This is a genomic window from Jezberella sp. (genome assembly GCF_964834465.1).
The window spans coordinates 1-115,343 of sequence record NZ_CBAZRM010000008.1 but is presented as its reverse complement, the minus strand read 5'-3'; the positions used below and the strand labels follow the sequence as shown (position 1 = coordinate 115,343).

112 protein-coding genes and 5 tRNA genes (1 of these 117 running past the window's edge) are annotated in these 115,343 nt (G+C 53.3%); 67 read left to right on the top strand and 50 right to left on the bottom strand.

Going from position 1 to position 115,343, the window contains the following annotated elements; all coding sequences use genetic code 11:
• Positions 1–1,349 carry the 3' portion of a DNA repair protein RecN gene (gene recN / locus AC1W8Y_RS07970; protein WP_482013936.1) on the top strand. The gene continues 295 nt to the left of window position 1, outside the view, so 1,349 of the gene's 1,644 nt are visible here — the last part of the coding sequence; its start codon lies off the left edge, out of view; its stop codon occupies positions 1,347–1,349.
• Here the strand turns inward: recN and fur are convergent.
• A complete protein-coding gene (gene fur, locus AC1W8Y_RS07965; protein WP_482013935.1) occupies positions 1,346–1,795 on the bottom strand; it encodes a ferric iron uptake transcriptional regulator in 450 nt (149 codons plus the stop codon). The genes recN and fur overlap by 4 nt on opposite strands.
• Before the next feature lie 91 nt (positions 1,796–1,886).
• Between fur and AC1W8Y_RS07960 the strand changes: the two genes are divergently transcribed.
• Complete coding sequence (locus AC1W8Y_RS07960) at positions 1,887–2,456, top strand: outer membrane protein assembly factor BamE (protein WP_482013934.1); 570 nt, start codon at positions 1,887–1,889, stop codon at positions 2,454–2,456.
• 24 nt (positions 2,457–2,480) lie between these two features.
• Positions 2,481–3,281, top strand: coding sequence for a 4-hydroxy-tetrahydrodipicolinate reductase (gene dapB / locus AC1W8Y_RS07955; RefSeq protein WP_482013933.1), 801 nt, complete (start codon positions 2,481–2,483; stop codon positions 3,279–3,281).
• On the opposite strand, the gene murB is transcribed toward dapB, so the two are convergent.
• A complete protein-coding gene (murB, locus tag AC1W8Y_RS07950) occupies positions 3,275–4,330 on the bottom strand; it encodes a UDP-N-acetylmuramate dehydrogenase (RefSeq protein ID WP_482013932.1) in 1,056 nt (351 codons plus the stop codon). The two genes, dapB and murB, sit on opposite strands and share 7 nt — an antisense overlap.
• Before the next feature lie 198 nt (positions 4,331–4,528).
• Between murB and AC1W8Y_RS07945 the strand changes: the two genes are divergently transcribed.
• The 7 genes from AC1W8Y_RS07945 to AC1W8Y_RS07915 all read left to right on the top strand — a co-directional run bounded on the left by AC1W8Y_RS07945 (position 4,529) and on the right by AC1W8Y_RS07915 (position 8,632).
• Positions 4,529–4,604 (top strand) — tRNA-Gly (locus AC1W8Y_RS07945).
• Positions 4,605–4,647: 43 nt separating this feature from the next.
• A tRNA-Cys gene (locus AC1W8Y_RS07940) sits at positions 4,648–4,721 on the top strand.
• Between the two features lie 61 nt (positions 4,722–4,782).
• Positions 4,783–5,409, top strand: a complete 627-nt coding sequence (locus AC1W8Y_RS07935; RefSeq protein ID WP_482013931.1) for a DUF2946 family protein — start codon at positions 4,783–4,785, stop codon at positions 5,407–5,409.
• 10 nt (positions 5,410–5,419) lie between these two features.
• Positions 5,420–5,995, top strand: a complete 576-nt coding sequence (locus AC1W8Y_RS07930) for an NUDIX hydrolase (RefSeq protein ID WP_482013930.1) — start codon at positions 5,420–5,422, stop codon at positions 5,993–5,995.
• Positions 5,996–6,012: 17 nt separating this feature from the next.
• Positions 6,013–6,777 (top strand): leucyl/phenylalanyl-tRNA--protein transferase, encoded by a 765-nt coding sequence (aat, locus tag AC1W8Y_RS07925; protein ID WP_482013929.1) that lies wholly within the window; start codon positions 6,013–6,015, stop codon positions 6,775–6,777.
• A gap of 53 nt (positions 6,778–6,830) precedes the next feature.
• Positions 6,831–7,571 (top strand): arginyltransferase, encoded by a 741-nt coding sequence (locus AC1W8Y_RS07920; protein WP_482013928.1) that lies wholly within the window; start codon positions 6,831–6,833, stop codon positions 7,569–7,571.
• Between the two features lie 17 nt (positions 7,572–7,588).
• Positions 7,589–8,632, top strand: coding sequence for a quinone-dependent dihydroorotate dehydrogenase (locus tag AC1W8Y_RS07915; RefSeq protein WP_482013927.1), 1,044 nt, complete (start codon positions 7,589–7,591; stop codon positions 8,630–8,632).
• Here the strand turns inward: AC1W8Y_RS07915 and AC1W8Y_RS07910 are convergent.
• Positions 8,616–9,905, bottom strand: coding sequence for an MFS transporter (locus tag AC1W8Y_RS07910; RefSeq protein ID WP_482013995.1), 1,290 nt, complete (start codon positions 9,903–9,905; stop codon positions 8,616–8,618). The genes AC1W8Y_RS07915 and AC1W8Y_RS07910 overlap by 17 nt on opposite strands.
• Positions 9,906–10,113: 208 nt before the next feature.
• Here AC1W8Y_RS07910 and cyoA point away from each other — a divergent pair, with 208 nt between their 5' ends.
• Genes cyoA through AC1W8Y_RS07875 form a run of 7 tightly spaced genes read left to right on the top strand, consistent with a single transcriptional unit; the run spans position 10,114 to position 16,703 of the window.
• A complete protein-coding gene (gene cyoA / locus AC1W8Y_RS07905) occupies positions 10,114–11,067 on the top strand; it encodes a ubiquinol oxidase subunit II (protein ID WP_482013926.1) in 954 nt (317 codons plus the stop codon).
• Positions 11,057–13,060, top strand: a complete 2,004-nt coding sequence (cyoB, locus tag AC1W8Y_RS07900) for a cytochrome o ubiquinol oxidase subunit I (protein ID WP_482013925.1) — start codon at positions 11,057–11,059, stop codon at positions 13,058–13,060. Before cyoA ends, cyoB begins: the two co-directional genes overlap by 11 nt.
• Complete coding sequence (gene cyoC / locus AC1W8Y_RS07895) at positions 13,053–13,688, top strand: cytochrome o ubiquinol oxidase subunit III (protein ID WP_482013924.1); 636 nt, start codon at positions 13,053–13,055, stop codon at positions 13,686–13,688. The genes cyoB and cyoC overlap by 8 nt, the downstream gene beginning before the upstream one ends.
• The gene (cyoD, locus tag AC1W8Y_RS07890; RefSeq protein WP_482013923.1) at positions 13,685–14,086 is read left to right on the top strand and encodes a cytochrome o ubiquinol oxidase subunit IV; all 402 of its coding nucleotides are present in this window, start codon (positions 13,685–13,687) and stop codon (positions 14,084–14,086) included. Before cyoC ends, cyoD begins: the two co-directional genes overlap by 4 nt.
• Positions 14,087–14,092: 6 nt before the next feature.
• The gene (locus AC1W8Y_RS07885) at positions 14,093–14,854 is read left to right on the top strand and encodes an SURF1 family protein (RefSeq protein ID WP_482013922.1); all 762 of its coding nucleotides are present in this window, start codon (positions 14,093–14,095) and stop codon (positions 14,852–14,854) included.
• Between the two features lie 25 nt (positions 14,855–14,879).
• Entirely contained in the window at positions 14,880–16,157 is a 1,278-nt protein-coding gene (locus AC1W8Y_RS07880) for an ATP-binding protein (protein WP_482013921.1), read from the top strand.
• Positions 16,158–16,160: 3 nt separating this feature from the next.
• Positions 16,161–16,703 (top strand): response regulator transcription factor, encoded by a 543-nt coding sequence (locus tag AC1W8Y_RS07875; RefSeq protein ID WP_482013920.1) that lies wholly within the window; start codon positions 16,161–16,163, stop codon positions 16,701–16,703.
• Between the two features lie 54 nt (positions 16,704–16,757).
• Here the strand turns inward: AC1W8Y_RS07875 and AC1W8Y_RS07870 are convergent, their stop codons facing one another.
• On the bottom strand, positions 16,758–17,336 hold the full coding sequence (locus AC1W8Y_RS07870) for a phasin family protein (protein ID WP_482013919.1): 579 nt from the start codon (positions 17,334–17,336) through the stop codon (positions 16,758–16,760).
• Between the two features lie 336 nt (positions 17,337–17,672).
• Between AC1W8Y_RS07870 and AC1W8Y_RS07865 the strand changes: the two genes are divergently transcribed.
• Complete coding sequence (locus tag AC1W8Y_RS07865; RefSeq protein WP_482013918.1) at positions 17,673–18,680, top strand: tripartite tricarboxylate transporter substrate binding protein; 1,008 nt, start codon at positions 17,673–17,675, stop codon at positions 18,678–18,680.
• Between the two features lie 12 nt (positions 18,681–18,692).
• On the opposite strand, the gene AC1W8Y_RS07860 is transcribed toward AC1W8Y_RS07865, so the two are convergent.
• Both AC1W8Y_RS07860 and AC1W8Y_RS07855 read right to left on the bottom strand, forming a co-directional pair.
• A complete protein-coding gene (locus AC1W8Y_RS07860) occupies positions 18,693–19,511 on the bottom strand; it encodes an IclR family transcriptional regulator (protein WP_482013917.1) in 819 nt (272 codons plus the stop codon).
• A gap of 13 nt (positions 19,512–19,524) precedes the next feature.
• Positions 19,525–20,358, bottom strand: a complete 834-nt coding sequence (locus AC1W8Y_RS07855; protein ID WP_482013916.1) for a competence/damage-inducible protein A — start codon at positions 20,356–20,358, stop codon at positions 19,525–19,527.
• Positions 20,359–20,431: 73 nt separating this feature from the next.
• Between AC1W8Y_RS07855 and AC1W8Y_RS07850 the strand changes: the two genes are divergently transcribed.
• On the top strand, positions 20,432–20,833 hold the full coding sequence (locus tag AC1W8Y_RS07850; RefSeq protein WP_482013994.1) for a thioredoxin family protein: 402 nt from the start codon (positions 20,432–20,434) through the stop codon (positions 20,831–20,833).
• A 14-nt stretch (positions 20,834–20,847) separates the two neighbouring features.
• Here AC1W8Y_RS07850 and AC1W8Y_RS07845 read toward each other — a convergent pair whose 3' ends face one another.
• The 3 genes from AC1W8Y_RS07845 to AC1W8Y_RS07835 are packed head-to-tail and all read right to left on the bottom strand — an operon-like array spanning position 20,848 to position 23,333.
• Positions 20,848–22,278 carry a DEAD/DEAH box helicase gene (locus tag AC1W8Y_RS07845; RefSeq protein WP_482013915.1) on the bottom strand — a complete coding sequence of 477 codons (1,431 nt, stop codon included), beginning with the start codon at positions 22,276–22,278 and terminating at the stop codon, positions 20,848–20,850.
• 36 nt (positions 22,279–22,314) lie between these two features.
• Positions 22,315–22,650, bottom strand: a complete 336-nt coding sequence (locus AC1W8Y_RS07840) for an AzlD domain-containing protein (protein ID WP_482013914.1) — start codon at positions 22,648–22,650, stop codon at positions 22,315–22,317.
• The gene (locus tag AC1W8Y_RS07835; protein ID WP_482013993.1) at positions 22,647–23,333 is read right to left on the bottom strand and encodes an AzlC family ABC transporter permease; all 687 of its coding nucleotides are present in this window, start codon (positions 23,331–23,333) and stop codon (positions 22,647–22,649) included. Before AC1W8Y_RS07835 ends, AC1W8Y_RS07840 begins: the two co-directional genes overlap by 4 nt.
• 154 nt (positions 23,334–23,487) lie before the next feature.
• On the opposite strand from AC1W8Y_RS07835, the gene AC1W8Y_RS07830 reads away from it, so the two are divergent.
• The 3 genes from AC1W8Y_RS07830 to AC1W8Y_RS07820 are packed head-to-tail and all read left to right on the top strand — an operon-like array spanning position 23,488 to position 25,155.
• Positions 23,488–23,703 carry a zinc-finger domain-containing protein gene (locus tag AC1W8Y_RS07830; protein ID WP_482013913.1) on the top strand — a complete coding sequence of 72 codons (216 nt, stop codon included), beginning with the start codon at positions 23,488–23,490 and terminating at the stop codon, positions 23,701–23,703.
• A 17-nt stretch (positions 23,704–23,720) separates the two neighbouring features.
• The gene (locus AC1W8Y_RS07825; RefSeq protein WP_482013992.1) at positions 23,721–24,143 is read left to right on the top strand and encodes a YybH family protein; all 423 of its coding nucleotides are present in this window, start codon (positions 23,721–23,723) and stop codon (positions 24,141–24,143) included.
• 22 nt (positions 24,144–24,165) lie between these two features.
• Entirely contained in the window at positions 24,166–25,155 is a 990-nt protein-coding gene (locus tag AC1W8Y_RS07820) for a YheT family hydrolase (RefSeq protein WP_482013912.1), read from the top strand.
• Between the two features lie 28 nt (positions 25,156–25,183).
• Here the strand turns inward: AC1W8Y_RS07820 and AC1W8Y_RS07815 are convergent, their stop codons facing one another.
• On the bottom strand, positions 25,184–26,707 hold the full coding sequence (locus tag AC1W8Y_RS07815; protein ID WP_482013911.1) for a M48 family metalloprotease: 1,524 nt from the start codon (positions 26,705–26,707) through the stop codon (positions 25,184–25,186).
• A gap of 69 nt (positions 26,708–26,776) precedes the next feature.
• On the opposite strand from AC1W8Y_RS07815, the gene galU reads away from it, so the two are divergent.
• Positions 26,777–27,613 carry a UTP--glucose-1-phosphate uridylyltransferase GalU gene (galU, locus tag AC1W8Y_RS07810; protein ID WP_482013910.1) on the top strand — a complete coding sequence of 279 codons (837 nt, stop codon included), beginning with the start codon at positions 26,777–26,779 and terminating at the stop codon, positions 27,611–27,613.
• A gap of 21 nt (positions 27,614–27,634) precedes the next feature.
• Here galU and AC1W8Y_RS07805 read toward each other — a convergent pair whose 3' ends face one another.
• Positions 27,635–28,411 carry a cytochrome c oxidase assembly protein gene (locus AC1W8Y_RS07805; protein ID WP_482013991.1) on the bottom strand — a complete coding sequence of 259 codons (777 nt, stop codon included), beginning with the start codon at positions 28,409–28,411 and terminating at the stop codon, positions 27,635–27,637.
• A gap of 82 nt (positions 28,412–28,493) precedes the next feature.
• Positions 28,494–28,961: a TM2 domain-containing protein gene (locus AC1W8Y_RS07800; RefSeq protein ID WP_482013909.1), complete on the bottom strand. Its 468-nt coding sequence runs from the start codon at positions 28,959–28,961 to the stop codon at positions 28,494–28,496.
• A gap of 103 nt (positions 28,962–29,064) precedes the next feature.
• Between AC1W8Y_RS07800 and AC1W8Y_RS07795 the strand changes: the two genes are divergently transcribed.
• The 6 genes from AC1W8Y_RS07795 to ruvA all read left to right on the top strand — a co-directional run bounded on the left by AC1W8Y_RS07795 (position 29,065) and on the right by ruvA (position 34,458).
• A complete protein-coding gene (locus AC1W8Y_RS07795; RefSeq protein ID WP_482013908.1) occupies positions 29,065–30,225 on the top strand; it encodes an FAD-dependent monooxygenase in 1,161 nt (386 codons plus the stop codon).
• 20 nt (positions 30,226–30,245) lie between these two features.
• Positions 30,246–31,247, top strand: coding sequence for a tRNA dihydrouridine synthase DusB (gene dusB, locus AC1W8Y_RS07790; protein WP_482013907.1), 1,002 nt, complete (start codon positions 30,246–30,248; stop codon positions 31,245–31,247).
• 152 nt (positions 31,248–31,399) lie between these two features.
• Positions 31,400–31,639, top strand: coding sequence for a helix-turn-helix domain-containing protein (locus AC1W8Y_RS07785; protein WP_482013906.1), 240 nt, complete (start codon positions 31,400–31,402; stop codon positions 31,637–31,639).
• A gap of 63 nt (positions 31,640–31,702) precedes the next feature.
• Positions 31,703–33,295, top strand: a complete 1,593-nt coding sequence (purH, locus tag AC1W8Y_RS07780; RefSeq protein ID WP_482013905.1) for a bifunctional phosphoribosylaminoimidazolecarboxamide formyltransferase/IMP cyclohydrolase — start codon at positions 31,703–31,705, stop codon at positions 33,293–33,295.
• 21 nt (positions 33,296–33,316) lie between these two features.
• On the top strand, positions 33,317–33,868 hold the full coding sequence (ruvC, locus tag AC1W8Y_RS07775; protein ID WP_482013904.1) for a crossover junction endodeoxyribonuclease RuvC: 552 nt from the start codon (positions 33,317–33,319) through the stop codon (positions 33,866–33,868).
• 17 nt (positions 33,869–33,885) lie between these two features.
• Positions 33,886–34,458, top strand: coding sequence for a Holliday junction branch migration protein RuvA (gene ruvA, locus AC1W8Y_RS07770; RefSeq protein WP_482013903.1), 573 nt, complete (start codon positions 33,886–33,888; stop codon positions 34,456–34,458).
• A gap of 40 nt (positions 34,459–34,498) precedes the next feature.
• Here ruvA and AC1W8Y_RS07765 read toward each other — a convergent pair whose 3' ends face one another.
• Both AC1W8Y_RS07765 and AC1W8Y_RS07760 read right to left on the bottom strand, forming a co-directional pair.
• Positions 34,499–35,410, bottom strand: coding sequence for a complex I NDUFA9 subunit family protein (locus tag AC1W8Y_RS07765; protein ID WP_482013902.1), 912 nt, complete (start codon positions 35,408–35,410; stop codon positions 34,499–34,501).
• A 30-nt stretch (positions 35,411–35,440) separates the two neighbouring features.
• A complete protein-coding gene (locus tag AC1W8Y_RS07760) occupies positions 35,441–36,430 on the bottom strand; it encodes a threo-3-hydroxy-L-aspartate ammonia-lyase (protein ID WP_482013901.1) in 990 nt (329 codons plus the stop codon).
• A 103-nt stretch (positions 36,431–36,533) separates the two neighbouring features.
• On the opposite strand from AC1W8Y_RS07760, the gene ruvB reads away from it, so the two are divergent.
• A complete protein-coding gene (gene ruvB, locus AC1W8Y_RS07755) occupies positions 36,534–37,604 on the top strand; it encodes a Holliday junction branch migration DNA helicase RuvB (protein ID WP_482013900.1) in 1,071 nt (356 codons plus the stop codon).
• A 16-nt stretch (positions 37,605–37,620) separates the two neighbouring features.
• Here the strand turns inward: ruvB and recQ are convergent, their stop codons facing one another.
• Positions 37,621–39,450 carry a DNA helicase RecQ gene (gene recQ / locus AC1W8Y_RS07750; protein ID WP_482013899.1) on the bottom strand — a complete coding sequence of 610 codons (1,830 nt, stop codon included), beginning with the start codon at positions 39,448–39,450 and terminating at the stop codon, positions 37,621–37,623.
• Between the two features lie 123 nt (positions 39,451–39,573).
• On the opposite strand from recQ, the gene AC1W8Y_RS07745 reads away from it, so the two are divergent.
• Positions 39,574–40,272, top strand: a complete 699-nt coding sequence (locus tag AC1W8Y_RS07745; protein WP_482013898.1) for a response regulator — start codon at positions 39,574–39,576, stop codon at positions 40,270–40,272.
• On the top strand, positions 40,269–41,684 hold the full coding sequence (locus AC1W8Y_RS07740) for an ATP-binding protein (RefSeq protein ID WP_482013990.1): 1,416 nt from the start codon (positions 40,269–40,271) through the stop codon (positions 41,682–41,684). Before AC1W8Y_RS07745 ends, AC1W8Y_RS07740 begins: the two co-directional genes overlap by 4 nt.
• Here AC1W8Y_RS07740 and AC1W8Y_RS07735 read toward each other — a convergent pair.
• Positions 41,641–42,666 carry a cytochrome d ubiquinol oxidase subunit II gene (locus AC1W8Y_RS07735; protein WP_482013897.1) on the bottom strand — a complete coding sequence of 342 codons (1,026 nt, stop codon included), beginning with the start codon at positions 42,664–42,666 and terminating at the stop codon, positions 41,641–41,643. The genes AC1W8Y_RS07740 and AC1W8Y_RS07735 overlap by 44 nt on opposite strands.
• Positions 42,663–43,943: a cytochrome ubiquinol oxidase subunit I gene (locus AC1W8Y_RS07730; protein WP_482013896.1), complete on the bottom strand. Its 1,281-nt coding sequence runs from the start codon at positions 43,941–43,943 to the stop codon at positions 42,663–42,665. Before AC1W8Y_RS07730 ends, AC1W8Y_RS07735 begins: the two co-directional genes overlap by 4 nt.
• A 72-nt stretch (positions 43,944–44,015) precedes the next feature.
• On the opposite strand from AC1W8Y_RS07730, the gene AC1W8Y_RS07725 reads away from it, so the two are divergent.
• The 4 genes from AC1W8Y_RS07725 to minE all read left to right on the top strand — a co-directional run bounded on the left by AC1W8Y_RS07725 (position 44,016) and on the right by minE (position 47,741).
• Entirely contained in the window at positions 44,016–45,788 is a 1,773-nt protein-coding gene (locus AC1W8Y_RS07725) for a glutamine--tRNA ligase/YqeY domain fusion protein (protein ID WP_482013895.1), read from the top strand.
• Positions 45,785–46,594 (top strand): septum site-determining protein MinC, encoded by an 810-nt coding sequence (gene minC / locus AC1W8Y_RS07720; protein ID WP_482013894.1) that lies wholly within the window; start codon positions 45,785–45,787, stop codon positions 46,592–46,594. The genes AC1W8Y_RS07725 and minC overlap by 4 nt, the downstream gene beginning before the upstream one ends.
• A gap of 74 nt (positions 46,595–46,668) precedes the next feature.
• Positions 46,669–47,484, top strand: a complete 816-nt coding sequence (gene minD / locus AC1W8Y_RS07715) for a septum site-determining protein MinD (RefSeq protein WP_482013893.1) — start codon at positions 46,669–46,671, stop codon at positions 47,482–47,484.
• A complete protein-coding gene (gene minE, locus AC1W8Y_RS07710; protein ID WP_482013892.1) occupies positions 47,484–47,741 on the top strand; it encodes a cell division topological specificity factor MinE in 258 nt (85 codons plus the stop codon). Before minD ends, minE begins: the two co-directional genes overlap by 1 nt.
• A 38-nt stretch (positions 47,742–47,779) precedes the next feature.
• Here minE and AC1W8Y_RS07705 read toward each other — a convergent pair whose 3' ends face one another.
• Positions 47,780–48,217: an acyl-CoA thioesterase gene (locus tag AC1W8Y_RS07705; RefSeq protein WP_482013989.1), complete on the bottom strand. Its 438-nt coding sequence runs from the start codon at positions 48,215–48,217 to the stop codon at positions 47,780–47,782.
• Positions 48,218–48,329: 112 nt separating this feature from the next.
• Positions 48,330–50,003, bottom strand: a complete 1,674-nt coding sequence (gene ettA, locus AC1W8Y_RS07700) for an energy-dependent translational throttle protein EttA (RefSeq protein ID WP_482013891.1) — start codon at positions 50,001–50,003, stop codon at positions 48,330–48,332.
• 97 nt (positions 50,004–50,100) lie between these two features.
• Between ettA and AC1W8Y_RS07695 the strand changes: the two genes are divergently transcribed.
• Positions 50,101–50,667 carry a hypothetical protein gene (locus AC1W8Y_RS07695; RefSeq protein ID WP_482013890.1) on the top strand — a complete coding sequence of 189 codons (567 nt, stop codon included), beginning with the start codon at positions 50,101–50,103 and terminating at the stop codon, positions 50,665–50,667.
• Between the two features lie 16 nt (positions 50,668–50,683).
• On the opposite strand, the gene AC1W8Y_RS07690 is transcribed toward AC1W8Y_RS07695, so the two are convergent.
• The 8 genes from AC1W8Y_RS07690 to AC1W8Y_RS07655 all read right to left on the bottom strand — a co-directional run bounded on the left by AC1W8Y_RS07690 (position 50,684) and on the right by AC1W8Y_RS07655 (position 59,197).
• Entirely contained in the window at positions 50,684–51,712 is a 1,029-nt protein-coding gene (locus AC1W8Y_RS07690) for an ABC transporter ATP-binding protein (RefSeq protein WP_482013889.1), read from the bottom strand.
• The gene (locus AC1W8Y_RS07685) at positions 51,712–52,677 is read right to left on the bottom strand and encodes an ABC transporter ATP-binding protein (protein WP_482013888.1); all 966 of its coding nucleotides are present in this window, start codon (positions 52,675–52,677) and stop codon (positions 51,712–51,714) included. Before AC1W8Y_RS07685 ends, AC1W8Y_RS07690 begins: the two co-directional genes overlap by 1 nt.
• A 2-nt stretch (positions 52,678–52,679) precedes the next feature.
• Entirely contained in the window at positions 52,680–53,594 is a 915-nt protein-coding gene (locus AC1W8Y_RS07680) for an ABC transporter permease (RefSeq protein ID WP_482013887.1), read from the bottom strand.
• A 5-nt stretch (positions 53,595–53,599) separates the two neighbouring features.
• The gene (locus AC1W8Y_RS07675) at positions 53,600–54,583 is read right to left on the bottom strand and encodes an ABC transporter permease (RefSeq protein WP_482013886.1); all 984 of its coding nucleotides are present in this window, start codon (positions 54,581–54,583) and stop codon (positions 53,600–53,602) included.
• A 61-nt stretch (positions 54,584–54,644) separates the two neighbouring features.
• Positions 54,645–56,216, bottom strand: coding sequence for an ABC transporter substrate-binding protein (locus AC1W8Y_RS07670; protein ID WP_482013885.1), 1,572 nt, complete (start codon positions 56,214–56,216; stop codon positions 54,645–54,647).
• A 132-nt stretch (positions 56,217–56,348) separates the two neighbouring features.
• Entirely contained in the window at positions 56,349–57,920 is a 1,572-nt protein-coding gene (locus AC1W8Y_RS07665; RefSeq protein ID WP_482013884.1) for an ABC transporter substrate-binding protein, read from the bottom strand.
• Positions 57,921–57,987: 67 nt separating this feature from the next.
• Entirely contained in the window at positions 57,988–59,010 is a 1,023-nt protein-coding gene (locus AC1W8Y_RS07660; protein ID WP_482013883.1) for a glycosyltransferase family 2 protein, read from the bottom strand.
• A gap of 55 nt (positions 59,011–59,065) precedes the next feature.
• Entirely contained in the window at positions 59,066–59,197 is a 132-nt protein-coding gene (locus tag AC1W8Y_RS07655; protein ID WP_259673308.1) for a hypothetical protein, read from the bottom strand.
• 96 nt (positions 59,198–59,293) lie between these two features.
• On the opposite strand from AC1W8Y_RS07655, the gene uvrA reads away from it, so the two are divergent.
• A complete protein-coding gene (gene uvrA, locus AC1W8Y_RS07650; protein ID WP_482013882.1) occupies positions 59,294–64,915 on the top strand; it encodes an excinuclease ABC subunit UvrA in 5,622 nt (1,873 codons plus the stop codon).
• Between the two features lie 20 nt (positions 64,916–64,935).
• Here the strand turns inward: uvrA and AC1W8Y_RS07645 are convergent, their stop codons facing one another.
• From AC1W8Y_RS07645 to AC1W8Y_RS07630, 4 genes are all read right to left on the bottom strand, one after another.
• Positions 64,936–65,340, bottom strand: a complete 405-nt coding sequence (locus AC1W8Y_RS07645) for a DUF2306 domain-containing protein (protein WP_482013881.1) — start codon at positions 65,338–65,340, stop codon at positions 64,936–64,938.
• Between the two features lie 4 nt (positions 65,341–65,344).
• Positions 65,345–66,370, bottom strand: coding sequence for a hydroxyacid dehydrogenase (locus AC1W8Y_RS07640; RefSeq protein ID WP_482013880.1), 1,026 nt, complete (start codon positions 66,368–66,370; stop codon positions 65,345–65,347).
• An 80-nt stretch (positions 66,371–66,450) separates the two neighbouring features.
• A complete protein-coding gene (locus AC1W8Y_RS07635; protein ID WP_482013879.1) occupies positions 66,451–67,122 on the bottom strand; it encodes an RraA family protein in 672 nt (223 codons plus the stop codon).
• The gene (locus AC1W8Y_RS07630; RefSeq protein ID WP_482013878.1) at positions 67,110–67,952 is read right to left on the bottom strand and encodes a tRNA threonylcarbamoyladenosine dehydratase; all 843 of its coding nucleotides are present in this window, start codon (positions 67,950–67,952) and stop codon (positions 67,110–67,112) included. The genes AC1W8Y_RS07635 and AC1W8Y_RS07630 overlap by 13 nt, the downstream gene beginning before the upstream one ends.
• A 129-nt stretch (positions 67,953–68,081) precedes the next feature.
• Here AC1W8Y_RS07630 and AC1W8Y_RS07625 point away from each other — a divergent pair, with 129 nt between their 5' ends.
• The 10 genes from AC1W8Y_RS07625 to AC1W8Y_RS07580 all read left to right on the top strand — a co-directional run bounded on the left by AC1W8Y_RS07625 (position 68,082) and on the right by AC1W8Y_RS07580 (position 78,998).
• On the top strand, positions 68,082–69,290 hold the full coding sequence (locus AC1W8Y_RS07625) for an MFS transporter (RefSeq protein WP_482013877.1): 1,209 nt from the start codon (positions 68,082–68,084) through the stop codon (positions 69,288–69,290).
• An 11-nt stretch (positions 69,291–69,301) separates the two neighbouring features.
• Positions 69,302–69,958: a gamma-glutamylcyclotransferase gene (locus AC1W8Y_RS07620; RefSeq protein WP_482013876.1), complete on the top strand. Its 657-nt coding sequence runs from the start codon at positions 69,302–69,304 to the stop codon at positions 69,956–69,958.
• Positions 69,959–70,045: 87 nt separating this feature from the next.
• The gene (gene pdxH, locus AC1W8Y_RS07615) at positions 70,046–70,678 is read left to right on the top strand and encodes a pyridoxamine 5'-phosphate oxidase (RefSeq protein ID WP_482013875.1); all 633 of its coding nucleotides are present in this window, start codon (positions 70,046–70,048) and stop codon (positions 70,676–70,678) included.
• Positions 70,679–70,680: 2 nt separating this feature from the next.
• On the top strand, positions 70,681–71,232 hold the full coding sequence (locus AC1W8Y_RS07610; RefSeq protein ID WP_482013874.1) for a flavin reductase family protein: 552 nt from the start codon (positions 70,681–70,683) through the stop codon (positions 71,230–71,232).
• 16 nt (positions 71,233–71,248) lie between these two features.
• Positions 71,249–72,367, top strand: a complete 1,119-nt coding sequence (locus AC1W8Y_RS07605; RefSeq protein ID WP_482013873.1) for an NAD(P)/FAD-dependent oxidoreductase — start codon at positions 71,249–71,251, stop codon at positions 72,365–72,367.
• Positions 72,343–73,197, top strand: coding sequence for a formyltetrahydrofolate deformylase (gene purU, locus AC1W8Y_RS07600; RefSeq protein WP_482013872.1), 855 nt, complete (start codon positions 72,343–72,345; stop codon positions 73,195–73,197). The genes AC1W8Y_RS07605 and purU overlap by 25 nt, the downstream gene beginning before the upstream one ends.
• Positions 73,194–74,867, top strand: coding sequence for an acyl-CoA dehydrogenase family protein (locus AC1W8Y_RS07595; protein WP_482013871.1), 1,674 nt, complete (start codon positions 73,194–73,196; stop codon positions 74,865–74,867). The genes purU and AC1W8Y_RS07595 overlap by 4 nt, the downstream gene beginning before the upstream one ends.
• Positions 74,867–75,976 carry a CaiB/BaiF CoA transferase family protein gene (locus AC1W8Y_RS07590; protein ID WP_482013988.1) on the top strand — a complete coding sequence of 370 codons (1,110 nt, stop codon included), beginning with the start codon at positions 74,867–74,869 and terminating at the stop codon, positions 75,974–75,976. Before AC1W8Y_RS07595 ends, AC1W8Y_RS07590 begins: the two co-directional genes overlap by 1 nt.
• Positions 75,977–76,033: 57 nt before the next feature.
• Positions 76,034–77,728 (top strand): thiamine pyrophosphate-binding protein, encoded by a 1,695-nt coding sequence (locus AC1W8Y_RS07585; protein ID WP_482013987.1) that lies wholly within the window; start codon positions 76,034–76,036, stop codon positions 77,726–77,728.
• 76 nt (positions 77,729–77,804) lie between these two features.
• Positions 77,805–78,998 (top strand): acyl-CoA dehydrogenase, encoded by a 1,194-nt coding sequence (locus AC1W8Y_RS07580; RefSeq protein WP_482013870.1) that lies wholly within the window; start codon positions 77,805–77,807, stop codon positions 78,996–78,998.
• On the opposite strand, the gene alkB is transcribed toward AC1W8Y_RS07580, so the two are convergent.
• Genes alkB through fba form a run of 6 tightly spaced genes read right to left on the bottom strand, consistent with a single transcriptional unit; the run spans position 78,995 to position 84,454 of the window.
• Positions 78,995–79,645: a DNA oxidative demethylase AlkB gene (gene alkB, locus AC1W8Y_RS07575; RefSeq protein WP_482013869.1), complete on the bottom strand. Its 651-nt coding sequence runs from the start codon at positions 79,643–79,645 to the stop codon at positions 78,995–78,997. The two genes, AC1W8Y_RS07580 and alkB, sit on opposite strands and share 4 nt — an antisense overlap.
• The gene (locus AC1W8Y_RS07570; RefSeq protein WP_482013868.1) at positions 79,642–80,733 is read right to left on the bottom strand and encodes an L-threonylcarbamoyladenylate synthase; all 1,092 of its coding nucleotides are present in this window, start codon (positions 80,731–80,733) and stop codon (positions 79,642–79,644) included. Before AC1W8Y_RS07570 ends, alkB begins: the two co-directional genes overlap by 4 nt.
• Positions 80,733–81,893, bottom strand: a complete 1,161-nt coding sequence (locus AC1W8Y_RS07565; RefSeq protein WP_482013867.1) for a 5-(carboxyamino)imidazole ribonucleotide synthase — start codon at positions 81,891–81,893, stop codon at positions 80,733–80,735. Before AC1W8Y_RS07565 ends, AC1W8Y_RS07570 begins: the two co-directional genes overlap by 1 nt.
• Positions 81,890–82,426, bottom strand: coding sequence for a 5-(carboxyamino)imidazole ribonucleotide mutase (purE, locus tag AC1W8Y_RS07560; RefSeq protein ID WP_482013866.1), 537 nt, complete (start codon positions 82,424–82,426; stop codon positions 81,890–81,892). Before purE ends, AC1W8Y_RS07565 begins: the two co-directional genes overlap by 4 nt.
• Before the next feature lie 36 nt (positions 82,427–82,462).
• Positions 82,463–83,344: a phosphoribosylaminoimidazolesuccinocarboxamide synthase gene (locus AC1W8Y_RS07555; RefSeq protein WP_482013865.1), complete on the bottom strand. Its 882-nt coding sequence runs from the start codon at positions 83,342–83,344 to the stop codon at positions 82,463–82,465.
• Between the two features lie 45 nt (positions 83,345–83,389).
• Positions 83,390–84,454: a class II fructose-bisphosphate aldolase gene (gene fba / locus AC1W8Y_RS07550; protein ID WP_482013864.1), complete on the bottom strand. Its 1,065-nt coding sequence runs from the start codon at positions 84,452–84,454 to the stop codon at positions 83,390–83,392.
• Between the two features lie 27 nt (positions 84,455–84,481).
• On the opposite strand from fba, the gene AC1W8Y_RS07545 reads away from it, so the two are divergent.
• Entirely contained in the window at positions 84,482–85,618 is a 1,137-nt protein-coding gene (locus tag AC1W8Y_RS07545; RefSeq protein WP_482013863.1) for a methyltransferase, read from the top strand.
• On the opposite strand, the gene mog is transcribed toward AC1W8Y_RS07545, so the two are convergent.
• Positions 85,615–86,241, bottom strand: a complete 627-nt coding sequence (gene mog / locus AC1W8Y_RS07540) for a molybdopterin adenylyltransferase (protein ID WP_482013862.1) — start codon at positions 86,239–86,241, stop codon at positions 85,615–85,617. The genes AC1W8Y_RS07545 and mog overlap by 4 nt on opposite strands.
• Positions 86,242–86,299: 58 nt before the next feature.
• Positions 86,300–86,605, bottom strand: coding sequence for an NIPSNAP family protein (locus AC1W8Y_RS07535; protein ID WP_482013861.1), 306 nt, complete (start codon positions 86,603–86,605; stop codon positions 86,300–86,302).
• A 152-nt stretch (positions 86,606–86,757) separates the two neighbouring features.
• On the opposite strand from AC1W8Y_RS07535, the gene AC1W8Y_RS07530 reads away from it, so the two are divergent.
• Positions 86,758–87,087 carry a DHCW motif cupin fold protein gene (locus tag AC1W8Y_RS07530; RefSeq protein ID WP_482013860.1) on the top strand — a complete coding sequence of 110 codons (330 nt, stop codon included), beginning with the start codon at positions 86,758–86,760 and terminating at the stop codon, positions 87,085–87,087.
• Here AC1W8Y_RS07530 and AC1W8Y_RS07525 read toward each other — a convergent pair.
• From AC1W8Y_RS07525 to tkt, 3 genes are all read right to left on the bottom strand, one after another.
• On the bottom strand, positions 87,084–88,277 hold the full coding sequence (locus AC1W8Y_RS07525) for a phosphoglycerate kinase (RefSeq protein WP_482013859.1): 1,194 nt from the start codon (positions 88,275–88,277) through the stop codon (positions 87,084–87,086). The genes AC1W8Y_RS07530 and AC1W8Y_RS07525 overlap by 4 nt on opposite strands.
• Before the next feature lie 70 nt (positions 88,278–88,347).
• Entirely contained in the window at positions 88,348–89,358 is a 1,011-nt protein-coding gene (gap, locus tag AC1W8Y_RS07520; RefSeq protein WP_482013858.1) for a type I glyceraldehyde-3-phosphate dehydrogenase, read from the bottom strand.
• A 45-nt stretch (positions 89,359–89,403) separates the two neighbouring features.
• On the bottom strand, positions 89,404–91,449 hold the full coding sequence (tkt, locus tag AC1W8Y_RS07515; RefSeq protein ID WP_482013857.1) for a transketolase: 2,046 nt from the start codon (positions 91,447–91,449) through the stop codon (positions 89,404–89,406).
• A gap of 99 nt (positions 91,450–91,548) precedes the next feature.
• Between tkt and AC1W8Y_RS07510 the strand changes: the two genes are divergently transcribed.
• Entirely contained in the window at positions 91,549–92,280 is a 732-nt protein-coding gene (locus tag AC1W8Y_RS07510) for a 16S rRNA (uracil(1498)-N(3))-methyltransferase (protein ID WP_482013856.1), read from the top strand.
• Positions 92,281–92,300: 20 nt separating this feature from the next.
• Here the strand turns inward: AC1W8Y_RS07510 and AC1W8Y_RS07505 are convergent, their stop codons facing one another.
• The 3 genes from AC1W8Y_RS07505 to AC1W8Y_RS07495 form a co-directional block, all read right to left on the bottom strand.
• Entirely contained in the window at positions 92,301–92,792 is a 492-nt protein-coding gene (locus AC1W8Y_RS07505) for a barstar family protein (protein ID WP_482013855.1), read from the bottom strand.
• Between the two features lie 63 nt (positions 92,793–92,855).
• Positions 92,856–95,153, bottom strand: a complete 2,298-nt coding sequence (locus tag AC1W8Y_RS07500; protein ID WP_482013854.1) for an NADP-dependent malic enzyme — start codon at positions 95,151–95,153, stop codon at positions 92,856–92,858.
• Between the two features lie 69 nt (positions 95,154–95,222).
• The gene (locus AC1W8Y_RS07495; protein ID WP_482013853.1) at positions 95,223–96,125 is read right to left on the bottom strand and encodes a hypothetical protein; all 903 of its coding nucleotides are present in this window, start codon (positions 96,123–96,125) and stop codon (positions 95,223–95,225) included.
• 39 nt (positions 96,126–96,164) lie between these two features.
• Between AC1W8Y_RS07495 and AC1W8Y_RS07490 the strand changes: the two genes are divergently transcribed.
• Positions 96,165–97,322, top strand: a complete 1,158-nt coding sequence (locus AC1W8Y_RS07490) for a pyridoxal phosphate-dependent aminotransferase (RefSeq protein ID WP_482013852.1) — start codon at positions 96,165–96,167, stop codon at positions 97,320–97,322.
• Between the two features lie 12 nt (positions 97,323–97,334).
• Here AC1W8Y_RS07490 and AC1W8Y_RS07485 read toward each other — a convergent pair whose 3' ends face one another.
• The gene (locus AC1W8Y_RS07485) at positions 97,335–98,237 is read right to left on the bottom strand and encodes a transglycosylase SLT domain-containing protein (protein ID WP_482013851.1); all 903 of its coding nucleotides are present in this window, start codon (positions 98,235–98,237) and stop codon (positions 97,335–97,337) included.
• A gap of 82 nt (positions 98,238–98,319) precedes the next feature.
• Between AC1W8Y_RS07485 and AC1W8Y_RS07480 the strand changes: the two genes are divergently transcribed.
• Positions 98,320–99,864 (top strand): UbiD family decarboxylase, encoded by a 1,545-nt coding sequence (locus AC1W8Y_RS07480; protein WP_482013850.1) that lies wholly within the window; start codon positions 98,320–98,322, stop codon positions 99,862–99,864.
• A 6-nt stretch (positions 99,865–99,870) separates the two neighbouring features.
• Here the strand turns inward: AC1W8Y_RS07480 and AC1W8Y_RS07475 are convergent, their stop codons facing one another.
• The 4 genes from AC1W8Y_RS07475 to dacB form a co-directional block, all read right to left on the bottom strand.
• Positions 99,871–100,221, bottom strand: coding sequence for a hypothetical protein (locus tag AC1W8Y_RS07475; RefSeq protein WP_482013849.1), 351 nt, complete (start codon positions 100,219–100,221; stop codon positions 99,871–99,873).
• Entirely contained in the window at positions 100,218–100,652 is a 435-nt protein-coding gene (locus tag AC1W8Y_RS07470; protein WP_482013848.1) for a phage holin family protein, read from the bottom strand. The genes AC1W8Y_RS07475 and AC1W8Y_RS07470 overlap by 4 nt, the downstream gene beginning before the upstream one ends.
• Before the next feature lie 9 nt (positions 100,653–100,661).
• Entirely contained in the window at positions 100,662–100,973 is a 312-nt protein-coding gene (locus tag AC1W8Y_RS07465) for an ElaB/YgaM/YqjD family protein (RefSeq protein ID WP_482013847.1), read from the bottom strand.
• 104 nt (positions 100,974–101,077) lie between these two features.
• Entirely contained in the window at positions 101,078–102,514 is a 1,437-nt protein-coding gene (gene dacB / locus AC1W8Y_RS07460) for a D-alanyl-D-alanine carboxypeptidase/D-alanyl-D-alanine endopeptidase (protein WP_482013846.1), read from the bottom strand.
• 108 nt (positions 102,515–102,622) lie between these two features.
• On the opposite strand from dacB, the gene queA reads away from it, so the two are divergent.
• From queA to AC1W8Y_RS07390, 14 genes are all read left to right on the top strand, one after another.
• Positions 102,623–103,684, top strand: coding sequence for a tRNA preQ1(34) S-adenosylmethionine ribosyltransferase-isomerase QueA (gene queA / locus AC1W8Y_RS07455; RefSeq protein WP_482013845.1), 1,062 nt, complete (start codon positions 102,623–102,625; stop codon positions 103,682–103,684).
• Entirely contained in the window at positions 103,677–104,810 is a 1,134-nt protein-coding gene (tgt, locus tag AC1W8Y_RS07450; RefSeq protein ID WP_482013844.1) for a tRNA guanosine(34) transglycosylase Tgt, read from the top strand. Before queA ends, tgt begins: the two co-directional genes overlap by 8 nt.
• A gap of 31 nt (positions 104,811–104,841) precedes the next feature.
• On the top strand, positions 104,842–105,183 hold the full coding sequence (gene yajC / locus AC1W8Y_RS07445; protein ID WP_482013843.1) for a preprotein translocase subunit YajC: 342 nt from the start codon (positions 104,842–104,844) through the stop codon (positions 105,181–105,183).
• A gap of 60 nt (positions 105,184–105,243) precedes the next feature.
• Complete coding sequence (gene secD / locus AC1W8Y_RS07440) at positions 105,244–107,112, top strand: protein translocase subunit SecD (RefSeq protein ID WP_482013842.1); 1,869 nt, start codon at positions 105,244–105,246, stop codon at positions 107,110–107,112.
• Positions 107,113–107,125: 13 nt separating this feature from the next.
• Positions 107,126–108,073 (top strand): protein translocase subunit SecF, encoded by a 948-nt coding sequence (gene secF / locus AC1W8Y_RS07435; protein ID WP_482013841.1) that lies wholly within the window; start codon positions 107,126–107,128, stop codon positions 108,071–108,073.
• A 95-nt stretch (positions 108,074–108,168) separates the two neighbouring features.
• Positions 108,169–109,560 carry a tRNA (N6-isopentenyl adenosine(37)-C2)-methylthiotransferase MiaB gene (miaB, locus tag AC1W8Y_RS07430; RefSeq protein ID WP_482013840.1) on the top strand — a complete coding sequence of 464 codons (1,392 nt, stop codon included), beginning with the start codon at positions 108,169–108,171 and terminating at the stop codon, positions 109,558–109,560.
• On the top strand, positions 109,557–110,582 hold the full coding sequence (locus AC1W8Y_RS07425; protein ID WP_482013839.1) for a PhoH family protein: 1,026 nt from the start codon (positions 109,557–109,559) through the stop codon (positions 110,580–110,582). The genes miaB and AC1W8Y_RS07425 overlap by 4 nt, the downstream gene beginning before the upstream one ends.
• Positions 110,575–111,042, top strand: a complete 468-nt coding sequence (gene ybeY / locus AC1W8Y_RS07420; protein WP_482013838.1) for an rRNA maturation RNase YbeY — start codon at positions 110,575–110,577, stop codon at positions 111,040–111,042. Before AC1W8Y_RS07425 ends, ybeY begins: the two co-directional genes overlap by 8 nt.
• 92 nt (positions 111,043–111,134) lie before the next feature.
• A complete protein-coding gene (locus AC1W8Y_RS07415; RefSeq protein ID WP_482013986.1) occupies positions 111,135–112,007 on the top strand; it encodes an HlyC/CorC family transporter in 873 nt (290 codons plus the stop codon).
• A 15-nt stretch (positions 112,008–112,022) separates the two neighbouring features.
• Positions 112,023–113,606 carry an apolipoprotein N-acyltransferase gene (gene lnt, locus AC1W8Y_RS07410; protein WP_482013837.1) on the top strand — a complete coding sequence of 528 codons (1,584 nt, stop codon included), beginning with the start codon at positions 112,023–112,025 and terminating at the stop codon, positions 113,604–113,606.
• Positions 113,603–114,751: a GNAT family N-acetyltransferase gene (locus AC1W8Y_RS07405; RefSeq protein WP_482013836.1), complete on the top strand. Its 1,149-nt coding sequence runs from the start codon at positions 113,603–113,605 to the stop codon at positions 114,749–114,751. The genes lnt and AC1W8Y_RS07405 overlap by 4 nt, the downstream gene beginning before the upstream one ends.
• A gap of 146 nt (positions 114,752–114,897) precedes the next feature.
• A tRNA-Ala gene (locus AC1W8Y_RS07400) sits at positions 114,898–114,973 on the top strand.
• A 29-nt stretch (positions 114,974–115,002) separates the two neighbouring features.
• Positions 115,003–115,078, top strand: a tRNA-Glu gene (locus AC1W8Y_RS07395).
• A 30-nt stretch (positions 115,079–115,108) separates the two neighbouring features.
• A tRNA-Asp gene (locus tag AC1W8Y_RS07390) sits at positions 115,109–115,185 on the top strand.
• The last annotated feature ends 158 nt before the right edge of the window (positions 115,186–115,343 follow it).

Genomic DNA, 115,343 nt, shown 5'->3' with positions numbered 1-115,343 from the left:
GCCGCAGCCGGGCGTATATCAATGGCTCGCCAGTCAACCTCACTCAACTCAAAGAAATGGGCGAACAGCTGATTGATATTCACGGTCAGCACGCCCATCAGAGTTTGTTGCGCATCGATAATCAACGTGATTTATTAGACACTCATGGCTCGCATCAAGCGCTCAAGCAGGCGGTGGTCGTCGCCTGGAAGTCTTGGCGCACTGTCGTCAAACAGCTTGAAATTGCCACCCAAGATGCCAGTGCGCTGGCCGTCACTCAAGAGAAACTCGACTGGCAAATCGGCGAGTTGCAATCCTTGCGGCTGGTCGCGGATGAGTGGGATGATATTTCTGCAGAACACACCCGTCTGGCCCATGGGCAAGCCTTGATTGACGGTGCGTCTAGCGCGCTCGCTCTGCTTGATGAGTCAGAGACTTCAACGCAGCATCAACTTGCTGTTGCGGTTAAAACGCTCAGCCAGTTACTACGACATGATGCCACGCTGCAGTCTGTGCACGATGCCCTCACCTCGGCCAGCAATGAGGTTAATCAGGCGATTTCAGACTTAAACATCTATTTATCAGGGGTCGAACTCGACCCTGCTCGGTTGTCAATTGTCGAAGCGCGCATGAGCAGTCTGTTTGATGCGGCACGAAAACTTAAAACCGACCCAGAACACTTGTACAACCTTCTGCAACAGCTATTGGCAAAGCGAGAAGCCCTGATCGCCTCCTCAGATATCGACACCCTCAAAAAAGAGGAAATTGCTCTCAAACAAGCTTATCTTGAGGCTGCCGGTGTCCTGTCAGCTGCCAGAAAGAAATCTGCCACTCTATTATCCAAGGAAGTCACTGCAGTCATGCAAACGCTGGCCATGCAGGGGGCCAGTTTTCAGGTCGCTGTGACACCGGCAACCCCCAGCGTCCACGGCCAAGATCAAATCGAGTTTTTGATTGCTGGCCATGCTGGGACAACACCGCGGCCACTCGCAAAAGTAGCTTCTGGGGGCGAGCTCGCGCGCATTTCACTCGCCTTATCCGTGATTGCAAGTCGTGCAGCTCGAGTACCTACCTTGATTTTTGACGAAGTAGACTCGGGCATTGGAGGGGCTGTCGCAGAGGTGGTTGGTCGTTTGCTGGCCGAATTAGGGCAACGCCATCAAGTGCTTTGTGTGACTCATTTGCCGCAGGTGGCGGCGCGCGGACAGCATCATTATCAGGTCACCAAGCTTCAGTCAGCTCAGGCCACGAAATCGAATATTGACCGTCTCGAGCCGTCGGCTCGCATCGAAGAAATCGCGCGTATGCTGGGGGGGCTCAAAATCACCGACACCACCCGCGAGCACGCGAAAGAGCTACTTGAAGGTTAGACCAACGACACGTTGCGCGAGGGGTGCTTCGTGCAGTCGCCGCACACGCCATACAACACCATCGCATGGCTCTCGAGGGTAAAACCGTTTTGACGCGCCACTTCATGTTGCCTTTTCTCGATGGCCTCATCCGAAAACTCGACAACGGCACCGCAATTGGTGCAGATTAAATGATCGTGATGATCGCCATCATTGAGCTCAAAAATCGCCTTGCCACCATCAAACTGGCTTCTCAGCAGTATCCCTGCCTGTTCAAACTGGGTGAGCACCCGGTAAACCGTCGCCAAGCCGATATCGATCTTTTCAGCGATCAGCGATCGATACACATCCTCAGCGCTCAAGTGTCTTGCGCCTGATTTACGAAAGATATCGAGTATTTTAAGTCGCGGGAAAGTCGCCTTTAAACCCAGGTTTTTCAGACCGCTTTCGTTGTTATCTAATTGCACAAATTACCTTTAGTTTGCGTCAGTCCTGACAACAGACTCTGTAAAGCTTTATCATACCGTCTTTGACAGTCTTCCCAACAGGGGCCGTGCAGTGTCCATATCATCCAAATTCGCTACTTTTGCCCGCATCGGCGTGGTCTGCTGCGGTTTAATCATCGGCCTGGCCGGTTGCTCGTCGACCAAATTCGGGTTTCCCTACAAGGTTGGGGTTCAACAAGGCAACTGGATCACCAAAGAGCAGGTTGCGATGATCCAGCCCGGGATGAGCCGAGAGCAGGTCAAATTCGCACTGGGTTCGCCAGCCCTGACGGATGTGTTCCATGCCAACCGATGGGATTACCCCTATTTCTATCGCGCCGGTAGCGGCAAAATAGAAGAGCGTCAGCTCACTATTTTCTTCGTCGACGGTAAAGTCGAGAAATGGCAAGGCGACGAGCAACCAACGCTTCAGCCTTATCAAATCGCCAAAGAAGAGCTCAACCAACCTCAAAAAGACGCTGCGCAAGTCGCCGCAGAGCAAGTGCGACGCGACAGCGACAAACCTGAAGCCGTCGATAAACTGATCCCAGGCGTGCAGGCTGACGGGGGCTTGGTGGATCGTATGGCTGACCCAGCTTCGTCCACCGACGTCGGTGTGACGGGTACTCAACCCATGCGGTAACCCACAGTAGCGAAAACCAGAATCATGACTCGAATTGCGATAGCGGGTGCCAGCGGCCGAATGGGGCAAATGCTGATTGAGGCCATTTCTCACGCCAAAGACTTAACCTTGACTGTGGCGCTAGAGCACGCGGGCAGCCCCGCCATTGGTCAGGATGCAATGGCTTTTTTAGGTCGCCAAAGTGGGGTGCTGATCAGTGGTTCGCTTGATGCGTTACAGCAGGCAGATTGTTTGATCGATTTCACCCGCCCCGAGGGGACACTCGCCCATTTGGCGGCCTGTCAGCGTTATCACGTCAATATCGTCATCGGGACGACCGGGTTTGATGAAGCGGGCAAGGCGGCCATCACGCATGCTTCAGAATCCATTGCTGTCGTCTTCGCCCCAAACATGAGTGTTGGTGTCAATGCCACTTTCAAATTGCTGGATATGGCCGCTCGTATTTTAAATGCGGGCTACGACGTTGAGGTGTTCGAGGCACATCATAAGCACAAGGTCGATGCCCCTTCGGGCACCGCCATCAAGATGGGCGAAGTGGTCGCCAACGCTTGGGGCAAAAGTCTGGATGACGTTGCCACGTGGTCGCGTGAAGGTCATACTGGCCCAAGAGAAACCGGCACGATTGGTTTTTCAGTCGTACGGGGCGGGGACATTGTCGGTGATCACACCGTCTACTTTTGCGGTGCCGGCGAGCGTATCGAAATTACCCACCGATCCAGCAGTCGTGCCGGTTATGCTGAAGGCAGCCTTCGCGCTGCTCGCTTTCTGAACGGTCAGCAGCAAGGGCTCTACGACATGCCCACCGTGCTGGGCTTGAATCACTGAATGACAGTCGGCTCCATCTCGAGCTGCACGCCATAGCGATCCTGCACACTGGCAACAATTTCGTTTGCTAGGTTAAGAATGTCTGCTGCTGTCGCCCCTCCCTCGTTGACAATCACGAGGGCTTGCCGTTCATGCACACCCGCACGTCCCCTACGCTGCCCTTTCCAGCCAGCTTGATCAATCAACCAAGCTGCTGCGAGCTTGATCAAGCCATTATCCTGCGGATAACCCACGAGGTCTGGATACGCCTGTCGAATCGATTCAAACTGCGCTGCGGACACCACGGGGTTTTTGAAAAAACTGCCTGCGTTACCCAACACTGTCGGATCGGGTAGCTTGGATTGTCTGATCTGACAGACCAACTCAAATATTTGTCTTGCCGTGATCGTGCCTGACGGCAATGCCGACAACGAGCCACTGCGAGCAAGATCCGGGTAGTGAGTGATCGCCTGCCAAGGTTTGGGCAAGCGAAATCGAACCGACGTGATCACCCAAGTCCCAGGTGGCGTGCGTTTAAACATGCTATCCCGGTAAGCAAAAGCGCATTGCTGTGCGGTCAGCGTCACAAACCGCGCTTCAGGAATGTGCCAAGCACAAACGGATTCGATGCGACTGTTAAGCTCAACCCCGTAGGCTCCAATATTCTGCACCGGCGCCGCCCCCACAGAACCTGGAATGAGCGCGAGATTTTCGAGGCCGGGCCAACCCTGCGAGATGCAATGGCTGACAAAAGCATGCCAGCTTTCACCAGCTGCCGCGTCGATGATCCAAGCGTCAGCTTGATCCGCAATTAGCTTGATACCTGTTAGGGCTACCTTTAACACTGGCTGATCTAGCGTAGCCGGCAGCACCACGTTGCTTGCCCCCCCCAACACAAGCCAGCGAGCACCTGTTGAGGCGAACTGAGAGATCGCAGGCAATTGACTCAACGCACTGAGCACAACCAACCGATTCGCCTGGCAAGGCAAGCCCAGTGTATTAAGGTGCTGCAGGTCGACTTGATGAAAATCGAGCTCATCTTGAACAGGGGTTGGATCTGTGATTGACATCAGTTAGAAATATTTGCTATGATTCTAGTCTTCGCTGATATTACTAGATGTTTAATAGATAGCAGCGCAGATAGCAGCGCAGATAGCAGCGCAGATAGCAGCGCAAATAGCACTGCAACAGTCAGTATGCTGGTAGCTGTAAGAAAGTTAGTACAAGTAAGTAAGTAGCGGTGAAAGTAGTGAAAAGGCAGTAATAATGCGGGAGTAGCTCAGTTGGTAGAGCGCAACCTTGCCAAGGTTGAGGTCGAGAGTTCGAGACTCTTCTCCCGCTCCACATTCAGGGGGAAGCACCATGCTTCCCCCTTTCAGTTTGTGCCGGCGCAATGGCAGAGTGGTTATGCAGCGGATTGCAAATCCGTGAAGCTCGGTTCGATTCCGGGTTGCGCCTCCAAGCCCCCGAAGCCCCTCATCGCTTGCGTGGCAACAACAGCTCAAGATTCAACGGATTAGACATGGATCAATCTGTCATCGACGCTATCGCCCGTTGGCCCAACGTGCCTGCCGTCGCCGGTTGGCTATCCCTGAGCAGCCGAGGCGAATGGCGACTGCATCCCTCAGGTGACGCTCAGCAAGGCGGGCCCGGCGTCGGTGTCAGCAACACACAAATGCTCAGCTTTTTCGGTCGCAACTATGCGAGTGAAGCTGACGGTCGCTATTTCTTTCAAAACGGTCCGCAGCGTGTTTATGTGCGGCTTGATGCAGCGCCTTTTATTCTGCATTTAATTCCGCAAGACGGCTCTGTTCGTACCCACAACGGCTTAACCGTCAAAAAAATTACCCGCTGGCTCACCGACGATCTGGGCAATATCTACGCCGATACAGATCTGGGGCCAGCACGCATGGACGATCGAGATCTGTTCCTGCTGGCCGATCTCTTGGTCAATCAGCAAGGCACTGCGGTTCTTGACTGTATTGAGCAAGGCGAGTCTAACGCCGCGCAAGCTGTCAGGTTGCGCGCGCGGCCAACCGAAGTCAACTTCTCAGCGATGGCGACCTTTGCCCCGCTACAGTGGGTTCAACATGAAAATATTGGCATCACCATGAATTTCATCGCAAATCCCGCCGTGCCGGTAAAATAGCGCTATGAACATGGATCCTAACTTTTTCTTCCCGGCGCCTCGTCGACAAAATTTTTGCGGCCAATGCGGGCATTCGATCACCCGGTTGATCCCGCCGGGTGACAATCGCGAACGTGATTTGTGTGAAAAATGCGGTGCCATCAGCTACCAGAATCCTCGTGTTGTCGTTGGCACCATGCCCATTCTCGGTGACAAGGTGTTGCTGTGCTTGAGGGCCATTGAACCTCGCGCGAACACATGGACCTTGCCCGCTGGCTTCATGGAGCTCAGTGAAACCTTAGGTCAAGGTGCCGAGCGAGAGACGCAGGAAGAGGCTGGTGCAGACATCGAGCTAGGTCATCTTTACACCACCATTGATATTCCCCAAGCAGATCAAATCCACATCTACTTTCTGGCGACCGCACTGAGTGCAAAACTCGACCCAGGCCCAGAAACGATCGAAGCTCGTTGGTTCGACTTGGACGATATTCCGTGGGATAACTTATCTTTTCGGTCGGTCTCAACAACCCTCAAACATTATTTGAGAGACCGAGAAGCCGGTCAATTTGGGCCTCACCACTACGCGCTGGCTGCCAATCGAGGCTAGCTTACCGACCTGTTGGGATGAGCTCACTCGATCTACCTTGGCTCATGCCTGGCGCTCCCTTCCCGGACCCTCGCTCGGCCCTAATTCAGCCAGCAGGCTTACTGGCCGCTGGGGGTGACCTCACGGTTCAAACCTTGCGCCGAGCTTATTCAAAGGGAATTTTCCCCTGGTTTAATCAGGGTGAGCCGATTCTCTGGTGGTCTCCTGAGCCAAGAATGGTGCTTGATTGCGACAAACTTCATATCTCGCATAGCCTAAAGAAGCGCTTGAAGCAGATCGCGACTCAACAAGCCTTGCGCGACTTTGGTGTCGTCGTGACGGTTGACACACAATTTGAGCAAGTGATCGCTCACTGTGCGACCACGCTGCGGGATGGTCAACCCGGCACTTGGATTACTCAACAAATACAACAGGCATATCGCGCTTGGCATCAGGTAGGCCAAGCCCACAGCATTGAGACATGGATGGATGGCGAGCTCGTCGGAGGTCTGTATGGGATTAGCCTAGGAACGATGTTCTTCGGTGAGTCGATGTTCATGCACCGAACCGACGCCTCAAAAATCGCCTTTGTCCATCTGGTGAACTTTCTCAAACGTCAAAACGTGCGGCTGATCGATTGTCAAATGGAGACGGCTCATCTGGCATCCTTCGGTGCTGCGCCTATCGCACGAGCGCATTTTTTGCAGCATCTTGAGCAGACGGTTGGGCAAGCCGATTTGCTTTGGCGACCCGGCTGGATTGATCACACGGGTCAACTGCAGCCTTTGACGTTGCTTGCCTAAACCGTCCGCGTGTACTATCAATCTTGACATGATTTATGGGCACCGCCCAATCCATGAGCAGACTGAAAGAGCTTCCCTTTGCCGCATTGCAGTTTTACGCGACGGCCCCCTACGATTGCAGCTATCTGCCAAACCGGCAGGCGCGCTCTCAGGTGGCGGCACCGGGCCATCTCATCAACACAGATACCTACTCTCATCTCGTGAACGAGGGGTTCAGACGAAGTGGGCTCTTCACCTACCGCCCTTATTGTGATGACTGCAGGCAATGTATTCCAGTCCGTATCGATGCTAAGCGATTTGAAGCAAATCGCACGCAAAAGCGAGTATCAAAAAGACATCAAGACCTGCGCCCGTTCGTGGCTGAGCTTGCGTGGTCTTCCGAGCATTTTGATTTGTACACCCGGTATCAAGCCAGCAGACACCCCGGGGGTGGCATGGACGAGGATAGCCGCACACAATACAGTCAATTTCTCTTAGCCAGCCGTGTCAACACACGGTTGGTCGAGTTTCGCCAAGAGGACGGTACGCTCTTGATGGTGTCCATCATCGATATGCTCGAATTCGGCTTATCCTCGGTCTATACGTTCTATGAGCCTGAATACGCCGGCAGTCTCGGTACCTATAGTATTTTGTGGCAAGTTCAACAATGCCGCTCGTTAGAGCTACCTTGGTTGTATCTCGGCTACTGGATTGGGCATAGTCGAAAAATGGCCTATAAAGCGGCGTTTCAGCCCGCCCAATACCGCGTCAACGGACATTGGCAAGATACACTGCCTGCTCTTGACGAAACCTGACTTTTTAAGCGCTCACTATGTCGATACTTTTTCAAGCCTATCCCCTTGCTCGCGCGGCGCTTTTTGCGCTTGATGCCGAAACTGCTCACGAGGCGACCTTGGACGGCTTGCAACGGGCCTACGACTGTTCACTCACCAGAGGGCTCTTACACGACCAATGTTTAGCGCCAACAACACTCATGGGCCTATCGCTCAGAAACCCAGTCGGGTTGGCAGCAGGATTAGATAAAAACGGTGCCCATATCGATGCCATGGGCAACTTAGGTTTTGGTTTTATCGAGGTGGGGACGGTGACGCCGCGTGCACAGCCAGGCAACGCCAAGCCACGGATGTTTCGACTGATCAAAGCCAATGCGCTCATCAATCGCCTCGGTTTTAACAACGAAGGTCTTGATACGTTTTTGGCTAATGTCAAAAAAAGTCAGTGGCGTACTCAAGGGGGAATTCTCGGCTTGAATATTGGCAAAAACGCGGATACGCCCATCGACAAAGCCTCTGATGACTATTTACTGGGTTTGACTGCCGTCTATGCTCATGCCGATTACGTCACAGTCAATATCTCATCGCCCAACACCAAGAACCTGCGCTCATTGCAATCTGGTAGCGAGTTGACGAATTTGCTCACCGTGCTGACCGATAGACGAAAAGCGCTGGCTGATCAATACGGCAAGCGGGTGCCCATCGCTGTCAAAATCGCGCCAGACCTCAGTGACGAAGAAATCGATGTGGTCGCAGATTTACTGCCCAAATTTGGCATCGATGGCGTCATTTCGACCAACACGACGCTCGATCGCAGTGCTGTGCTTGGGTTGCCGAACGCGGACCAGACAGGCGGCTTGTCAGGCGCACCGCTTCATCAGAAATCACTGCATGTGATTCGGCGCTTAAGGCAACACCTCGGGTCACAGACCGCCATCATCGGTGTCGGTGGCATTTTGAGTGGCCAAGATGCTGTCGAAAAACTTCAAGCAGGCGCGCAGGCGGTGCAGCTCTATACTGGTCTCATCTATCGAGGGCCTGCCTTGGTCGCAGAATGCGTCAAGGCTATCGCGAGCGATTGACGCTCAGCGCAGCGATAGTGCCCAGCGCCCCCGACAGCAAATAAATGCTGACATAAGATAATCCCAGGTAAGCCGACAAACCCAGCACGATCAAGGGGGCAAACGCAGCACCGAATATCCAAGCCAGATCAGCGGTCAGCGCAGCGCCGGTATAGCGAAACCTGGACGGAAAGTTCGACGTCACCGCGCCCGCTGCTTGACCAAAAGATAAGCCAAGCAGGACAAACCCCACCAAGACAAACGCGTTTTGCTTAAACGTATCACCACCGCCCATCAAATACGGTGCAAGCTCGCTAAAACAGGCAATCAATATGGCTAACGCACCCAACGTCATCCTGCGCCCAAAGCGGTCAGCGATCAAACCCGAGGCGAGCATTGAGACAAAGGCTGCACAGGCACCTAGCATCTGAATCGATAAGAACTCACTGACCGACCGACTCGAGTACAAGGCCACCCAAGAAAGCGGAAATACCGTCACCAAGTGAAACAAGGCGTAACTGGCGAGGGCAGCCAGTGCGCCGATCATCAGATTGTGCTTTTGGGTTTTCAACACGTCTCTGGTGCGGGCTGGCGCAAGCTCAAGATCGTTCAATAAGTGATCGTAAGACGGCATAGAGACGATTCTCAGGCGAGCAAACAGCGCCACGACATTAATGGCAAATGCCACGTAAAACGGATAACGCCAACCCCATTCAAGAAAGTCTTTACTCGACATGTCTTTTAAGAGGTACCAGAACAACCCGGCCGCAAAAATAAACCCAATCGGTGCACCTAATTGGCCCTGCATCGCATACCAACCACGTTTTGAAGGAGGTGAGTTCAAGGCGAGCAAACTGGGCAGGCCATCCCAGCCGCCTCCGGTTGCAATCCCCTGTCCCACTCGCAGCACGCTCAGGCAGATCACTGAGGCCACGCCAATGTCATCGAAGGTTGGTAAAAAGGCAATGCCCGCCGTTGAGGTGCCCAGCAGAAACAAAGCAGCAGTGAGTTTTGCGGCTCTGCCGTAACGGCGTTGAAATGCCATAAAAGCAACCGTACCAAAGGGCCTCGCCAGAAAGGCAAAGGCAAAAATGACGAAACTGTAAAGCATGCCGTCCAAAGGGCTTTGCTGAGGGAAGAATACGGCGGGAAAAACCAGCACGGAGGCAATGGCATACACGAAGAAGTCGAAATGCTCGGACGCACGTCCAATGATCACACCCACGGCGATCTCGCCAAGCGGGATCTCATGGACTGAGGATTGCTTAATACTCGCATTCGACGATCCAATCATTGGATAGGGACCGATTGTTGATTCGTTCATCGTCATTTGATTACTCGCTTTAAAGCTGAAAACCCATCACGGCCGACGTGGCTACCTGACCCAAGGATCAGATGGGCACCTTGGACAAATTGCCTCACCTCCCTCTCCCCGAGTCGGCTTCACCTTAGCATGTCTAGGTTCGTTGGTTTCACCTATTTTTTTAGCCGTTTTCCCTAATATGCTGCGAAGATTGATCCTGTTGCCAGTTCTGCTGTTAAGCGGATGTCAGATGGTTGTGCTGAACCCCTCGGGTGACATTGCCAGTCAGCAAAGTCATTTGTTAGCCGTAGCGACTGGTTTGATGCTGATTATCGTGATCCCGGTCATCTGTATGACCGTCTTTTTCGCCTACCGTTATCGCGCCACCAATCAACAGGCGACCTATGCGCCAGACTGGGATCATTCAACCAGACTTGAGCTCGTGATCTGGGGCGGACCTCTGCTCATCATTATCGCGCTCGGGCTGGTCACCTGGATTACGACACATACGCTTGACCCGTATCGGCCACTCGACCGGATCAAAGCCAATCAACCCGTCGCAGCTAACGTCAGACCCATCACCGTCGAAGTGGTTGCGCTCGACTGGAAATGGCTTTTTATTTATCCCGACTTAGGCATTGCGACGGTCAATGAACTCGCTGCGCCTGTTGATGTGCCGATCACGTTCAAGATCACGGCCTCTACGGTAATGAATTCGTTTTACATCCCCGCACTGGCGGGGCAAATCTACGCGATGCCGTCCATGCAGACCAAACTGCACGCTGTGATCAATCACCCTGGGGTATACGACGGCTTTTCGGCGAACTATAGCGGCGCTGGGTTTTCTAAAATGCGCTTCAAGTTCAAAGGGATGGTACCTGGCGATTTTGACGCCTGGGTTGAATCGGTCAAAGCAACCAACGACAACCTCACGCAAGAGGCCTATCTCAGGCTAGAAAAACCGTCGATTGGCAATCCGGTCAAGCACTTCGGTACTGTCAGCCCAAGGCTATACGATGCGGTGATCAGCCGATCGATGGCCAATAACGATATATGTTTTGGGCCAACGACCCCTGCTGACAAGCAAGCGGTCGCTGCTGAGCGGGTTGCAGTGATATCGACATTGATGAAAGAGACACCAAATGGGCACTGATTTAAATTTGAGCCAACTCGTTTTCGGACGGTTGACACTCGATGCTATCCCCTATCACGAACCCATTCTCATCGTGACGTTTCTGGTGGTCGCGCTCGGTGGCGGGGTCATTTTTGGGCTGATGACCTACTTCAAGCAGTGGATACCGTTTTGGCGCAATTGGGTCACCAGCATTGATCATAAGAAAATCGGCATCATGTACGTGGTCATGGGTTTCGTGATGATGATACGAGGGGTTGCGGATGCGCTGATGATGCGGGCACAACAAGCCGTCTCATTCGGTGACTCAGCAGGCTTTCTACCGCCTCATCACTACGATCAGCTCTTCACCGTGCATGGCGTGATCATGATTTTTTTCGTGGCAATGCCTTTTGTCACTGGTCTGATGAACTACGTGGTCCCTTTGCAAATCGGCGCTCGTGACGTTGCCTTTCCGTTTCTGAATAACTTCAGCTTCTGGATGACGGCCAGCGGTGCGGCCCTGGTCATGGTGTCACTGTTTGTCGGTGAGTTTGCCAAAACTGGATGGCTAGCCTATCCCCCCCTGTCGGGGATCTTGGCAAGCCCGGACGTCGGGGTTGATTACTGGATCTGGTCATTGCAAATTGCGGGGGTCGGTACGCTCTTGTCGGGCATAAATCTCATCGTCACCATTGTGAAGATGAGAGCGCCTGGCATGAGGATGATGAAAATGCCGGTGTTCACGTGGACAGCGCTTTGCACTAACGTGTTGATTGTTGCTGCCTTTCCCGTGTTGACGGCGGTGCTCGCGATGCTGTCCATGGATCGTTATCTGGACACCAATTTTTTCACTAATAATCATGGTGGCAACGCCATGATGTACGTGAATTTGATTTGGATTTGGGGGCACCCCGAAGTATATATTTTGATCCTACCCATCTTTGGCGTTTTCTCTGAAGTGGTGTCGACGTTCAGCGGCAAACGATTGTTTGGCTATACCTCAATGGTGTACGCGACGGTGGTGATCACAATCTTGTCGTACCTTGTTTGGTTGCATCATTTTTTTACAATGGGCTCGGGGGCAAGCGTCAATTCGTTCTTCGGCATCACCACCATGATTATTTCTATCCCGACAGGTGCGAAGATCTTTAACTGGCTTTTCACCCTGTATCGCGGTCGAATTCGCTTCGAATTGCCCATGCTGTGGACGATCTCCTTCATGATCACCTTCGTGATCGGGGGCATGACGGGCGTACTTTTAGCGGTGCCTGCGGCAGATTTCGTCTTACACAACAGCCTTTTTCTGATTGCACATTTTCACAACGTCATTATTGGTGGTGTGGTGTTCGGGACGTTTGCCGGCATTACGTATTGGTTTCCCAAGGCCTTTGGGTACACCTTGAACCGCTTCTGGGGTCTGTGTTCGTTTTGGCTCTGGACAGTCGGCTTCTACCTGGCCTTTATGCCGCTATACGTCTTAGGCTTGATGGGGGTCACCAGACGGGTCAGTCATTTTGAAGATCCCTCATTGCAAATATGGCTCATCATCGCGGCAATCGGCGCCGTGATGATTTTCATGGGCATTATCTGCTTTGTTATCCAGATCGTTGTCAGCTATTTACAGCGCGAGGCAACCCGAGACGTCACGGGCGACCCTTGGGGTGGGCGCACGCTTGAGTGGTCGACCTCGTCACCACCACCCAACTATAACTTTGCCTTTACCCCCAGCGTTCATGAGCGCGACGCCTGGGCACACATGAAAGCAGCTGGTTACGTGCGACCTCAAACTGGATTTACCCCGATTCACATGCCGAAAAATACGGCAGCGGGTTTTGTGATTTCGAGCTTGAGCGCTCTTTGCGGGTTTGGCTTGATCTGGCACATGTGGCCACTGGTCATCCTGTCTTTCGTGACCCTGCTGGTCGCCATCATCCACCACACCTTTAATTACAACCGGGATTACTGCATCCCCGCGCAAATAGTGACGGACACCGAAGCAACGCGCACAACCCAAATGGTGAGTCATGTCTAATCAAGTTGAGGGATCAATAGCGTTGAATCCGATCGACCCATCGTCGCGATTTTACGTGATCGAGCACCATCCAGAAAACGGTTCAATGCTTGGCTTCTGGCTTTATCTGATGAGTGACTGCCTCGTCTTTGCCGTTCTGTTTGCCAGCTATGCCGTGCTGGGGCAAAACTACGCCATGGGGCCAACAGGTGCAGATCTTTTCGATCTATCGCTGGTAGCCCTGAATACTTCCCTGCTTTTGTTTTCGTCAATCACCTATGGGTTTGCCATGTTGGCAGCGAAAAAAAAGCGACTGCAGCGAACCATGCTTTGGCTTGGGTTAACCGGCCTCCTGGGATTAAGTTTTGTTGCTCTCGAGATCGGTGAATTTGTTCACCTTGTCCATGAGGGTGCCGGGCCACAACGCAGTGGCTTTCTCACCGCCTTCTTCGCCCTCGTGGGTACACATGGTCTGCACGTCACCTTTGGGATCATTTGGCTAGTGACCTTGGCCTTTCAATTGAAGCAACATGGCCTGACGCCAGAAAATAGCCGCCGTTTGATGTGTCTGTCTTTGTTTTGGCATTTTCTCGACGTGGTTTGGATTGGGGTTTTTACTTTCGTGTACCTAATGGGGTCACTCGCATGAGCGCTCACACAAGCAACAATCAGCAGCACCTTGGTCACGCGGACGCTCACCACCGCGCTGGTCAGCCTCATGAAGGAAGCCTATCTGATTACGTCAAAGGTTTCGTCCTTTCAGTGATCCTGACAGCCATCCCTTTTCTGTTGGTGATGGGCAAAATGATTTCGGATAAAAAAATTACCGTCGCCGTGGTGCTTGCCTTCGCTGCGCTTCAGGTCATCGTTCATATGCGCTATTTTCTGCATCTGACCGGTAAGGCAGAAGGCGGCTGGAAGATACTCTCGCTGATCTTCACCGTGACCCTACTGGTGATCATGTTCAGCGGCTCGGTTTGGGTGATGTACCATCTGGATACCAACATGATGCCGGCGTCCATGTCTTCCATGCGCAACATGCCTTAACACTCGGTGGCCAATCTTAAGCCCTTCACATCAACCGCCAAAAGAGTCCTGCTCTGGGGCGTCTTAGCGTTGGTAATTTTGACGCTCGTGGGGCTTGGTAGTTGGCAAATACAGCGCCAATTCTGGAAGACAGCGCTGATCGCTCAAGTCGACGAGCGGGTACATGCCAGACCAAGGCCCGTCCCTAGCTTTAATCAGTGGTCTGGGATAAACATGGCCAACTCGGCGTATCTGCGTGTCACCGCTTCTGGGGTGTTGCTTTATCAATACGCACGAGGGGTTCAGGCAGTCACCGTCCACGGGCCTGGCTTTTGGCTGATCATCCCCTTGAGGCAGATTGATGGGACGTTTGTCTACGTGAACCGAGGTTTCGTCGAACATCTGCCCGATTTGCGTCAGCTCTTGTCCGCAGACCAAGGCACAACGGTGACGGTGACTGGTCTGTTGCGGTTGAACGAGCCGCAGGGCGGCTTTTTGCGTAAAAATGATCCAGCCACCCAGCGCTGGTATTCTCGCGATGTTGTAGAAATGGCAAAGATCGATCGGTTAGCACCCAGCGCCCCGTTTTTTGTCGATATGCAGAGTATCCAGCTCTCCAATGATCTCCTGACGCCTTTCGCTGCAGATCCGCCAGTGATGGGGCTCACCGTCATTCAATTCTCAAACAATCACCTAATATATGCACTGACTTGGTACACCCTCGCAGCGTTGCTCGTCTATGGATGTTTTCATGTAAGTAGATCTAAAAAAGCAATCGAATCAGCTTGATCATCTTTGTGAGTCTACATTGCCCATGATGGAATTTGAAAGTTTCAAAGAAGTTGCAGACTACCGCAACATGCGGCAACTGATTCAGTTGCGTTGGTTCGCTGTGCTCGGGCAAATCACCACCATCCTTATCGTGACTTTCGGGATGAAGGTGACACTGCCCTTACCCTATATGCTCGAGGTGCTTGCGTTTCTGGTCGCGTTCAATCTTGCTTGTCAGCTTCGTTGGCATCACCATCAGTCGGTCAGTCGTGGAGAATTATTTTTCTCTCTGCTATTCGATGTGGTGACACTCAGCATGCAACTCTACTTTAGCGGCGGTGTCACTAACCCCTTTGTTTTTTTATTTTTGTTGCAAATCGTCCTGAGTGCGGTCTTGTTCGGTGCAGAGCTCACGCTCTTTGTACTAACGCTGTCCATTGTCTGTGTTGCTCTACTGGCGATTTATGCTGAACCGCTTCCAGCGCTTTTTACCGACAAACTGGATTTCTTTAATGTCAACGCACAGGGCATTCTCATCAGTTTTATACTGAATGCCATTTTGCTGGTGGTATTCATTCATCGTATTCAAAAGAACTTGCGTGATCGTGACCAAGAAATCAGCGCGCTCAATCAACGCACACTTGAAGAAAAGCATCTGATCCGTATGGCGCTTCTGACTTCAGGTGCTGCTCATGAACTTGGCACACCACTGGCAACCCTATCAGTGATTCTTGGCGACTGGCGTCGGCTTGCTGCGTTTGAGCAACAGCCAGAAGTTCAAGCAGATATCAGCGAAATGGAAGCACAAGTCAAACGATGCAAATCAATTTTGACCAGTATCCTGATGTCCGCAGGTGAAACGCGAGGCGAGTCGTCAGTCAAGATGAGCATCAAGAGCTTTCTGGATCAGATCGTGACAGAATGGAAGCTCACGCGTCGAACCGTCACCTTCGACTATGACAATTGTATCGACGAGCGGTTGATCGCCGTTTCAGACACCGCGATCAAACAGATGATCTTCAACATCTTGAACAACGCCCTCGATGCGTCACCTGCTTGGGTGAGATTCGAAGCGTTCGCGAGAGACAATTTTGTGCAGTTGATCGTCACGGATGCTGGGCCAGGGTTTGAGCCCGCAGTGCTTGGCCAGCTTGGGCAAATGTACCAATCAACCAAGGGGCAATCTGGTCGCGGGTTGGGGCTTTATTTAGTGATGAAAGTTGCCAATGAACTGGGCGGTTCGGTTGATGTTCGAAATCTAGCTGCAGGCGGTGCGCAAGTGACACTCAACCTGCCTCTCTCAGCCATCGAAGTGCGTTAAGCGATGCAAACCGCTCAAAATCGCTTGCTGTTTATCGTCGAAGATGACGCCATTTTTTCGCGAACTCTGGCGCGATCCTTCGAACGTCGCGGCTACAAAGTGATGGTGGCCGTTAACCTCGAAGACTTGCAGGTCTTGTTGCGACAACATACACCGCAATATGCGGTCGTTGATTTGAAGTTGAACGATCAAGCATCTGGCCTGGATTGTGTCAAAGCACTACATGCTCACGATCCTACCGTCTTGATCGTCGTCTTGACAGGATTTGCCAGCATCTCAACCGCCGTCGAGGCCATCAAACTCGGGGCTTGTCATTATCTCGCCAAACCCTCGAATACCGATGACATCGAAGCTGCTTTCAACCATGTTGCAGGACAGACAGAAATCAAGCTCGCCACTCAGTCGACTTCCATCAAGACACTTGAATGGGAGCACATCCACGAAGTGCTTGCTCAAACGGGATTCAATATCTCAGAGGCAGCCAGACGTCTAGGCATGCATCGCCGCACGCTTGCACGGAAAATTGAGAAAAGGCGAGTTCGTTGATTCTCATGAAAAAAGCCCGCTCAAAGCGGGCTTTTTTGATGGAACAACGAGCGCTTAGGCAGCGGTACGACGAGTGCGAGCAGTCGTTTTCACGGCTTCAGCAGCTTGATTAGCAACTTTGAAAGACGCTGATGCAGCGTCTGACAAATTCTTTTCAGCAACTGCGCCAGCTTGCTTGGCAGCTTTCGTCATCGCTTCAAAAGCATCCGTTGCTTGTGCCAGTGACGATTTGATGATGGCAACCGCACCCTCGGCACCTGTCGGTGCATGCTTGGCCATCTGCTCAACGGCTTCGTGAATATTTTTTTGACCAGTTGCAATGTGAGCTTCACTCAATTTGCTCAGGTCGGCTTGAACGCCAGTCACGATGTCATAAATGTGCTTGCTGTAAGCCATGGCTTTTTCTGTTGCTGGCTGTGCAAACGCCGAAGTCATTGCAACGGCTTGCTGAGGATCTTTGATTGCGATCACTTCAGCTGACTTTTCTGACACTTCGTCAAGCGACGCTTTCATCGCTTTCAGGTTCAAGTCGACCAGCTTCTCGAAACCGGTAAACAAAGTGGTTTGAGCAGAGATCATCGCCTCAAGGGCTGCTTTGTGACTATCTAAAAATTGCTGAGGAATTTGGGACATTTGGGACTCCGGATGGTGAAAGGTTGAATACGTCAAAATACAATGCGTGAATCACAGTGAATACGACTTCAAATACCTTTGTTGCACTGCACAATTCAATTATAAAGCCATCGGGCAGAAATTCAAGCTTTTTTTGTTGCGTTGCAACACAAATGTCACAAATCATCAATTGCTGTTGATTTTAAAGAAAAAAATATAAAAACCCAAGCACTCGACTGTGTTGGCAAACCACCATTTGTGGATATTAAGGCCTAAAAGCCGCTTTATTATCAGCTTTTAAGAGAGACTGCTGATGGCAAAATAATTTTTAATATCAATTCATGTTGGCGTACATCAGTGAAAACACAATCTCAAAAAATTAATGATGGGTACCGCCCTCTTCAATATGCCCTTCTGTGGTTACTGTGCCTGTTCACGGTCGGCCATGCCGTCAGCGCCGAGCACCCAGATACTTACCCCAGTAGACCCGTGAGAATCATTGTCGGTTTCTTACCAGGTGGGGGGTCTGATTTTATGGCACGCTTCGTTGCAAAAAAATTGACTGAAAAACTAGGCCAATCTTTCTTCGTCGACAACCGCCCCGGGGCTGGGGGTAACGTAGGGGCAGAAATTGCCCTAACGTCGGCCAATGATGGTTACACCTTGCTGCTCGCTGCCAACAGTTATTCGGTGAACGCTAGCCTTTACAGTCTGCCATTTAACGCGGCCGAAGACATCAGCCCGATCGCGGTGCTGGCCAGTGGTTCTCTCATTATCGCGGTGAATCCAGAGACTGGCTTTAAGACATTGGCTGACGTCGTGACGTTTGCTAAAAATAACCCAGGCAAGCTCAGCTTTGCCTCGGCTGGCAATGGCAGTGTGACGCATGTGGCGACCGAACAATTGATGACAGCCGCTGGCATAGAAATGTTGCATGTCCCGTATAAAGGCACGTCGCCCGCCTTAGCTGATGCCGTGAGCGGTCAGGTTCAGTTGATTTTGGGCGAAGCTGGATCCACCTTGCCTTATATTGAGTCGGGCAAATTAACGGCACTGGCCGTCACGACTGCGACCAGACTCGATACGCTTAAAGATATACCCACCGTAGCAGAAGCAGGCTACCCCGGGTTTAGCGTCAGTGTTTGGCATGGTTTGATCGGGCCACAAGGGATGCCTGCCCCAATTGTTGATAAGCTCAATCGGGCGATTCGCGAGGTGCTCAACGACAGCCAGACTAAAGCGCAGTTCGCCTCCATGGGATTGACGCCCACGCCTGAATCACCAGCTGCATTCGCCAAACTGATTTCCGATGAGGTCAAGCGCTGGGGAAAACTGATCAAAGAGCGGCATCTCGCGTCGCGCTAACATGAGTGAGCGCTAGCGTCGCTCTGCCTCTGGCTCGTAGCCAAGCGACACAGATATTTCTTTAGCAGTCGCCACAAGGTGGGGAATCCATTCATTTTGCAGGCGGTCAGTGGGTGCTGAAATGGAGAGCCCTGCAACCAAGCGCCCCGTATCGTCGTGAATGCCAGCAGCGATACAGCGCACCCCCAGTTCTAGCTCTTCATTGTCTCGGGCAAACCCCAGCCGTTTGACCGACGCGAGATCTTGCTCAAGCTTGGTTGCATCCGTCAGGCTATTCATGGTGCTGCCTACCAACCCTGTGCGCGATACGTAAGCACGCAGTGCTCTTGCATCGATTGAGCACAAAAACAACTTTCCCGTTGAGGTTAAGTGCAGCGGTGCCCTGCCGCCAATGGCCCTCACGACTTGCATCCCGGAGCGCTCACTCCAAGCACGATCCACGTAGACAATTTCATCGCCCTGACGCACCGATAAATTCACAGTCTGTCCGGTTAGCTCATGCAACGAGCGCATCGCACCAAGCGCAGCTGTCCTGACATCTAAACGGCCTTTCACTAATGAGCCCAGCTCGAGCAATCGCATCCCCAGCTGGTAAGTCCCATTATCGACCCGTTCAACATATCGACCCAACACCAAGTCACTCAAAATCCGATGTGCGGTTGATGGATGCAGACCAGTCGCCATAGAGAGATCCTTCAGGCTGACAGGATCTGCTGTTTTTGCCAGTACATCGAGCACTCGCGTGGCTCTGTCCAGTACTTGTATCGTCATCCCAACCTGCCCGGTGGAGACCGAAGATTGATTCATGTTGACGGGCAACCGAGTCGGCATCAACGAGAACCGCTCAGTGCGTCAGAGACGGCGCTGGGTTGCTCGGATTTTCGATCCGAGCACCCAAACGAATCGCCTCGGCTCGCAAAAATTCAAGTGCCAGTGCGGCAACCGCGGGCGGCCCTTTGACGCCAAGTTCAATATGCGGTTGTCCGCCCGCCTCACCAACCGTTGGCAAACTAAAAGCTTTCACCTCTGGCCATTGAGCCTGCAGTGACTCCATGGCAGGGGTAATACGCGATTCGGGAATCGAGTAGGCAATGAACGATTGCTCTGCATGTTGGGTGGCATGATGCAAATGCGGGTAGCGGTGGTCCAACGTCCATTCAAGCATGGGCCAGGCCATCACGGGGAACCCCGGCACAAACGTATGATTTCGAATATAAAACCCCGGGATTCGGTTGTACGGATTAGCAACCGTCTCGCAACCCACTGGGAAAAACCCCATTTGCAAGCGTTGCTGATTCTCTGGGGTGCTCATATCGGCACTGCCCTGACCTTTAGCCGCCATCTCTGCACACCGCAGCGTGATCTGTTGTTCGGCATCGGGATGCAAAACAAGCGGCACCTGCAAGGCTGCAGCCGCTGCTTGACGCGTGTGATCATCAGGGGTGGCACCTATTCCACCGCAGCTCAACACAATATCATCGGAGGCAAAACTACGGCGCAATGCTGTGGTGAGTAATTCTCTGTCATCCGAGAGGATTTGCACCCAGTCGAGTTGCAAGCCACGCGCACCGAGCAGCTCGATCACTTTAGGCAAATGCTTATCCTGGCGTCGACCAGACAAAATTTCGTCGCCCACAACGATCAAGCCGATTCGTTTTTTTTGAGGTGCTGCAGACATGATGGATTCCAGTGGCAAAATAGCAATCAATAAACAGCGATATGATAGTCAAACAACCAGTTTTGCGCCTGACATGACTTTGTACTTTCCCGGTTCTTCCGAACTTTCAACTCGATTAAAAGATAGCGATCATATGATGGTCGTCTGCTTCTGCGCGGCCTGGTGCGACACCTGCCAACAGTATCAACCGAAACTCGACCAGTTATCGCAACAATTTCCACAGATCAGTTTTGTCTGGGCTGATATTGAAGACTATCCAGAGTTAATGGGTGACGAAGATATAGAAAACTTTCCGACGCTGCTGATCGCTCAGGCGCAGCAGACGCGCTTTGCGGGCACCATTCTGCCGCATATCGGTCATCTTGAAAGGCTCTTGCAAGCGATGCAAGTGAGCGACGGCGCGCAAGCCACCGCCCTACCGGATGTCCGCAGCCTCTTGATCAGTCTGTCATCTATCAACTCAACGAAGGCCTGAAGAACGGCTAAAGATCAGGTTTTTTTGACACCACCCAGCAACAAACCAACAGGCCTTTTAGGGATCGGCAACCCCGCTCTCACCGAGGGATTTGAGGTGGTGACTGATCGCTCACTGGCTGACTTGGTCGGTTCATAGGGTTTGAGAAAGAATTCGTCGATCGGGGGTTGCTTGGCTGTGTATCGACTTGGCCGCTCATTGCGGGCACCCCGATCACGACGAGAATCTTCCTGACTCAACTTTGTCGCTGCCGCCTTCACTGAACCAGGTATCTGCAAGGTCTCTCGAACAATGGTCGCTTTAATCAATTTCTCGATATCGATCAAAAACTTTTCTTCACCTGGTGCATAAAAGGCAATTGCTTCTCCCTTGGCACCCGCACGCCCCGTTCGACCAATGCGGTGCACATAATCTTCAGCGCTATGCGGCAAATCATAATTAATGACGCAAGGGACACCCGCCACGTCCAAGCCCCGAGCCGCGACATCGGTAGCTACCAGCACCTCGAGCTCACCACTCTTAAAGGCCTCAAGCGCTTTCATTCTATCGGCTTGAGTCTTGTCACCGTGGATCGATTCAGCCCGAACGCCGTCCAATTCAAGTTGGCGAGCCAAGCGACTCGTCCCGATTTTTGTGTTCGAGAAAACGATCACTTGCTTCAAACCGCGCGATTTGACGAGATGAACAACAGCAGCCCGCTTTTCATCAGCCGGGATGGCATAAGCAATTTGGGTGACCGTATCGGCTGTCGCGTTGCGCTTGGCAACCTCGATTTCAATCGGTGAATTCAGGTAGGTACGGCCAAGTTTGCGGATTTCATTGCTGAATGTTGCCGAGAACAATAAGGTTTGGCGTTGTTCTGGCAGCAATCTGATAATGCGCTCAAGATCGGGCAAGAAACCCATATCGAGCATTCGATCCGCCTCATCCAACACCAGGATACCGACTTGCCCCAGATTCACGTTTTTTTGTTCAACATGATCCAGTAACCGGCCTGGGGTGGCGATCAAGACCTCACAGCCATTGCGCAGCGCTTCTTTTTGCGGACCAATATCTACCCCACCAAACACCACCGCAGCCCTCAGGGGGGATTGCGCACCGTAGCGCTTCACGCTCTCGAATACCTGGTCAGCCAATTCGCGCGTTGGCGTCAAAATCAGTGCACGCACAGGATGTCTGGCAGGTGATGCACTGGTATTGGCCAGCGGCATCAGCCGGTGAAGAATCGGCAAGGTGAAAGCTGCCGTCTTACCCGTACCAGTCTGAGCAGCGCCCATGACATCCTGGCCAGCCATAATGTGCGGTAACGCTTGTGCTTGAATCGGCGTTGGCGTGGTGTAACCTGTATTTGCAACCGCTTGAAGCAGAGAAGGATGCAACCCGATTTCGGCAAAAGTAGCGGTAATCGATGCAGGGGTTTCTGAGGTTTGAATATTTGAAGTCATTGAATTATTTAAGAAATCTTGCCTCAGTGTAACCCACTAACCCATCCATGTACGTAATAACCATAATGCCAGGGTTCCCCCAACGATCACCACCACGGCATTGCGAGTGAGCCTAAAAAGCAAGATAGCCACTAAAGCAGCGACCAACTTCGGGTCAAAAACAGGCCCTTGACCCGCCACCCAGGGCAACACCTCAGGCACAATGATCGCAACCAACCCAGCACCGGGTGCATATTTCAAAGCGCGTCGAACGCGGTCTGGTAGAGGCATGTGATGACCAAAAAGCCAATAGCTCGCCCGGGTCACTACCACCGACAACATCAACAGCACCAAGGCAATCGAGAGGTACCAAAAATCGTCGTGGCTGGTCATGTTGGATCGCCCTTCACCGAGGCAGACTCCGCCCACATCCCGCCGGCGATACCGGCAAGCACAGCGAACAATAGGCCAAGTTTCAAAGGCAATGGTTGCCCTACCCAGGCAACGGTGCCGGCACAAAGCACCGAAACGACCAAGGGCTTGGTTTTAACCATTGGCAAAACCATCGCCAACAACGCAAGGGTGGCAGAGAACTCAAGCGACCATGAGCTTGGGACGAGCGTACCCAGCGCAATGCCGATCAGTGAGGTGATCTGCCAAAGCAACCACGAGACGGCAGCTGAGGCAAAATAGAACCACCGTTGCTCACTTGTCCCGATTTCTCGGCTGTCCGCAAAAGTAGACATAAAAGCGACAAAACAGATGTCAACGGTCAGATAGCCTAAGAACAAGCGTTTGATCCAGGACATCTGATGAAAAAAGGGATGCAAGGCCGCCCCAAAAATCAGAAACCTCAAATTCACAATACAACCAATGGCAAAGATCAACCAAAGAGGTGCCCCTGCGGCGATCAGGGGAAGCGAGGTCAATTGCGCAGAACCACCGTACACCAGCAGCGTCATAGCGACCGCGGCTTTTTCGGTAAGCCCTGACTTAACCATGGCAACCCCGGTCACAATGCCCCACACTGACAAGGCAACAAAGCCCGTTTGAGTTGCACGCAAGCCGCTCAGCAACGCCGCTTTGCGTTGCGCATTGTGCCTATCTGTTTGAAAGTCCACCGTCGCCGTCAGTTCATCGATTAAATTGTCACAATTGTAGACTCGCCCCTTGTTACAATCGGACACGAATTTTTTTATTTGTTTATCACCTTTCAGATTGGGACAAAAAATGGCACAGTCAGGCTCCGCAGATTCGACCATAGCGGCACCCACCTTGGTCGGGGCAGAAGATCTTCCCCTCCATTGTCCTACTTCAAGTACGCCAGTCTGGAACATGCACCCCCGCGTATTTCTCGACATTCTCGACACCGGCTCGGCGCAATGCCCTTATTGCGGTACACACTATCAACTCAAGCCCGGTGTCTCAGCCGGGCACGGTCATTAAGCCAACCGATGCCTGTCATGTTCGCCACCGCTGAAGAGGCAGAGCTCGCTTTCTATGATGCCCTTGAACGAGCTGATTTGACCCGACTCATGCAAGTTTGGGCCGATGACGAAGAGATCGTCTGTGTCCACCCGGGGGGCCTGAGAGTGATTGGTCATCATGCTGTCAATGAATCGTTTCAAGAGATACTTGCAGCGGGTGGGCTGCATATCCGGCCAGCGCGAACGATGGTTGTTCACAGCATGATGAGCGCCGTTCACTCACTGATCGAACAGGTCACTGTTCAAGGCCCCCAGAGTACTGAAGTCGCCAACTGCTATGCCACCAATGTGTTTCACAAAGGCCCTACCGGCTGGCGTCTTGTCATCCATCACGCATCAGCTGCACCTGCTCAGGCCAACGCGCTTGATTTACACGACATTCCGGGTCTGCTGCATTAAGCGCAGTCCGCTGACTTGACGAGTGGCTGCCACCTTAGACACCTCGCCCTGCCCTGTGCCCGCTTGGTTACCAGAGGCGCATAGCCAGACGATCTACGGCGCGCTCTGTGCGCCGTACGCCATGGTCAGTTTCAATCGAGAGCGCGTCGATACGCCCGATGGGGATTTTATCGATTTCGATTGGGCTTTCAACGCACAAAGCGCCACGCGACCAACGCACGCCTTATTGATCTTGCACGGACTCGAAGGCAGCAGCCGCAGTCGTTACGTGCAGGCCATGACACAGCATTTCAGATCAAAAAACTGGTTGATCGTGATCGCTCACTTTCGAGGCTGCTCAGGCACGCCCAATCGGTTGGCACGCGCCTATCACTCTGGCGACACTGCAGAAGTCGACTTCATCCTGCAGACAGTCAGAGCAAAGCATCCTCAACTGACCTGGCATGCGGCCGGCATTTCTTTAGGGGGTAATGCCTTACTCAAGTACCTCGGTGAATACGGCACCACGTCAGCGTTGGTCAAAGCTGCTTGTGCCATTTCTGTACCCGTTGATTTGCTTGCCTCCGGCAATCAACTGTCAGACCATTTTTTCAATCGCGAGGTCTACACCCGCTTTTTTCTGCATGCGCTGAAACCCAAAGTGTTGGCCAAAGCGCAACGATTTCCCGGGCAGATCGACCTCGCGCGTGTCTCTCGAGCTAGAACCTTGCGAGACTTTGATGACGCTTACACAGCACCGATGCACGGTTTTCGAGATGCTGAAGATTATTGGATCAAAGCGTCGAGTAAGCCTTGGCTGAAGAAAATCGAGATACCTACGCTGTTACTGAACGCACGCAATGACCCGTTTTGGCCTGAAGCATCCTTGCCTGGGTCACAGGAAGCATCAGATCATGTGACCTTACATTACCCGGCACAAGGTGGACATGCAGGCTTTGTGACGGGTCAGTTCCCAGGCAATCTCAATTGGCTGCCAGAGAGAGTTTGGCGCTTTTTTGCGTCAACAAGATAACCCCAGTTTGCGACTCAAGATTTAACCCTCAAGATTTAAACCGCTCAAGCATGCGGCGCTCTTCTGTCATCTGCTCTCGAATTTTCTGTACGTTGACGTCAATTTGTGATTGCTCGTAGAAGTCACTCGACAGGGTTCTAGCCTCTTGCAGTTGATTGACTGCGGCGGCTAACGCACCTGTCAATCGATAGTAATTCGCCAAGTTCTCCCTCGACGCAATGGGTAACCCAAGGCGCCCTTGTGCTTTGCCAAGTGACTCGTATAGCCAAGGCACTTGCTTCGGCCAGCGCTGGATGTATTGCGCCAACAGGTCGACAAGTTCTCGATCTCTTTTTGAAACTTCGTACGACTTGACCAATCGCTTAACCAGCGCCAGTTGATCAGGCCATTTTTTGACCGCTGCCTGTGCTGTATTTAATGCACTGGTGACGTCGCCTTTGGCCAAATCAATATCAATGCGCTGCGCGCTCAAAAAGGCAGACGCCACCGTGTTGGTTTGGGCTGCCAGCAGATACTGCTCTGCCATCGAGTAGTTCTTACGCTGCAACGCAAAAAGCGACAACCCCAGCTGCGCTGCAGACCGACTCGCCCCACCCCCCGTTCTTACCTCTTCTTGAAACTGCTCATTAGCAAGGATAGCAACTTTAGCGTCGCTCGACTGAATGACTCTCATCTTGGCCCGAACGTACCAGTAATCTGATGAACTTTGATTGGGCACAGGTTTCATTAATCGAACCCGGTTTTGCATATCCGTCATGCGCTGGATACTGAGCGGATGAGTACTGGCAAAAACGCCACCGCGCACACTTTCGTTGAGCGAGGCTGCGTTCATCATGCCAGCGAACATCCGCACCATGCCGTTGGGATCATAGCCAGCCTGAATCAGCATATCAAAACCGATGCGATCGGCCTCTTGTTCAGCTTCTCTAGAAAAGCCCAGCTGCTGATCAAGGGCGGCAGCCTGACCAAACAGGGCAATGCCCGCTGCGGCATTACCACCGGCGTGTGCAAGCGCAGCCAACACAGCAGCGGCAATCGAGGCGAGGGCAATGGTATTGCTTTGCTTTTGCTGGGTCAGGCCGCGAGCCATATGGCGTTGAACCACGTGCGCCGTTTCATGGGCGAGTACACCGGCCAACTCGGCTTCTGATTTGGTCGACACGACCAGACCACTATTAACACCGATAAAACCACCAGGCATCGCAAACGCGTTGATGACGGGATCTCTGACCCCAAACACCTCAAGTTCAGGCCCGCCCGGCGGCGCAAAAGCCACCAAGCGGTGTGCCACATCATTCAAATATTGGTTAATGGCGGGATCATCAATAAAATCAGGGTCGCGTCGTCCTTCGACCATGATGGCTTCACCCAGCTTTCGCTCAACGACTGGCGACAGTTCATCCGCAGACGCTGCGCCGAGCGATGGTGCCCCCGAGGGCTGTGCGTGCGAGGTCAACAACGACAAGGCGCAGAAAACGCTCAGCAAAAGCTGGGTTGGTCTGATCTGACGGACCCGAGCTCCACGATCATGAAACATAAAAGCTGTGTACATTCACGTATGATAACTTTCTAGTGAATTTGTTCCGATCTCTTTTTGAATGACAGCCCAGGAAAATAAATTATGCGCCCGGTTCGTAAAGCAGTCTTTCCCGTCGCCGGTATGGGGACTCGTTTCCTGCCAGCCACCAAGGCCATGCCTAAAGAAATGCTGCCCGTCGTCGATAAACCTTTGATTCAATACGCGGTTGAAGAAGCCGTCGCCGCCGGGATCACCGACTTGATCTTTGTCACAGGGCGAAACAAACGAGCCATTGAAGACCATTTCGACTCAAATCCAGAGCTTGAGGCAGAACTGGATAAAAAAGGCAAAGACGCGTTACTGTCAATTGTTCGCAACATTCTGCCATCGAACGTTAACTGCATTTATATCCGCCAATCAGCTCCTTTGGGGCTAGGTCACGCAGTACTCACCGCCGCCCCTATTGTCGGTGACGAGCCTTTTGCGGTGATTTTGGCAGATGACTTACTCGACGCCGATCGTCCGGTTATCGGCCAGCTTATTGATGCAGCGTTGAACAATCAGGGCAGCGTTCTGGGGGTTCAAGAAGTCCCGCCGGCGGACACGGATAAGTACGGGATTGTGGCGACTGAACGCGTTGACGATCGCACGGAGCGGGTTTTGCACATTGTCGAAAAGCCCAAACCTCAGGTTGCCCCCTCCACCCTGGCGGTTGTGGGTCGTTACGTCCTTGATCCCAGAATTTTTGCGCACTTGCGTCAAACGCAACCCGGCGCAGGCGGAGAGATTCAATTGACAGACGGGATCGCTTCGCTCATGAATGAAAAGCCAGTCTTTGCGCATCGCTATGAGGGCGAACGTTATGACTGCGGCAACAAAGAAGGCATGTTTGCTGCGACCGTAGCCTTGGGCCGAAAGTATCACGGATTAAAAGTCTGATCCTACGACCTCGCCCCGGCTTCAGGGGCTTTTGTTTTTAACACCCCAGCGCAACTTGGCAGACAATGTCATCAAATTGCGCAAAGCCACCATGAGCCCGATGACCTCTGTCATCGCGGCTGGGATCCACATGGTCAAGCCACCAATCATTTGATCGGTCTGGGCCGTCATGGCGATTGCTCGGCCACATAAATCAAACAGAGGATAAAGGTCTCGTTCGGTGAACGCGATAACCGCGCCAGCAACCATTTGGGGGGCCATCGTCAAAATGGGTGAAATGACGCGCCCGCCTGGTGACATCGCAGCGGGTGGACACGGCCTGCGATCCAGAATGAGGTTCCAGTACAAAAACCCGGTGATCACCACTGACCAATTCATCAGGCGATACAAGCGCCAATCCAGCATCGAAAAAAACTGTACTGAAGGCACCAGCCAGATCACGACCAACAAAACAAACAAGGTCGGAATAAGGATAGGATTGGTCAACAGACCAGACATCAAACACCCCACCCGTAACTGGTTAAAGCGACTTAACCTGACCCGCCACGCGAGCGGCAGACCTGACCGCAACACAGACCCAGGATAGGCAGCCATGATCAACAAAGGGCCGGCGTGATGCAAGACCAGATGTTGCACGCGATGCATGAAAAACATCCGCTCGGCATAATAATCGAGCATCGTGTGTAACGAGAGATAAAGGGCCGTCCAACCGACCCAGAAGAAAGCTTGACGCGCGGTGCTGACACGATGGACGCGAGCCCCGCGAATGAACAGCAATGCGCTGACGATAAACAGCATCACCAGCGTCGGTGAGAACTCCCAGGGGACAAGCCAACCCAGAAAATTTTTCAAGCGAAGCCCTTACGAGAATGCGACGACGTTAATCAGGGTTCAGATTGAAACCGTCCAACCACCCGAGCATATCCCAGACGTAGATCACAATCATCGCAATACCAAACATCAGCAACACGGTGCCAATTAATAGTGTAAAGGCAGCCACGAGTACGGGCCCCCAGCGACTAGGCTGTTCGCGCACAAGACCGGCATTGAACTTTGCATCAAACCGTTCATCGCTCATGAGGCACCAGACAACCGCTTCAATAAAGCCATCAAGCGTGGGGATGAACAACAAAAAGAACGCGGGATTTTCATACCACCGTGGCTGCACGCCCGCGACCACCATCAATGCCAGCGCGACCACTGTGACCAGCCAGGCATAAGGACGTTTTAGGTACCACCAATGCGCACCGACACACCCCAGCAGCGCGGCCAGTAAACCCACCGTCACCTTGTGGCGAAAGGGCTGCGTCGTCGTGGTGGAAACGTGCTCGGATCGGATGTTAGACATATTGCTTCAAGAGTCTATGAATTGCCATGATTGTAGTGTGTCGTCGGGGTGCGTGAAGGCAGCATGTCCCAGCCAAGTGGGTAACACAGACTAAAATACAAGCATGGATATTAAAAACGCTCAGGTAACGATTATTGGCGGGGGGCCCACCGGCAGTGCGCTCGCGCTCATGCTTGCAAAAGTATGTCGATCTCCTGAACAAATTACCCTGATTCAAGCCGATGCGATCACACACTATGGGATCGACCCGGCCAATGACCCACGGGTATTGGCGATCAACCACGGCAGCAAAGTGTTACTTGAATCCCTTCGTGCATGGTGTACCGACTCGGTTGCCATCGAACATATTCATGTCTCTCAACAAGGTTTCTTTGGCCGTACCCTGATTGATCGAGCAGATTTCGACGTCGCACAATTGGGCTGTGTGGTGAGCTATGCGGGTTTGCACGCAGCGTTGGGGCAAGCCGTCAAAGCCAGTGGTGTCCACCTGCTGCGAGGCCACGCGGGCCATGTGGTGCAGCAAGACCAAGACGGTGTGGACATTACCTACGGAAACCAATCGCTTCGCACGCAACTCGCAATACAAGCAGACGGGATTGCGCAAGCCGATGTGACGCGCCATTACTCGCAGGCAGCCATCATCGCCTATGCGCGCGCGAGTCAGCCCAGAAAAGGATGGGCTTTCGAGCGCTTCACCAATGAGGGGCCCCTGGCCGTATTACCTCACCCCCACTCCCCTGAGCAGCAAGCCGTGGTCTGGTGTTGTTCTCCCGAACGGGCAGCTGAATTAAAAGGCCAAAGCGCTGAACATTTTTCGCAAGCGCTGACGCAGACCTTCGGATCCAGACTTGGGCTCTTGCGCGTAGAGGCACCCGTCAGCGTTTTTCCGTTGACCTTGAACATGAAACAGCGGTTGGTTGACGGACGCTGTGTGGTCGTGGGCAATGCCGCACAAACGATGCATCCCGTTGCAGGCCAAGGGCTAAATTTGGGTCTAAGGGATGCCGCCGTGCTGGCTCGCTATTTGGCCGGTTGGTTGAGTGGATCGGCCACGTCCTTTGCGACAGCCTTAGCTCAATTCGAACAAGACAGAAAGGTAGACCGCAACTTGACCGTGCGCATGACAGACACCATGTCACGATTTTTTGCGACGCAAAACCCCTGGCCCCATCACTTGGCTGGCTTGGGTTTGCTCGCGCTTGATGTGTTGCCGTCGATCCGAAAGCCGTTAGCGAGACATCTGTTGCAGGGCCTCAGGCTCTAAGCTGCCAGGTAATGCACACGATGCAGATCGGTCAATGGTCTCTTGCCAATAACGTCTTCGCGGCCCCGATGGCTGGGGTCACCGACCGGCCCTACCGTCAACTTTGCAAGCGTCTCGGGGCAGGCTACGCAGTGTCCGAGATGGCGGCGAGCAACCCTCAGTTATGGGCGAGCGTCAAATCGTCACGCCGCCTGAATCACGACGGCGAAAGCGAACCCATTTCGGTGCAGATCGCCGGCGCAGACCCCGGCATGATGGCGCAAGCCGCTGTCTTCAATATCGGCAAGGGTGCCAAAATCATCGACATCAACATGGGATGTCCCGTTAAAAAAGTGTGCAACGTTGCCTCAGGCTCTGCGCTGCTTCGACATGAGCATCTCGTGGCGAAAATTCTCGAAACGGTCGTTGCTGCATGCCACCCCCTCGGTATCCCTGTCACCTTAAAAACACGAACAGGCTGGAGTCGTGACGAACGCAATGCACTCATCATCGCGAGACTTGCCCAAGACTGCGGCATCAGCGCCCTAACGCTGCACGGCCGAACCCGAGCTGATATGTACGAGGGACAAGCTGAGTATGACACCATCAAAGCCGTCAAAGCCGAGATTTCTATCCCCGTGATTGCGAACGGCGATATCGACAGCCCACAGAAAGCCCGTGACGTGCTCGACTACACGGGTGCAGATGCCGTCATGATTGGCAGGGCCGCGCTGGGCAAGCCTTGGCTGTTCAGAGAAGTCGCGCATTACTTAGCCACGGGTGAAACACTCGCTGGGCCCAGCTGGCCCGAAATCACCGATCTGCTGCTGAATCACCTGGATGATCATTACCGTTTCTATGGCGAGCGAACCGGTGTTCGAACCGCACGCAAACATATTGGCTGGTACCTGAGCAACCTACCCAACGCAAAACCAATCGTCGATCAAATCAACTTAATCGATTCGACGGTGGATCAGCATCGGGTTTTGCAACAATGGCTTATACAACAAGAAAGCGCCCAGCAGAAAACCATCACAACATGAGAAAACGCCAAACACGATTGAAACTATCCGAATAAACTATTCGTTCTTTGCGAATAGACAGCTACATGCACGATGGGCATCCCAGATATTGGGGATAATGACATTCACCGCCATAAGTACGACCTCATTTCACACGCCGCTACTGACGATTCATGATAAAAAAGAAGAACAACCTCGCTGATAGCGTCAGAGCGCATTTGAATCAATATCTGATTGATCTAGATGACGCTGACCCAGTCAATATGTACGACATGGTGATCACTTGTGTAGAAAAGCCCTTGCTCGAAGTCGTCATGCTCAGAGCAGAAGGCAACCAATCCCGTGCGGCCGACATGCTTAGTATTACTCGTTCAACGCTTCGAAAAAAGCTCATTGCCCACGGTTTGCTGTAACCCAAAGACCAGTCATACGGCTGCCCACCGACATTATTTAAACTTAGCACCCAGTCCTGACCCATGAAAATCCAAACTGCTCTGATTTCCGTCTCCGACAAAACCGGTATCGTTGATTTCGCCAAAGAGCTCGCCCAAAGAGGTGTTCGACTACTGTCCACCGGGGGCACCGCCAAATTGTTGGCCGACGCTGGCCTAGCAGTCACCGAAGTTGCCAACCATACGGGCTCGCCCGAAATTTTGGACGGTCGCGTCAAAACACTGCATCCAAAAATTCACGGTGGTCTGCTTGCCAGACGCGATAGTGCCGAGCATTTGCGCACGATTAAAGCGCACAACATCGACGCAATCGATTTGCTGGTCGTCAATCTTTATCCGTTCAGAGAAACTGTCAGTCAGGTCGACTGCAGCTTCGCAGATGCGGTCGAGAATATCGATATCGGGGGGCCAGCCATGCTTCGCGCAGCGGCTAAAAATCACGGCACGCCTGACGGTGGCGTGACGGTCGTGATTGACCCAGCCGACTACCCAACCGTTCTCAAGGAAATGGATGGGCCTACTGGCGGCACCACCTTTGGTCTTCGTTTGTCGCTCGCCGCCAAAGTGTATGCGCATACCAGTGCTTACGACGGGGCGATCGCCGCTTACATGAGCAGCCTCGCCGAGGCAGAGCCAGCCCAAGATTTGCCACCCCAGCGTCATACTTGGCCAAATGTGCTAACCCTGCAGGTCTACCAGCAACAAGTCTTGCGCTACGGCGAAAACGCTCAGCAAATAGCCTCGTTCTACGTGGATCCCTTCTGTCCCCAGGGTCTGTTAGCTAATTTCAAGCAATTACAAGGTAAAGAGCTCTCGTTCAACAACATTGCAGACTCGGATGCGGCTTGGGATTGTGTTCGAAGTTTTGACGTACCGGCTTGTGTCATTGTCAAACATGCTAACCCTTGCGGTGTTGCGATTGCTTCATCACCGATGGAGGCTTATGCCAAGGCCCTCAAAACGGATCCCACCTCAGCGTTCGGCGGCATCATTGCGTTTAACCGGGTGGTCGATGCTGCAACGGCGGCTGCAGTGAGTGGTCAATTTCTCGAAGTCTTGTTGGCGCCCGGGTATGACGACGAGGCGCTGGCAATGTTGTCTGCCAAAAAGAACGTGCGCGTACTGACTGTCCCCATGGGTGACGGGCAAAACGACATTGATGTCAAACGCGTCGGCGGCGGCTGGTTGGTGCAAACACCCGACGCGGCGACCGTTGAAGCCTCAGGGTTGGTCATCGCATCAAAACGCCAACCGACAGCGGCACAGATGCAAGATTTGCTGTTCGCCTGGAAGGTCGCCAAATTTGTGAAATCCAATGCCATCGTTTTCGTGGGTGGCGGTATGACACTTGGCGTGGGTGCTGGTCAAATGAGCAGAGTTGACTCAGCCCGTATCGCATCGATCAAAGCTGAAAGCGCGGGGTTAACGCTGCAGGGGTCTGCAGTCGCATCCGACGCCTTCTTTCCTTTCCGTGACGGCTTAGATGTGGTGGTAAATGCTGGCGCCAACTGCGTGATTCAGCCAGGTGGGAGCATGCGCGACGACGAGGTCATTGCTGCGGCCAATGAGCACGACGTCGTCATGGTATTGACTGGTATGCGACACTTCCGTCATTAACTCGACACTGATACCAAGCTGATGCGAATATTGGGGGTTGATCCTGGTCTGCGACGCACAGGATTTGGCGTGATTGATGTGCGCGGCCCCAAGCTCACCTATGTGGCCAGCGGCACCATCGTTGTACCGAGTGATATTGCTTTACCGCTGCGGCTGAAAGTGATTCTGGACAATCTGCGCGAGGTTGCCCAGCAGCACGATCCAGATGTATCGGCCATGGAGATCGTCTTCATGAACACGAATCCCGCAACGACCCTATTGCTGGGGCAAGCGCGAGGCGCGGCGCTCTGTGCTTTGGCAGACCGTGGCTTAGCTGTTCATGAATACACTGCGTTACAAATTAAAAAATCTGTTGTCGGCGCCGGGCGAGCTGCCAAAGAGCAAGTGCAAATGATGGTGCAGCGGTTGCTTCACCTCGATGGGGTGCCTGCACCAGACTCAGCCGATGCCTTGGCTTGTGCCATTTGCCATGCCCACCTCGCACCGATTTCTGAAAAAATTGCTGAACTGAATTACCAAGCCCGCACTTCGCGCGGTAGAACCAAAGTTCGCGCCGGCCGGATGCTGGGCTAACGCCACAGGGATACACCATGATTGGACGTCTGACAGGCACTTTGTACGAGAAGTTACCCCCAAAAGTAGGGTTGGACGTCGGCGGCGTGGGATATGAACTGGATGTCTCAATGACGACTTTTTATGCCTTGCCCGAACTCGGACAGAAAGTGACCTTGTTGACGCATCTCGTGGTTCGCGAGGACGCTCATCTATTGTTTGGGTTCTCTAGTGCGCAAGAGCGTCAAACCTTTCGGGAAATTACCAAAGTCACAGGCATTGGGGCGAGGACAGCGCTCGCGGTCTTATCCGGGATGACCTCAGCAGAACTCGCACAGGCAATCACCAGGCAAGACACCGCGCCCTTGATACGGGTGCCGGGGATAGGTAAAAAAACGGCAGAGAGATTGTTGCTCGAAATGAAAGGCAAGCTAGGCGCTGATCTTGGGGCAGGGGTCACCGCCGTCGTAGGCCAACAGACGGATATCCTGCACGCCTTAACCGCCTTGGGCTATTCTGAGAAAGAAGCACTGCTAGCCACCAAGCATCTTCCAGAGGACGTCAGCGTCTCTGATGGTATCCGCCTCGCACTCAAAGGCATGGCTCGTTAAACCAGGGGTCTCGCCTATCGCGAATCCCCGCGTTGGCGCTTTACTTCAAATAATTCGGTGCGACCGACTCTAACGGCGTGGCGACAACCCCGAGCAACGGATCCATGCCATCTTTGCTGATATTGTCCACCCTTAAAGAATCTAAGTTATCGCGCGACATCAGGGGTGGGCCAGGTAAGCATTCGAAGAAAAACGCCTGCAAGCGACCGATAAACAAAGGCATGGGGATGACCACCCGAGGGTGGAGGCTCCATGTGGCAGCAAGGCTCACCAACTCACCCAAGGTGTAAACCTGTGGGCCAGCCAAGTCATAACATTGACCAAAGGTGTGAGGGTTTTGCAAAACATTGGCTATTGCCTGAGCAACATCATCAACGTAAACAGGTTGCAAACGAGCCGCTGAGCCTGCTAATGGTAATGCTGGAAACCATTTGGCCAGCGTTGCAAACATGTTCATGAATTGATCCCCCTCGCCAAACACGACAGAGGGACGCATGATGGTCCAGTGACCTTCTGGCCAACCCGCGAAGACTTCCATGATGGCCTTTTCGCCAGCCGCCTTTGATCGCAGATAGCCACTTGGCCCGGTCGGGCTAGCCCCCAGCGCGCTCACATGAACCAAGCGTTTCACGTTCGCCTGTTGGCAAGCCAGCGCAATGCGTCGCGGCAATTGAACATGCACAGCATCAAAATCTGCCCCATAAGGCTTGCCGGATCGACTGTGAAGAATACCGACAAGGTTGATCACGGCATCACAGCTTTGGATCAAGCCCAGTAACACCTTGTCGTCTTGAATATTGGCTTCTAATACGGTCGCAGTCGGGTAGACAAGCAAATGGCGGCCTTGCGCATAACGCCGCGTCGGAACGTGAACCGAATGACCATCAGCGACCAAGCGGCCCACCAACTGTCGACCAATAAACCCGGTCCCACCAATGACAAGCACGCGCATTTGCTACCCCTTCAGGCTTACCGGCTCTATCTAGGACGCCTGTGACAGAAAACCCGCATAAGCATTTAAATCGACATTACCGCCGCTTAGAATAACACCAACCTTTGAGCCCGCCGGGACTTTAAGTGCCCCGTGCATGATTGCTGCAGCAGCCAAGCAACCCGTCGGCTCGACCACCATCTTCATTCTTTCGCCAAAAAAACGCATCGTCTCGATCAATTGTGCATCACTGACCGTGAGCATGTCAGTCACCTTCTCTTTAATCACACCGAACGTCAATTGCCCAAGGTAAGTCGTCAAAGCACCGTCAGCAATCGACCGTGGCGCCGGGATTGTCACCACCTCGCCTTGCCGGAAAGACCGCTGCCCATCGTTACCCGCTTCTGGTTCAACCCCATAAATCTTGCATTGCGGGCTTAACGCGCGGGCTGAAAGTGCACAACCGGACAAAAGTCCACCACCACCGACGCACACGAGTAAATAATCCAATTCACCAACATCTTCGATCAGTTCTTTGGCTGCCGTGCCTTGGCCAGCAATGACATGCAAGTGGTCATAAGGCGGGATAATTGTCATCCCCGTTTTTTTCTGCATTTCATGCGCAATGTCATCGCGGTTTTGCGTATAACGATCATAGGTGACGACCGTGGCGCCATAAGCGATGGTCGCCGCCTTTTTAGCGGCAGGTGCATCTTCAGGCATGACAATGGTCGTTTTCACCCCGAGCAATTGACCCGACAGGGCAATGGCTTGTGCGTGGTTGCCCGATGAGTAAGTCAACACACCTTTGGCACGCTGTTCGCTTGTCAAGTTGGCAATCGCGTTATACCCTCCCCGAAACTTGAACGCCCCCATCCGCTGATAATTTTCAGCTTTAAAAAAAATCTTTGCCCCCGTTTGATTGTCTGCAGTTCGCGACGTCATCACTGGGGTGCGGTGGGCAACCCCTTCCAGAATGGCGGCAGCTTTAACAACATCGTCGAAGGTCGGCAAAATCAGTGGCATGGTTTCCTCAAGCATTAAATGGGATCAGTGGGATAGTGTACGATTCTTGCACGCGCAAACAAATTAAGCTTGGGGTTCGCCCTCTGCCGGACCGTATTGAACCGAGGTTCTATTTTTCATGGCAATACAATCAGATTCGCTGTCTTCGCACCCTGACAACAGTCGGATTGTGGCACCACAAACGTTGACCCCTCAAGAAGAGTCAATCGAACGAGCATTGCGCCCGCGGGCTCTGCAAGAATACGTTGGTCAGCAGAGAGTGCGCGAACAGCTTGAGATTTTTATTTCTGCCGCCCGCCACCGCAACGAATCACTCGACCACGTCTTGTTGTTTGGCCCGCCCGGGCTGGGTAAGACAACGCTGGCGCACATTGTGGCGTACGAAATGGGCGTCAATTTACGCCAGACCTCAGGGCCCGTCCTCGAACGACCAGGCGATCTGGCTGCGTTGCTGACCAACCTTGAGCGCAACGATGTGCTTTTTATTGACGAAATCCATCGCCTCTCACCCGTGGTCGAAGAAATCCTCTACCCTGCGTTAGAAGACTTTCAGATTGATATTTTGATCGGCGAGGGGCCCGCCGCACGCAGCGTGAAGCTTGATTTGCAACCCTTTACGCTCGTGGGTGCAACCACCCGAGCAGGGATGCTGACCAATCCGCTCAGAGACCGCTTTGGCATCGTCTCGAGACTCGAGTTTTATTCCCCTGAAGAATTGACACGGATCGTCACACGTAGCGCCAGCCTGCTACAAGCCCCCATCACGCCCGAAGGGGCCAGTGAAATTGCCAAACGAGCGCGAGGCACCCCTCGCATCGCGAATCGCCTCTTGCGACGGGTGAGGGACTATGCCCAAGTCAAGTCCGATGGCACCATTGACAATGACATCGCTGCACGCGCGCTCGTCATGCTCGAGGTCGATCCGCAGGGGCTTGACCTGATGGATCGTAAATTACTTGAAGCCATCGTTCACAAATTCGACGGTGGGCCAGTGGGTGTTGACAGCTTGGCCGCTGCCATTGGTGAGGCTCGTGACACCATCGAAGACGTGATTGAACCGTATTTGATCCAGCATGGTTATTTACAGCGCACGAACCGAGGCCGGATGGCGACATTGAGTACGTGGCGTCACCTCGGCCTGACTCCCCCTGCCGGACGGGCAGGGGAACAGCCGTCGTTACCAATCTAATGCCACGTTCAGTCGCTCAGGCCTCGTCAGCTGTTTCGCTGGCAATGCAACCAAGCAACATTTGACCGTAAGACTCCAGCTTTCGGGCGCCAACCCCAGTGATGTGCGATAGCGCCGTCAAGTCAACAGGACGGGCAATGGCTATCTCACGCAAGGTTGCGTCGTGAAAGATCACATAAGCTGGTACGCCATGACTACGAGCAATCTCAGCGCGCCATTGACGCAAGCGCTCATACAAAGCGATCGCCCGATTGGGTAAATCTGCATGGACAGGCTTTGCTCGGGGGGTGCTGCTTTTGCTTGACCGAACAGTCTCTCGGCGCAAAAGTAGCGTCTGTTCACCTTTGAGCACTCGCCTTGCTGCATCAGTGAGCGCGAGCGTGCCATAACCTTCGTGGTCGACCATTAAAAAACCTTGCGCTAGCAATTGCCTCAACACACTGCGCCAGTGCTGCTCTGACATGTCTTGACCAATCCCGAATACCGACAGAGAGGCATGATCTTGTTCGATGACTCTTGGCGTCTGCTTGCCTCGCAGGATGTCAATAAGATGCCCTGCCCCGTAACGTTGATGACGTTCATTCATCAACCTGAAAACAGCAGACAACAATTTTTGCGCGGCAACCGTCCCGTCCCAGGCGTCGGGTGGGGTCAGACAATTATCACAATTACCGCAAAAATCGATCGTTTGGCCAAAGTATTGCAACAGTCGTTGACGGCGACACCCGATCGCTTCGCAAAGACTCAACATCGCATCAAGTTGTTGCCCTAATCGACGCTTGAATACCTCGTCGCCCGTTGATTCGTCGATCATCCGACGTTGCTGCACCACATCCTGCAACCCGTAAGCCAGCCAAGCAGAAGCGCTCTGCCCGTCACGCCCCGCACGCCCGGTCTCTTGGTAATAGCCCTCGATGGATTTAGGCATATCCACGTGAGCAACAAACCTCACATCGGGTTTATCAATCCCCATGCCAAAGGCAATCGTGGCGACCATCACGATCCCGTCTTCCCGCAAAAATCGAGATTGGTTCTGCGACCTCAGCGCTGTGCTCAGGCCGGCATGATAAGCGAGCGCTGTGATGCCATGGGCACACAAAAACTCGGCCGTTTCTTCAACCTTGTTTCTCGACAGGCAGTAAACGATGCCCGCATCCCCTGCGTGTTCTTGTTGAATCAAGTGCAACAGCTGCTTGCGGGCATCTTGCTTCTCGACGATTTGATAGCGAATATTGGGTCGATCGAAACTCGAGACAAAATGCTCTGCTTCATCAAGCGCCAGACGCTGCGCAATTTCACGACGAGTGAATTCGGTCGCCGTCGCCGTCAACGCCACCCGAGGAACCAGAGGCCAGCGTTCATGCAGGATCGACAAGCCAAGGTACTCGGGACGAAAGTCGTGACCCCATTGAGACACGCAATGCGCCTCGTCAATGGCAAACAGGGCGATCGTCCCCCGCGAGAGCAAATCCAAGCAACGATCGGTGAGCAAGCGCTCAGGGGCCACATAAAGCAAATCAATCTCGCCATTCAAAAAGGCCTGTTCAACTTGCCTTGCGCTTTGCCAATCCTGCGTTGAATTGAGAAACGCGGCACGAACCCCGAGTTCTGTCAGCGCGTCGACCTGATCCTGCATCAATGCGATTAACGGCGAAAGAACCACCCCCACACCTGATCTAACGAGCGCAGGTATTTGATAACAAAGAGATTTACCGCCACCGGTTGGCATCAACACAAGGGCATCGCCCCCGCTTACCACGTGATCAATGATCGCGGCTTGCTCGCCACGAAAGGATTCATAACCGAAGACGCGCTGCAAGACGTCAAGCGCGCGGTGTTCTGACATTCGAGTAAAACCTGCTAAAAATGGTAAAGAGCCGCTAGTTTATGCCGCTGGCCGCTCGCAACGGTCTAGACAAGGTAAAAAAGTTTGCTTAGCTCGCAAAAAAATTCAGTAAGATGCTCAACTATGGAAGCACCAATAAAACTCTTAGTTGTAGATGATGACCCTGCCCTGCGCCAATTGCTGGCTGATTATCTCAACAAACAAGGCTTCGATACCCTGATTGCACCCGATGCAACTGATCTCGAGGCAAAAATCGGTCGTTTTGCCCCAGCGCTGATCGTGCTCGACCGGATGATGCCTGGTATCGACGGTCTTGCGGCGTGCAAGAGCCTACGCGATAAAGGCGAGGATATCCCGATCATTCTATTGACGGCCAAAGATGCCACCCATGAGAAGATTTTAGGCCTCAGAGCCGGTGCCGATGATTATCTGGGCAAACCATTTGACCCCCAAGAATTGCTCGCTCGTATCCACGCGGTTCTCAGACGTAAGCAGGGCCCTTCTGCCATCCATCAATACGATCCCGTCAGTTTTGGCGGGTTTTTGTTTGATTACGCCACGCGTCAATTGACGCGGGGTGACGAAATTGTCAAGCTGACAGGCGGTGAAATCAATTTGCTCGAAGCCTTGATAAAAAATGCTGGCAAAGCCTTGTCTCGCGAAAAATTATTGCTACTAGCGCGTGATGATGAAGGCGGTGAGCGCAATGACAGGGCCATCGATATTGCGATTTTGCGTCTACGCCGTGTCATTGAAATCGACCCGAAACAACCACGATGGATTCAGACCGTCTGGGGCACTGGGTACCGATTTTCGCCATGAAGTACTGGCATCGTTTGTTCATGCTTTCTTTGCGCAGCAGATTGATTTTGCTGGTATTACTGACGGCTCTTGCGATGCAAGCTGCCACCACGTTCTGGTTATATTTATATCGGCGTGACCACACCAGCAGCGTTGCCATGCAACTGCTATCAACTACGATTCATACGATTCAAGCTGCCATTGAAGAACTGCCCAGTGACAGGCGAATTGAATTCGTTGAACGCGCCTCTGGCGGCCAGTGGCAAATCATCAGTGGGCGATTGCCAGCCGAAGCGCGGTTGCAGCGCCACAACCAAACCGATCTGCTTGACGAGCCAACTGAGGCTATTGACAATGTGCGACTTAGCTTGAGAGAACTGGTGATCAAGTTGCAAGCCGAACTAAGCAAGGGGACTCGTGTCGCGTGGTCACACGGATCAGACGCCAAACTCTTTGTATCGATCAAAAATCAACAGGCGTTGAGTAATCACCCGATCAACCGAGATTGGCTCGTGATCCCCATACACTTAATCGATCCACCGGTTCATATTCGCTTGATCACCCTGTGGCTAACCGAGCTCATCCTGCTAACCCTTGTCGCGTTGTGGTTCTCCTGGCACATCACGCGACCGATTACGGCACTGATGGACGCAACAGATCAACTCGCGTCAGGGCGTCCTAGCCGCGTCATCCCAACCGGTCCTCGAGAAACACGCGTCTTAGGCGAGCGTTTCAACGGCATGCTGGATGCACTAGATGCCTCCGAATCCATCAAAAGAACTTTACTCGCTGGTCTACCGCACGACCTTAAGGGACCGATGACCCGCATGGGGTTGCGCATTGCGATATCGGATGACGAAGTCTTGAAAGAAGGCATCACAAACGATTTAGAAGATATGCAACGCATTGCCAACCAGTTTATCCAATACCTGCGAGGAACAGACGCGACGGCCTATGAGCGCGAGCCAATCCCCCTGGATCTTTGGATCAGCGAGAGAATCAGCAACTGGCAAAGCGCGGGAAGTGATGTTGTGTTGATCGGGAAACCGTTCAGCGGTTCAGTCATGGGAGACAGCTTAGCGTTGTCGCGCCTACTGGACAATCTGATTGATAATGGCTTGCACCACGGCCGTCCTCCTGTTTACGTCTCGTTAGTTTCGCAGACAGACTGTGCGGTCATTCGGGTCAGTGATCATGGTGAGGGGATACCAGCAGCTAAACATCAAGAGGCCATCGAGCCATTCACGCGTCTTGATCCGGCACGCACCCGAACTGGTAATGTGGGACTGGGCTTAGCCTTGGCCGTGATGATCACGAGAGCCCACGCAGGTACCCTGACGCTCGGTCAAAGTGCAACGGGCGGCCTGGAGGTTCAAGTGAGCCTGCCGCTTATGGTGCCCGGCCAAATAGCGATCGATAGCCCATCAAATTGAAAAGTAGCATAATCGGTACTGCAATGATCGTGATCATCAGAATCAATTTGAGTGATCCAACCGCCGCGGCCGCGTCCCAGATTGTCATGTTATCGAGAATCACAAACGGGAACATACTGTAAGCCAGACCACTCAGCAACAAAACAAATAGCAACACACACAGCGCGAAGGGTATCCAGGCAAGCGGTTGATACTTCATTTTGATCGCTCGAAGCAATCCCATGTCAATCCCAACGAAACAACTGAGCATGAGCAACCAGACCGGCATCGCCAAAAACAGTCGAGTCGGGTTGCTCCATTTGTAAAAAATAGCAGGATTGGCCAGACCTAACGCCACAGCCACGGCGACCATCCCTGCCGCGGCCCATCGGATCGCATGTCTCGCCCACGCAGCAGCCCGCTGTTGCAGCTCGCCCTGTAGGCGCATGACCATCCAGCAAGCCCCCAGTAAGGCATAACCGGCGACCGTGCACGCTGCAACAAACAAACTAAACCACGTTGAATCATTATCTTGCTGATAGCCTGTCACCACCGCAGCCAATAAAAGGCCGTGCCCGATCGCGGTTAACAAAGAGCCGAACCAGAATCGCCTTACCCAGGTCATTCGTCGTTCGGCGGGTGCACGCAGACGGAATTCAAACGCGACGCTGCGCAGACTCGTCCCTAGCATCGTGAACATGAGGGGGGTATACAAGTGGGACAGCACCGCTGACCACCCCAACGGAAACGCCGCCAAAAACAATCCTAGGGCCAGAATCAACCAAACTTCGTTCGCATCTCGCCACGGGCTCAATATCACCATCATCCGGGCCCGTTCAGCAGCAGGGGCCACCCCGAGCAACAACCCCAGGCCAATGTCAAAACCGTCAAACAGGACACCACCCAAGGTCAACAAAAAAAGCAGACCCATCAAGAGCAGAGGCATCCAGAAAGCGGAGTCCCCCGGTGCCATGCCCATCGCAGCGGCGAGCGTCGAAATCATGTTCTCACCCCGGGCTTACGAATGGGAACCACGCCAAAACGAGCGGCGTGCTTGAGCATGCTGACAAAACCAACCAATAACACCCCATAACAAAGCAGCAGAGCCAAGCAGCCAGTCGCAAGCGTCAAGGGCTCTGTGCTCGTTACCAAATCAACCTGCGATAGCGTGCCCCAAACCAGGTAGGGAAAACGACTCACCTCAATCAGGTTCCAGAGGGCCAGTAAAAGTCCAACGCCAGCCCAAGCAGCCCAGAACGCGGATTTAAGCAACAGAGGAGGATAGCTGGCAGGATCAGGCCCCTTGCTGCGGCGAAACCACGTTAAACCAAGCAAGACCATGGCAATCATGGCAAAACAGCACAGCGCGAACCGAGAGAACCAATATAGAACGCCAACGGGTGGTGATTGACCCTCCGTTGCTTCAATGCCCCTTAGGGTGCCGTCTGCATTTCGACCAAGCCACCGCGAGCTCAGCTGCGTGCTATTGGGCACTTGGTCGTCCCACACCCCCATCACCGCCGCTGCCGCGGCAGGCCGATACTTGGCAAAGAGAGCTTCAATCCCATTGGCGGCAAAAACAAGGACGACAAAACTGATCATGGCTAACCAGTAGGCGGTGGTGAATGTGGTTCGCTCACCGTCCTCGAGGGGCCGACGATAGGCCTGCCAGGCCGATACACCAATCAATAAAAACGCGGTCGCCAAAGCGGCCCCTGAAAAAAACATCAACACCTGCCAACCTGATGATGTGTTGAAGACCACTTCGACCCAATCAAACACCTGATAGCGGCCATCAATCAAGGTGGCACCATCTGGTGTGTGTGTCCAGGATTGCAACACCAGGCCCATCACGATGGTGCCGCTTAAGCCCAAGGCGACCATCAACACACTGAATAAATGACCGGCCTCAGAGGCCCGCTTCTGCCCAAACAGCATAACCCCCAGAAAGACGGATTTGATGATGAAGAAGGTCACAATACTGGCGGCCAGGATGGGACCCGCCACGTTGCCAACACGTTCAAGCAAACTTGGCCATAAGATGCCGAGCTCAAACACAAACGGCACCGCACACGCCATGGCCATGATCAGCGTCAAGGCGAAGATTCTCGCCCAGAAGCGATAGGCAGCCTGCCACCCCCCTTGCGGGTTCCGGATGGATCGCCAGCGCATGAAGCAAAGCACCCATCCCAACGCGGTGGCCAGCGCTGAGAACAAAACGAGAAAGTTCAGGCTGAGGGCAAATTGCGCCCGCGCCATCCAGAGTCCAGAAATTTCCATAGTCGTTACTAGTGTAGTCGGCAACGTGGCAAAATGTGTCTTTTGCAAGCCAAGAGTAACCAACACAACTGTATGATGTCCGATTTCGTGCCACCCGCCTCTGCTGTTACGACGAACTTTTTGCGCAACATCATCGAGAATGACCTTGCGACAGGCCGCTTTGCCCAAAAACGCTGGGCAGATGCGCCTGCAACGGCTGAGCAACTGGCGTCTGCCACGTTAGATCCTGCCCGAATCAGAACACGCTTTCCCCCCGAACCCAACGGCTATTTGCACATTGGCCACGCCAAAAGTATTTGCTTGAACTTTGGGCTAGCACGAGACTATGGTGGCATCTGCCATTTGCGCTTTGATGACACCAATCCAGAGAAAGAAGACCAAGAGTATGTCGACGCCATCATGGACGCTGTCAAATGGCTCGGTTTTGACTGGCAAACGGATGGCAAAGCACATCTCTATTTTGCCAGTGATTATTTTGATTTGATGTTCACGTTCGCTCGCTCGCTGATCAGCGCGGGCTTGGCATACGTCGACCAACAAAGTCCTGAAGAAATGCGCATGATGCGGGGCACACTGACTGAACCAGGCAAGAACTCTCCCTGGCGAGATCGCCCGGTTACCGAATCCGAGCGTTTATTTGATGAAATGCGGGCAGGCGCTCACCCCGACGGTAGCATGGCCGTTAGAGCTCGCATTGACATGGCCTCGCCCAATATCAATTTGCGTGACCCTGTTATTTACCGCATTCGGCATGCCGATCATCACCGGACGGGAAACAAGTGGTGCGTTTATCCCATGTACGCTTTTGCGCATCCGATTGAAGATGCACTCGAAGGCATCACGCACAGCATTTGCACGCTTGAGTTTGAAGACCAACGACCCTTTTACGACTGGACACTCGAACGGCTTCGCGATCAAGGTCATCTTGCGCCAGCGCTACCCCATCAATACGAGTTCGCGCGCTTAAATATGAGCTACATCGTCACGAGCAAGCGCAAACTATTACAGTTGGTGAAAGAGCATCATGTCGAGGGATGGGATGATCCGCGCATGCCCACTTTGGCGGGTTTGCGCCGACGCGGCTATACCGCCTCTGCCTTACGCTTGTTTTGTGAACGAACGGGGGTGTCAAAGTCGAACTCGCGGATTGACTATGCGTTGCTTGATCAAGCCCTTCGTGAAGATCAAGACCCGGTTGCGTGCCGATCAGTTGCCATTCTGAAACCACTGAAGCTGGTGATCACGAACTTCCCGCAAGACAAAGTCGAACCTTGTCACGCCCCCCTCAATCCGCATGACGAATCAGCCGGCCAACGCGAGTTTCCGTTCACACGCGAATTGTGGATAGAGGAAGAGGATTTTGCGGAAATCCCGCCACCAAAATATTTTCGACTCTTCCCTGGCAACTCAGTTCGTCTGAAATATGGTTACATCGTGACTTGTACCGGTTGCGTCAAAGACGAGAATGGTCGAGTCACTGAAGTACATGCTGAATACAACCCTGACACCAAAAGCGGCACACCTGGGGCAAACGGCGTAAAAGTCAAAGGGACCATCACGTGGATCAGCACGGCCGGGGCAATTGCCACCGAATTCCGACTTTATGACCGTTTGTTTTCTGTCCCCTACCCCGATGCTGGCGATCGTGACTTTCTCACGTGTTTGAATCCCAACTCAAAGGAAGTGGTTCACGGCTGGCTTGAGCCCGGTACCGTGGCTGAGCCGGGCGTGCTCTGGCAGTTCGAGCGGCTTGGTTACTTCACGCCTGATCTTTTGGATTCAACCCCTGCTTTACCGGTCTTTAATCGAACCACGACCCTGAAGGATACTTGGGCCAATTCATGACAACCGAGATACCTGCCCTGGATTTCAAGAGTGCCACACTCTACGCGATTCGGCTTGTCCTGAATCACGGTGACACCGATAGCCTGATCTCACTGCTGGGCGATCGAATGAAAGAATCTGGTACATTTTTTGAAGATGAGCCCGTGGTGATTGACGCCACCAACCTCACCACTGAGCTGGATTGGAAAAAACTACTCACTGCACTGAAATCCCATCGATTGCCCGTCATTGGCATGGCAGCCACGGGCGAGCATCTGAACACCGCGAAAAAGCTAGGATTAACGCCAGTCGATCTCTCAGCCAGCCCACTAAAAACAAGTGCAGAACAACGCGCCTCAGAACGCAGTACCTCTGCGCCTAGCGCGGCACTCAGCGAACCCCCTGTTGCCGTTGCCACTGACCCGGACGCGGTCAAAAACACACCACCAGAGACGGTCGCTACTGCTGCCACCTCGCCCTCCCTCGCTGCTGTTCAGACCATGGTCGTTAAAGGACCACTGCGTTCAGGGCAGCGGATATACGCTAGGCAACGGGATTTGATTGTGATGGGGCTCGTGAGCCAGGGGGCTGAAGTCATCGCTGATGGCAATATCCATATTTACGGGCCACTGCGCGGCAAAGCGATGGCGGGTGCGCTGGGCGATACCAACGCCCGGATCTTTACAACAAAGTTCGAACCTGAACTCGTGGCAGTGGCTGGCGTGTACAGAGTCATTGATTCAAAGCTGTCCGCCGATATCCATCAGCAACCGGTGATGGTTTTTCTAGACGGACAAACACTGACGATCAAACCGCTTGACCGTTAAGATACACTCTCTGTATCGCGAAAGTTAGCTCATTTTCAACTGTATTTGTTTTATTTACATAGGGTTTTAGCGTCATGACACGTATTGTGGTGGTGACTTCGGGCAAAGGTGGTGTTGGCAAAACCACGACCAGTGCCAGTTTTTCTTCAGGTTTGGCGATACGCGGCTTCAAAACAGCGGTGATTGATTTTGACGTCGGTCTGCGCAACCTCGACCTGATCATGGGTTGCGAAAGACGCGTGGTTTACGATTTTGTGAATGTCATTACGGGCGAAGCGACGCTCAACCAAGCCCTGATCAAAGACAAAAATCTCGAAAACCTCTTTGTGTTGCCAGCGTCACAAACGCGTGACAAAGATGCGTTGTCCAAAGAAGGGGTTGAGAAAGTGATCAATGACCTCAAGGGTATGGGCTTTGATTACATCGTCTGCGACTCACCCGCCGGGATCGAAACCGGTGCTTTATTAGCTGCCTACTTTGCCGACGATGCCATCGTCGTCACCAATCCTGAAGTTTCTTCTGTGCGTGACTCTGATCGCATCTTAGGAATTTTGGCTTCGAAATCCCGTCGGGCGATCGAAAGCGATGAGCCGATCAAAGAGTATTTGCTTTTGACACGTTACAACCCAAAGCGCGTTGAAGACGGTGAAATGTTGTCGTTGAAGGATATCGAAGACATCTTGCGAATCAAACTGATTGGCGTCATCCCAGAGTCTGAAGACGTGCTGCAAGCATCGAACCAAGGCCTGCCAGCGATTCATCTCAAGGGGACTGCGGTATCAGAGGCTTACACCGACGTGGTCGCTCGATACTTGGGTGAAGAAAGACCATTGCGCTTTGTCGATTACGAGAAGCCAGGGTTGTTCAAGCGTATATTCGGAGGCAAATAATGTCCTTTTTGTCTATGCTGCTTGGGCAGAGAAAGACCTCGGCCAACGTCGCCAAAGAACGTCTTCAAATTATTCTGGCACACGAGCGAGGTGCGTCGAATACATCTCCAGATTATCTGCCTGCGCTACAACGCGAACTGATTGCGGTGATTTCAAAGTACGTCAATATCAATCCTGAAGACATCAAGGTTTTACTTGAAAGACAGGATGACCTTGAAGTGCTGGAAGTGAAAATCGAGATCCCGCAAAAAGCCTAACCGTTCTCCGCGGGGAGACTGCAACGATCCGCTAAACGTTACGGGCGGATCAATTTAGTCAGTGCCTGCACAACCTCAGCAGGGATGGTCACTGGCCGATTTGTCTCACGGTCAGCGTAAACGTGGACGAAATGTCCCTCTGCGCTCGCTATATCTTCGTCGTTTCTAAAAATGCCGAGTTCATAGCGAACGCTGCTATTGCCAAGTTTGGCAACTCGCAAACCGACATGCACGATATCGGGAAACGCAACGGACTGGTGGTAACGGCATTGCGTCTCTACCACCAAACATAAAGTCGGCGAGCGCTGCGGGTCAAGCACCCCTGCAGCGATTAAATAGCCCGTCACGCAGGTATCAAAATAAGCGTAATAAACAACGTTATTCACGTGGCCGTAAACGTCGTTATCCTTCCAGCGAGTGGTGATCTCACAGAAATGAGCAAACTTATCACGTGTTTCTGGCGGTGTTCGGCTCATGGCTGATATCGCTTGGTTAGTCGTTGATGCAAACAGAAGCACTGGCATCGGTGCGCAGACCCGCCAGCGCATCCCTTGGCGCTCTTGGGTGGTCACAACGATTGCCACGCATTTAGCGAAGCGCCTTGTAGCGCAAGCGTTTAGGGGCAGCACCGGCCTCGCCCAGACGACGCTTTTTGTCTGCCTCGTACTCTTGGTAGTTGCCGTCAAAAAAGACCACCTGCGAATCGCCTTCAAACGCCAGAATATGCGTAGCAATACGATCCAAAAACCAACGGTCGTGACTGATCACCATCACACTGCCGGCAAACTCAAGCAGGGCATCCTCAAGCGCTCGCAACGTTTCAACGTCTAGGTCGTTTGAGGGCTCGTCCAGCAGCAAGACGTTGCCGCCTTTGATCAAGGTTTTGGCCAAATGCAAACGACCACGCTCACCCCCGGATAATTGACCGACGGTTTTGTTTTGATCGCCCCCTTTGAAATTAAAACGGCCTAAGTAAGCTCGTGCTGGCATTTCAAATCTGCCTACGGTCAACATATCTGCACCGTCAGAAATCGTGTCAAACACCGTTTTGGCATCTGGCAGCGCATCGCGAGACTGATCGACAAAAGCAATGTTGACAGTCTTGCCAACGATGACCTCACCTGAGTCAGGCGTGTCTTGACCCGCAATCATCCTGAACAAGGTCGACTTACCAGCACCATTGGGGCCAATGATGCCGACGATGGCGCCAGGAGGCACCCTGAAACTCAAATTGTCGATCAGCAATCGATCGCCAAAAGCCTTGCTGACGTTGTTGAACTCAAATACTTCGTTACCCAGGCGCTCAGCCACCGGAATGAAGATCTCTGACGTTTCATTGCGCTTCTGGTATTCATGGGAAGACAACTCTTCAAACCGGGTCATGCGTGCCTTAGCCTTGGCTTGCCGACCTTTGGCATTTTGACGCACCCACTCTAGTTCTTTTTTAATGGTCTTCTGGCGAGCAGATTCAGTGGCCTCTTCTTGCTTTAGCCGTTCATCTTTTTGCTCTAACCAAGAGCTGTAATTACCCTTCCAGGGGATGCCGTGCCCTCTATCCAGTTCAAGAATCCACTCAGCCGCGTTATCCAGAAAATAGCGATCATGCGTCACACCCACAACGGTGCCAGGGAATTTTTTTAGAAAAACCTCAAGCCACTCAACGCTCTCTGCATCAAGATGGTTGGTCGGTTCATCAAGCAATAGCATGTCGGGCTTGGATAACAGCAAACGGCACAAAGCCACCCGGCGTTTTTCACCACCAGACAACTTGCCCACATTGGCATCCCAGGGTGGCAAACGCAAGGCATCGGCCGCGATTTCCATTTGCGTGTTGGTATCATCAGCGCCACTGGAAGCAGAGGCTGAAATGATCGCCTCGAGATTGGCTTGTTCAGCGGCCAAGGCGTCAAAATCGGCATCTGGCTCAGCGTACGCCGCGTAGACTTCATCAAGCCGTTTGCGTGCCGCAACAACGGCGCCAAGACCTTCTTCAACGGCTTCACGAACCGTATGCTCTGGGTTGAGCTTTGGCTCTTGCTCAAGATAACCAATATTTAACCCTGGCATGGGGACAGCCTCACCCTCAATCTCTTTGTCAACGCCTGCCATGATTTTGAGTAACGTCGATTTACCCGAACCGTTCAGGCCGAGCACGCCAATCTTGGCACCGGGGAAGAATGACAAAGAAATGTCACGCAGGATCTGACGCTTGGGTGGCACGATTTTGCCAACGCGATGCATGGTGTAGACGTATTGAGCCATTTTTAAATGAGTACGCAAATGAGAATGAGAGCAGCATTGTAGAGCTTAGTCTGTGACATTCAAATGAGAGAGGACTATCATAGGGGTCTCAACCATCATGCGCCCACGCAGGGCGCAACGCTCGGGTACCACGCTCATGACTAACGCCGATTTCGCCCTAAGTTTTACCGATGATGAACTCGCCATGCTGGGCAAAACCGCAGATGGTCTGAGCGCCTATATGGGCACCTCCGTGCTCGCCGAGATCGGCATGGACGACGGTGCCGAGTGGGTTATTTTCGCCATCCCTCTGGGGGTGGACGAAAAGCCTGATGAAAAGGCCTTGCATGTGCAAATGGGTGGCCCCGGTGCTCGCTTTGTAGGCGGACGGGGTGGTTTGGATCTCGATACCGATATCTATGATTGCCGCTACTTATGGTCGATTCAAATGACCGACGATCCTGAAGCGCGATTTGTGCGGCTCGATGAAAATGGCGACGAGTTTGATTTTTCTAACGACCTTGCCGAATTGTTGCCCTTCGAGACAACCGATGAAGCCTTGCCTGATCCAGATCTGGAACTGGCCGAAGATATTGCAGAGGACGCCGAAGATGAGGATCTCTACCATGATCCGGACGAGTCTCAACCCCCCCTCCACGCTCGACCTAAGGGCCCATTGCACTAGCAATCGACTCACGGGGTTAGCTTTCCAACGACCATCCATCCGAATAAGCATGGCAGGCAATGCGGCTTTCTTTTAGCCGGATCATGACGGGAACCTCGGTTTTGCATTTTTCACGGGCATAAGCACACCGTGGATGAAAGGTACAACCAGTCGGGGGATGAAGCGGGTTAGGGATATCACCCTCAACCGCAATGCGTGCTTGGCCTTGAACCGATAAATCGGGAATCGCAGCCATCAACATCCGGGTATAGGGATGCAAAGGGTCAGTGAATAATTGCTGTCTCGGCGCAATTTCAACAATTCGACCCAAATACATCACACTGATTCGATCCGCCATGTGACGCACAACTGCCAAGTTATGCGAGATGAACAAGTACGTCAGATTGAAACGTTGTTGCAAATCCTTCATGAGGTTGAGCACCTGGGCTTGAACTGAGACATCCAATGCCGAGGTCGGTTCATCACAGACGAGAAACTCCGGGTTGACCGCCAGCGCTCGGGCAATCGATATTCTCTGGCGCTGTCCACCTGAAAACTGATGGGGGTAGCGAGTTTTATCACTCGGATGAAGCCCCACTTGTGTCAACAAATCGTCGACCCGCCTGGACCTCTCTTCTGCCCCCATCTCGGTATGGGCCACCATCGGCTCGGCAATAATACGTTTAACTCGCCAGCGCGGGTTCAAGCTTGCATAGGGGTCTTGAAAGATCATTTGCAATCGTTTGCGAAGGGCCTGCCCCCCTGATTGGCGCAGTTTCTCGATGGGATGCCGGTCGAAATAGATATCACCGCTGGTCGAGGCATATAAACCCACCATCAATCGGGCCAGAGTTGACTTTCCACAACCCGACTCACCGACCAGTGCCATGGTCTCGCCTCTGCGAATCTCGAACGATACGCCATTCACTGCTTTCAGCGTTTGCCGTGGCTTTCGACTGATCAGTCGCTCGATCAACGGTGCGGAGACGTCAAACTCGCAGGACACCTCCATCGCTTCAACGAGTGGATGTCGCTGCGCCCTGCTGATCGAATACGTCTTCATCATCAGACGTCCTGCACGAGCCAACAAGCGGCGCGCGAGCGTTGCGTGACAAACAAAGCGGGTGACGAACTTCGACAGGCATTGATTGCTTTCGTGCACCTCGGATTAAACGCACAGCCGTTGGGGATTGCGTTCAATCTTGGCATCGCACCATCAATTTGCCGCAACCGATGCACCTGATGCCGGGTTGAAGGTATCGACTGCATGAGCCCCACGGTGTATGGATGTTGAGGCGCATTGATCAAATCGGACACGCTGCCTTCTTCGACAACTCGTCCGGCATACATGACCAGAACTCGGTGAGCGATCTGCGCGATGACCCCCATATCATGCGTGATGAGCATCATTGCTGTACCTTGTTCACGGCAGAGCTTTTTCAACATCGCGATGATTTGAGCCTGAATCGACACGTCAAGCGCAGTAGTGAGTTCGTCGGCGATGATTAATTTGGGTTGTGCTGCCAACGCCAGCGCGATGACCACTCGTTGGCGCATGCCCCCTGAAAACTGATGAGGAAACTGATTAAGACGCTCGCTGGCGGCCGGGATACCGGTCGCTTCGAGTAAGGCGATGGCATGTTCACGTGCCTGAGACCATGTCAGACCGAGGTGGGTCAATATGGTTTCAATGAGCTGATCGCCAATGGTATACAGCGGGTCAAGGGCAGTGAGTGGGTCTTGAAAAATAGAACCAATTTCACGTCCACGAACTGACCGCATTTGGTCTTCTGTGAATTGATCGATTCTGCGGCCATTGAGCCAAACCTCGCCCCCCGCCAACCTGCCTGGCGCTTCCAATAATCCAATGATGGCGCCGCCCATGACCGATTTACCGGCGCCCGATTCTCCCACGACACCTACGACCTCCCCTTGCCCGATAGAGAGCGAGACCTTATTCAACGCCGTGAGCGCCTTTTCTCTGGTGGGAAACTCAACACTCAACTCGCGAAGCACAAGCACAGGCGTCATGGTCAACTCAATCTAGGGTTCAGCACATCGCGCAGCCAATCGCCCATCAGATTGACGGACAAGACAAGCAACACGAGGACAAGAGCAGGAAAGGTCGTAATCCACCACTCCCCTGAAAACAAAAAGTCATTGCCAATCTGAATGAGCGTACCAAGCGAAGGTGATGTCACAGGCACCCCTACCCCCAGAAATGACAACGTAGCCTCGGTCATGATGGCGGTCGCCAGATGCAAAGTAATCAACACAATGACAGGCCCCATCACGTTGGGCAAAACATGGGTGAACATGATTTTTCTCGTTGAGATTCCTGTTACCCGTGCCGCTTGCACATACTCTCTGCCCTTTTCAACCAAGGTCAGCCCGCGTACCGTTCGGGCATACTGCGGCCAACCCGCCAGCGCGATCGCTGCAACCAGCACGGGATAGCTAATAAAGTCATGCAATTTTGCAGGGACCAAAGTTCGCGCGAGGCCGTCTACCATCAGCGCAATCAAGATTGCAGGAAAGGACAATTGCAGATCAACATACCGCATGATGAGTGCGTCAATTGTGCCCCCAGCATAACCAGCGAACAAGCCGAGGGCGATGCCAATGACCATGGCAAGCAGGACTGAGGCAAGACCAATGGCGAGAGACACTCGAGTGCCGTACATCAACGCAGACAATACATCTCGACCTTGCCCATCAGTCCCAAGCACGTGCTGCAACGTCCCCTCGCCAGTCCAAGCCGGTGGTTTGAGTGCATCAAGCAATTCAATTGTCGATAAGTCAAAGGGGTCGTAAGGGGCTATCCAGTGCGCCCCGACGGCACTGATCAAGAGCATCAGCAAAACCACCGTTGCAACGATCGCAACCCATGATTTTCTCCAGGACCAGACGAAGTCACTTTCCCAGAGTTGTGAGAGGATGTTTTGCATGATTTCTATCCGCGCCTGGTTTCGTTCGACAGCCGCAGCCGCGGATCAATCACAACATATAAAAGATCGACCACCAGGTTGATCAGGACAAACACCAGCGAGATCAGGCAAAGATAAGCCGCCATGACGGGGATGTCTGAAAATTGCACCGCCTGTATGAACAGCAATCCCATACCAGGCCATTGAAAAACGGTTTCAGTGACAATCGAAAAAGCGATGATACCCCCGAGTTGCAATCCAAGCACCGTGATGACAGGAATCAAAGTGTTTTTCAATGCGTGCCGGTAGTGAATCGCTCGTTTGGTCAACCCTCGGGCACGCGCGAATTTGATGTAATCGCTGCGCAGCACCTCAAGCATTTCAGCGCGCACGAGACGAAGCACCAAAGTCATTTGAAAGAAAGAGAGAGTAATGGCCGGCAATATCAAATGCGACCAACCACTTCGTGTCAGTAAACCCGTCGACCAAAACCCGATTCGCACGACCTCTCCGCGGCCAAAACTGGGCAACCATCTCAAAAACACCGAGAAGACCAAGATCAGTAGAATCCCTTTCAAAAACGTCGGGAGTGAAACCCCCAGCAAAGAGAGCACACGTAAGGCCTGCGACAAAAATGAGTTGCGACGCAGGGCGGTGTAGACGCCTAGTGGCAGCCCCACGCACAGGGCAATCAGCGAGGCGACAAAAGACAACTCGAGCGTTGCAGGCACTCTTTCGCGCAACAGCGTGGATACTTTCTGCCCGTGTTGCAACGAATAACCAAAATCACCGCGAACTGCGTCGTAAACAAAATGATAGAACTGAACAGCCGGTGTGTCATTTAGCCCAAGCTCTTCGCGCAGGGCAACGCGATCCTGCTCTGAGGCATCTTGCGCCAGCATCAACATCACCGGATCGCCAACGGACTTAAACATGATGAAGGCGACCAAAGCCACTGCCAACATCACGCCCACAGACTGCACAACTCGACGAAGAATGAAAGCGATCATAAGACCTTACCAACCTGAGCTAGCCAGACGATCTGGCCAGCACGCATTCAACCCCTCATGCTTACTCGACAACAATCCAATCCATGACAGGTCGGTTGTCTGCACGGTGGGTCAACTTGATGTTTTTCTGCATCGCCCAAGGGATCACTTGATTATGCAAAGGCAGCGAGCCAAATTCTTTGGCAAAGATCGCAAATGCCTCATGGATCATGTCGTCGCGCTTCTGTGCATTCGATTCAACTTTGATGTCATCGATCAAGGCATCTACTTTCGGATTGGAGTAGCGTCCATAGTTAAACTCGCCGTCTGCGCCCTCACCAACGGTGTGCACCAGGGCTTGAAGGGTGTAGTAACTGTCAAACGTGGGAACACCCCAACCAAACAAATAGGCGCTGGTATCCAACTTCAACACTTTGGGATAGAAAAGGCTTCGGCGCATGGCATTGGGCTTGGTGTTGACGCCAATTTTGGCCCACATGCCAGCGATGGCCTGGCAAATGTCAGCATCGTTGATATAACGGTCATTGGGGCAATCAAGCGTGAGGTCAAACCCTTTTTCGTAACCCGCTTCTTTCATGAGTTGCTTTGCTCGATTGAGATCGAAGGGGACTCGCTGATCCATCTCTTTCGTCCACCCGTGTACCTGAGGCGCAATCATGGCACCGGTCGGCTGGGATGACCCTTTCATGATATTTTTTTTGATCGCCTGAATATCAATGGCACGGTACAGTGCTTCTCTCACCCGAATATCTTTAAACGGATTGGCATCCTTGACGCTGCTGTACGCTAGCTCTTCATTTTTTTGATCCAGGGCGATATAGATCGTGCGTGTCTCATTACCCTCGACGATCTTCAACTGTTTAGAGAGACGATCCAGATCCTGTGGCGCTGGGTCCAGCACTAAATCGAGCTCGCCAGAAAGCAGGGCCGCTGTTCGAGTGGCGCCATTTTTGATCGGCGTGTAAACGATTTCAGTGACGTTACCCTTCTTGGTCGGCTTACCCCACCAGTTCGGATTCTCGACATAAACCGTTTTGACGTCAGGCTCGCGCGACTTTAGTACAAAGGGACCCGTACCCATCGCATGACGCGAGGCATAGCTGTCTTCATGTTTGGCATAGTTCTGCGGCAAAACCGCGTCGTGCGCCTCGGCCCAAGCTTTGCTCATCATCCCTAAAACGGTCAATTGCTTCAGAATGACCGGGTTTGGCTCTGATAACTGGATTTCTAAGGTAAGAGGATCAATCGCCTTAGCCTCTCGGATACCAGAAACATAGGCTTTGTACTGTGAGGTCGGTGCCAAGGCGCGCTTAATTGAAAAAGCGGCATCTTCGGCGGTAAAGGGACTACCATCTTGAAATTTAACCCCTTCCCGCATTTTTAAGCGCAGACGCAAGGGGGACACTTGCTCCCATGACACAGCCAGTGCGGGGGCGGGTTCGAAATCATCATCCGCCCGGACTAAGGGCTCATAGACCCAAAGATTGACCCCTAAATTCAGCCCATCGCTCTGCGAATGAGGGTCAAGCGTCAGAATATCCCCCTGAGTCGCGTATCTTAGGGTCTTGGCATGAGCAGGTGCGCCAGCTGCTGCAATGACGAACGCTGCTACAGCGACTAACAGGCGAAACATAACCAACTCCTAAGTAATATTACGGCTCAATAGTGCCTGACTTCACCTAGGTCGTCAATCGGTTTATACGCTATATGGCGTATAACTTTGATCCTTAGATAAGATTCGCTTAGCCTTGCTGGATGAGGCGTTTTAGTCGACAGTGACCCAATCCATGACTGGACGGTTATCAGCACGATGGATCAAGTTAATGTTTTTTTGCATGGCCCAAGGAATAACCTGATCATGCAAAGGCAAAGAACCGAACTCTTGTGCAAAAATTGCCAATGCCTGATGGATCATTTCGTCTCGTTTTTCAAGATCTGTCTCGATTTTGATGGCGTCAATGAGCCGATCGACCTCAGCATTTTGATAGAAACCGTAATTAATATCCCCCACAGCCCCGTCTGATCGGCTGTGAATTAAAGCTTCAAGCGAATTGTAGGCATCGAATGTAGGTGCCCCCCAACCCAATAAGTAGGCGCTCGTGTCAAACTTCGCGAGTTTTGAAAAAAAAGGCCCTCTGGGGATGGCGTTGAGTTTCGTGCGAACGCCTATTTTGGCCCACATGGCGACTACAGCTTGACAAATGATGGCATCATTAATGTAGCGGTTATTAGGACAATCCAGCGTTAACTCAAACCCATCCCCATAACCTGCCTCGGTTAACAGGGCTTTTGCCTTGTTCAAGTCATACGGCACCCGTCGAGCCAACTCGGCAGACCAGCCATGAACCTGAGGGGCGATCATCGTGCCTGTCGGGGCGGAGACGCCTCGCATGACAAATTTATGTATTGCTTGAATGTCGATTGCCCGATAGAGCGCTTCTCGAACGCGCTTGTCTTTGAAAGGGTTCACCCCTTTGAGGTTGCTATATTTCAGCTCAGCATGCCCTTGGTCCAGGCCGATAAAGATGGTGCGGTATTCGTTACCATCGAGCACCTTGACCTGTTTGCGCATCCGGTCCAAATCTTGCGGAGGCGGATCCAGCACAAAATCCAACTCACCAGACAATAAGGCGGCACTGCGAGTCGCATCCTGTTTGATCGGCGTGTAGACAATCTCAGTGACGTTACCCTTTTTAGTTGACTTGCCCCACCAATTCGGGTTCTCGACGTAGACGGTTTTAACATCCACCTCGCGTGACTTAAGCATGAAGGGCCCTGTCCCCATCGCGTTTTGCGACGCGAAAGTTTCTTCTCGCCCTGACAAGTTCTGTGGCACCGTAGCACGGTGGGTCTCACACCACGCTTTACTCATCATGCCCAGCACCATGAGTTGCTGCAGAAAAACCGGATTAGGGGCGAACAACGTGACTTCGAGCGTCAAAGGATCAACGGCCTTCACCTCTTTAACGCCGGCGGCATAGGATTTGTATTGTGAAGATGGGGCCAAGGCCCGCTGGATTGAAAACGCGGCATCCTCAGCGGTAAACGGCGTACCATCCTGAAAGCTTACCCCCTCACGCAGCTTAAACCGCCAAAGCGTGGGGGTGACTTGCTGCCACGAGACCGCGAGTGCAGGTGCTGGTCGAAAATGCTCATCCGCCCTCACCAGGGGTTCATAGACCCACAAATTGGCTTCAATGCTTAAGCTATCGTTCAGCGCGTAGGGGTCGAGCGTCAAAATATCACCCTGGCTGGCCCACTTGAATGACGCCGCGCCGGTCGTCGTCGTCAATGCGCAGAGCAATAAGGCGCCTGCTACAGAAAGCCACCGCATCATCAACCCCTAAGAGAAATCACCAATGCGGATATTGCCCTACTGCCAGCTAATGGTCAAACGTCATGAGTCACTTTGCGCGGCGCAGTCGGTCTCTCAGGTAGAGCGCGAAGCCCAGTGGGTAGGTCACAACGATCAAGACCACAGCCAGAGGCCGTCTGACTTGATAGGGATCTGCGCAAACAGTCATTTGCCCGATAGGTTCTGTCGTTTTAGTGAGATCGCTACCTAGCCATTTTGCTCTCAGCGAAAATCTCGTGTGCCGTGCCGCTGCCAGCACAAAGGCCATCGGTCGGATCCAAAACCAATTCAAATGATGGGTCAACGTGTCATGTGCCAATGCACGCAAGCCTTGAATGCTCGCATCTGACGACACGGCCTGATCGTCGCCACGCGTAATCGAATCAGGCGAGTCGTAATAGGTTCTCAGCACGACATTAACAAAACGCGTTTTGTAGCCTGCCTTGGCGATTCGCCACCAAATGATGCTTTCTGGCAAATAACCCGATACATCCTCAGGAAATGGGTATTGACGCATGACTTCAGTTCGCTGAAAACCGAACTTTTCACCTTTTACCTGATACCTGAGAATCATCTCCATGGGGGTACTATCGATGACGTCGGCGGGGTACGAGTCACCCACAATCGAACCATCGGGCCGAACGCACAGGCCGGTGACGGCAGAAAACGAGCCTCTCTGAGTGACGGGGATATCGTGCCAGAGTCGCTGCATGGATGCCAACGCTTCAGGCAGCAGGGTGTCGTCGCTATCGAGCACCACAAATAGTTCACCCAGAGCCAGCTTTACCCCTTGATTGAGCGCGGCTTTCTTGTGGCTGTTGGTTTGCCACACGTAGCGGACCGAGAATGGCGCTATGAGGCAGCATTGTTCAACCCAAGCGCGAGTATCATCCGTGGAGCCATCGTCCACGATGAGCCACTCGAAATCGCGGCACGATTGAGCACAGAGCGACTCGTACACGCGCGACAACAAGTGTGCGCGGTTGTAAGTCGGGGTAAAAACGGTAAAAAGGAAAAGGCCCTTTTCCGGGCCTTTTTCTTGTATCGCAGACAAGGCGCTGTCAACGAGCATCACATCATCCGTGGGGATTTATTGTGCTTGCCACCATGTGCTTGCCATCACCGATTTAGACGCGCTTGACTTTCTCAAGCATTTTAAACACGCCTTTGGGCGAGTTGGCGAACAAGCGCTTAAATGCCTTGCCTAAACATTTACGCTCGAGCGTGTTGCGACGGGTACGTTTTTTTTCAGAAGCCATGACTTTCTCCAGCAGGGAACTGAGTATAGTAACCCAAATCCACACGCCTATCTAGGATTGGACATCATTGTCACGTTTTACCCCTATGATTGACCCATGAACCCGACGATCAAAATCACTGGCGCACGCCAAAACAATCTCAAAAACCTCGACATCACGTTAAACACAGGCGAGCTCACCGTCATCACCGGCGTCAGTGGGTCGGGCAAGAGCTCACTGGCGTTTGATACCCTGTATGCCGAAGGCCAACGTCGATATGTTGAGACGTTCTCGCCCTATGCACGTCAGTTTTTAGACCGCATGGACAAGCCTCAGGTCGATCGCATCGAAGGCATTTTGCCGGCGATCGCCATTGACCAGACCAATCCGGTGCGCAGTTCACGCAGCACCGTTGGCACCATGACTGAGCTCAACGATCATGTGAAACTCTTATTCGCGAGAGGGGCGCAGTTACATTGTCGTGGCTGCGGCAAGCGGGTGTGCAAAGATTCGACTGGCTCGATACTTAAAGCGATCACCGAGAACGCTGAACAAACGGGCGATCCGAGACTTGTCGTCACCTTCCCCGTACAAGTCCCTGCCAATTTCACACAGGATGAGGTCAAGGGTTTTCTGGATCAACAGGGTTACACCCGAATTCATGCTGACCTGGCGACGGTTAATCCCGTCGCAGCGCCATCGATAGGGTCTTCGAAAGCCCGTGCATCCGTTAAAAAGGCGGCCGCAAAGACGCTATCGTTGCGTACGTTACTCGTTGTGCAAGATCGATTCAGATTGTCGAGTGCGGACCCGTCGCGTGTCATGGAGGCGCTGGATATCGCGCTAAAAATGGGTAATGGCCTGATGGCCGTGCATGCCGTGAATGATGAGGGTGAAGATACGCACCTCTGGAAATTCAGCGACAAGCTGCATTGCGCAGACTGCAACATCAGTTACAGCGATCCTTTGCCAAGTACTTTTTCTTTTAATTCCCCGCTTGGTGCTTGTGAAACCTGTCGCGGCTTTGGTCGAGTCATCGGCATTGATTTTGGTTTGGTCATCCCGGACGAGAACAAAACACTCGAAGGCGGTGCCATCAAAGTATTTCAAACGCCGACGTACAAAGAATGTCAGGAAGAAATGGCGAAGTACGCATCGCGCGCCAATGTATCGCTGAATACACCTTGGAAGCACCTGCCTCCCGAGCATCAGGATTGGGTGCTTCAGGGCGATCCCGCTTGGGTGGGGGGCAACCAAGCGTGGAAGTCGCAATGGTACGGGGTACAACGCTTCTTCACGTACCTTGAAAGCAAATCCTACAAAATGCATGTAAGGGTTTTGTTATCCAAGTACCGTAGTTACACCCCCTGCCCCAGTTGTCATGGCGCTCGTTTGAAAGCGGATGCCTTGTTATGGAAACTGCAAGATCACTCGGTGCAAGATTTGATGCTGATGCCGATCACGCGACTGAGAAACTTCTTCGATCACTTGCGTTTTACCGGTGCGATGGATGCGGCGATGGATCTGGTCATGACCGAAATCCGTGCGCGAGTGAAATTTCTGTGTGATGTCGGGTTAGGTTATCTCACGCTTGACCGGCAGAGCCGAACCTTATCGGGCGGTGAAGTACAACGGATCAATCTGACAACGGCGCTAGGCACATCGCTGGTCAACACCTTGTTTGTGCTTGACGAGCCCTCTATCGGGTTACATCCACGCGATATTCATCGCGTCGTTGAGGTCATGCAACGCCTTGTCGTTGCGGGCAACACCTTGGTCGTGGTTGAGCACGATCCGCAGGTCATGATTGCGGCGGATCGGATCATCGACGTGGGGCCAGGGCCTGGCGAACGGGGCGGCCAAATCGTCTTCGACGGCACGCCGGCTGCCATCAAGTCGGCCAAAACACTGACTGGTAAATATATGGGGGGCATTTTAAAAGTCGAATCCCCGCGGCCGCTGCCTGTCGCGGACAATACCCCTCGATTGCTGCTCGAAGGCGTCACCGCCAACAATCTTAAAAACATCTCGATCAGTATCCCGTTAGGTCGACTTGTCTGCGTGACTGGCGTTTCAGGGTCAGGCAAATCCACACTGATTCAAGATGTGCTGTACCCCGGTCTACTTAAGATCATGGGCAAGCCGACCGAATCCCCCGGCGCCTTTGACCGAATCCTTGGCGCCGAGCAACTGGCTGACGTGGTGATGGTGGATCAAGCGCAGATCGGCAAAACAGCACGGTCCAATCCAGCCAGTTATGTCGGTGCCTTCGATCCGATTCGCAAACTCTTTGCGCAAGCACCTCTCGCCCGCGAGCGTGGCTATACCGCCGGTACGTTCAGTTTTAACAGTGGTGATGGTCGCTGTCCCACCTGCGGCGGGACTGGGTTTGAGCATGTTGAGATGCAGTTTCTTTCAGATGTTTATATTCGCTGTCCGGATTGCGATGGCAAACGGTTCAGACCCGAAGTGCGGGAGGTAGAGGTCGAACATCTCGGACGTCGTGCCTCTATCGACGCTGTCCTGAACATGACAGTATCTGAGGCGCTCGACTTCTTTAAAGGGCTGCGCGATGTGCAGCTGGGATTGGCCCCACTTGAAGATGTGGGGCTCGAATACGTCAAACTGGGACAACCAGTGCCCACCCTGTCAGGCGGAGAAGCGCAACGTCTAAAGCTGGCAGGACACTTGGCTGAAGCGGCCAGAAGTGGGATATCGACCGCCAAGGTGGTGAAAAAAGGCAGCTTATTTCTGTTTGACGAGCCCACGACAGGTCTGCATTTTGATGATGTCTCGCGCTTAATGCGCGCCTTTAGAAAGTTACTTGGCGCGGGTCACACCTTGCTAATCATCGAGCACAATCTTGACGTCATCCGTGCGGCTGACTGGATTATCGATTTAGGGCCTGAGGGCGGAGACGCGGGTGGCGAACTGATTGTCTCTGGTACCCCAGACGAGGTGATGGCGCATCCGACGTCCCACACGGGCGAAGCTTTACGCGAGTACGCAACCGCCATGACGCCAGACGCGATCGGCCAAACCGTCGCGCCGTCTGCCGACGCATTGACCTTGTCGGAGCCAGACACCGGTCGCCCGTTACAAACGATGTTCAAAGAAAAAAGACGTCTTGCCTCTCACATCGAAATCCTGCACGCTCGAGAGCATAATCTCAAAAATATCAGTGTCAAAATCCCACACGATAAATTCACGGTGATCACCGGTGTATCAGGTTCTGGCAAATCCACCCTAGCGTTCGACATCCTATTCAATGAAGGGCAAAGACGGTATTTAGAATCACTCAACGCATACGCGAGAGCTATCGTCCAACCCGCTGGCAAGCCAGATGTCGATGCTATCTTTGGCATCCCGCCGACAGTAGCCATCGAGCAACGAACGAGTCGAGGTGGCCGTAAGTCAACCGTTGCCACGATGACCGAGATTCACCACTTTTTACGTTTGCTATACATGAAGCTCGGTACACAAATGTGCCCAACCTGTCATGTCAGTGTTGAACCACAAAGTGCTGATCAAATCGTTGCCAAGTTATTGCGCGACCATAAAGGCCATCACATTGGGCTTTTATCGCCGCTCGTCACGGCTCGCAAAGGCTTCTACACCGACTTGGCAAAATGGGCCGCCGGCAAAGGGTATACCCATCTGCGCGTCGATGAGGCCTTCATCCCCACCGCTGGGTGGCCTCGTCTGGATCGGTTCAAAGAGCACACGATCGAGCTGCCTGTGGCTGACCTCACCGTCAGTGCCGAGCATGAAGCAGCGCTGCGCAAAGCCGTGCATAGCGCACTCGAGCATGGACAAGGGGTCATGAGCGTGGTCTGGCCACTCGGCAACCTTCGAACGGATCTCAATGCTCAACTTGAACAACAGCACTTTTCGGTCAAGCGCGCGTGCCCCAGTTGCGGCACCAGCTTCCCAGAACCCGACCCACGGATGTTTTCCTACAACAGCAAACACGGTTGGTGCCACAGCTGTTTTGGCACCGGGTTGCAGTTACAGGGATTTGATGCTGAACAGACGGGCGAAGAAACCGCCTGGAACGCCTGGTACGAAGGGGAAACAACTGCCTGTGCGAGTTGTCATGGCGCGCGCTTGAATCCCGTGTCGAGGGCCGTCCTCTGGCGCGAGAAATCGATTGCCGAACTCGCGGCGATGCCGGTCTCGGACGCTCATACGTTTTTTACTGCGCTGGTCGCAAAAGGTCGCGAGGCCGATATCGCTCGCGACATCCTGAGCGAAATCCGCAGTCGCTTATTGTTCATGCAAGAGGTCGGCTTGGGCTATCTGGCGTTGGATCGCGCAGCGCCCACGCTATCTGGCGGTGAAGCCCAACGGATACGTTTGGCTGCGCAGCTGGGGTCGAATATGCAGGGCGTTTGCTACGTGCTTGACGAACCAACCATCGGTCTTCATCCTCGTGACAATCGCATTTTGCTCGGTGCGCTCACCCGCCTAGAGCGCAACGGCAATACGCTCGTGGTGGTTGAACACGACGACGACACGATCCGTCGAGCCGAACATGTCATTGACATCGGCCCTGGTGCTGGCGTCAGAGGGGGGCGTGTGGTTGCCCAGGGGACCTTACAAGACTTAATGGATGCGCCAGAGTCAGTCACTGGCCACTATCTCAGACACCCTCTGCAACATCCAATACAGCCGCGCCGGGCTGTCACGAAAGAAACACCAGTCATCACCGTCAAAGGCGCCCGACTGCATAACTTGCGCCACGTTGATGCGCACTTCCCGATCGGTCGGCTCACCGTGGTAACGGGTGTTTCAGGATCCGGCAAATCAACGATCGCCAGAGAAGTACTACTTGATAACCTGCACACAGCTATCCAGCAACGGCAAGCGCCAGCCTGGCAGGGCTGCGAATCTATTGAGGGGTGGCAGGTACTTGACCGAGTGTTAGAAGTGGATCAGACACCGATTGGCAAAACACCGCGCTCTTGTCCCGCAACCTATATCGGCTTCTGGGATGACACGCGCAAACTTTTTGCAGATACCAATGAGTCTCGAATCAGAGGCTGGTCGGCGGGACGATTCTCGTTCAATACGGGTGACGGTCGCTGTCCGATTTGTGAAGGACAGGGCATGCGCACCCTTGAAATGAGTTTCTTGCCAGACATTAAAGTGCCGTGCGATGCCTGCGCTGGCGCGCGTTTCAATACCGATACATTGGCGGTGCGCATGCGTGAAAAACACGCGGGTGATGTCCTAAATATGGAAGTCGATGACGCGATTGAATACTTCGCCGCCCATCCTCGCATCCGGCATCCGTTGCAACTCATGCAAGACGTTGGCCTTGGCTATTTAACACTGGGCCAACCCTCGCCGACGCTTTCGGGGGGAGAGGCTCAGCGCATCAAACTGGTCACTGAACTCGCCAAAGCCCGGATGACGGAAGGGGTGATCACGACCGGTCGCGCCTCACGTCTACCGCATACCCTTTATGTGTTGGATGAACCGACCGTCGGGCTATCAATGGCAGATGTCGAGAAGCTGGTCCGTGTGTTGCATCGTCTGGTGGAAGCGGGCAATACGGTGGTGGTGATCGAACACAATCTTGATGTCATCGCAGAAGCAGATTGGTTGCTGGACATGGGTCCAGAAGGCGGGGTGGGCGGTGGCCAACTGGTCATCGAAGGCACGCCAGAGGCCGTTGCTGCGGCTCATGCTCGATCGCATACGGGTGAAGTTCTCAAGGATTTTTTGGCACGATGATCAGGGTGCATCTTCGAATCTCAGCTGAAAAAGAGCCGATACATCAACCGGCCCGGCACGAAGGTAAACGCACCCGCAATCATCAATCCGCCGACATAGGTGTACATCATGGTTCGCTGATGCATCTTAATGTTGCCTTGGCGCGCGAAATACACCCCCCTGACCAGTTGTGACAGCACAAACAGGCTCAGCAGGTGAATGGGTGAATAGCCCATCAACGGGCTATTTGGCCAGACTTCTTTGATCCAGAACGATGAAAGCGAAATCACCACCATCATGACGACCCAGAGCCAACCCAGTCGTCGATGACTTGGCGTCCCTTTCGGTCGAATCAATTGATAAGCCCCCAGCGCGAATGCGCTGAGCGCAAACAACAAATGAATCACGATCGGAAAAGGTGCCTGCCAAATCAGTTGAACGTTCATGTCACTACCTCAATGCGTTAAGTCTTTCAAGAAAGTGCGGCCAAACATCGGGGTTCGCCATCCGGGGCGCGAGTTCGCCTTTTAATAGAGCAACAATCTGATCTGCCGCCATGACGGCAGCATGATGGCGCGCCTCGTGCGTGACACCCGCGGTGTGATAAGTGGCGACCACCTGAGGCAGCGACAGCAGCGGGTGATTCAGCGCGGGGGGCTCTATCGTCCACACGTCCAAACCGGCACCCGACAAATGACCGTCGTTCAATGCCGCGAACAACCCTTGCTCATCATGAATCCCGCCCCGCGCTGTTGACAGAAAGACAGCGCCACGTTTCATGGCGTAAAACTGTTCGCGACTAAACAAATTAAGTGTGTCAGGTGACCGCGGGCAGTGCACCGAAACCACATCAGCCTGCGCCAGAACCGCATCGAAACGCATGGAGACTGCACCGCGTTGCGAAATTTCACTATCAGAGAGGTGAGGGTCGAAGGCAATTACTTTCATGCCGAACGCGGCGGCTAAGGTCGCGACTCGCCTGCCGATATTGCCAAGCCCGATCAACCCAAGGGTTAAGCCGCGAATTTCTCGACCCATCAAATCTTCTCGCGTCGAATAGGCAGCTGCTCGCATGACACGATCGGATTCCGTAATGCGGTGTTTCACCGAGAGCAATAAGCCCATCGTATGCTCGGCAACTGAGTCTGCATTGCAACCTGACTGATTCACCACGAGGACCCCATGGCGCGAACACGCGGCAAGATCAATCGGATCGTAGCCGGCGCCTGAGCTCGATGCACACAGCAGATTGGGGCATTTTTTAAGCAGGTCTTCAGTCACCCAATATTGCGATGGCACTTCGTCGCGCGCCGCACACACATGGTAGACGTTCGCTTTGCTCAAGGCGCTGAAGTTTTGCGCCTCGTTGTCCGCGTACCGCAATATCGAGCACTCAATGCCGTGTTCTGCAGACAGCTTTTCGTCAAAGGCAGGATTCAACCAAAAGTCAAACCTGACAACCCGTTTTTTATTCAATGGTGATCTCACTAAAAACGCCACATTCTCAGGTGCGGCTGTTGTTCAGGTAACGATGCGGTGACTGACCTTCGACGATCTTACTTAATGACGCCTTTGGCTCTCAGGGACGCTTCAACCCACGAACGGTCTAGCGTGCCTGCTGCGATACTCGCCAACATGGCTTTCTCTTTTTTCTCGATCAGTTCGACTTGCTTGGCGAGGTCTTTCGCAATCGCTGGATTGATCGCAAGAAGGCCATCAGGATCTCCCACGATAATATCGCCTGGATGCACCACCATCCCATCAATCGACACGACCACATTGATTTCTCCCGGCCCTTCTTTATACGGACCACGATGAGAGATGGATCGCGCAAACACCGGAAACTTACCTTTACCAAGCGCCTCAACATCACGGATCGGCCCATCAATCACGATCCCAGCCAACCCCCGCTTCTGAGCAACGGCGGCCATGATCTCGCCAATGATGGCATTGCGTAATTCGCCCCCAGCGTCCACCACAATGACATCCCCCGGTGCTGCCAGATTTAAGGCCGCATGAACCATCAGGTTGTCACCAGGGGCGGTTTTCACTGTAAAGGCGCGGCCAAGCAGGCGGCCGCCTTTGTGAAAGGGTCGCAAATGCGTTGTGCCATTGGTTCTGCTCATCACATCGCTGATGTTGGCGACCGCGAAATCGGCAAATTTTTTAACTAACGCGGGCGAGGCAGTGTGCTGATGGGGATGGATCTGAAAACCTAATTGAGGCACGATTGCTCCTTGTGAGTCATGGAAAGAATACGCTTGATGGCCTCATTAGCAGCAACAAGACCCATAGTTGCAGTAACAGTAACGCTAGATCCGTAACCTGCGCAAGACAAGCCTTGCAACGCAGCTGTCTCGTCGTCTGCAGTGTTATCGAGCCACGCTGTCGGCAAAATGGTGGGCTGATCAACCCACAAAACGTTCACCCCCATCTTTGCAACCCGCTTCAAAGCCTTGCCCCCAGCCACGCCTCCTTTGGCGAACTGGTGATCTTTACGCAACACCTGTCGCAAGCGAGCGAGTAGCGCATCGTGAGTGGCGAGCGACAAATCACCACTGCGCAGCGCTAACGGATCTGTTTTACCCCCTGCCCCGCCGCAAACAATAAGTGCCTGCTTGCGCTCGCGGGCTTGCAACACCATGGCTACTTTCGCGGCAATCTGATCCGCACAATCAACGACCACACTCAGCGTCGGGGCAAGCACCTGTGACACATTATCAGCACTGACAAAATCGTCAATCAGCGTCAGCCGACAATCTGAATTGATTTGTTCGATTCGGGCAGCCATTGCCAAGATCTTGGATTGCCCGAGTGTTTGACTTAACGCCTGCACTTGCCGATTAATGTTGGATTCAGACACGTGATCAAGATCAATTAAGGTCAACGCACCGACGCCACTTCGAGCTAATGCTTCTGCAGCCCACGAACCCACGCCACCAATGCCCACAATCGCCACACTCGCCTGACGCAATGCAGCAGCGACACCATCACCGTATAGACGGGTCAGACCGCCAAACCTGCGCTTGGCATCCGTATCGGGCAAGAAATCTGTCATGGGCGTTCTATCCGAGAGGGCTGATTAAGAGGACTAATGCTGCATTTTTGCACGATCACACTAAAAAATTCCCGTAGAGGCTCGACACAAAGACGACTCAGGTCGACAATAGTGAAACAAATAATTAGCATGACTGACATTAATTCTTCACACACCAAAATATTGCACGTGTCCCCTGGGGCAGTTCCGCTGTGCGTTCTCGTGACGCTGGTGCATATGGCAATCTCTGGTGGCCGAGTGGCTGTCACACTGACTGCGTTGCAATTGGGTCGCTCAACCTTAGAAGTGGGTTTGCTGATTTCGGTGTTTGGCGTCTTGCCGATGTTGCTCTCCGTCAGCGCAGGGCGACTGATCGACGCGATCGGGCCTTACAAGCCCATGCAAACGTGTTCGATTCTTGTCGGCAGTGGTGTGTTGATCCCTGTGATCTGGCAAGACCTGACCGCCCTGATTATTTCGGCCATCTGCATTGGGATCGGTCAAATGACCTTTCTCATTGCCGTCCAGGGTCAAGTGGGCCGCGGCAGTGCAGAGCAGCGTTTGCGTAATTTTTCGTTGCTTTCTTTGATGATTTCGATTTCCGGCTTCTTTGGCCCGCTAATCGCCGGGATCGCCATCGATTACTTGGGGCATCGCTGGGTATTTCTGTTACTCGGCATCGGCCCCAGTATTGCAGCCTCTTGGGTGTTCAGGATGCGCGTGCGATTAATTCAAGCCCATATCAAGTTGCCCGCCAACAGGGCGAAGAAATCTGGTCAGATACTGGACTTGCTTCAAATGAAAACTTTGCAAAAAGTATTTATTGCGAATGTCTTACTTTCAAGCGCCTGGGACACCCACATGTTTGTGGTGCCGATCTACGGCGTCACCATCGGTTTATCAGCCACGACCATCGGCGTGGTGATTGCGTCGTTTGCGACTGCCACGGTTGGCGTGCGTCTTTGCCTGCCGCTGATTCAAAAATACCTTGCCCCTTGGCGCCTTATTCACTTGGCCATGGCTGGCGCGGGTCTGAATTTTCTGTTTTATCCGTTTTGCTCGACGCTTTGGGTCTTGATGACCATGTCATTCTTACTAGGGATAGCGCTCGGTTCAACCCAACCGGGGATCCTTGCGTTGATGCAGCAGCACGCGCCGCCCGATCGAGTGAGCGAGGCGTTCGGGCTCAGGATGGCACTCATCAATACCTCACAAGTGTCGTTGCCGCTTCTCTTTGGTGCGCTTGGCACCGTCATCGGCGTGATGCCCTTGTTCTGGATCACGGCGGCCGGTCTAGGGGCGGCGCGCTGGGCCACTAAAGACTGTGGCAAAGAAATTGCTAGTGCTGACACCATCTGAGACCAGGATTCATGACTGTGACCACCGACCCATTGATTGACGACAAGATGCCGCCTGCCGCCGATACGTTTCGGCGACTGACGGACGACGAGCGGGCGGCATCTCTTGCCGCCACGCTGTCAACCAGAACGTCGGGTGAAGACGTCTGGGTCTTTGGCTATGGGTCGCTCATCTGGAACCCAGGCTTTGCGTTTGTTGAGAAAAGGTTAACCAGCTTGCGTGGCTATCACCGATCCCTGTGTCTCTGGTCACGCATCAACCGCGGGACACCGGAATGCCCGGGGCTGGTCTTTGGCCTCGATCGCGGAGGATCTTGCCGGGGTATGGCATTTCGGATTTCACATCAACAGATCCCGAAAATCTTCGAGGCACTGTGGCTTCGTGAAATGGGCACCGGTGCCTATCACCCTCGATGGCTCAACGCAGATACCGAACAAGGCCCCATCACCGCCCTTGCGTTCGTCATCAACCGCCAAGGGGCTGCTTATGTGTCTGGCTTGTCTCATGAAGAGCAAGTACGAATCGTGATGGGCGCGCATGGTACCTATGGATCCTGCGTTGACTATGTCATGCAAACCGCAGAAGCCCTTCATGCCGAAGGGGTTTGCGATGAGCGTCTGAGCGCGCTGGCCGCAGAAATTCGCCTGAAACATCAAAAATACGCCTAATAAACGACCCTCTGCCTCACGGTACACTAGGAGTTATCCTAGTGCCTTACACCGAATTCGTTCATCGATTCAACATGGGTCAGACAAATGTCACTCGCAGATATTCGACAAAGTTACGACAAAGGTCACCTTCTTGAGGCCCAAGCCAAATCCTCACCCTTTGAGCAGTTTGATGTGTGGATGAAAGAGGCAATTAGCCACCAGCTACCAGAGCCAACTGCCATGACCTTGGCGACAGCAGACAGCCGTGGCTGGCCATCTGCCCGGATTGTCCTGTTAAAAGGGGCTGACAAAAATGGTTTTGTTTTCTATACCAACTACCAATCGCGTAAAGGTCTAGAGATCGCCGCTCAGCCACGGGCCAGTCTTTTGTTTTTCTGGCAAGCCCTTGAGAGAGAAGTTCGCATCGAAGGTTTTATTGAAAAAACCAGTGAACAAGAATCTGAAGACTATTATCAAAGCCGTCCGCTGGGTTCGCGTATTGGCGCCATCACGTCAGCACAAAGTCAGCCCACCACGATTGAAGCATTAACTGCCAGAGCCGAGGCGATCAAGGCACAATATGGTGATCGCCCTCCCCGCCCGAAACACTGGGGTGGGTATCGACTGAAACCCGATTATTTCGAATTTTGGCAAGGACGACCTTCCCGCCTGCATGATCGCCTCACCTACACCCCCGACGACCATGGCAACTGGGCCATGGGGCGTCTTGCCCCGTAAAGATGATGACTGCTAACAATCCCACGTTCGACTCTGATTTTTTTCGCGCTGCGCTTGGGCGTTTTGCCACCGGGGTCACAGTCATCACGACCGCGATCAATGACGCCACCAGTATCACAGATCCGCCAGCACCAGCGGTTGGTTTAACCGTCAGCTCTTTTAATGCCGTATCACTGGATCCCCCGCTGATTGTCTGGAGCCTATCGCGCTCGTCATCCTCTTTGGCAACCATGACCAAGAGCGAACGCTATGTCGTTCAGGTGATGGCGGCTCACCAGATGCCGATTGCCAATCGCTTTGCTCGTGGGACGGCGCCAGAGAGATTTGCGGGTGTTTCGTTGACCAAGGCGCCTGGTGGTACCCCGATGCTGTCAGACGAACCTGCAGCCTGGTTCGAATGTTTCAATCGTAGCCAGTATGACGAAGGCGATCATATTATTTTTGTGGGGCAAGTTGAGCATTGCTCGCACAGCACTGCGATGCCGTTGATCTACCATTCAGGTGGTTTCGATTTGACCCCGACGCCGCTGGCCGGTTCGAAGCCACAATCTTGATCAGTACGGATTTGTCATGAGTGTAGATATCGATTGCATTGTCATTGGCGCTGGGGTGGTTGGGCTGGCGGTTGCCCGCGAGCTTGCAGGTTCAGGACGAGAGGTCATGCTGATTGAATCAGCCGACAGCATTGGGACAGGCACCAGCTCTCGTAACTCTGAAGTTATTCACGCTGGCATTTACTACCCCGCCAACAGCCTCAAAGCTAAGCTGTGTGTCAGAGGTAAAACATTGCTCTACGCGTATTGTGCGGAAAAGAAAATCCCGCACAAGCGCTTAGGCAAACTCATTGTTGCCACGAGTGAAGAAGAAATCCCTCTGCTCGCAGGTATCCAGAGCAAGGCACGGGTCAATGGGGTAGACGACCTTGAACAACTAACGGCCGCGCAAGCACAGACGCTCGAGCCGGCGCTGAGATGTCATGCGGCACTACTTTCACCCTCGACAGGAATTATCGATAGTCATGCCTTAATGCTCGCCTATCAGGGTGATGCCGAAAATGCGGGCGCCCAGTGCGTCTTCAACACGCCGTTACTGGGCGGTAGCGTCAGGCCAGAGGGTGGTTTCACGTTGCACTTTGGCGGCCAAGAGCCTATGGATCTGACCTGTAACGTGTTGATTAATTCTGCGGGCCTGCATGCGCCTGCCCTCGCGCGAACGATTAAGGGTATCCCGGCTGATCGTATCCCCACTGAATACTTATGCAAAGGCAATTACTTTTCTTTGCAGGGCCGTGCGCCCTTTTCGAGACTGATTTACCCGACGCCAGGCCATGCTGGGCTTGGGGTTCACTTATCCTTAGACATGGGCGGACAGGTTAAATTCGGGCCCGACGTCGAATGGGTCGACAAAGAGGATTATTCGGTCGACCCTGCCCGGTGCAACGACTTTTATGCCGCAGTCAGAGCTTACTGGCCCGATATGAAAGACGATACGCTCACGCCAACCTACTGTGGCATCCGACCTAAAATTGCGGGTCCCAACGATCCCGCGGCCGACTTCATGATCGCTGGCCCTGCACAACATGGGATTGCCGGCCTCGTCAACCTATTTGGTATTGAATCTCCCGGTCTGACATCCAGTCTGGCCATCGCAGAAGAGACTATGACATGTATCGCAACGACTTCATCCTGACCTTATCTTGTCCCGATCGAACGGGCATCGTCTACAACGTCAGCGGCTTGCTGCTTAAACATCAGGGCAACATTATCGATGCTCAACAATTCGGCGACGCTGAGACGAACAAGTTTTTTTTGCGGGTACATTTTGAACTGCCACAAGGCTCGTCGGTTGAGTTAGTCAAAACCGATTTTCTCATCCTCGGCCCTCAATACGATATGAACTGGCAAATTCATGATGCCAAGCAAAAATCTCGTCTGCTCATCCTCGTGAGTAAGCAAGGCCATTGCCTCAATGATTTGCTGTTTCGAGTGCATTCAGAGCAACTCAACGTTGAGATTGCGGGCATCGTCTCAAACCACCGCGACTTTGAGCAAATGGCGCAGTCTTACCAGATCCCTTTTCATTACCTACCTGTCACCCCAGCCACCAAAGCCGACCAAGAAGCAAAAATTCTCGCGATTGCCAAGCGCGAGCAGATCGATCTTGTGGTGTTGGCTCGCTACATGCAGATTCTGTCACCCGAACTTTGCGCCGCGCTTGAAGGTAAAGCAATTAACATCCACCACAGCTTTCTGCCAAGTTTTAAAGGTGCTCGACCCTATTATCAAGCGCATGCTAGAGGCGTCAAAATCATTGGGGCTACCGCTCACTACGTGACGCACGACCTCGATGAGGGGCCCATCATTGAACAAGATGTTCAGCGAGTTGATCACGCGATGAGTGCACAAGATCTGACCCAAGTTGGCAGCGACATTGAATCACGTGTGTTGTCTCGCGCCGTGCTCAGCCATGTCGAACATCGGATTCTGTTGAACAACCATAAAACCGTTGTGTTCAGATGAACACCGAGCATCCCGTCCCGGACTCTCGCGGCATCAACCTTTTCGAAGCGGATGCCGCGCGCGGTGTTATCGCTTGCTATTTGCCAGATGAACTCCATGCGCATCTGATCCCGCACCTGACACATTTAGGGGCGCTCGCAGGATCAATACTGGATGATCTCGCAGGTGTGGCAGATAAAAACCCGCCCACCCTATCGGTTCGTACCCGCACAGGGATCGATACCTCGCACGTCAACAAGCACCCCGCCTATGTTGAGCTTGAGCGATTTGCTTACAGCGAGTTCGGTTTAGCAGCGATGTCGCACCGAGGTGGGGTGCTTGGCTGGCCCGCCCCCATGCCGCCCGCTGCGAAATATGCGCTGACGTATTTATTTGTTCAAGCTGAGTTTGGGCTTTGCTGTCCAGTCAGCATGACGGATTCACTCGCCAGAACGTTGCGCAAATTTGGCGACCCGCAACTCGTTGAGCAAGTCTTGCCCCTGGTGACGACGCAGGATTTTGATACCTTGCAACAAGGTGCCATGTTCATGACCGAACAGGCCGCAGGTTCTGACGTGAGCGCCACTGAAACGGTGGCCACCCTCGCCGAAGACGGCTCATGGCGATTACAGGGCGACAAATGGTTTTGTTCGAATGCTGATGCCGGGTTTGCCATGGTGCTGGCGCGTTCAGAATCAGCGCCAGGCTTAAAAGGCGTGTCGCTGTTTCTTTTGCCGCGTGACTTGCCCGACGGTAGCCATAATCACTACCGGATTTTGCGTTTGAAAGACAAAATGGGCACGCGGTCGATGGCGAGCGGCGAAATACGTCTCGACGGGGCAGCGGCTTGGTTGGTGGGCGAACCAGGCCAGGGCTTCAAGCAAATGGCCGACATGATCAACAATTCTCGCCTATCGAACGGTGTCCGTGCGGCAGGTCTGATGCGCAGATCGCTCACCGAGGCGCTATACATCGCCAAAAAGCGGCAAGCCTTTGGCACTCGGTTGATCGACATGCCATTGATGCAACGACAACTCACAAAAATAGCGGTCACGACTGAGCAAGCCCGCACGATGGTCTATCAGACTGCGCAAGCCCTCGCGGCGTCTGATGCCGACCCGGCCCAGCGCCCTCTCATGCGAATCATGACGCCTTTAATCAAGTTTCGCGCTTGTCGTGACGCACGCAAAGTTGCGGGCGATGCGATGGAAGTGCGTGGCGGCTGTGGCTATATCGAAGAATGGGCGGATCCTCGCCTTTTGCGCGATGCCCACTTAGGATCCATTTGGGAAGGGACCAGCAACATTGTCGCACTCGACGTCATCAGAGCGATTCAAAAAGAAGGTTCGTTACCCGCACTTCAGGCTCACGTCCAGACATTGCTTGAAGAGGGATTGCCTGTCTCTGATGATTTGAAAGCTTTGCAGGATGAGCGCATTGCAGCGGCCTTCGCGTTCGCTCAAACGTGCGCCGACGGTCAGGCAACAGAGCACGCCCGTCAAGCGGCATCCGCCTTATATCACGTGGTTACGATGGCTGGCATGCGTTGGGAAGCCCAACAGGCTCAAATGCCCATGCGAGCCCGACTCGCCGATCTTGTCCTTAAACAAAAACTTTGCGCACGCGACCCTGTTAACGACAACACACGAGCCGATCCCGGACTCGTTGAATGGCTTGGAGGGCCAATATGATGTGGCAAACAAATCAAACAAAAGGGGCACTGGCTGGGTGTCGGGTTGTCGACCTCAGTCGGGTGCTTGGCGGCCCGTTCTGCACCCAGATTCTTGGCGATCATGGCGCGGACGTGATCAAACTCGAACCTCCGCAGGGCGATGAGACTCGGCATTGGGGGCCACCGTTTGAGGCAGGCATTGCGTCTTATTTCATTGGCGTCAATCGCAATAAAACGGGTTTGACGATTGATCTATCACAGCAAGAGGGACAAGATTTTGTTCGATCGCTGCTGGCAGATGCCGACATCATGATTGAGAACTTTAAACCTGGCACGCTTGAGAAATGGGGGATGGGCTATGACGTCCTGAAAGAGGAGTTCCCCGGTTTGATCCACTGCCGCATCAGTGGATTTGGTGGCGATGGCCCACTCGGTGGGCTGCCTGGCTATGACGCGTGCGCCCAGGCCATGTGCGGCCTCATGAGCGTGAACGGGGAGAAAAACGGTGACCCGACACGAATCGGTTTACCAGTCGTCGATATGGTCACCGGCATGAACGCCGCACTGGCCATTTTGATGGCCATGAACGAGCGCCACCGAAGCGGCCTCGGACAGTTTCTAGACATCACTTTATTTGATTCTGCCATCTCCCTCTTGCATCCCCATGCGGCCAACTTCTTTGGTAATGGCAATATCCCGGGCCGCAGTGGCAATGCGCACCCCAACATCTCACCTTATGAAACCGTGAATACCCGCGCGGGACAATTGTTTCTTGCGGTGGGCAATGACAAGCAATTTCAAAAGTTGCTTGACGTCATTCAGGCGGAAGAATTCGCCGACGATCCGCGCTTTACGACCAACCAAGATCGCCTTGAAAACCGACCCGCCTTGCACGCAATTCTCGAAGAGAAGCTGAGCGGTCATGAAGCCGCGACGATTGCACAAACCCTGCTAAAAGCCGGGGTGCCAGCAGCACCGGTCATGAATGTCAAAGAAATACTTGAACATCCCCACACCCGTCATCGCAACATGGTCGTCACCGAAGGACATTACCGAGGCCTCGGCTCGCCGATCAAGTTATCCCGTACCCCAGCGAGCCTACGCAAGCTTCCCCCGGGGTTTAAGTAAACACAGGGGTCGCATCAGGATATGATTAAGGCTTCGCTCAATACCTATAAAAACGTCATGACAAAACAAGCTCCCTCGGCGTTAGCGCCACGCACTGGTGGCGAAATACTGGTTGGCCAGCTCGTCGCCCATGGCGTCAAGCACGTATTCTGCGTGCCTGGCGAGAGCTATCTTGCCGTGCTTGATGCCTTGGTTGATGTCAACATCGACATCACCGTTTGCCGTCAGGAGGGCGGTGCTGCCATGATGGCCGATGCGCATGGCAAATTGACGGGCGAACCTGGCATCTGCATGGTGACCCGTGGGCCGGGCGCCTCGAACGCACTTGCTGGTATCCACATCGCCAAGCAAGACTCAACGCCCATGATTGTTTTTGTCGGCCAGATCGAACGCGGTATGCGCGAGCGTGAGGCTTTTCAAGAAATGGACTATCGCGCGATTTTCGGTCAAGCCGCAAAATGGGCCACCGAAATCGACGACGCCGATCGAATCCCAGAAATTATTTCAAGAGCCTTTCATGTCGCCACCTCTGGTCGGCCGGGGCCCGTTGTGATTGCCTTACCCGAAGATATGCTGGTTGAAACCGCCATTGTGGCTGATGCACCCAGATATCAGCCGATTGAATCAACCCCATCAAACGCTCAGATGGTCGAGCTTGCCGAGCGTTTGACTAACGCAAAAGCGCCCGTTGCCATTCTTGGCGGCACTCGTTGGTCGGCCGACGCTGTTCGTGATTTCGTCGCCTTTGCAGAAACCTTTGAACTGCCCGTTGCGGTTTCGTTCAGACGGCAAATGCTCTTCCCAGCCGACCATCGCCTGTTCATTGGTGACGTGGGGATTGGTATCAATCCTGCGCTCTTAAAGCGAGTGGCCGACGCTGACCTCGTTTTGCTTGTGGGCGGACGGATGTCAGAAATGCCCAGCCAGTCCTACACCCTCTTCGATATACCCGTACCAAAGCAAACGTTGGTGCACATTCATCCTGACAGCGGTGAACTGGGTCGTGTCTATCGGGCAACCCTTGCGATCAACGCCTCTCCCACCGCGTTTGCCACCGCGGTGTCTGGCTTGCCAGCGCCGGCAGCAAAAGCGTGGTCTCGCGACAACCAAGCCATGCGTCAAAGCTATCTCGCCTGGAGCGATCCTGCCCCGATACAAACGCCCGGCACGCTGCAAATGGGCGGTGTGATGCAGTACCTAGAAGCCCGTTTGCCACCTGATGCCATCATGACCAACGGCGCGGGTAACTTTGCCACTTGGTTACACCGTTTTCATCGCTTCACACAATTTGGCACGCAACTCGCCCCCACCTCTGGATCCATGGGCTATGGCCTACCCGCGGCGGTTGGGGCAAAACGATGCTGGCCCGACAAAATGGTGGTCTGTTTTGCTGGGGATGGCTGCTTCATGATGCACGGTCAAGAGTTTGCCACTGCAGTGCAATATCAGTTACCCATCATTGTGCTGATCATCGACAACGGGATGTATGGCACGATCCGTATGCACCAAGAGAAACATTACCCGGGTCGGATATCAGCAACGCATTTGCTGAACCCTGACTTCCGAGCCTATGCGTTTGCTTTTGGAGGCCATGGAGAGCGGGTAGAACACACTGACGAGTTTGGCCCTGCTTTTGAGCGTGCTCTGGCTAGCGGAAAACCCGCCATCATTCATTGCTTGATTGACCCCGAGACCATCACACCGACGACCACGATTGCTAAATTGCGCGCCGCCGCTCAGAAGTCGTCGTAAGCGGATACGCGAGCAAGCGTTAGACCAGTACCGTTTTTTATTAACAAGTTTCAAAGACTTTACTCTGGAGCATCACATGGCCGCTGAAGCGACTTTCAATTGGGAAGACCCCTTATTGCTGGAAAGCCAGTTAACCGACGAAGAGCGTATGGTGCGTGACGCTGCTCGTGCTTATTGTCAAGATAAGCTGGCACCACGTGTCAAAGAGGGTTTTCGCAATGAAATTACCCACGTTGAAATCTTTCCCGAGATGGGTGAGCTTGGCTTGCTGGGTGCCACGATTCCCACCGAGTACGGTGGGTCGGGTCTGAATTATGTTTGCTACGGTTTGATCGCACGCGAAGTTGAGCGTGTCGATTCAGGGTATCGCTCGATGATGAGTGTTCAATCTTCGCTCGTGATGGTGCCTATTAATGAGTTCGGCAGCGAGGCGCAGAAACAAAAATACCTGCCTAAGCTGGCGACTGGCGAGTGGATCGGTTGTTTTGGCTTGACTGAGCCCAACCACGGCTCAGATCCTGCTGGGATGGAGACCCGGGCGGTCAAAACGGCAGATGGGTACTCCCTGACCGGTAATAAGATCTGGATTTCAAATTCACCCATCGCTGACGTGTTTGTCGTTTGGGGCAAATGCGTTGGTGGAGATTACGACGGTCGCATCCGTGGTTTCATTCTTGAAAAAGGAATGAAAGGCTTAAGCGCCCCCACCATCAAAGGCAAGGTAGGCTTACGTGCTTCGATCACGGGCGAAATCGTCATGGACAACGTTGAAATCAGCGATGACCAAATGTTGCCAGGTGTCAGCGGTCTGAAAGGCCCTTTCACTTGTTTGAACTCGGCGCGCTTCGGTATTGCCTGGGGTGCCTTAGGTGCGGCTGAAGCTTGTTGGCATACTGCACGCCAGTACACCCTCGATCGCAAGCAGTTTGGTCGTCCTTTGGCAGCCAATCAGCTGATCCAGAAAAAGCTAGCTGATATGCAAACTGAAATCACGCTGGCACTGCAAGGTTGCTTGCGCCTGGGTCGCATGAAAGACGAAGGGACAGCCGCGGTCGAGATCACCTCGATCATGAAGCGTAACTCTTGCGGCAAATCACTCGATATCGCCCGGATGGCGCGTGACATGCTGGGTGGTAACGGTATATCAGATGAATACGGTGTCGCGCGTCACTTGGTCAACCTCGAAGTGGTCAACACGTATGAAGGCACGCACGACATTCACGCCCTGATTCTGGGTCGCGCGCAAACGGGGATACAAGCTTTCTTCTAACCTGCTTTGCGAAAGGTAAGATTGAGGCGAGCACTGCCACATAGGGGGTGTTCGCCTTTTTTGACTGGCTTTATCCCATGAAAGCGCAGTCGATCTGGCCCGCCCCAGACCATCACGTCACCGTGTTCAAGCAAGATGTTGCTGTATGGGTCGCTACGCTCAGCGCCTCCGAACATGAAGACAGCCGGCAATCCCAAGGATACTGATACAACAGGCCATTGATAATCTTTTTCATCACGGTCTTGATGCAATGACATCTTGCACCCAATGTCATACCGATTAATCAGACAGGCATCGGGTTCAAAGTTTGGATACCCCGCCTCTTGTGCGGCCTTCACGGCCAGTTGCCCAAGTGACTCAGGCATGGCCAACCAAGGCGATCTCGTCAATGGATCCTGCGGCTCGTAGCGATATCCTTTACGGTCAGAGACCCAGCCCAAGTCACCGCAATTGGTGGTAGACACAGACATCGTGTAGCCGCCGGCTGTCACCATTTGTCTAAACGGTGAATGCTTGATGACTCGCTGGATATCCTCATAGAGAAGGTCTGTGACTGACCACGCAAAGGCATGAAGTAACACGCTACCGGGCCCCAACTTTTCTGACCAGACAGGTTTTTCAGTCACGTCAGAAAACAGGTTGCTCACGCTTGGCTGTCCTCGGGGTTTTCCCCGCTGTCTTTCTGTGCGGCAGCTCGACTCAAGCGGTCTCTGACCGCCAGCCACGCGGTGGTGTCAGGCACTGCTTCAAACACGATTCTTGCGTAGCCTTGTTTATCAAGTTCACGTAACAGCATGTAAAGATCGTGAGCATAAATAATTGGATCTGAAGACGCGGTAATCCAATCGACCTGAGGATGCGTTGTCACCTCAGTCGGCGGCGTTGAATGAGACACCAGCGCCAGTCGTTGGTTAGCCCTCAGCGCAACAGGCCGCTGAGCCAAGACTCGCAAATCTTCAATCACGGCCAGCAACAGCGGCGTGTTGGGTGCGTAATGCGACTTTAGTGCGCCTGACACTCGCGGCGCCTGCGCATCCGGCGCCAGCACCGTTTGACCCAAAACTTCTTCAATCTGGCTAGCGCTGATGAAGCCCGGTCTCAATAACACGGGCCCAACCCCAGCATCGACCCGGGACAAATCGATAATCGTCGATTCAATCCCTACTTGACTTGCCCCCCCCTCTAACACCATCATCCCATTCAACAGTTGCTCGGGGAACTCTTCTCGCACGTGCGATGCCTGCGTGGGGGACACATGTCCAAACTGATTGGCGGATGGGGCTGCGATACCACCCTGCCCCGATGGTTTGGCCTGCGCAAACCGCCGTAAAAGTTCAAGCGCAATCGGATGCGATGGGCAGCGCAAACCAATACTGTCTTGTCCACCACTGACTGTCGATGGGATGTGTGCCGCCCGCTTTAATATCAGCGTCAGCGGGCCTGGCCAGAACGCATCAATCAACCGTTGTGCCTGCCAAGGGATCGCCGCAACCCAATACGATAAGTCAACATCGGGCGCCACATGCACGATCACCGGGTGATTCGAGGGGCGGCCTTTCGCGAGATAGATTTTTTCGACGGCCTCGGGGTTCTCAGCATCTGCCCCAAGGCCATACACGGTCTCAGTGGGAAATGCGACTAAGTTTCCCGCCAAGAGCAGGTCAACCGCCGCGGCAATGGCGACGCCACCGCTTGGCAAATGGATGACGTTCGAGGGGTCGCTTGACGGGCTCATCAGGCCACGGATGCTCGGACAGGCAACTTCAGTAACGCAACGATGTGATTGGCTGTCTCGACCGCTTCACCGAGTGTGGCCGCGGTGCAGTTGATGTGACCCATTTTACGACCACGGCGTGCCTCGGTTTTACCGTACAAGTGCAGCGACGTTCTCGGCAACGCCAGCACAGATGCCCAGTCAGGTTCGATTTGCAAATCGCCATCCCCAGGATACCAAGTGTCGCCCAGAATATTTAACATGACGGCAGGTGAAAAGAGCGCTGTGCTACCCAGCGGCAACCCGGCCATGACACGAACCTGCTGCTCAAACTGGCTGGTTGCGCAAGCGTTCATCGTGTAGTGGCCACTATTATGCGGACGTGGCGCAATTTCATTGACTAATAGCTGACCGTCTCGCAACACGAAAAACTCGACACACATGACCCCCACATAATCCAAGCCTTTTGCAATCGTTCGAGCGGCTTGCGTTGCGGGTTCAGCAAATTCGGATACAAAATTGTCGACAACGGTGACCGCCAGAATACCTTGCTCGTGCACGTTGCGTGCCACCGGGAAAACAGCACATTCGCCATCTGACCCCCGTGCCATAATGACAGACAACTCTTCTTTCAGATCGAGCATGGCCTCCAAGACGCAAGGGACTTCGCCAAAGTCCCTGAACGCCGCCAAGGCGTCATCTCTGGATTGAACACGAGCCTGACCTTTGCCGTCATATCCTAGTCTGGCTACTTTCAGTATCCCCGGAAACAGCTTGGCCGAAGCACCGGCAAGATCTGCAGCCACTCGAACGGCCAAGTGGGGCGCTACCGGCACACCTAAGCCAGCAATAAACGCTTTTTCAGCAATACGATCCTGCACGACTTCAACCGCCCGGGCGCCAGGTGTGACACGCAATTGAGAGGCGAGATATGCCAAGCTGCGAGCCGGCACATTTTCAAACTCGGTCGTGACGGCACGTGCGTGCTCAGCCAATTTGATTAACCCCATCTGGTCGTCATATTGGGCTTTAAGGTGCTTATCTGCAACGTCAGCCGCAGGGCCTTCGTTGGCAGGATCAAGAACAACAACGCGGTAACCCATTGCCTGTGCAGCGTGGCAAAACATCCGACCCAACTGACCACCACCGAGAAGCCCCAGCCATTCACCCGGTGCGATCACGTTGGTACCTTCATCGCTCGTGCAGTCTCGGTTTGTGCAGATCGAAACGCAATCAACTTTTCTCTCAGCTCTGCATGGGTGGTCGCTAAGGTCGCAATCACATGCAACGCAGCGTTCGCCGCCCCCGCCTCACCAATCGCAAAGGTCGCCACTGGCACACCCTTGGGCATTTGCACGATCGATAACAACGAGTCTTCTCCGCGCAAATATTTGGATGGCACCGGCACCCCAAATACGGGGACTTCAGTCAAAGCTGCCATCATCCCGGGTAGGTGTGCAGCCCCCCCCGCCCCAGCAATGATCGCCCGCATACCGCGAGACGAGGCGGTTGACCCATATTCGACCATGTCATGCGGCATCCGGTGGGCAGAGACCACACGGGCCTCATAGGCCACGCCGAAGTGATCCAATATCGCTGTCGCTTGTTGCATGACATCCCAATCGCTTGACGACCCCATGATGACACCGACGAGAGGGGCTGCGTTGCCTGCGCTTTTCGATGCAGCCGTATTCAAATCAATTGCCTTCGTCATTCAATGACCTCTTGTGGATAAACAGTTGCGGCAGGTTCAGTGAGTCAACCGATCCAACGCCTCGCGGTACTTCGCCGCGGTCTTTTGAATGACATCAGCAGGCAGTCGAGGGGCTGGTGGGGTCTTATCCCAAACTTGGGTCTCGAGCCAGTCGCGAACAAACTGCTTGTCGAATGACGGTGGGCTCATCCCCTCTTGATATCCTTCAGCGGGCCAGAATCTTGATGAATCTGGCGTCAGCACCTCGTCCATCAGATGCAAGGTGCCGTGATCATCCAACCCAAACTCAAACTTGGTATCGGCAATCATGATGCCCTTGGTTGCTGCATAGCTGGCTGCCTCGCTGTAAAGCCGCAAGGTCACGTCACGAATGCGCTCAGCCATCTCTTGGCCAATCGTCTTGATCACATAATCAAAGTCTACGTTTTCATCGTGCAAACCGAACTCGGCTTTAGCCGCTGGCGTGAAAATCGCTTGAGGCAATTTACCAGCCTGGTTCAGGCCCTGCGGTAAAGTGATGCCGCAAACAGAACCTGTTGCTTGATAATCCTTCCAGCCCGAGCCAATGAGGTAACCCCTGGCAACCGCTTCAACAAGAATGGGTTTGAGACGTTTAACCACCACCGCACGACCGACAACTTGATCGCGTTCGCTGGCCGTCACGACCTCTTCAGGATGGATGCCGGTCGAGTGATTGGGCAGGACATGTGACAGCTTGTCGAGCCAGAAGTCTGTCAGCTCTTTTAGCACCTGACCTTTGCCAGGAATAGGGTCATCCAGAATCACGTCAAAGGCCGAGATACGGTCAGTGGCGACAATCAGCAGCTTGTCATCGCCAACCGCGTACATATCGCGCACTTTGCCACGCGCGAGCAGGGGCAGGGATTGAATCGAAGACTGCAAAATCGGTTGTGTCACAGAAAAACCCATCAAAAGAAAAGCGGACAAAACGTCCGCGACAACTTACTGAACTACCTGTGCCAGCTTGCCAGTGGCATACTGGGTTGCCACATCGGCCAGAGGAACCACTTTAATCTTGCTTGCGTTGCCAGCGGTACCGAACTGCTGATAACGCTGAACGCAGATTGCTTTCGCCGCTTCACGAGCCGGTTTGAGATATTCGCGTGGATCGAACTTGCCTGGGTTTTCAGCGAAGAAACGGCGGATAGCGCCCGTCATGGCCAAACGGATATCGGTATCGATATTGATCTTGCGCACACCAAACTTAATGGCTTCTTGAATTTCTTCGACAGGCACACCGTAGGTCTCTTTCATATCACCACCAAACTGGCGAATCTCAGCCAACAACTCTTGCGGCACACTTGAACTGCCGTGCATGACGAGGTGGGTATTGGGCAAGCGCTTGTTGATCTCTTTGATCCGTGAAATTGACAAAATGTCGCCAGTGGGTTTGCGTGTAAATTTGTAGGCGCCATGGCTGGTCCCGATGGCAATGGCCAGCGCATCTAATTGAGTCTGACGCACGAAGTCGGCCGCCTGCTCTGGATCGGTAAGCAGCTGATCCATCGTCAACTTACCATCCGCACCATGACCATCTTCTTTGTCGCCTTCCATGGTCTCGAGAGAGCCCAGGCAGCCGAGTTCACCCTCTACCGTTACCCCTAACTTATGCGCCATATCAACGACTTGTTTGGTCACGGCAACGTTGTAGTCATAATCAGCGATGGATTTGCCATCTTCTTTCAACGAGCCATCCATCATCACGCTAGAAAACCCCAGATCGATAGCGCCTTGGCAAATTTTGGGGGATTGGCCGTGATCCTGGTGCATCACCACCGGAATATGAGGATAAGATTCGACTGCGGCTTGGATGAGATACTTCAAGAAGCCTTCGCCAGCGTATTTTCGTGCACCGGCAGAAGCTTGCATGATGACGGGGCTATCCGTTTGAGCGGCCGCTTCCATGATGGCCTGCACCTGCTCAAGGTTGTTCACGTTGAAAGCCGGGATACCATAGCCATGCTCAGCAGCATGGTCTAACAATTGGCGCATGGAAACGAGAGCCATGGAGAAATCCTTTAAATTTTGGACAAAATGTCGATAAGTGAAAATCTAACCCCGCATTTTACAGTCGATAACGCCTTGTTTGCGAATTGGCGATCAGAGAACGGCTGGGGAGCCCCTAAGCGCTATTTTGAGGCTGACGACACGATGACTGCCGACACGGCTTATCGCTATGCCAGCGAAGGCATTGGACTGCTGTGGCGGGGTGACTTTCAGAATGGACGACAGTTATTGCAGGCACTGATTCGCCGAATAGACAAACGCCCCCCAAAAATAGGCGATTTGACCTACCCGGAGCGATTTCATCGCATTCGGTTGAGCCGAGCGCAGCGGGCAAGAACCTTAGGCATGCTGTTATTGCCGTTTGAGGCCGACCATTGGCTGACGCATCGCCGAGCGCCTGAGGTCGCCGAGGCGTGCCAGGCGGCCTATGGGGATAGCCCTCACCCATACATCGTCCCCTTCACCGAATTACTGGGTGTCATCAGCGCGAATGAATGGCGGAAAAAGGGTCTCGAGATCCCGGCCTTAGGGGGTAAAATTCACGCGCATTACGGGGTTTTTGCACCCACTCGCCACGAATATCTTGATTTGCTGATGCATGCGCCTTTGCCACCGGGGCGACTTGCTCTCGATATCGGCACTGGCACAGGGGTTATCGCCATTGCACTTGCTAAGCGTGGCTTCAAAAAAATTATCGCGACCGACAATAATCCACGAGCCATTGCTTGCGCGCTCAGCAACGTCGAACATTTTGACCTGAAGCATCAGGTTGATGTGCGACAGCTTGATTTGTTTCCGACGCAAAAAGCAGATTTAATTGTTTGCAATCCGCCCTGGATCCCCGGTAAGCCTAGCTCGGTGCTGGAGACTGCAGTCTACGACCCCGATCAGCAAATGCTCAGAGGATTTATACAGCAGGTCGGTCAACACTTAACACCAAGCGGTGAAGCCTGGCTCGTCTTATCTGATTTGGCTGAACATTTGGGCTTGCGGCACCGCGAAGATCTGTTGAGTTTGTTTTTCGACTCGGGGCTTGAAGTCATTGATCGTTTAGAAACTAAGCCCACCCATCGCAAAATCAAGGACGCTGACGACCCGTTGGCTGCGTTGAGGTCAAAAGAAATGACCTCTTTGTGGCGCCTCAAGCTAGCGCACACTGCTTAGGCTTGAAGCGGTCGTCGTGCAGTTTTGGGTCTGAAAGATTTAACGACGGATTCATGGGTGTCGAGATAAGGTCCGCCAATCAACTCTACACAATAGGGGACGGCGGCAAAAATACCTGAGACCAAGGTGCTGCCATCCTCGTTCTTAAGCCCTTCAAGCGTTTCACTAATGGCCTTAGGCTGGCCTGGCAAGTTAATGATGAGTGCCGCGTGATCATCGATTTCACGTAAGACAGCCACCTGCCGCGACAAGATCGCCGTCGGCACAAACTGCAAGCTGATTTGGCGCATTTGTTCGCCAAACCCCGGCATTTCGCGCGTCGCCACCGCTTGGGTTGCTTCAGGGGTGACATCACGGCGCGAGGGGCCCGTCCCGCCAGTGGTCAACACAAGGTGACATTTTTCAATGTCCACTAGCTGTTTGAGTGCGGCTGAAATCGTGTCCTTGTCATCGTGAATCAATCTAGTGACAGCTACCACGGGATTGAGCAGCGCCTTGGTCAACCAAGCCTGCAAGGCTGGGATGCCCTCGTCCTCATACACACCAGCTGCCGCACGATCTGACACTGAAACAAGACCGACACGCAGGATTTCTTCAGATATTTTGACTGGGGCAAGACTCATTTCACTACCTCATCAACTTGAATGATACGGCACCATAAAAACATTGAATGGATTGGGCCTAATCAAACAAAGGCCTAAAAAAACTTCTTTCATAACTAACAATGCAACGCGTCTGTTCTGCATAGTTAAAGGCGGCTAGACAGTCGGGATCTTGTAAAGACTTGAGCCGATAGCTCTCGTACTCTGCCAGGCTGGGAAATGTAAACATCGCTAACGCGATATTGTTTGCGCCTTCCGAAGGCAGAAAATATCCGTGATGCACGCCCCCGAACTTGTTCACTAACGCAATCCAAGTCTTACCGTAGTACTCGAATTCTTTCAGCTGATATGGGTCGATCACGTAACGCAGGTAACAAGTAATCATGGCAATCCCTCGTGAAAATTTGTCAGACTGAAATGGTGACTTTAGCTTAGCTCAATCCATTGGTATGATGGCTAAAGCAGTGGCTAACAACCAGTCGCCCCGCATTCTGCGCCCAATGCTGCCATCCATAGTATCTGAAAGTATTTTTTACAATGAACATCCAAAACATTCCCTTCGGGACCACAGACTGGTCTTGCATTGCGTCGACGTCCCACCCTGGTACGACTGGCATGGCTCTGTGGCGCACTCAACAATTCGGCGACATCCGCGTTCGTATGGTGGACTATAGCCCTGGCTATCTGGCTGACCACTGGTGTGAAAAAGGCCATATCCTATTGTGCCTTGAAGGGTGCCTAGAGACGCAACTCAAAGACGGGAGAACGGTGGTGCTCACCCCCGGGATGAGCTATCAGGTGGCTGACGGCGCAGAGCCGCACCAATCCTCAACGAAGATTGGTGCAAAACTCTTCATTGTCGATTAAGCCCGTTTTTGCAAGATATCGACAGCGGGCAACACTTTGCCCTCAAGGTATTCAAGAAAGGCGCCACCACCTGTCGAGATGTAACCTACTTTATCGCCAATATTGAACTTGGCGATCGCGGCCAAGGTATCGCCTCCGCCGGCGATCGAGAAGCCAGCCGACTCGGCAATCGCTTTGGATATCGCTTCAGTGCCGTGCGCAAAGGCATCAAACTCAAACACGCCCAGCGGACCATTCCACAAGATCGTACCGGCGTTTTTCAGGATATCGGCCAATTGTGCCGCGGTGTTGGGACCAATATCGAAAATCAGGTCGTCGGTGGCGACATCGTTTGCATCTTTTGTCGTGGCCGCAGCGGTAGCTGAAAACGTTTTCGCACAGACGACATCGACGGGGATGGGCACGGCTGCACCGCGGCCTTTCATTTTGTCGATAACAGCTCGTGCTTGAGCAATTTGATCCGGCTCTGCCAACGACTTACCAATTGCCATGCCTTCAGCCAACATGAATGTGTTGGCAATGCCGCCACCGACGACTAACTGGTCAACTTTATCCGCAAGTGATTGAAGAATCGACAACTTGGTCGACACCTTAGAACCACCGACGATAGCAACCAGTGGCCGCTTTGGCGAATGCAGGGCTTTGCCTAGTGCATCTAACTCAGCCTCTAAGAGTGGGCCAGCACAGGCGATGGGCGCAAATTCGGCGATGCCGTATGTCGTCGCCTCAGCACGATGCGAAGTACCAAAAGCATCGTTCACATACACATCACAAAGGGCTGCCATTTTCTGTGACAACGCAGTGTCATTTTTTTTCTCGCCAACGTTGACTCGACAGTTCTCAAGCAGAACAACTTCACCTGGCGCAACGGTCACACCGTCTACCCACTGTTGAACTAGCTTGACAGGTTGACCGAGTAACTCGGTCAGTCTTACCGCAATCGGTGCCAACGAGTCGGCCGCTGTCAGCATCCCTTCGGTCGGACGACCTAAATGAGAGGTCACCATCACGGCAGCGCCCGCGTCTAACGCCATCTTAATGGCAGGTACCGAGGCACGAATGCGGGTGTCTTCAGAAATGTTACCCGCTTCGTCAAACGGAACATTGAGATCGGATCGAATAAAAACACGCTTGCCCGTCAACTGCCCAGATTTCGCGAGCGCCGAGAGAGTTTTAATTTTTGTCGTCATTGCTTGATAAACCAAAATAGACCATCAAAAAATAAAGGGGCCCAATGGGCCCCTTCGCACAAAACCGCCTTTACTTTGCCGTCATCAAAGCGACAGTGGTGTCAAGCATACGGTTACTGAAACCCCACTCATTGTCGTACCAAGAAGAAACTTTGACCAAAGTACCAGAGACTTTCGTCAGCGTTGAATCGAAGTTGCTTGAGGCTGGATTATGGTTAAAGTCAATTGAGACAAGGGGCTCGGTGTTGTAGGTCAAAATGCCCTTCAGTGCGCCTTCTGAAGCCGCCTTCATGATGTCATTGACTTCATCAACCGTGGTTTCACGCTTTGCGATAAACGATAAATCAACCAACGAGACGTTGATGGTGGGGACGCGGATGGCGAACCCATCAAGCTTTCCGTTGAGTTCTGGCAACACCAGACCCACGGCAGCAGCAGCACCGGTTTTGGTAGGAATCATGCTCATGGTGGCTGAGCGCGCACGACGCAGATCTTCGTGATAAACGTCGGTCAACACTTGGTCATTGGTATAGGCGTGGACGGTCGTCATCAAGCCTGTCACCACACCGATCTTATCGTTTAAGGGTTGAACCAAAGGGGCCAAACAGTTGGTCGTGCACGATGCATTTGAAATGACCGTATCAGTCGATTTCAGAACACCTTGATTGACGCCGAAGACAACGGTTGCATCGACATCCTTGCCGCCTGGCGCAGAGATGATGACTTTCTTTGCACCACCTTTGAGGTGAGCAGAAGCTTTTTCTTTTGTCGTAAAAAACCCAGTGCACTCTAGCACCACATCGACCTTGAGTTCGCCCCAGGGCAACTCGGCTGGGTTGCGATTCGCCAGTACACGGATTTTGTCACCGTTGACCACCATATAGTCGCCTTCGACACCGACAGTGCCGGGAAACTTACCGTGGGCTGTATCGTATTGCGTCAGATGTGCATTAGTCTTGGGATCGCCCAGATCATTAATCGCAACGATTTCGATATCGTGCTTTTTGCCACCTTCATAGTGGGCGCGCAGAATGTTGCGCCCGATGCGGCCATAGCCGTTAATTGCGACACGAATAGTCATGTGAACATCTCCCTAGGTATGAAAATTTTCAAAAGCGTTTTGAATTCAGATGATCTGTTTGACGACGCTTGCGACATGGTCTGCCGTCAAACCGAAATGCTTAAAAAGAACACCTGCCGGCGCCGATTCACCGTAAGTATCGATACCGACCACCGCGCCATCCAAACCAACATACTTGTGCCAGAATGCGGTCACCCCAGCCTCTACGGCCACACGGGGCAAGCCCTTAGGCAAAACCGACTCGCGCCAGGACGCTTCTTGTTTATCAAACACATCCGTACTAGGCATTGAGACCACTCGAACCGCAATGCCTTCAGCTGCCAACAATTGCTGGGCTTCAATAGCGATTGCAATCTCAGATCCAGTGGCAATGATCGCGGCTTTGGCGTCAACAACGTCCTTAAGCACATAACCACCTTTGGCAACAGCAGCCAAAGTTTCTGCCGAACGTTCGACAAAAGGAAGGTTCTGCCGAGACAGCAATAGGGCAGTCGGGCCACCCGCATGCACATCCATGCCGATGCTGGTGGGTTTTTCAACGGCAGCAAGCCATGCAGCGGCGGTTTCAACGGTGTCGCACGGGCGCCACACAGAAAGATTCGGGATCAATCGCAGACTGCTTGCGTGCTCAATCGATTGATGCGTGGGGCCATCCTCACCCAACCCAATCGAGTCATGAGTAAAGACATGGACAACGCGTTGCTTCATCAGCGCCGCCATACGCAAAGCGTTTCGTGAATAATCAGAGAACGTGAGAAAGGTGCCACCAAAGGGCAGATAGCCCCCGTGCAGCGCGATGCCATTCATGATGGCCGCCATCCCAAATTCACGAACGCCATAGTTGATATGCCGACCAAAGGTCAATCCTTTGGCACTACCCCGAACGGCGACGACGCCCTTCCAATCCGTAAAATTTGAACCAGTCAGGTCAGCTGACCCCCCCAACATTTCTGGCAAAACAGCAACCAATTCGGTGATTGCCGCCTGTGACGCTTTGCGTGTCGCGATGGTTTCAGCTTTTGCGTTAACGGCAGCCATCAGCGACTGTGCCACCTGAGCGAAATCAGCAGGCAGTTTGCCTTGCATCCGACGGGTGAATTCAGCTGCCTCTGAGGGGAAATCTTTCGCATACGCGTCAAAACTTGTTTGCCACTCGGATTGTGCCTTGGCACCCGCAGCACTCGCATCCCAACCGGCATAGACCTCTGCAGGGATTTCAAAGGGTGCAAAAGGCCAACCCAGCGCCTGACGGGTCGCCGTGATTTCAGCAGCCCCGAGCGGTGACCCATGCACCTTATCTGTCCCAGCGACGTTAGGGGCACCTTGACCAATCACCGTACGGCACATAATGAGCGTGGGGCGACCCAATTGCGCGCCCTGCTCATGCGCTTGAGTAATCGCGCGATCGACCGCATCGACATCGTGACCGTTAGCCACGCGGATGACATTCCAGCCATAAGCGTCAAAACGCTTGCCCGTATCATCTGCGAACCAATTCTCGACCTTGCCGTCAATCGAGATCCCATTGTCGTCGTACAGCACGACCAGCTTGGATAAACCCAGTGTCCCTGCCAGTGAACAGACCTCATGCGAGATGCCTTCCATGAGGCAGCCGTCACCGACAAAGGTATACGTGTGGTGGTTAACGACTTCGTGTCCAGGACGATTGAATTCAGCGGCTAACAGGGCCTCTGCCAACGCCATGCCGACCGCATTCGCCAAGCCTTGCCCAAGTGGCCCGGTCGTCGTCTCAACCCCGGGCGTGATACCCACCTCAGGATGCCCTGGCGTCTTCGAGTGCAACTGCCTGAATTGCCGTAATTCATCCATGGACAAGTCGTAACCCGTCAAATGCAGCAACGCATAAATCAGCATCGACCCATGACCGTTGGAAAGCACAAAGCGGTCACGATTCGCCCATGCTGGATCAGCGGGGTTATGCTGAAGATGTCGGGTGAACAGCGCTTGCGCCATTTCTGCCATACCCATTGGCGCCCCGGGGTGCCCTGAATTGGCTTGCTGCACGGCATCCATCGCGAGTGCACGGATGGCATCGGCCAGTTTGACGGGGGTAGCTGTGGAGAGGCTCATAAAATGTAGATCCCGCCCGGACACGATCCGGATCGAAAATGGGTTACAAAACCATGCATTCTAACACCCGTAAAACCCCTAGTATGGACAACGCACCGCATGACTGATCCACGCTTTTTTTGCCCTATTTCTCTCCCAACGGGCGAAACAATTGAGCTTCCGGATGAGATTTCGCACCATATCAGAGTGTTACGGCTGCCGGCTGACGCCGAAATCACATTATTCAATGGTCATGGCGGCCAAGTCTCTGCCCGCTTGACCTTTGATGGAAAAACCGCGTTAGCGAAGCTTCTGCGTCATGATCCCAGAGAGGCCGAATTAGCCGGCGACCTGACCCTGTGGCAAGGGCTTGCGGCCGGCGACAAAATGGACTGGGTGGTAGAAAAATGCGTCGAGTTGGGGGTGACTCGCCTCATTCCGATTGCGGCACAGCGCAGTGTGCTGCAACTGAGCGGTGCTAGGCTTGAGAAACGCGTCTTGCATTGGCGCAAAATTGCTCAGGCCGCCTCTGAGCAAACTGGACGCAACAGGCTGATGCAGGTTGATGCACCCTTGACGTTGCCACAAGCTTTATCTCAAGAGAAAAAGCAGGCACAGAGGCTGTTTTGCGACCCGCAGGCAAACTTGAGTTTGCGTGACCACTTAATGAAGCACCCGTCTGCCACCGCTATTGACCTGCTGGTCGGCCCCGAGGGTGGCTGGGCAGAGACTGAAACCAAGGCGGCCCTCGCACATGGCGCAACCGCCGTTCAGTATGGTTCGCGCATTTTGCGTACAGAGACAGCTGGCATCGCCCTCGCGGCGGCCATCACCGCCATCAAAGACTGGTAGCTGAGACTCGTCGTGCTGTCTCAGCCTGGCTCATCACTCCACGAGTGAACGACACCAGGGATTGCCTCAGCGTGCTTGCCGGCATGATGAATGACATAAATAAACGTGCGACCGTTTTCTTTAGCAAAATCGACCGCATCACCCAACACCTGCTTGAACTGCTCATCTTCTTGAACGATGGCTGAATCATCAGAGTGCAACCTATCAAATATAAGGACAAGGCCGACCTTTTGGTCAAGCAACGTGTCGCACAAGCAGTCGTACAAACCGTCAAAACCATTGCTGAAAAACTCTGGGAAATCGACGGCCTTCACTGTCGAGCGGAAAACGGCAGACCAACTACGCGCTTTCTCGCAATCCGCCAGACACCAAACTAAGCCAGCCTCTTGAGATACCGACTTTAACACTGCAAGATCATTGTTGAGAGAGAATTCTCCCCCTCGTTCGAGCAACTTACGCAATGCCGCTTGGTCTGCCTTGCCCATACCGACCACCTCCGGAAATAGTCCCAACTCGCGAGCCTTTGCTTGACTTTATACCAAGGCGACAGAAATGCTCAAGCAACTTCGTTTCGCTCAAAATCCTGTGCGATTTAAATTTGCCTCAACCACTGTCAATGCTGTCATGTTCACGATCCGCCGGACCGTCGAGCTTGACGTCAGGATATGAACCGGTGCATTTGCCCCCAACAAGAAAGGCCCAACGGCTACGTTACCGCCCACCACTGTTTTAAGCAGGTTATACGCAATGTTGCCTGAATCCAAATTGGGACAAACCAGTAAGTTAGCGGCACCTTTCAAGGTGGATGTCGGCAGAATACGCAAGCGAAGCGCCTCATCCAACGCGCAGTCGCCATGCATCTCGCCGTCAATTTCCAGGTTTGGCGCTTTTGCCTTGATGAGCTCAAGCGCGTGACGCATTTTTTCACCAGAACCAGATTTACCTGAACCAAAATTGGAGCTCGACAAGAGTGCGATCTTGGGGATGACATTCAAGGCACGCATGCGCTCAGCAGCAGCAATGGTGAACTCAGCAATCTGCTCGGCGCTCGGGTTGTCGTTGATATGAGTGTCTACCAGCGCAATGCTCTGCTCTGGCAACAACACAATGTTCATGGCTGCGTAGGTTGTCGCCCCAGGTCGCTTGCCAATCATTTGATCGATGTAGCGCAAATGGTCACTATAAGTGCCGACAATGCCGCAAATCATGCCGTCAGCATGTCCCATGCGAACCATTGTGGCCCCGATCAAGGTCAGGCGCCGACGCATCTCGACGCGTGACATCTCTTTAGACACGCCGCTGCGACACATGGTTTCCCAGTACGCTGTCCAGTAGTGATGGAAGCGTTCGTCGTAGTCTGGGTTGACCACCTCAACATCCACTGCCAGATCCAGACGCAGACCAAAACGCTCGATGCGTGCCTTTAATACGTCAGGCCGACCAACAAGTATTGGCTTGGCGAGATGCTCGTCGACAATCACCTGAACCGCCCGCAACACGCGCTCGTCTTCCCCTTCGGTAAAGACGATCCGCGCCCGCGCGCCCTCTCTCACGCGCGCCTTGGCGGCGGAGAACATAGGTTTCATGAACGCCCCCGAGCGGTAGACAAATTGCTCAAGTTGCTCAACATAGGCGTCAAGATCAGCGATTGGCCGAGTGGCAACACCATCTTCCATGGCTGCTTTAGCAACGGCGGGGGCGATCCGAACAATCAATCGTGGATCGAACGGTTTCGGCACAAAGTAATCGCGCCCGAATGAAGTATCGTAGGTGCCGTAAGCCGCAGCGACCACATCGCTCTGCTCTTCTTGCGCCAGACGGCCGATAGCCACCGCAGCAGCCTTTTCCATCCCGCGCGTGATGGTCGTCGCGCCAACGTCAAGCGCCCCCCTGAAGATGTACGGAAAGCACAACACATTGTTTACTTGGTTGGGATAGTCTGATCGACCGGTTGCCATCACGATATCATCACGCACCGCATGGGCATCTTCGGGCAGAATTTCTGGATTGGGGTTGGCCAATGCCAGAATCAACGGTTTAGCCGCCATCTTTTTAACCATTTCTGGCTTCAAGACACCACCCGCCGATAAGCCGAGGAAGACGTCCGCCCCGTCGATGATCTCACCTAAAGTGCGCTGTTCGGTTTTTTGAGCAAAACGGGCTTTATCCGGATCCATTAAAGCCACTCGTCCTTCGTAAACCACCCCTTCGATGTCGGTTACCCAGATGTGTTCGATGGGCAAGCCAAGATCTACCATCAAATCCAAGCAAGCAAGCGCAGCGGCACCGGCACCGGACACAGCGACTTTGACATCACTGACCTTTTTACCCACCACTGCTAGTCCGTTCAGAAAGGCGGCGGCAACACAGATTGCCGTGCCATGCTGATCATCATGGAATACGGGAATACGCATGCGCTCACGCAGCTTGCGCTCAACCGTGAAACACTCGGGCGCTTTGATGTCCTCGAGATTAATACCGCCAAACGTCGGTTCGAGACCCGCAATGATCTCGACGAGTTTATCTGGATCTTGCTCATTGATTTCAATATCAAAAACGTCAATCCCGGCAAACTTTTTAAACAGGACGGCTTTACCTTCCATCACCGGTTTCGAAGCGAGCGGGCCAATGTTGCCCAGCCCAAGCACCGCCGTGCCGTTGGTGATCACCCCAACCAAGTTGCCACGAGCCGTGTAACGAAAAGCGTTTGCAGGATCTGCAACGATTTCTTCACAGGCCGCCGCTACACCGGGAGAATAGGCCAAAGCTAAGTCACGCTGGTTCGACAGAGTCTTTGTCGGTACCACTGAAATTTTGCCTGGACGGCCCTGCTCATGATATTCAAGCGCAGCTTTACGAAAGTTCTCTTCCATGTTTACTCTGTCAAATTGGTGTTGAAACGATTGAGACAATTAAATTGAACTTGATTCTAGCCCTTTTGTTCAACGAGTCGGTGCAAATGAGCCCAGTGGGTCAAAGGCTTGCTTAACTTGCTGATCGAAGACGGTCACCGCTTCGTTGCAAAGACGAGGATCAAATGCATTATTCAGAGATAGTGGGGTAACCACCCTTGCCGTCCGGGTCAGCCAAATTGTCCAAACCCACGCCAACGTCCCCTCGTGTCCCGTCAAGATGCGTGCCAGATTAACACCGTTCGCCTGCTCTGAATTTAAGGCATCGAGCCGATATCTTGAGGCCCACTGTCCGGCCGAGGTCATCGTCTGCGCAATCGGACAGCGACTCAGTTCAAACAGTTTCGGCACCATCTTCTGTACAGTCGGGTTTTTCAGTGGTTGTCGGGCATTCACCCCAAACTCACCCAAGATCGCGGTAGATCCATCCGCCATCATCACCGCCGCCTGCATCAGGTGACTGCAGTCACCGCGACCGAGGGGCCAGCGTGAGGATAAATCAGAGGCAAGCCAACGAGCGACCGACCAGGCAGGATCAATCGACCCCATCCAATCAAACCCCGCTGCTTGCAATTGAGCGATCCGACACCCCCCGTCGACACGCCAGACATCCATATCAGGCTCAAACTCTTTTGCTACTGCTAGCGAAGCCCATGCCGTGCCGGGTTCGACCCATAAAATTGGTGAGCTGGGTGTCGCAGGCCCTTGCGCCAACCCATCCAGCCAAAGCTGAACGCCGTACTCTCTGCAAAGTGCGTGCGCATGCCAGACATCGTTTTGCGAAGCCGGCACTAAGCGTGCCACTTTCACGTATTCATCCGTATCCCATGTCGTTTTACCTTGCGTCGACCTTGCCAGCCGCGTACAAAAGCGACCCCATCGCGAGGGGGGGGTTCGTCGACCAAACAGGAAGTTACGTCGGGATGTCGGCATGACCACTACAATTCAGAAGAGTTAACGGAGAAATTATTCATGATCAAGCTCGCTGCCCGTATGAGCGAAACCATTACCTTTCACGCGGTCGAAGTTTTCAAAGAGGCGTTGGCGCTAAGAAATCAAGGTCACGATGTCATCAGTTTAAGCGTTGGTGAACCAGACTTCACCGCTGCCCCGCTCGTTGTCGAGGCGGCGAATCGTGCCACAACAGCAGGCCTCGGTGGCTACAGCGCCCCAGCTGGCCTTGCCGCGTTGAGAGAAGCAATTGCAAGATTCTATGGCAGTCACCTGGGCGCAGCGGTAGACCCATCGCGTGTCATCGTCACCAGCGGCGCCAGCAGTGCCTTGTCGCTAGCCGCCATGGCGGTGGTCAATCCGGGTGACGAAGTCTTGATGGGGGATCCTTGCTACCCTCCGAACAGAAATTTTATTTCCTCGGCCGGCGGCACCACCAAACTGATCCCGACGTCTGCTGAGAACCGTTTCCAGTTGAGCGCCGCTGACGTGCAAACCCATTGGGGCAGTCGAACCACGGGTGCTCTGATAGCCTCACCCAGCAATCCCACCGGCACCTCCTTGACGCTCGAAGCACTGGATGCGCTGATCAAAACCGTGCACGACAAAGAAGGCTTTGTGATGATGGACGAGATTTATCTCGCCTTGTCATTCGACGCTAAGCCACGCTCGGCGCTTACACTCGATAACGACTTAATTGTTTTAAACAGTTTTTCTAAATACTTTGCCATGACAGGCTGGCGATTGGGCTGGATGATTGTGCCCGACCACCTCGTCGACCCGATTGAGAAACTGGCGGCCAGTTTGGTCATTTGTGCACCAACGCTTTCTCAACATGCAGCGCTGGCGTGTTTCGAGCCCGAGTCGCTTGCGCTGTACGAGACGCGTCGCTTAGAACTGAAACGCCGCCGTGATTTTCTGGTGCCCGCGCTCAAGAAAATAGGCATTGACGTCCCCGTCATGCCAGACGGCGCATTTTATGTGTACGCCGACGTTTCACAGCACGCGGCAGACAGCATGGAGTTCGCAAAAGACATTTTGGCAAATACGCATATCGCTTGTGTGCCAGGCATCGACTTCGGACCAACGCATGCGTCAAAAATGGTCAGAATCGCCTATACCCATAGTATGGAAAAGCTCGAAGAGGCGGTCCACCGTCTGACGAAATACTTAGCCTGAACTCGCGGACATTTAATCACGGGCAGGGATAGACGCAGCCAGCGCCATGCGGTGGCGCTCGGATTGCACCTTGTCGGTGTAACCACCATCTTTGCTCGGGTCGCTGGCACCGCAATAACACGCTAAGCCAAGCGAGACAGAGCCACGGCGGTTGATGCAATCACTCAAAATATAGGCACCAATCTTGGCACTGATCGCGGGGTTATAAAAACCACTTTCTCCTCGTCCAAACCGGTTGACCTTATCGCGATGGACACTCGCTAAGATTTGCATCAAGCCGGTCGCCCCCCCCCTGGCCCCACCAGCGTAAGGGTTAAATCGCGATTCTGTCGCCATGACCGCGAGCAGCAAAATTGGATCCACCTTGTACTCACCCCCTGCTGTGTGAGCAATGTCCACGAACATGAGGGCCGCATCCTGAGAAACCAGATATTTGCGTGAAATGTAATTAACCAGCGCCTCTACTTGGGTATTACTTAAATCGCGGATCCCATTTTGGGCCGCGGGCGTATCCGTCACATTCACTTGCGCCTGGTCGGCCGAGATTCTTGGTTGAAGCCTGGCGGGGACTACGGCTGGTTTTTTATCTGCGTTTGCCGCTTTATGGCCAGCTGACTCAGGGGGTAGACCCGAACCAGGAATTGAATCTAGCCTAACTGAGGACACTTGAGGGCCTTCTTGAACTTGAGCTAACGTGTCATCCACCTCAGCACCCTCAGGTGCCAGTGCATCAATCACGCTGCGGTGCATCTGTGCCACCTGATTGCGCAACACTGGCATGCCCACGACCATCAAGGTCGAGACCAGCACCGCAATCCCTAGATAAATCGCACTGGTGCGCACCAGTTCAGACAAATTGCGATACAGCCCGTTCGCAATATGGCGGGCCAAGGATACGACGGTCATCACCGACATCTTTTCCTCCCGGTTGTGGCTGACTAGGTGGATGGTAAGCTTCCATCCAAGCAGTAAATGTAACCTTTTTGCGGTGGCTAACGTGCATTACAAAGATCTGCGTGACTTCATTGGACAACTCGAACTCAAGGGAAACCTGCGTCGAATCAAGACCCCCGTCTCGACGGCGCTTGAAATGACTGAGATTTCTGATCGGGTCTTGCGTGCCGACGGCCCCGCTTTGCTCTTTGAAAATGCATTGCACGACGGTGCGCCCGCCGCTATGCCGGTACTCGCCAATCTCTTTGGAACCCCAGAGCGCGTGGCGTGGGGGATGGGCGCAGAAAATGTCGTTGCACTACGTGACGTGGGTGAACTGCTTGCTTCATTGCGTGAACCTACACCACCCAAAGGATTACGCGACGCCTTAGCCAAGGTGTCGATGCTGAAGGCCGCACTGTGGGATATGAATCCAAAAACGGTGACTAGCCCATCTTGTCAAGAAATTGTTTGGGAAGGCAATGAGGTGGATCTGTCTCGACTGCCCATCCAAACTTCGTGGCCTGGCGACATCGCCCCCTTGCTCACGTGGGGCTTGGTCATCACCCGAGGACCAAACGCGCGCCGACAAAATCTGGGGATTTATCGACAACAAGTCTTGGGTCGCAACAAACTGATCATGCGCTGGTTGTCTCACCGTGGCGGCGCTTTGGATTTTCGTGATCACGCCCTAGCTCACCCGGGTACGCCCTTTCCAGTTGCCGTGGCATTGGGGGCAGACCCTGCCACCACGCTGGGCGCCGTGACGCCTGTTCCTGATTCTTTATCTGAATATCAATTCGCGGGACTCCTCAGAGGCGCACGCACGGAAGTCGCGAAGGCCCTTGGCAGCGACCTGAGTGTCCCTGCGACCGCCGAAATAGTGCTTGAGGGCCATCTATTACCCAAATCGGATCCACGGGCTATCGCGCCTTCGATGCCGCCCGGCGGCAACCCCTTACCTCAATCCGATTACGAAATGGCCCTCGAAGGCCCCTACGGCGATCACACGGGTTATTACAACGAGCAAGACTGGTTTCCGGTTTTCACGGTGGATCGCATCACCATGCGACGGCAACCGATTTATCACACAACCTACACGGGCAAACCTCCCGATGAGCCAGCAGTCTTAGGGGTCGCGCTCAATGAGGTGTTCGTGCCTTTGCTCAAGCGTCAGTTTCCAGAGATTGTCGATTTCTACCTGCCGCCCGAGGGATGCAGCTATCGATTGGCAGTCGTGTCGATCCGAAAGCAATACCCTGGGCATGCGAAACGGGTCATGTTTGGTCTTTGGAGCGTCTTACGCCAGTTCATGTATACGAAATTTATTGTCGTCGTAGATCAAGACATCAACGTACGGGATTGGAAGGAAGTCATCTGGGCGATGACCACCCGCATGGATCCTGCTCGCGATACCTTGCTGGTTGAGAATACACCTATCGATTATCTCGATTTTGCCTCACCGGTGTCTGGCTTGGGTGGAAAAATGGGGATGGATGCCACCAACAAATGGCCAGGCGAAACCCAACGCGAATGGGGAACCCCGATCCAAATGGACGAAGCGACCAAACGCAGAGTCGATGAGATCTGGGGTGAGCTTGGTCTGTAGGCTTGCTCAGCGTTGCTGAGATCCCTGGTCTGTGCCTGCACCGTCGCGGGCGCCCTGATAGGCGAACCAGCCCACGGCAGCAAGACCGACGACTTTTACCCACTTGAATTTAGATCGAACAAATAGCCCCGACAACGCTGACAGCACGTAAGGATAATTGCTGATCAATCCAAAGCCCTTGGTCAACAAGCCCAATCCCGATCGACCAGCCAAGCCCCCTAACAAAGGACCGACGGCAAATTTTCCCTGTATTTCACGAACGGATAAAGCGAACGCCTCGCGTTCAAGCATCGCTCGCGTCCGCAAAATTTCAATTCGAACCATACGATCGAATGCCGCATTGTGAGGTCGTCTCATCGTTGATCCCCTTTCTGTCTTTTGGCGCGGTTGTTGTCGCTTGCGTCGTGGGGGGGGGCTTTCAAGCACGCCGCTCGAAGCATTTCCAAGTCTTGCGAAAGCACTTCTACCGACGCTGCAAAAGGCGGCCCGCCGCGACGCACCTGATTGCGCAACTTAACGATGAACACAACCGCTATCAACACATAAACAAGTGCTAACAAAGCAATCGAAAGATACCGGTATTCAGTTGACCAGAAAAGCAGTGCAATCCAGACAGAAAATACCAGCAGCCCGAGCAAGCCGAATAATAAGGCGCCCAAAGCGAGTAATACCGACCTCAGCAAACGTGACCGCTCTTTTGCGAACTCGAGGGCTAACAACTCAACACGGGTTCGCAATAAGGTCGCTAATTCTGCACCTGCAGAGGCTAATGATTGGCGGATGGTCACGCGATTTGTTTACCGACGACCAATCAATAAGCCCAGGACAAGACCCACCCCAGCGGCGATACCTACGGATTGCCAAGGATTTTCATGCACATAGTTATCCGTTGCACGCACAGCGTGGCGGCCTTTGACCAGAGCAGTCTCTTGAGCAACCAGCAACGCCTCGCGCGTTGACTTCAAAGAGGCAACCGCTCGTTCACGCAATTCGGCAGCGCGGTCGCCCGTGCTTTGCGCCGCTTCGCGCAACAATTCTTCTGCCGCGTCTATTCCATGTCGCAGACCCGTAATGACTCGTCCTTGGTCTTGGGTGGTGGATTCTTCCATGGCGCTCTCCGATGACGTGGTTAAAAATCCATCATAGCAGTCATTGAGCACTAAACAGACGAATGACCAGATAGATGGTCAGAATAAAAAAACAGCCTTCTTTCTCAATGAGCGATTAACCAAGCAATCAACGCATCTTCGAAGCCACGCGCATCATTGGCGCGCTCGTGATTGGTCAGACTCACCACGATATAACGCTTGCCACTGTTACCCAAGACATATCCCGCTACTGATCGGGCGTCTTTGAGTAGCCCTGATTTCATGTGGGCGCGAGCCTCCGTCGTCGAGGATTTCAAGCGATTACGCATCGTGCCATCCACACCAAGTATGGAAAGCGAGGATAGATATTCGGGCATGACCGTCGAATGCCACGCTTTTAACAACATTTGCGCTAGGCTCTCAGACGAAATCATGCCAATCCGCGATAAGCCTGAACCGTTGTCGAGCACCAGGCCTTGCATGGGGAGCCCTTGCCTGGCCAGAATTTTTTTCACCGCTTCAGCACTATTTTGAACGGTTGCAGGGCGTCTGCCCGACTCTGCACCGATCGTCAGCAACAAAATCCGAGTCATGACGTTGTTGCTTCTCTTGTTGATCAAACGGATGATCTCTGCCAGAGGCTCAGATTCGTTAGAAGCGATCAATTTTGCATCAGCTGGCGCAATACCATCCTTGACACCCCCCGTCAGCGTGCCACCAAGGTCTTTCCAGATGCTTTTAAACGCCCTGGCAGCGAAATCCTGTTGCGACAGAGCCAGCCTAAACTCATCAAACTCTCCACAAGCACCTGCTACTTGTCCCGAGACCCTGAAACGAACAGTACCCCCTATCGTGATGGTCTCGATATTCACATAAGGTGTGCCTGCGCATTTGCCTTCCTTCCATTCAATATTGCCGTCTATCACCACGCCTTCGACGCCGGGATCAACAAAAGAACGCCACGTCCGCGTGACGGGATCTGGCGTGAACACTAGTCTTAAAGCACCAAACCCAATCATCAGGGCGTCTGGGCTTGCGTTGTAAGGCCTGTCTCCTGCGCCGTCGAAGCTGCCGGGGTCGATCGCAACATCACCAAAAATCGATCTGTCGACAATCACGTCCGAGATTTGGGTGATGCCACGCAGTTTTAGTTCACGCAGCAAACGCCAAAAATTTTCAAGCAACAGCAAGGGGTCGCCACCGGCACGAATATACAAGGGCCCAGACAGCACACCGTTGTTTATCTGCGCATTCGCATCAATCAACAAATCGGTATGCCAAGCGTAGGTAGGCCCTAATTCAGAAAGCGCGGCATAGGTCGTGACCATTTTCATGACAGACGCGGGGTTGCGAACAGCGTCAGGGTTGATGGCAAACAATCGCTGCCCATCAATCTCAGTGACCGTTAAAGACAAGGCGGATTCAGGCAATTTTGTGCGGGTCCAAGCCTGAGCCAATTCGGGTGGCAATTTTCCGTGTGTCTGAGGCTGCGCGGGCGTCTGACGGCCAACGACAACAGCCAATATCAGCGACAACCCCAGAAAACGCACTACATTTTTCATGACTAAGCCCAGCATGTCGCACCCGTTTTTTTTCCTCAAGAGTTGACAGCATACAAAAAACTGAGCCGAACGGCTTAAAATGCGCCCTCGCTAACTTGAGACTTGCACGTGACGGGCTTACTGACTATTAAAGATTTCGACTATGTTCTGCCTGACGATCTGATTGCGCAGCAGCCCGCTGTTGCTCGAACAGCCAGCAGACTGCTCCATGTTGACGCGGCCGGTCAGTTCACTGATCGGGGCTTTATTGACTTGATCGATCTACTCCACCCCAATGACGTACTGGTGTTTAACAACACTCGCGTCATCAAAGCCAGACTGTTCGGCAAAAAGTCGTCGGGCGGCAAGGTTGAAGTGCTCATTGAACGTGTGACGTCATCCCATACGGCCTTAGCCCACATCAAATCGAGCCGATCGCCGCTTGAAGGTAGCAAGATCACCTTGGCGGATGCCTTTGAGGCGATCGTTCAAGGCCGTGAGCACAATTTATTCAAGCTCGCGTTCGATCAGCCCATCCTGGATTTATTAGAGAGTTACGGCAGCACGCCCCTCCCTCCCTATATCCAGCATCATCCAGACGAACAGGACGTCGACCGCTACCAGACGGTCTATGCCAAAACGCCGGGTGCAGTTGCTGCCCCCACTGCTGGCTTACATTTCGATGAGTCAATCTTGAGCCAACTCAAAGAAAAAGGCATCGAACAGGCCTTCGTGACCCTGCACGTCGGCGCTGGCACGTTCGCGCCAGTCAAAGTTGACAAGCTCGAAGACCATGTCATGCACGCAGAATGGTTCGAAGTGCCACCCGAGACAGCTGCGGCAGTTGTGCGTGCCAAACAAAAGGGTGGCAGAGTGATCGCCGTCGGGACGACCAGCGTCAGGGCGCTAGAATCAGCCGCTCAAGCGCAAACTACCAAACTGCGTCAGCAAGCACTTGTTGCACATTCGGGCGATACAAGACTCTTCATCACGCCAGGGTTCAACTATCAAGTGGTCGACGCACTCATCACCAATTTCCATTTGCCGCAGTCCACGTTACTGATGCTTGTTGCCGCCTTCATTGGCCTAGAACGAATGAAGCTGGCCTACCAGCACGCGGTTGATCAGCGCTACCGTTTTTTCAGCTACGGCGACGCCATGTTTTTAGAGAAAGGCCCCGAAAATGCTTAAGTTTGAATTGCTTGCCACGGATGGACAAGCTCGGCGTGCACGCATGACACTGAATCATGGGGTCGTCGAGACGCCCATGTTCATGCCCGTTGGCACCTACGGCAGCGTCAAAGCAATGATGCCGCACGAACTGCACGAGGTGGGATCACAAGTGATCTTGGGCAACACCTTCCATCTCTGGCTTCGCCCGGGCACAGAAGTGATCGCTAAACATGGTGGCTTGCACGGCTTTATGCAATGGTCAAAACCCATTCTGACCGATTCGGGTGGATTTCAAGTCTTTAGCTTGCAAGGCATGCGCAAGATTACCGAAGAGGGCGTTCGCTTCGCCTCGCCCATCGATGGGGCCAGACTCTTTCTCACCCCAGAAGAGTCAATGAAAATTCAGACCGAACTCAATTCGGATATTGCCATGGTGTTTGATGAATGTACGCCGTACATGATCAAGGATAAGCCCGCGACGGTGCAAGAAGCGGCGGTGTCCATGCGCATGTCGTTGCGCTGGGCCAAGCGCTCTCGAGATGAGTTCGACCGTTTATCGAATAACAATGCTCTGTTCGGTATTGTTCAAGGGGGTATGTTCGAAGATTTAAGGGATGAATCCCTGGCAGGCTTAGCCGCGATTGGCTTTGACGGGTATGCCATCGGCGGGCTGTCTGTGGGCGAGCCTAAAGAAGATATGCTCAGAATTTTGACCCACGTGGCGCCAAAGCTACCGGCAGAACGGCCCCGTTACCTCATGGGGGTTGGCACGCCTGAGGATCTGGTGGATGGCGTGGCCCGGGGCATTGACATGTTCGATTGCGTGATGCCGACGCGAAATGCCCGAAATGGCTGGCTATTCACCCGCTTCGGCGACGTAAAAATCCGCAATGCCAAATACAAAGATGACACGAATCCACTCGATTCAACCTGTGCCTGCCACACCTGCAAGCACTTTTCCCTCGCCTATCTTCATCACCTGCAGCGCGCCAACGAAATTACTGGCGCAAGGCTAAACACACTTCACAACCTGCACTTTTACCTCACCATCATGGCTGAGATGCGCCAAGCCATTGAGCAAGGGCGTTTCAACGCGTGGCGCGAGCAGTTTGACAAGAATCGCGCAAGCAAGTCGGTACAATAGCTAGCTAACCGCTTTATCCACAGGAGACTTTATGTCCGCTCTCGCAATTTCAGGCCTGTTCATCGCGCAATCCGCTGACACCACCAATTCATTGATCCAGATGGCTCCAATCGCCCTGATGTTCGCGGTTGTTTATTTTTTGATGATTCGTCCCCAAATGAAACGTCAAAAAGAGCTACGTAACCTGCTGGGCGCACTGGCTAAAGGCGACGAGGTCGTTTGTGCTGGTGGCGTTTTGGGCAAAATCAGTAAAGTCAATGACAATTACGTGACTGTTGAAATCGCTGAACAGGGTGGCACAGCCATCGAAGTCATCATGCAAAAAGGATCCGTGACAGCGGTTTTGCCCAAGGGCACGATCAAAGCGCTGTAACTGTTGTCCCGCCTCAGCGCATCTTGTGCTGAGGCTCAACTCATTTTGTTTGCTTGAACAATGAATCGCTATCCCCTCTGGAAGTACTTGACGGTTTTGTTCGCCGTACTCATCGGTCTACTCTATACGCTACCCAATTTGTTCGGCGAATCTCCTGCCGTTCAAGTCTCAAGCGCTAAAGCAACGATCAAAATTGATCCGCGCATGCTCGATCGCGTGCAGGATATTTTGAAGCAAGCTGGCATTCAGAACACGGGGGCGAGTTTCGAGCAAAATGGTCCTGTCGGGACTGTGCGCGTGCGATTGGCCGATACCGATATCCAGATCAAAGCCCGCGATATTGTCGAAAAAGCACTCAACACAAACCCGAGCGACCCCGGTTATACGGTGGCACTCAATTTATTACCCGCTTCCCCTGCTTGGCTTACCTCACTCGGCGCTCACCCCATGTACCTAGGGCTTGATTTGCGTGGCGGGGTACATTTTCTGTTGCAAGTCGATATGCAAGGGGCGTTGACCGCCCGATATGACGCGATGGTGACCGATATCCGTGCGAACTTGCGCGATCAGAAAATTGATACCAGCGGCATTGAACGTAGTGGCTTGTCCATGATCGTCAGCTTCACCGATGATAACCTTCGTAAGAAGGCAACCGCAGTGTTGCGCACCCGTAATGCAGATTTGCAGTTGGTTGAGCAAAATGATGGCTCAAAGTTTCAACTCGTCGGCACACTGAGCCCCGCGGCCATGACGGCCGTGCAAACCAATGCGCTCAAACAAAACATCGCCACGCTGCACAATCGTATCAATGAATTAGGCGTTGCTGAACCCATTATTCAGCAACAAGGTAATGATCGAATTGTCGTTCAACTGCCCGGCGTCCAAGATGTCGCTAAAGCCAAAGAGATTCTGGGTAGAACGGCGACGTTAGAGATTCGCATGGTCGACGACTCACCGAGCGCCCAAAGCGCGCTTGCATCGGGCACCGTGCCTTTTGGGCTTGAAAAATATCCCGATAGAGACGGTCGTTCGATTCTGGTCCGGCGCCAAGTCCTACTGACTGGTGAAAACTTGCAAGATGCGCAAGCGGGCCGTGATTCGCAGTCTCAACAAGCGGCTGTGCATCTAACATTGGATACCAAGGGCGCAAGAATCTTCAGAGACGTCACCCGCGACAACGTCGGTAAACGCATGGCCATTCTGTTATTCGAGAAAAACCGCGGTGAAGTCGTCACGGCACCTGTCATCCGCGGTGAAATCCCGGGCGGTCAGGTGCAGATTTCGGGCAGCATGAATTCAGAAGAAGCAGCAGACATCTCGTTACTGCTTCGAGCTGGTTCGCTCGCTGCCCCCATGGAAATTATCGAAGAACGCACCATTGGCCCAAGCCTGGGTGCTGATAACATCGCCAAGGGATTCAATTCAACACTCTATGGTTTTATGGCCATCGCGGTATTCATCATCGCCTACTACCAGCTTTTTGGCGTATTTTCGACCATTGGTCTGAGTCTGAACGTGTTGTTGTTGCTCGCGGTATTGTCCTTGCTGCAAGCGACATTGACGTTACCAGGCATTGCCGCCATCGCACTGACACTCGGTATGGCCATTGACTCAAACGTGCTGATCAACGAGCGGATCAGAGAAGAATTGCGTAACGGTGAGTCGCCACAGAACGCGATCAATATGGGCTTTGAGCGGGCGTGGGGGACCATTCTTGACTCAAACATCACTACCCTGATTGTCGGTTTGGTGCTTTTTGGTCTGGGTTCAGGCCCCGTCAAGGGCTTTGCTGTCGTCCATTGTCTGGGGATTCTGACGTCAATGTTTTCGTCAGTGATCGGTGTTCGTGCGCTTGCCAACCTCTGGTATGGTCGCAAGAAAAAGTTGCAATCAATTTCGATTGGCACCGTCTGGAAACCCAAGGACTGAAGGAAGATAGATCATGGAATTTTTCAGAATCAATCGCACGATCCCATTCATGCGCCACGCTGTGGTGCTCAACATCATCAGTTTTGTCACGTTTTTGGCCGCCGTGTTCTTTATTGCAACGCGTGGCTTCCATCTCTCGATTGAGTTCACGGGTGGCACCGTCATGGAAGTCAACTATACCCAGTCGGCCCCCATTGACAAGGTCAGATCGGTGGTATCAAGTCTGGGTTACAACGACTTTCAAGTGCAAAATTTCGGGACTACCCGTGATGTCATGATTCGTTTACCGCTCATTGCTGGTCAATCGTCTGCAGCGCAAAGCGATACCGTCATGAAGGCCTTGAAGACTGCCGACGCAGACGTTGAGTTGCGCCGAGTGGAGTTTGTCGGCCCCCAAGTGGGACGCGAGCTCGTTGAAAATGGTTTGCTCGCGCTGTTCTTCGTGGTGCTGGGTATCGTCGTTTACTTGGCGATCCGGTTTGAATGGAAATTCGCTATCGCTGGTGTCCTCGCCAACCTGCATGACGTGGTCATCATCCTGGGCTTCTTCGCCTTCTTCGGGTGGGAGTTTTCGCTCTCGGTGCTGGCAGGCGTGCTCGCCGTGCTGGGTTACTCAGTCAACGAGTCGGTGGTCATCATGGACAGGATCCGTGAGAACTTTCGTAAAGAGCGAGGGCTATCAGTGCCTGAAGTCATCAACGGGGCAATTACGCAAACGATTTCGCGAACCATCATTACGCACGGTTCAACACAGATGATGGTGATGTCGATGCTGATCTTCGGCGGGCCGACCTTGCATTATTTCGCACTGGCCTTGACCATCGGCATCTGGTTCGGTATCTATTCGTCTGTCTTCGTGGCTGCTGCAATCGCCATGTGGCTTGGCATAAAACGAGAAGACCTGATCAAACCCATCAAAGCCAGGACCGAAGAGACGGAAGAAACCTACTCACTCGATTAACCTTTGCCATGAAGCTGCGCATAGCGCGACACTCGCGCTAAAATAGCGACTTCACCACAATTGCCCCCGGGATGAACACCCGTTTCGGCGCCATCATGAAAAACATAAACACCCCTCTGGCGGGCGATGCCCAGCTATCTCCAAAAAAAGTCTTCATCCGCACCTTTGGCTGTCAGATGAACGAGTACGATTCAGAAAAAATGCTCGATATGCTAGGCCAAGAGCGAGGCGTTGTCGTCACTCAGCATCCTGAAGAGGCTGACGTTATCCTCTTCAATACCTGCTCGGTGCGTGAAAAGGCGCAAGAAAAAGTCTTTTCCGATCTCGGTCGTATTAAACACTTAAAAAAAACCAATCCCGATTTGGTGATCGGCGTCGGGGGTTGCGTTGCCAGCCAGGAAGGCAGTGCAATTGTCGACCGCGCACCCTACGTTGATGTCGTCTTTGGCCCTCAAACCTTGCACAGACTGCCTGAACTGATTGCTCGTCGACGCAGCGAAGGCCGTTCACAGGTTGATATTAGCTTCCCAGAGATCGAAAAATTCGACGCAATGCCACCACCTCGCGTCGAGGGCGCTAATGCCTTCGTTTCGATTATGGAAGGTTGCAGCAAGTACTGCAGTTTCTGTGTCGTCCCCTACACGCGCGGCGAAGAAATCTCACGCCCTTTTGAAGACGTGCTGACAGAAGTTGCTGACTTGGCCGATCAAGGCGTAAAAGAAGTCACCTTACTGGGTCAGAACGTCAACGCGTATCGTGGCAAGATGGGGGACGGGCCTGACATTGCCGATTTTGCGACGCTGCTTGAGTATGTGCATGAGATCCCGGGCATTGAGAGGATTCGTTACACGACGTCTCACCCAAAAGAGATGACGACGAGAATGACGGACGTTTACGCAAACTTACCCAAACTCGTCTCGTTTCTTCATCTGCCGGTTCAATCGGGTAGCGACCGTATTCTGGCAGCGATGAAGCGTGGCTACACAGCGATCGAATTCAAATCGATTGTGCGCAAACTCAGGGCCGCCCGGCCCGGATTAACGCTTTCGTCAGACTTTATCGTTGGGTTTCCTGGTGAAACCGAAGATGATTTCAACAAAACCATGCGTCTGATTGAGGAAGTCGGCTTCGATACGTCGTTCTCTTTTGTTTATTCACGACGCCCTGGCACGCCAGCCGCTGATTTGACGGACGACACTCCACAAACGGTCAAACTGCAGCGATTGCAAAAACTTCAAGCCTTGATCAATGATCAAGCAAACGAGATTGCTCGCGGCATGATTGGCACCATCCAACGCGTTTTGGTTGAGGGGCCTTCAACACGCGATAAAGCCGAGCTTGCCGCGCGTACCGACAATAACCGTATCGTCAACTTTGCGGGTCACCCCAGGTTAATAGGTCAGATGATCGACGTCACGATCACTCAGGCGATGGCTAATACCTTCCGCGCTGAGGCCGTGACGCACGGATTACAGAGTCGCGCATGAGTACCTCAGCAGCCGTTCGGGCGTCAACGAGATCAAGACCAAAGCCGGTCATTGTTCGCTTAGAGGGCAGCAATCAGCAGCTGTCGAATTTGTGCGGCCCCTTAGATGCCAACCTCAAGCAGATTGCCAACGCCCTTGATCTGGATATTTCAAGGCGCGCTGGCAAACTGACCATGTTAGGTGCTCAGGCAGAGGCTGCCAGCAAACTGCTTTTTGTCTTCCATGAGTTAGCAGAAAAGCGAGCGCTCTCTGTTGAAGATATTCAACTGGGTCTGGTCGAAATCGGTATCGGCAGACAAACCAACAGCGCAAATGTTGCTGTGAATGAATTTCCGCCGTTAGACGACGAAAGCGATTCGATTGTTTTGCGCACTCGCCGCAGCGACTTGCGTCCTCGAACGCCTCGACAACGCGATTATTTGAACAATATTCTGAAAAACGATATTACCTTCGGCGTTGGTCCGGCTGGCACCGGCAAAACTTGGCTAGCGGTCGCTTGCGCCATTGATGCCATGGAGCGCGAAAGTGTGCAGCGCATTATTTTGACGCGCCCTGCTGTCGAAGCGGGTGAGCGGCTGGGTTTTTTGCCTGGCGATCTTGCGCAAAAAGTCGATCCCTATCTTCGGCCACTGTACGATGCTCTCTACGACCTGATGGGATTCGAGCGAGTGCAACGATTGTTCGAAAAGCAAACGATTGAGATTGCACCCTTAGCTTACATGCGTGGTCGCACGCTCAATCACGCGTTCGTCATTCTGGATGAGGCACAAAATACATCGCCCGAACAGATGAAGATGTTTCTGACACGAATTGGTTTTGGCAGCAAAGCCGTGATTACCGGCGATCCCTCACAAGTCGATTTGCCTAAAGGTCAACGTAGTGGGTTAGCACATGCGCTCAACGTCCTTGAAGACATCAAGGGGATTGCTGTCACGCAATTCACCAGCCGCGATGTCGTCAGACATCCCTTAGTCGCAAGAATCGTTGATGCCTACGCATTGGCAGAGCAGGCCAATGGCTAGCCTATCGGTATCGGTTCAATATGGCGTGCAAGCACCGGCGCTAACACGCACGAGGCTGCGACGATGGGTGGCTCGTGCTGTAGAGGCTGCACGGGCTGATGGCCTAGTCCCTTTCGCTCACGTCAGCATGGCGATCCGACTTGTTGGCCTCGCAGAAGGTCGTCAATTGAACGCCAGCTACCGCAACAAGGACTACGCCACCAACGTGCTCACCTTTGAGTATGGGCTTGAGCCTGACGCGTCGATCACTGGCGACGTGATTATTTGTGTGCCAATCCTCACCAAAGAGGCAAAGGCGCAGGGTAAAGCCTTTTTAGATCACGCTGCTCACCTGACCTTACACGGCACCCTGCACGCACTTGGCTACGACCATATCAAGGCCCGAGACGCCAAACGCATGGAGTCTCTCGAGATTCAGATGCTCGCGCAAATGCGAATCACCAACCCCTATCTTGCTTAGTTTTGGTGCATCGCCAGCTGGCTTGGGCGATGACACCCTCATTAAGCGAGTTTGGGTTATCCTATCTCTATCGAAATTCTGTCCGACGGACGATGTCAGAACCCTACCCCCCTGCCGACGCTGATGCGCAAACGGCCAAAATATCCCGAAACTCCTTTATCGACCGGCTGCTATCGCGAGTAAGACGCGAACCCGAAGATCGTGAAGACATCATGGCGGTGCTCGAAGCAGCACGCGCGCGCAACTTAATCGATAACGATTCTTACCTGATGCTCAAGGGGGCATTGGCGGTCTCTGAGCAAACAGCAGCTGACATCATGGTGCCCCGTGCCCGGATGGATATGCTTGATCTTGCGCAGCCGCTTGATAAGCTGCTGCCGGTCATCATTGAAACAGCCCACTCAAGGTTTCCGGTGTTTGAAGGCAGCCGAGACAATATCGTTGGGGTCGTGATGACCAAGGATTTGCTTCAATGCATGGTTGATGAAACGCTAACCTTGAAAGAGTTGGTCAGACCAGCGGTCTTCATCCCCGAAGCAAAGCGTCTGAATATTTTGTTGCACGAATTTCGTATACGCCGCAACCACATTGCGATTGTCATCGATGAGCACGGGGGCATTTCAGGTCTGGTGACGCTAGAGGATGTGCTCGAGCAAATCGTCGGTGAAATCGAAGATGAGTACGACGTCGATAGCGAACAAACTATTTTCAATGAGGGTGCCAACACTTGGCGTGTTTTGGCCACGACTGAAATTGCCGCGTTCAATGCAAATTTGAAGGCGGATATCCCTGAAGGGGACTACGACACGATTGGTGGCTGGCTAGCCGATGAATTGGGGCGTATCCCTAAGCGTGGCGATCTTGTTAAACGCAATGATCTACATATTGAAATCATGCGGGCCGATACCCGCAGGGCACTCTGGTTGAGAGTGAGAAGGCGATCGATTAGTCCCAAGGGCGACTGATGTGAGGAGGCCGTCGTGACAACGTTCGCGATCACCACCTTGCTTGTGCTGGCCGGCGCGATTCATGCCTTAAGTTTCGCCATAGATCCTTTGCCAGCGTGGTTAGTCGGACCGACAAATATTGTCACCATCAGTCTGCTCATTACCACCATTTGGATGGCACCCAATCAGCGCGCAGCGCTCTGGAGAGGATGGGTGTTTGGTGTCAGTAGCTTTTGCGTCGGCCTCTATTGGCTCACCATCAGCATGCATATCTCAGGTCAAATGCCATTGCCTCTGGCCGGTTTAGCCTTGTTTGCCTTGTGTGCTTATCTGGCGATTTATCCAGCGATGGCGGCTCATTTGGCTTATCGTTTCAGACCGTCACGCCAAGGGCGTTGGGTGAGCCTGTTGACCTGGGCGGCTGTCTGGACCCTCGCTGAATGGCTGCGTGGGCATCTGTTCACCGGCTTCCCTTGGCTAAACACAGGCTATTCGCAACTCGACACCTACTTAGGTTCGTGGGGCGTCATCGGCGGGATCTATACCGTTGGTTTCGTCACGGCACTGCTTGCCGCTGCAGTTGCTCTCGTGCTCGTCGACGTTATCGGGCAACGCCTCCCGACGCGCGGCACGTTGATGACAATGGGCTGTCTCTGTCTGGTCACCTTCGGTGCGGGCAAGTGGTTTAGTCAGCATGAATGGACCACCCCAGTCGGGGCACCGCTGGCAGTGCGACTCGTGCAAGGGGGGGTCGAACAAGATCTCAAGTTTGACCCCAAGCGAATTCTGTTGAATATCGACAAGCACCGCGTACTAGCAAGCAGCCTTCAACAAAACGGCCCTTTCCCGCGTCTGGTATTAATCCCTGAAACTGCCATGACCGTATTTCAAGATCAAGTGCCTCCAGCGGTTTGGCAAACTTGGGTCGATCTTGCCGCCAAACAGCGCAGCACCATCATGCTGGGCGTACCGTTAATCGATCGACCGCAGCAGCGCTACACCAACAGTGTGCTTGGCGTAGACCAAGACACCACGATTGAGCAATTAATGACTGGGCAAACGGCGCAACGATATGACAAACATCACCTGGTGCCTTTTGGTGAGTTCATTCCTTGGGGGTTTCGTTGGTTTGTCGACTTATTGCACATACCGCTCGGGGACTTTAATCGAGGCGCCGCACGACAGCGATCCTTTATCATTGACGATCAACGGGTCGGCCCCAACATATGTTACGAGGATATCTTCGGCGAAGAGATCGTGAACGCCTTGAACGCGAGTGATCAAGCTACCGATGCAACGATGTTGGCGAACTTCAGCAATCTTGCCTGGTTCGGGGATTCGTGGGCATTGAGACAACATTGGCAAATGGCAAGGATGCGTGCCCTTGAGAGCTCACGTCCGATGTTGCGGGCAACGAACACGGGTGTGACAGGTGGCATTGATCAGCACGGCGAAACACTGGGTGAATTGCCAACGATGCGACCGGGGATACTCGATCTCACGGCACAGGGACAAGAGGGGCGCACGCCTTACGTGCGTGTCGGTAACTTACCCGTCGTCCTGCTGTCACTTTGTTTGCTGATCGTGTTTTATTTTAGAACGCGGCAAAACCGATGATCAGCGTCAAACTCAAAACCATCGGCAAGATAGAAGAAATAGATGCTGCTGATTGGGATTCGCTCGTCGCCGCAAGTGGTGGCTCTGTCATGTTGAAACATGCCTTTCTGCAGGCCTTCGAAAACTCAGATAGCGTCAGTTTGGATACCGGCTGGCAAGCTCAACATTTGCTGTTCATGGATAAAAGCGTACTGATCGGCGCTATCCCACTCTACGCTAAGTCACATTCATATGGCGAGTTTATTTTCGATTGGGCTTGGGCTGATGCCTATCAACGTCATGGCCTGAAGTACTACCCGAAATGGTTATGTGCCGTGCCTTTTACCCCCGTGCCGGGGCCACGTTTATTGACAACGGATGCTTACCGTCCCGCAGTGGCTCAGGGCCTCGTCGAGTGGGCCAAACTCAGCAAGCTATCTTCCTTGCATGTCTTGTACACCGAACCGCAAGACCAACAGGCACTGCTTGACGCGGGTTGCATGCCTCGCACCCATACCCAGTTTCACTGGTTCAATCGTGGGTGGCATTCGTTCGACGAATTTCTATCGAGCTTGACCCAACCCAAGCGTAAAAAAATAAAAGCAGAGCGCCGCAAAGTCCGTGAGGCCGGCATCACCACCAAAGTGTTTACAGGGACGTCACTGAACCCAGCGCACTGGGCATTCTTTTATCGTTGCTACGCCAATACCTATCATCTGAGGGGCAACCCGCCTTACCTGACCCCCGCGTTTTTTGAGCAAGTCGCGAAGGCCATGGCAGATCACTGTGTCATGGCCCTGGGGTATGACGGTGAGCGACCCATTGCTGCCTCATTGCTCTGGCGTGATCAAGCCCATGGTAAACACCGTTTGTACGGCCGTTACTGGGGGGCGTTAGAACATGTTGATTGCCTGCACTTCGAACTCGCTTACTACACCCCACTTGAGTGGGCAATCAACCATGGGATCGATGTGATTGAAGGGGGCGCACAAGGCGAGCACAAGTTGGCTCGTGGCTTTATCCCCGTGCAAACGCAATCGGCGCACTGGCTGGCACATCCAGGCTTCGCTGACGCGGTAGAACAATTTCTTGAACGTGAACGAGATGGTGTGCAGTCTTACACCGACAGCCTCAACTCGCCTTTCAAGCAAGAAATCGGCGACTAAAACGACCTCGTGAGTGATGTGGTCTGCGAGCTGTCAGCGAGGCCGACTTGCGCGAAAGCTGAAAGTTGTGCATAATCTCGCTTCTTCGCTACTGACACACTCTGGGTGACACCTAAGTGCCAAGTCTGAAAGCAATTTCAGTATCTGGGGGTATAGCTCAGCTGGGAGAGCGCTTGCATGGCATGCAAGAGGTCAGCGGTTCGATCCCGCTTACCTCCACCAGTCAAAGTGAAGTGAGTAGCAAAAGTCCTGTCCCCATCGTCTAGAGGCCTAGGACATCACCCTTTCACGGTGAGTACAGGGGTTCGAATCCCCTTGGGGACGCCAGTCTTTCTGGTGTTAGTAGTAAACCGCTGCGGAGCGGTAGTTCAGTTGGTTAGAATACCGGCCTGTCACGCCGGGGGTCGCGGGTTCGAGTCCCGTCCGCTCCGCCATAATTAAAGGGTCCGTTCTGGACACATGGTTTACAGTTTGTACCGGTCACATAGTTAACACTTTGGGGCCGAATGGGTTCTCCAAGGCTTGTACCCTGTGAGACTCCAAATCAAAGTATCCCATATCGTATTCCATAAAACTCACAAGCCACACGTCG

Coding starts and splice junctions, on each gene's coding strand:
- AC1W8Y_RS07535 (WP_482013861.1), bottom strand. CDS start 86,605: ATGATTACTTGTTACCTGCGTTACGTGATCGACCCATATCAGCTGAAA.
- AC1W8Y_RS07625 (WP_482013877.1), top strand. CDS start 68,082: ATGACTGACATTAATTCTTCACACACCAAAATATTGCACGTGTCCCCT.
- AC1W8Y_RS07760 (WP_482013901.1), bottom strand. CDS start 36,430: ATGCTTGAGGAAACCATGCCACTGATTTTGCCGACCTTCGACGATGTT.
- AC1W8Y_RS07725 (WP_482013895.1), top strand. CDS start 44,016: ATGATGTCCGATTTCGTGCCACCCGCCTCTGCTGTTACGACGAACTTT.
- AC1W8Y_RS07695 (WP_482013890.1), top strand. CDS start 50,101: ATGCGCCCACGCAGGGCGCAACGCTCGGGTACCACGCTCATGACTAAC.
- galU (WP_482013910.1), top strand. CDS start 26,777: ATGCGCCCGGTTCGTAAAGCAGTCTTTCCCGTCGCCGGTATGGGGACT.
- AC1W8Y_RS07660 (WP_482013883.1), bottom strand. CDS start 59,010: ATGCTCGTTGACAGCGCCTTGTCTGCGATACAAGAAAAAGGCCCGGAA.
- minD (WP_482013893.1), top strand. CDS start 46,669: ATGACACGTATTGTGGTGGTGACTTCGGGCAAAGGTGGTGTTGGCAAA.
- murB (WP_482013932.1), bottom strand. CDS start 4,330: ATGTCAATCACAGATCCAACCCCTGTTCAAGATGAGCTCGATTTTCAT.
- AC1W8Y_RS07815 (WP_482013911.1), bottom strand. CDS start 26,707: ATGTACACAGCTTTTATGTTTCATGATCGTGGAGCTCGGGTCCGTCAG.
- AC1W8Y_RS07935 (WP_482013931.1), top strand. CDS start 4,783: ATGGATCAATCTGTCATCGACGCTATCGCCCGTTGGCCCAACGTGCCT.
- AC1W8Y_RS07785 (WP_482013906.1), top strand. CDS start 31,400: ATGATAAAAAAGAAGAACAACCTCGCTGATAGCGTCAGAGCGCATTTG.
- dapB (WP_482013933.1), top strand. CDS start 2,481: ATGACTCGAATTGCGATAGCGGGTGCCAGCGGCCGAATGGGGCAAATG.
- AC1W8Y_RS07530 (WP_482013860.1), top strand. CDS start 86,758: ATGAACATCCAAAACATTCCCTTCGGGACCACAGACTGGTCTTGCATT.
- recQ (WP_482013899.1), bottom strand. CDS start 39,450: ATGTCAGAACACCGCGCGCTTGACGTCTTGCAGCGCGTCTTCGGTTAT.
- ruvA (WP_482013903.1), top strand. CDS start 33,886: ATGATTGGACGTCTGACAGGCACTTTGTACGAGAAGTTACCCCCAAAA.
- AC1W8Y_RS07765 (WP_482013902.1), bottom strand. CDS start 35,410: ATGCGCGTGCTTGTCATTGGTGGGACCGGGTTTATTGGTCGACAGTTG.
- AC1W8Y_RS07525 (WP_482013859.1), bottom strand. CDS start 88,277: ATGACGACAAAAATTAAAACTCTCTCGGCGCTCGCGAAATCTGGGCAG.
- AC1W8Y_RS07845 (WP_482013915.1), bottom strand. CDS start 22,278: ATGACTTCAAATATTCAAACCTCAGAAACCCCTGCATCGATTACCGCT.
- AC1W8Y_RS07830 (WP_482013913.1), top strand. CDS start 23,488: ATGGCACAGTCAGGCTCCGCAGATTCGACCATAGCGGCACCCACCTTG.
- ruvB (WP_482013900.1), top strand. CDS start 36,534: ATGGCAATACAATCAGATTCGCTGTCTTCGCACCCTGACAACAGTCGG.
- AC1W8Y_RS07570 (WP_482013868.1), bottom strand. CDS start 80,733: ATGAGCCCGTCAAGCGACCCCTCGAACGTCATCCATTTGCCAAGCGGT.
- dacB (WP_482013846.1), bottom strand. CDS start 102,514: ATGAAAAATGTAGTGCGTTTTCTGGGGTTGTCGCTGATATTGGCTGTT.
- AC1W8Y_RS07655 (WP_259673308.1), bottom strand. CDS start 59,197: ATGGCTTCTGAAAAAAAACGTACCCGTCGCAACACGCTCGAGCGTAAA.
- uvrA (WP_482013882.1), top strand. CDS start 59,294: ATGAACCCGACGATCAAAATCACTGGCGCACGCCAAAACAATCTCAAA.
- AC1W8Y_RS07825 (WP_482013992.1), top strand. CDS start 23,721: ATGTTCGCCACCGCTGAAGAGGCAGAGCTCGCTTTCTATGATGCCCTT.
- ettA (WP_482013891.1), bottom strand. CDS start 50,003: ATGGCTCAATACGTCTACACCATGCATCGCGTTGGCAAAATCGTGCCA.
- AC1W8Y_RS07740 (WP_482013990.1), top strand. CDS start 40,269: ATGAAGTACTGGCATCGTTTGTTCATGCTTTCTTTGCGCAGCAGATTG.
- minE (WP_482013892.1), top strand. CDS start 47,484: ATGTCCTTTTTGTCTATGCTGCTTGGGCAGAGAAAGACCTCGGCCAAC.
- AC1W8Y_RS07585 (WP_482013987.1), top strand. CDS start 76,034: ATGACAAAACAAGCTCCCTCGGCGTTAGCGCCACGCACTGGTGGCGAA.
- secD (WP_482013842.1), top strand. CDS start 105,244: ATGAATCGCTATCCCCTCTGGAAGTACTTGACGGTTTTGTTCGCCGTA.
- yajC (WP_482013843.1), top strand. CDS start 104,842: ATGTCCGCTCTCGCAATTTCAGGCCTGTTCATCGCGCAATCCGCTGAC.
- miaB (WP_482013840.1), top strand. CDS start 108,169: ATGAAAAACATAAACACCCCTCTGGCGGGCGATGCCCAGCTATCTCCA.
- ruvC (WP_482013904.1), top strand. CDS start 33,317: ATGCGAATATTGGGGGTTGATCCTGGTCTGCGACGCACAGGATTTGGC.
- AC1W8Y_RS07490 (WP_482013852.1), top strand. CDS start 96,165: ATGATCAAGCTCGCTGCCCGTATGAGCGAAACCATTACCTTTCACGCG.
- AC1W8Y_RS07745 (WP_482013898.1), top strand. CDS start 39,574: ATGGAAGCACCAATAAAACTCTTAGTTGTAGATGATGACCCTGCCCTG.
- mog (WP_482013862.1), bottom strand. CDS start 86,241: ATGAGTCTTGCCCCAGTCAAAATATCTGAAGAAATCCTGCGTGTCGGT.
- cyoA (WP_482013926.1), top strand. CDS start 10,114: ATGCTGCGAAGATTGATCCTGTTGCCAGTTCTGCTGTTAAGCGGATGT.
- purH (WP_482013905.1), top strand. CDS start 31,703: ATGAAAATCCAAACTGCTCTGATTTCCGTCTCCGACAAAACCGGTATC.
- cyoB (WP_482013925.1), top strand. CDS start 11,057: ATGGGCACTGATTTAAATTTGAGCCAACTCGTTTTCGGACGGTTGACA.
- purU (WP_482013872.1), top strand. CDS start 72,343: ATGTATCGCAACGACTTCATCCTGACCTTATCTTGTCCCGATCGAACG.
- AC1W8Y_RS07665 (WP_482013884.1), bottom strand. CDS start 57,920: ATGATGCGGTGGCTTTCTGTAGCAGGCGCCTTATTGCTCTGCGCATTG.
- dusB (WP_482013907.1), top strand. CDS start 30,246: ATGCAGATCGGTCAATGGTCTCTTGCCAATAACGTCTTCGCGGCCCCG.
- gap (WP_482013858.1), bottom strand. CDS start 89,358: ATGACTATTCGTGTCGCAATTAACGGCTATGGCCGCATCGGGCGCAAC.
- pdxH (WP_482013875.1), top strand. CDS start 70,046: ATGTCACTCGCAGATATTCGACAAAGTTACGACAAAGGTCACCTTCTT.
- AC1W8Y_RS07415 (WP_482013986.1), top strand. CDS start 111,135: ATGTCAGAACCCTACCCCCCTGCCGACGCTGATGCGCAAACGGCCAAA.
- AC1W8Y_RS07870 (WP_482013919.1), bottom strand. CDS start 17,336: ATGTCCCAAATTCCTCAGCAATTTTTAGATAGTCACAAAGCAGCCCTT.
- AC1W8Y_RS07915 (WP_482013927.1), top strand. CDS start 7,589: ATGTCGATACTTTTTCAAGCCTATCCCCTTGCTCGCGCGGCGCTTTTT.
- AC1W8Y_RS07465 (WP_482013847.1), bottom strand. CDS start 100,973: ATGGAAGAATCCACCACCCAAGACCAAGGACGAGTCATTACGGGTCTG.
- purE (WP_482013866.1), bottom strand. CDS start 82,426: ATGACGAAGGCAATTGATTTGAATACGGCTGCATCGAAAAGCGCAGGC.
- AC1W8Y_RS07510 (WP_482013856.1), top strand. CDS start 91,549: ATGACTGATCCACGCTTTTTTTGCCCTATTTCTCTCCCAACGGGCGAA.
- AC1W8Y_RS07910 (WP_482013995.1), bottom strand. CDS start 9,905: ATGATTGGATCGTCGAATGCGAGTATTAAGCAATCCTCAGTCCATGAG.
- AC1W8Y_RS07645 (WP_482013881.1), bottom strand. CDS start 65,340: ATGAACGTTCAACTGATTTGGCAGGCACCTTTTCCGATCGTGATTCAT.
- AC1W8Y_RS07495 (WP_482013853.1), bottom strand. CDS start 96,125: ATGCCGACATCCCGACGTAACTTCCTGTTTGGTCGACGAACCCCCCCC.
- AC1W8Y_RS07840 (WP_482013914.1), bottom strand. CDS start 22,650: ATGACCAGCCACGACGATTTTTGGTACCTCTCGATTGCCTTGGTGCTG.
- AC1W8Y_RS07680 (WP_482013887.1), bottom strand. CDS start 53,594: ATGCAAAACATCCTCTCACAACTCTGGGAAAGTGACTTCGTCTGGTCC.
- AC1W8Y_RS07805 (WP_482013991.1), bottom strand. CDS start 28,411: ATGCTGTTTATCGTCAGCGCATTGCTGTTCATTCGCGGGGCTCGCGTC.
- AC1W8Y_RS07860 (WP_482013917.1), bottom strand. CDS start 19,511: ATGCCGACTCGGTTGCCCGTCAACATGAATCAATCTTCGGTCTCCACC.
- AC1W8Y_RS07920 (WP_482013928.1), top strand. CDS start 6,831: ATGAGCAGACTGAAAGAGCTTCCCTTTGCCGCATTGCAGTTTTACGCG.
- AC1W8Y_RS07405 (WP_482013836.1), top strand. CDS start 113,603: ATGATCAGCGTCAAACTCAAAACCATCGGCAAGATAGAAGAAATAGAT.
- AC1W8Y_RS07610 (WP_482013874.1), top strand. CDS start 70,681: ATGATGACTGCTAACAATCCCACGTTCGACTCTGATTTTTTTCGCGCT.
- fba (WP_482013864.1), bottom strand. CDS start 84,454: ATGGCTCTCGTTTCCATGCGCCAATTGTTAGACCATGCTGCTGAGCAT.
- AC1W8Y_RS07580 (WP_482013870.1), top strand. CDS start 77,805: ATGGCCGCTGAAGCGACTTTCAATTGGGAAGACCCCTTATTGCTGGAA.
- secF (WP_482013841.1), top strand. CDS start 107,126: ATGGAATTTTTCAGAATCAATCGCACGATCCCATTCATGCGCCACGCT.
- AC1W8Y_RS07485 (WP_482013851.1), bottom strand. CDS start 98,237: ATGTCGGTGATGACCGTCGTATCCTTGGCCCGCCATATTGCGAACGGG.
- AC1W8Y_RS07630 (WP_482013878.1), bottom strand. CDS start 67,952: ATGACAGATTTCTTGCCCGATACGGATGCCAAGCGCAGGTTTGGCGGT.
- AC1W8Y_RS07690 (WP_482013889.1), bottom strand. CDS start 51,712: ATGATGAAGACGTATTCGATCAGCAGGGCGCAGCGACATCCACTCGTT.
- AC1W8Y_RS07595 (WP_482013871.1), top strand. CDS start 73,194: ATGAACACCGAGCATCCCGTCCCGGACTCTCGCGGCATCAACCTTTTC.
- AC1W8Y_RS07795 (WP_482013908.1), top strand. CDS start 29,065: ATGGATATTAAAAACGCTCAGGTAACGATTATTGGCGGGGGGCCCACC.
- AC1W8Y_RS07675 (WP_482013886.1), bottom strand. CDS start 54,583: ATGATCGCTTTCATTCTTCGTCGAGTTGTGCAGTCTGTGGGCGTGATG.
- AC1W8Y_RS07425 (WP_482013839.1), top strand. CDS start 109,557: ATGAGTACCTCAGCAGCCGTTCGGGCGTCAACGAGATCAAGACCAAAG.
- AC1W8Y_RS07670 (WP_482013885.1), bottom strand. CDS start 56,216: ATGTTTCGCCTGTTAGTCGCTGTAGCAGCGTTCGTCATTGCAGCAGCT.
- AC1W8Y_RS07545 (WP_482013863.1), top strand. CDS start 84,482: ATGTCGATAAGTGAAAATCTAACCCCGCATTTTACAGTCGATAACGCC.
- tkt (WP_482013857.1), bottom strand. CDS start 91,449: ATGAGCCTCTCCACAGCTACCCCCGTCAAACTGGCCGATGCCATCCGT.
- minC (WP_482013894.1), top strand. CDS start 45,785: ATGACAACCGAGATACCTGCCCTGGATTTCAAGAGTGCCACACTCTAC.
- AC1W8Y_RS07880 (WP_482013921.1), top strand. CDS start 14,880: ATGATGGAATTTGAAAGTTTCAAAGAAGTTGCAGACTACCGCAACATG.
- AC1W8Y_RS07705 (WP_482013989.1), bottom strand. CDS start 48,217: ATGAGCCGAACACCGCCAGAAACACGTGATAAGTTTGCTCATTTCTGT.
- ybeY (WP_482013838.1), top strand. CDS start 110,575: ATGGCTAGCCTATCGGTATCGGTTCAATATGGCGTGCAAGCACCGGCG.
- AC1W8Y_RS07605 (WP_482013873.1), top strand. CDS start 71,249: ATGAGTGTAGATATCGATTGCATTGTCATTGGCGCTGGGGTGGTTGGG.
- cyoC (WP_482013924.1), top strand. CDS start 13,053: ATGTCTAATCAAGTTGAGGGATCAATAGCGTTGAATCCGATCGACCCA.
- AC1W8Y_RS07730 (WP_482013896.1), bottom strand. CDS start 43,943: ATGGAAATTTCTGGACTCTGGATGGCGCGGGCGCAATTTGCCCTCAGC.
- AC1W8Y_RS07475 (WP_482013849.1), bottom strand. CDS start 100,221: ATGAGACGACCTCACAATGCGGCATTCGATCGTATGGTTCGAATTGAA.
- AC1W8Y_RS07735 (WP_482013897.1), bottom strand. CDS start 42,666: ATGATTTCGACGCTCGCCGCTGCGATGGGCATGGCACCGGGGGACTCC.
- tgt (WP_482013844.1), top strand. CDS start 103,677: ATGCTTAAGTTTGAATTGCTTGCCACGGATGGACAAGCTCGGCGTGCA.
- aat (WP_482013929.1), top strand. CDS start 6,013: ATGAGCTCACTCGATCTACCTTGGCTCATGCCTGGCGCTCCCTTCCCG.
- AC1W8Y_RS07500 (WP_482013854.1), bottom strand. CDS start 95,153: ATGGAAGAGAACTTTCGTAAAGCTGCGCTTGAATATCATGAGCAGGGC.
- AC1W8Y_RS07620 (WP_482013876.1), top strand. CDS start 69,302: ATGACTGTGACCACCGACCCATTGATTGACGACAAGATGCCGCCTGCC.
- cyoD (WP_482013923.1), top strand. CDS start 13,685: ATGAGCGCTCACACAAGCAACAATCAGCAGCACCTTGGTCACGCGGAC.
- AC1W8Y_RS07590 (WP_482013988.1), top strand. CDS start 74,867: ATGTGGCAAACAAATCAAACAAAAGGGGCACTGGCTGGGTGTCGGGTT.
- AC1W8Y_RS07800 (WP_482013909.1), bottom strand. CDS start 28,961: ATGTCTAACATCCGATCCGAGCACGTTTCCACCACGACGACGCAGCCC.
- AC1W8Y_RS07875 (WP_482013920.1), top strand. CDS start 16,161: ATGCAAACCGCTCAAAATCGCTTGCTGTTTATCGTCGAAGATGACGCC.
- AC1W8Y_RS07685 (WP_482013888.1), bottom strand. CDS start 52,677: ATGACGCCTGTGCTTGTGCTTCGCGAGTTGAGTGTTGAGTTTCCCACC.
- AC1W8Y_RS07850 (WP_482013994.1), top strand. CDS start 20,432: ATGACTTTGTACTTTCCCGGTTCTTCCGAACTTTCAACTCGATTAAAA.
- AC1W8Y_RS07855 (WP_482013916.1), bottom strand. CDS start 20,358: ATGTCTGCAGCACCTCAAAAAAAACGAATCGGCTTGATCGTTGTGGGC.
- AC1W8Y_RS07930 (WP_482013930.1), top strand. CDS start 5,420: ATGGATCCTAACTTTTTCTTCCCGGCGCCTCGTCGACAAAATTTTTGC.